Annotated in this window: 100 protein-coding genes, 3 tRNA genes and 1 riboswitch (2 of these 104 running past the window's edge); of the genes, 63 read left to right on the forward strand and 40 right to left on the reverse strand. The window is 67.6% G+C overall.

Annotated features, from left to right (window positions below; genetic code table 11):
• From ACTJKY_RS16260 to ACTJKY_RS16270, 3 genes are all read right to left on the reverse strand, one after another.
• Nucleotides 1-203, reverse strand: the 5' portion of a protein-coding gene (locus ACTJKY_RS16260; RefSeq protein ID WP_440847158.1) for a TonB-dependent receptor. Its footprint begins 2398 nt before the window's first position; 203 of the gene's 2601 nt are visible here — the first part of the coding sequence; its start codon is at nt 201-203; its stop codon lies beyond the left edge, outside the window.
• Between the two features lie 91 nt (nt 204-294).
• Nucleotides 295-1182: an AraC family transcriptional regulator gene (locus tag ACTJKY_RS16265; protein WP_440847159.1), complete on the reverse strand. Its 888-nt coding sequence runs from the start codon at nt 1180-1182 to the stop codon at nt 295-297.
• Nucleotides 1183-1211: 29 nt separating this feature from the next.
• On the reverse strand, nt 1212-2633 hold the full coding sequence (locus tag ACTJKY_RS16270; protein WP_440847160.1) for an aldehyde dehydrogenase family protein: 1422 nt from the start codon (nt 2631-2633) through the stop codon (nt 1212-1214).
• Nucleotides 2634-2718: 85 nt separating this feature from the next.
• On the opposite strand from ACTJKY_RS16270, the gene ACTJKY_RS16275 reads away from it, so the two are divergent.
• Nucleotides 2719-3165, forward strand: coding sequence for a MarR family winged helix-turn-helix transcriptional regulator (locus ACTJKY_RS16275; protein ID WP_440847161.1), 447 nt, complete (start codon nt 2719-2721; stop codon nt 3163-3165).
• On the opposite strand, the gene ACTJKY_RS16280 is transcribed toward ACTJKY_RS16275, so the two are convergent.
• On the reverse strand, nt 3152-3976 hold the full coding sequence (locus ACTJKY_RS16280) for a p-hydroxycinnamoyl CoA hydratase/lyase (protein ID WP_440847162.1): 825 nt from the start codon (nt 3974-3976) through the stop codon (nt 3152-3154). The genes ACTJKY_RS16275 and ACTJKY_RS16280 overlap by 14 nt on opposite strands.
• 99 nt (nt 3977-4075) lie before the next feature.
• Between ACTJKY_RS16280 and ACTJKY_RS16285 the strand changes: the two genes are divergently transcribed.
• The gene (locus ACTJKY_RS16285; RefSeq protein ID WP_440847163.1) at nt 4076-4801 is read left to right on the forward strand and encodes an alpha/beta fold hydrolase; all 726 of its coding nucleotides are present in this window, start codon (nt 4076-4078) and stop codon (nt 4799-4801) included.
• Between the two features lie 14 nt (nt 4802-4815).
• Here the strand turns inward: ACTJKY_RS16285 and ACTJKY_RS16290 are convergent, their stop codons facing one another.
• The 7 genes from ACTJKY_RS16290 to ligK all read right to left on the reverse strand — a co-directional run bounded on the left by ACTJKY_RS16290 (nt 4816) and on the right by ligK (nt 12454).
• A complete protein-coding gene (locus ACTJKY_RS16290; protein WP_440847164.1) occupies nt 4816-6891 on the reverse strand; it encodes an acetate--CoA ligase family protein in 2076 nt (691 codons plus the stop codon).
• A gap of 36 nt (nt 6892-6927) precedes the next feature.
• Nucleotides 6928-7764: a p-hydroxycinnamoyl CoA hydratase/lyase gene (locus ACTJKY_RS16295; RefSeq protein ID WP_440847165.1), complete on the reverse strand. Its 837-nt coding sequence runs from the start codon at nt 7762-7764 to the stop codon at nt 6928-6930.
• An 18-nt stretch (nt 7765-7782) separates the two neighbouring features.
• Nucleotides 7783-9213: an aldehyde dehydrogenase gene (locus ACTJKY_RS16300; RefSeq protein WP_440847166.1), complete on the reverse strand. Its 1431-nt coding sequence runs from the start codon at nt 9211-9213 to the stop codon at nt 7783-7785.
• Between the two features lie 65 nt (nt 9214-9278).
• Nucleotides 9279-9731, reverse strand: coding sequence for a MarR family winged helix-turn-helix transcriptional regulator (locus ACTJKY_RS16305; protein WP_440847167.1), 453 nt, complete (start codon nt 9729-9731; stop codon nt 9279-9281).
• A gap of 122 nt (nt 9732-9853) precedes the next feature.
• The gene (locus ACTJKY_RS16310; RefSeq protein ID WP_440847168.1) at nt 9854-10729 is read right to left on the reverse strand and encodes an amidohydrolase family protein; all 876 of its coding nucleotides are present in this window, start codon (nt 10727-10729) and stop codon (nt 9854-9856) included.
• Nucleotides 10726-11787: a 4-oxalomesaconate tautomerase gene (locus tag ACTJKY_RS16315; RefSeq protein ID WP_440847169.1), complete on the reverse strand. Its 1062-nt coding sequence runs from the start codon at nt 11785-11787 to the stop codon at nt 10726-10728. Before ACTJKY_RS16315 ends, ACTJKY_RS16310 begins: the two co-directional genes overlap by 4 nt.
• Nucleotides 11780-12454, reverse strand: coding sequence for a 4-carboxy-4-hydroxy-2-oxoadipate aldolase/oxaloacetate decarboxylase (gene ligK / locus ACTJKY_RS16320; RefSeq protein WP_440847170.1), 675 nt, complete (start codon nt 12452-12454; stop codon nt 11780-11782). Before ligK ends, ACTJKY_RS16315 begins: the two co-directional genes overlap by 8 nt.
• Nucleotides 12455-12553: 99 nt before the next feature.
• Between ligK and ACTJKY_RS16325 the strand changes: the two genes are divergently transcribed.
• The 6 genes from ACTJKY_RS16325 to ACTJKY_RS16350 all read left to right on the forward strand — a co-directional run bounded on the left by ACTJKY_RS16325 (nt 12554) and on the right by ACTJKY_RS16350 (nt 17886).
• Entirely contained in the window at nt 12554-13711 is a 1158-nt protein-coding gene (locus tag ACTJKY_RS16325; RefSeq protein ID WP_440847171.1) for a LysR substrate-binding domain-containing protein, read from the forward strand.
• Nucleotides 13712-13774: 63 nt separating this feature from the next.
• Nucleotides 13775-14647: a DUF1932 domain-containing protein gene (locus ACTJKY_RS16330; RefSeq protein WP_440847172.1), complete on the forward strand. Its 873-nt coding sequence runs from the start codon at nt 13775-13777 to the stop codon at nt 14645-14647.
• Complete coding sequence (locus tag ACTJKY_RS16335; RefSeq protein WP_440847173.1) at nt 14644-15669, forward strand: amidohydrolase family protein; 1026 nt, start codon at nt 14644-14646, stop codon at nt 15667-15669. The genes ACTJKY_RS16330 and ACTJKY_RS16335 overlap by 4 nt, the downstream gene beginning before the upstream one ends.
• Nucleotides 15666-16076: a protocatechuate 4,5-dioxygenase subunit alpha gene (ligA, locus tag ACTJKY_RS16340; RefSeq protein WP_440847174.1), complete on the forward strand. Its 411-nt coding sequence runs from the start codon at nt 15666-15668 to the stop codon at nt 16074-16076. The genes ACTJKY_RS16335 and ligA overlap by 4 nt, the downstream gene beginning before the upstream one ends.
• The gene (locus ACTJKY_RS16345; RefSeq protein WP_440847175.1) at nt 16076-16921 is read left to right on the forward strand and encodes a class III extradiol dioxygenase subunit beta; all 846 of its coding nucleotides are present in this window, start codon (nt 16076-16078) and stop codon (nt 16919-16921) included. Before ligA ends, ACTJKY_RS16345 begins: the two co-directional genes overlap by 1 nt.
• Nucleotides 16922-16944: 23 nt before the next feature.
• Nucleotides 16945-17886 (forward strand): Gfo/Idh/MocA family oxidoreductase, encoded by a 942-nt coding sequence (locus ACTJKY_RS16350; RefSeq protein ID WP_440847176.1) that lies wholly within the window; start codon nt 16945-16947, stop codon nt 17884-17886.
• Here the strand turns inward: ACTJKY_RS16350 and ACTJKY_RS16355 are convergent.
• Nucleotides 17883-18764, reverse strand: a complete 882-nt coding sequence (locus ACTJKY_RS16355; RefSeq protein ID WP_440847177.1) for a helix-turn-helix domain-containing protein — start codon at nt 18762-18764, stop codon at nt 17883-17885. The genes ACTJKY_RS16350 and ACTJKY_RS16355 overlap by 4 nt on opposite strands.
• A gap of 115 nt (nt 18765-18879) precedes the next feature.
• Between ACTJKY_RS16355 and pobA the strand changes: the two genes are divergently transcribed.
• Nucleotides 18880-20055, forward strand: a complete 1176-nt coding sequence (gene pobA / locus ACTJKY_RS16360) for a 4-hydroxybenzoate 3-monooxygenase (protein WP_440847178.1) — start codon at nt 18880-18882, stop codon at nt 20053-20055.
• Nucleotides 20052-21062, forward strand: a complete 1011-nt coding sequence (locus ACTJKY_RS16365; RefSeq protein WP_440847179.1) for an aldo/keto reductase — start codon at nt 20052-20054, stop codon at nt 21060-21062. Before pobA ends, ACTJKY_RS16365 begins: the two co-directional genes overlap by 4 nt.
• Before the next feature lie 16 nt (nt 21063-21078).
• On the opposite strand, the gene ACTJKY_RS16370 is transcribed toward ACTJKY_RS16365, so the two are convergent.
• Together ACTJKY_RS16370 and ACTJKY_RS16375 are read right to left on the reverse strand one after the other, a co-directional pair.
• A complete protein-coding gene (locus ACTJKY_RS16370; protein ID WP_440847180.1) occupies nt 21079-22545 on the reverse strand; it encodes a DHA2 family efflux MFS transporter permease subunit in 1467 nt (488 codons plus the stop codon).
• 63 nt (nt 22546-22608) lie between these two features.
• Nucleotides 22609-22746, reverse strand: coding sequence for a hypothetical protein (locus ACTJKY_RS16375; RefSeq protein WP_440847181.1), 138 nt, complete (start codon nt 22744-22746; stop codon nt 22609-22611).
• Between the two features lie 433 nt (nt 22747-23179).
• On the opposite strand from ACTJKY_RS16375, the gene ACTJKY_RS16380 reads away from it, so the two are divergent.
• Complete coding sequence (locus ACTJKY_RS16380) at nt 23180-24877, forward strand: glutamate--tRNA ligase (RefSeq protein ID WP_440847182.1); 1698 nt, start codon at nt 23180-23182, stop codon at nt 24875-24877.
• Between the two features lie 11 nt (nt 24878-24888).
• Here the strand turns inward: ACTJKY_RS16380 and ACTJKY_RS16385 are convergent, their stop codons facing one another.
• Complete coding sequence (locus ACTJKY_RS16385; protein ID WP_440847183.1) at nt 24889-26010, reverse strand: FAD-dependent monooxygenase; 1122 nt, start codon at nt 26008-26010, stop codon at nt 24889-24891.
• A gap of 76 nt (nt 26011-26086) precedes the next feature.
• Here ACTJKY_RS16385 and ACTJKY_RS16390 point away from each other — a divergent pair, with 76 nt between their 5' ends.
• From ACTJKY_RS16390 to ACTJKY_RS16430, 9 genes are all read left to right on the forward strand, one after another.
• Nucleotides 26087-26737: a TetR/AcrR family transcriptional regulator gene (locus tag ACTJKY_RS16390; protein WP_440847184.1), complete on the forward strand. Its 651-nt coding sequence runs from the start codon at nt 26087-26089 to the stop codon at nt 26735-26737.
• A gap of 48 nt (nt 26738-26785) precedes the next feature.
• Nucleotides 26786-27202 (forward strand): hypothetical protein, encoded by a 417-nt coding sequence (locus ACTJKY_RS16395; protein WP_440847185.1) that lies wholly within the window; start codon nt 26786-26788, stop codon nt 27200-27202.
• A gap of 63 nt (nt 27203-27265) precedes the next feature.
• Nucleotides 27266-29620, forward strand: a complete 2355-nt coding sequence (locus ACTJKY_RS16400) for a TonB-dependent receptor family protein (RefSeq protein ID WP_440847186.1) — start codon at nt 27266-27268, stop codon at nt 29618-29620.
• A gap of 13 nt (nt 29621-29633) precedes the next feature.
• The gene (locus tag ACTJKY_RS16405; RefSeq protein ID WP_440847187.1) at nt 29634-31013 is read left to right on the forward strand and encodes a PepSY-associated TM helix domain-containing protein; all 1380 of its coding nucleotides are present in this window, start codon (nt 29634-29636) and stop codon (nt 31011-31013) included.
• A 65-nt stretch (nt 31014-31078) separates the two neighbouring features.
• The gene (locus tag ACTJKY_RS16410; RefSeq protein ID WP_440847188.1) at nt 31079-32692 is read left to right on the forward strand and encodes a Na+/H+ antiporter; all 1614 of its coding nucleotides are present in this window, start codon (nt 31079-31081) and stop codon (nt 32690-32692) included.
• Nucleotides 32689-33186, forward strand: coding sequence for an N-acetyltransferase family protein (locus tag ACTJKY_RS16415; RefSeq protein WP_440847189.1), 498 nt, complete (start codon nt 32689-32691; stop codon nt 33184-33186). The genes ACTJKY_RS16410 and ACTJKY_RS16415 overlap by 4 nt, the downstream gene beginning before the upstream one ends.
• A 78-nt stretch (nt 33187-33264) precedes the next feature.
• Nucleotides 33265-36414, forward strand: coding sequence for a YdbH domain-containing protein (locus tag ACTJKY_RS16420; RefSeq protein ID WP_440847190.1), 3150 nt, complete (start codon nt 33265-33267; stop codon nt 36412-36414).
• Between the two features lie 25 nt (nt 36415-36439).
• Nucleotides 36440-36634 (forward strand): YnbE family lipoprotein, encoded by a 195-nt coding sequence (locus ACTJKY_RS16425; protein WP_440847191.1) that lies wholly within the window; start codon nt 36440-36442, stop codon nt 36632-36634.
• Entirely contained in the window at nt 36634-37011 is a 378-nt protein-coding gene (locus tag ACTJKY_RS16430) for a YdbL family protein (RefSeq protein WP_440847192.1), read from the forward strand. Before ACTJKY_RS16425 ends, ACTJKY_RS16430 begins: the two co-directional genes overlap by 1 nt.
• A 24-nt stretch (nt 37012-37035) precedes the next feature.
• Here ACTJKY_RS16430 and ACTJKY_RS16435 read toward each other — a convergent pair whose 3' ends face one another.
• The 4 genes from ACTJKY_RS16435 to ACTJKY_RS16450 form a co-directional block, all read right to left on the reverse strand.
• Nucleotides 37036-38559, reverse strand: a complete 1524-nt coding sequence (locus ACTJKY_RS16435) for an ABC transporter permease/substrate-binding protein (RefSeq protein ID WP_440847193.1) — start codon at nt 38557-38559, stop codon at nt 37036-37038.
• Nucleotides 38556-39323 carry an ATP-binding cassette domain-containing protein gene (locus tag ACTJKY_RS16440; RefSeq protein WP_440847194.1) on the reverse strand — a complete coding sequence of 256 codons (768 nt, stop codon included), beginning with the start codon at nt 39321-39323 and terminating at the stop codon, nt 38556-38558. The genes ACTJKY_RS16435 and ACTJKY_RS16440 overlap by 4 nt, the downstream gene beginning before the upstream one ends.
• A gap of 46 nt (nt 39324-39369) precedes the next feature.
• The gene (locus ACTJKY_RS16445) at nt 39370-42021 is read right to left on the reverse strand and encodes a glycoside hydrolase family 2 TIM barrel-domain containing protein (protein WP_440847195.1); all 2652 of its coding nucleotides are present in this window, start codon (nt 42019-42021) and stop codon (nt 39370-39372) included.
• A 114-nt stretch (nt 42022-42135) separates the two neighbouring features.
• On the reverse strand, nt 42136-42888 hold the full coding sequence (locus ACTJKY_RS16450) for a dienelactone hydrolase family protein (RefSeq protein WP_440847196.1): 753 nt from the start codon (nt 42886-42888) through the stop codon (nt 42136-42138).
• A gap of 153 nt (nt 42889-43041) precedes the next feature.
• On the opposite strand from ACTJKY_RS16450, the gene ACTJKY_RS16455 reads away from it, so the two are divergent.
• Nucleotides 43042-43239, forward strand: a complete 198-nt coding sequence (locus ACTJKY_RS16455) for a hypothetical protein (protein ID WP_241213443.1) — start codon at nt 43042-43044, stop codon at nt 43237-43239.
• Here ACTJKY_RS16455 and ACTJKY_RS16460 read toward each other — a convergent pair.
• From ACTJKY_RS16460 to ACTJKY_RS16470, 3 genes are all read right to left on the reverse strand, one after another.
• Nucleotides 43236-44654 (reverse strand): glucoamylase family protein, encoded by a 1419-nt coding sequence (locus ACTJKY_RS16460; RefSeq protein ID WP_440847197.1) that lies wholly within the window; start codon nt 44652-44654, stop codon nt 43236-43238. The genes ACTJKY_RS16455 and ACTJKY_RS16460 overlap by 4 nt on opposite strands.
• Before the next feature lie 61 nt (nt 44655-44715).
• Nucleotides 44716-47766 carry a TonB-dependent receptor gene (locus tag ACTJKY_RS16465; protein WP_440847198.1) on the reverse strand — a complete coding sequence of 1017 codons (3051 nt, stop codon included), beginning with the start codon at nt 47764-47766 and terminating at the stop codon, nt 44716-44718.
• A 44-nt stretch (nt 47767-47810) separates the two neighbouring features.
• Entirely contained in the window at nt 47811-48803 is a 993-nt protein-coding gene (locus ACTJKY_RS16470; protein ID WP_440847199.1) for a LacI family DNA-binding transcriptional regulator, read from the reverse strand.
• A gap of 238 nt (nt 48804-49041) precedes the next feature.
• Here ACTJKY_RS16470 and ACTJKY_RS16475 point away from each other — a divergent pair, with 238 nt between their 5' ends.
• Nucleotides 49042-51246 carry a glycoside hydrolase family 3 N-terminal domain-containing protein gene (locus tag ACTJKY_RS16475; RefSeq protein WP_440847299.1) on the forward strand — a complete coding sequence of 735 codons (2205 nt, stop codon included), beginning with the start codon at nt 49042-49044 and terminating at the stop codon, nt 51244-51246.
• A 141-nt stretch (nt 51247-51387) separates the two neighbouring features.
• Here ACTJKY_RS16475 and ACTJKY_RS16480 read toward each other — a convergent pair whose 3' ends face one another.
• The 3 genes from ACTJKY_RS16480 to ACTJKY_RS16490 all read right to left on the reverse strand — a co-directional run bounded on the left by ACTJKY_RS16480 (nt 51388) and on the right by ACTJKY_RS16490 (nt 53581).
• The gene (locus ACTJKY_RS16480) at nt 51388-52662 is read right to left on the reverse strand and encodes an MFS transporter (RefSeq protein ID WP_440847200.1); all 1275 of its coding nucleotides are present in this window, start codon (nt 52660-52662) and stop codon (nt 51388-51390) included.
• A gap of 68 nt (nt 52663-52730) precedes the next feature.
• On the reverse strand, nt 52731-53039 hold the full coding sequence (locus tag ACTJKY_RS16485; RefSeq protein WP_121079475.1) for a UBP-type zinc finger domain-containing protein: 309 nt from the start codon (nt 53037-53039) through the stop codon (nt 52731-52733).
• A 122-nt stretch (nt 53040-53161) separates the two neighbouring features.
• Complete coding sequence (locus tag ACTJKY_RS16490; protein ID WP_440847201.1) at nt 53162-53581, reverse strand: DoxX family protein; 420 nt, start codon at nt 53579-53581, stop codon at nt 53162-53164.
• A 216-nt stretch (nt 53582-53797) separates the two neighbouring features.
• Between ACTJKY_RS16490 and ACTJKY_RS16495 the strand changes: the two genes are divergently transcribed.
• The 4 genes from ACTJKY_RS16495 to ACTJKY_RS16510 all read left to right on the forward strand — a co-directional run bounded on the left by ACTJKY_RS16495 (nt 53798) and on the right by ACTJKY_RS16510 (nt 55870).
• Nucleotides 53798-54112 carry a hypothetical protein gene (locus ACTJKY_RS16495; protein ID WP_440847202.1) on the forward strand — a complete coding sequence of 105 codons (315 nt, stop codon included), beginning with the start codon at nt 53798-53800 and terminating at the stop codon, nt 54110-54112.
• A gap of 11 nt (nt 54113-54123) precedes the next feature.
• Nucleotides 54124-54519, forward strand: a complete 396-nt coding sequence (locus ACTJKY_RS16500) for an OsmC family protein (RefSeq protein ID WP_440847203.1) — start codon at nt 54124-54126, stop codon at nt 54517-54519.
• On the forward strand, nt 54516-54998 hold the full coding sequence (locus tag ACTJKY_RS16505) for an OsmC family protein (RefSeq protein WP_440847204.1): 483 nt from the start codon (nt 54516-54518) through the stop codon (nt 54996-54998). Before ACTJKY_RS16500 ends, ACTJKY_RS16505 begins: the two co-directional genes overlap by 4 nt.
• Before the next feature lie 65 nt (nt 54999-55063).
• Entirely contained in the window at nt 55064-55870 is an 807-nt protein-coding gene (locus ACTJKY_RS16510) for a transporter (protein WP_440847205.1), read from the forward strand.
• Between the two features lie 210 nt (nt 55871-56080).
• Here ACTJKY_RS16510 and ACTJKY_RS16515 read toward each other — a convergent pair whose 3' ends face one another.
• On the reverse strand, nt 56081-56950 hold the full coding sequence (locus ACTJKY_RS16515) for an MBL fold metallo-hydrolase (RefSeq protein WP_440847206.1): 870 nt from the start codon (nt 56948-56950) through the stop codon (nt 56081-56083).
• 71 nt (nt 56951-57021) lie between these two features.
• On the opposite strand from ACTJKY_RS16515, the gene ACTJKY_RS16520 reads away from it, so the two are divergent.
• Genes ACTJKY_RS16520 through ACTJKY_RS16530 form a run of 3 tightly spaced genes read left to right on the forward strand, consistent with a single transcriptional unit; the run spans nt 57022 to nt 58646 of the window.
• Nucleotides 57022-57336: an ArsR/SmtB family transcription factor gene (locus ACTJKY_RS16520; protein WP_440847207.1), complete on the forward strand. Its 315-nt coding sequence runs from the start codon at nt 57022-57024 to the stop codon at nt 57334-57336.
• Nucleotides 57337-57340: 4 nt separating this feature from the next.
• A complete protein-coding gene (locus ACTJKY_RS16525; RefSeq protein WP_440847208.1) occupies nt 57341-57859 on the forward strand; it encodes a rhodanese family protein in 519 nt (172 codons plus the stop codon).
• Nucleotides 57860-57866: 7 nt separating this feature from the next.
• Complete coding sequence (locus ACTJKY_RS16530; protein WP_440847209.1) at nt 57867-58646, forward strand: sulfite exporter TauE/SafE family protein; 780 nt, start codon at nt 57867-57869, stop codon at nt 58644-58646.
• A gap of 395 nt (nt 58647-59041) precedes the next feature.
• Here ACTJKY_RS16530 and ACTJKY_RS16535 read toward each other — a convergent pair whose 3' ends face one another.
• Nucleotides 59042-59971: a LysR family transcriptional regulator gene (locus ACTJKY_RS16535; RefSeq protein WP_440847210.1), complete on the reverse strand. Its 930-nt coding sequence runs from the start codon at nt 59969-59971 to the stop codon at nt 59042-59044.
• A 120-nt stretch (nt 59972-60091) separates the two neighbouring features.
• On the opposite strand from ACTJKY_RS16535, the gene ACTJKY_RS16540 reads away from it, so the two are divergent.
• Both ACTJKY_RS16540 and glf read left to right on the forward strand, forming a co-directional pair.
• Nucleotides 60092-60790, forward strand: coding sequence for a pirin family protein (locus ACTJKY_RS16540; protein WP_121077857.1), 699 nt, complete (start codon nt 60092-60094; stop codon nt 60788-60790).
• 263 nt (nt 60791-61053) lie between these two features.
• Nucleotides 61054-63258: a UDP-galactopyranose mutase gene (gene glf, locus ACTJKY_RS16545; protein ID WP_440847211.1), complete on the forward strand. Its 2205-nt coding sequence runs from the start codon at nt 61054-61056 to the stop codon at nt 63256-63258.
• A 75-nt stretch (nt 63259-63333) separates the two neighbouring features.
• Here the strand turns inward: glf and ACTJKY_RS16550 are convergent, their stop codons facing one another.
• Complete coding sequence (locus ACTJKY_RS16550) at nt 63334-64473, reverse strand: cellulase family glycosylhydrolase (protein WP_440847212.1); 1140 nt, start codon at nt 64471-64473, stop codon at nt 63334-63336.
• Between the two features lie 200 nt (nt 64474-64673).
• Here ACTJKY_RS16550 and ACTJKY_RS16555 point away from each other — a divergent pair, with 200 nt between their 5' ends.
• From ACTJKY_RS16555 to clpX, 3 genes are all read left to right on the forward strand, one after another.
• Nucleotides 64674-66887 (forward strand): family 1 glycosylhydrolase, encoded by a 2214-nt coding sequence (locus ACTJKY_RS16555; RefSeq protein WP_440847213.1) that lies wholly within the window; start codon nt 64674-64676, stop codon nt 66885-66887.
• Nucleotides 66888-66976: 89 nt separating this feature from the next.
• Entirely contained in the window at nt 66977-67633 is a 657-nt protein-coding gene (locus ACTJKY_RS16560; RefSeq protein WP_010543021.1) for an ATP-dependent Clp protease proteolytic subunit, read from the forward strand.
• A gap of 145 nt (nt 67634-67778) precedes the next feature.
• A complete protein-coding gene (gene clpX / locus ACTJKY_RS16565) occupies nt 67779-69044 on the forward strand; it encodes an ATP-dependent Clp protease ATP-binding subunit ClpX (protein ID WP_064311561.1) in 1266 nt (421 codons plus the stop codon).
• 63 nt (nt 69045-69107) lie between these two features.
• On the opposite strand, the gene ACTJKY_RS16570 is transcribed toward clpX, so the two are convergent.
• From ACTJKY_RS16570 to ACTJKY_RS16585, 4 genes are all read right to left on the reverse strand, one after another.
• Nucleotides 69108-70211, reverse strand: a complete 1104-nt coding sequence (locus ACTJKY_RS16570) for an acyltransferase family protein (RefSeq protein ID WP_440847214.1) — start codon at nt 70209-70211, stop codon at nt 69108-69110.
• Between the two features lie 208 nt (nt 70212-70419).
• The gene (locus ACTJKY_RS16575) at nt 70420-71028 is read right to left on the reverse strand and encodes a hypothetical protein (RefSeq protein ID WP_440847215.1); all 609 of its coding nucleotides are present in this window, start codon (nt 71026-71028) and stop codon (nt 70420-70422) included.
• Nucleotides 71029-71119: 91 nt separating this feature from the next.
• Nucleotides 71120-71722, reverse strand: coding sequence for a methyltransferase family protein (locus ACTJKY_RS16580; protein WP_440847216.1), 603 nt, complete (start codon nt 71720-71722; stop codon nt 71120-71122).
• Complete coding sequence (locus ACTJKY_RS16585; RefSeq protein WP_440847217.1) at nt 71719-73476, reverse strand: M1 family metallopeptidase; 1758 nt, start codon at nt 73474-73476, stop codon at nt 71719-71721. The genes ACTJKY_RS16580 and ACTJKY_RS16585 overlap by 4 nt, the downstream gene beginning before the upstream one ends.
• Before the next feature lie 171 nt (nt 73477-73647).
• On the opposite strand from ACTJKY_RS16585, the gene lon reads away from it, so the two are divergent.
• From lon to ACTJKY_RS16615, 6 genes are all read left to right on the forward strand, one after another.
• Nucleotides 73648-76104 (forward strand): endopeptidase La, encoded by a 2457-nt coding sequence (lon, locus tag ACTJKY_RS16590; RefSeq protein ID WP_440847218.1) that lies wholly within the window; start codon nt 73648-73650, stop codon nt 76102-76104.
• Between the two features lie 157 nt (nt 76105-76261).
• Nucleotides 76262-76534 carry an HU family DNA-binding protein gene (locus ACTJKY_RS16595; RefSeq protein ID WP_064311555.1) on the forward strand — a complete coding sequence of 91 codons (273 nt, stop codon included), beginning with the start codon at nt 76262-76264 and terminating at the stop codon, nt 76532-76534.
• Nucleotides 76535-76643: 109 nt separating this feature from the next.
• Nucleotides 76644-76718 (forward strand) — tRNA-Val (locus ACTJKY_RS16600).
• A 137-nt stretch (nt 76719-76855) separates the two neighbouring features.
• On the forward strand, nt 76856-77746 hold the full coding sequence (locus ACTJKY_RS16605; protein ID WP_440847219.1) for a DMT family transporter: 891 nt from the start codon (nt 76856-76858) through the stop codon (nt 77744-77746).
• Nucleotides 77747-78008: 262 nt separating this feature from the next.
• A complete protein-coding gene (locus tag ACTJKY_RS16610) occupies nt 78009-79610 on the forward strand; it encodes a hypothetical protein (RefSeq protein WP_440847220.1) in 1602 nt (533 codons plus the stop codon).
• Nucleotides 79611-79697: 87 nt separating this feature from the next.
• Complete coding sequence (locus tag ACTJKY_RS16615; RefSeq protein ID WP_440847221.1) at nt 79698-82478, forward strand: TonB-dependent receptor domain-containing protein; 2781 nt, start codon at nt 79698-79700, stop codon at nt 82476-82478.
• Between the two features lie 63 nt (nt 82479-82541).
• Here the strand turns inward: ACTJKY_RS16615 and ACTJKY_RS16620 are convergent, their stop codons facing one another.
• A complete protein-coding gene (locus ACTJKY_RS16620) occupies nt 82542-83207 on the reverse strand; it encodes a prolyl hydroxylase family protein (protein ID WP_440847222.1) in 666 nt (221 codons plus the stop codon).
• Nucleotides 83208-83320: 113 nt separating this feature from the next.
• Here ACTJKY_RS16620 and ACTJKY_RS16625 point away from each other — a divergent pair, with 113 nt between their 5' ends.
• The 3 genes from ACTJKY_RS16625 to ACTJKY_RS16635 all read left to right on the forward strand — a co-directional run bounded on the left by ACTJKY_RS16625 (nt 83321) and on the right by ACTJKY_RS16635 (nt 85703).
• Nucleotides 83321-84496, forward strand: coding sequence for an ATPase, T2SS/T4P/T4SS family (locus ACTJKY_RS16625; protein WP_440847223.1), 1176 nt, complete (start codon nt 83321-83323; stop codon nt 84494-84496).
• Nucleotides 84497-84544: 48 nt separating this feature from the next.
• Nucleotides 84545-84621, forward strand: a tRNA-His gene (locus ACTJKY_RS16630).
• A gap of 32 nt (nt 84622-84653) precedes the next feature.
• Nucleotides 84654-85703 carry a Glu/Leu/Phe/Val family dehydrogenase gene (locus ACTJKY_RS16635; protein ID WP_440847224.1) on the forward strand — a complete coding sequence of 350 codons (1050 nt, stop codon included), beginning with the start codon at nt 84654-84656 and terminating at the stop codon, nt 85701-85703.
• Nucleotides 85704-85742: 39 nt separating this feature from the next.
• Here the strand turns inward: ACTJKY_RS16635 and ACTJKY_RS16640 are convergent, their stop codons facing one another.
• Nucleotides 85743-86315, reverse strand: a complete 573-nt coding sequence (locus ACTJKY_RS16640; protein ID WP_440847225.1) for a TMEM165/GDT1 family protein — start codon at nt 86313-86315, stop codon at nt 85743-85745.
• Nucleotides 86316-86325: 10 nt separating this feature from the next.
• Nucleotides 86326-86509, reverse strand: a riboswitch (yybP-ykoY riboswitch).
• 109 nt (nt 86510-86618) lie between these two features.
• Between ACTJKY_RS16640 and ccmC the strand changes: the two genes are divergently transcribed.
• From ccmC to ACTJKY_RS16680, 8 genes are all read left to right on the forward strand, one after another.
• A complete protein-coding gene (ccmC, locus tag ACTJKY_RS16645) occupies nt 86619-87338 on the forward strand; it encodes a heme ABC transporter permease CcmC (RefSeq protein ID WP_440847300.1) in 720 nt (239 codons plus the stop codon).
• The gene (locus ACTJKY_RS16650; protein ID WP_354278363.1) at nt 87335-87466 is read left to right on the forward strand and encodes a hypothetical protein; all 132 of its coding nucleotides are present in this window, start codon (nt 87335-87337) and stop codon (nt 87464-87466) included. Before ccmC ends, ACTJKY_RS16650 begins: the two co-directional genes overlap by 4 nt.
• Complete coding sequence (gene ccmE / locus ACTJKY_RS16655; RefSeq protein WP_440847226.1) at nt 87463-87897, forward strand: cytochrome c maturation protein CcmE; 435 nt, start codon at nt 87463-87465, stop codon at nt 87895-87897. The genes ACTJKY_RS16650 and ccmE overlap by 4 nt, the downstream gene beginning before the upstream one ends.
• On the forward strand, nt 87894-89822 hold the full coding sequence (locus ACTJKY_RS16660; protein ID WP_440847227.1) for a heme lyase CcmF/NrfE family subunit: 1929 nt from the start codon (nt 87894-87896) through the stop codon (nt 89820-89822). The genes ccmE and ACTJKY_RS16660 overlap by 4 nt, the downstream gene beginning before the upstream one ends.
• Nucleotides 89819-90346: a redoxin family protein gene (locus ACTJKY_RS16665; protein WP_440847228.1), complete on the forward strand. Its 528-nt coding sequence runs from the start codon at nt 89819-89821 to the stop codon at nt 90344-90346. The genes ACTJKY_RS16660 and ACTJKY_RS16665 overlap by 4 nt, the downstream gene beginning before the upstream one ends.
• On the forward strand, nt 90343-90750 hold the full coding sequence (locus ACTJKY_RS16670; protein ID WP_440847229.1) for a cytochrome c-type biogenesis protein: 408 nt from the start codon (nt 90343-90345) through the stop codon (nt 90748-90750). Before ACTJKY_RS16665 ends, ACTJKY_RS16670 begins: the two co-directional genes overlap by 4 nt.
• Nucleotides 90747-91388: a tetratricopeptide repeat protein gene (locus ACTJKY_RS16675; RefSeq protein ID WP_440847230.1), complete on the forward strand. Its 642-nt coding sequence runs from the start codon at nt 90747-90749 to the stop codon at nt 91386-91388. The genes ACTJKY_RS16670 and ACTJKY_RS16675 overlap by 4 nt, the downstream gene beginning before the upstream one ends.
• 69 nt (nt 91389-91457) lie before the next feature.
• A complete protein-coding gene (locus tag ACTJKY_RS16680) occupies nt 91458-92915 on the forward strand; it encodes a radical SAM protein (protein WP_440847231.1) in 1458 nt (485 codons plus the stop codon).
• A 42-nt stretch (nt 92916-92957) separates the two neighbouring features.
• On the opposite strand, the gene ald is transcribed toward ACTJKY_RS16680, so the two are convergent.
• The gene (ald, locus tag ACTJKY_RS16685; RefSeq protein WP_440847232.1) at nt 92958-94064 is read right to left on the reverse strand and encodes an alanine dehydrogenase; all 1107 of its coding nucleotides are present in this window, start codon (nt 94062-94064) and stop codon (nt 92958-92960) included.
• Nucleotides 94065-94198: 134 nt separating this feature from the next.
• Between ald and ACTJKY_RS16690 the strand changes: the two genes are divergently transcribed.
• From ACTJKY_RS16690 to ACTJKY_RS16705, 4 genes are all read left to right on the forward strand, one after another.
• A complete protein-coding gene (locus tag ACTJKY_RS16690; protein ID WP_440847233.1) occupies nt 94199-94669 on the forward strand; it encodes an Lrp/AsnC family transcriptional regulator in 471 nt (156 codons plus the stop codon).
• A 168-nt stretch (nt 94670-94837) separates the two neighbouring features.
• Entirely contained in the window at nt 94838-96772 is a 1935-nt protein-coding gene (locus ACTJKY_RS16695; protein ID WP_440847234.1) for a potassium transporter Kup, read from the forward strand.
• Nucleotides 96769-97293: a 2'-5' RNA ligase family protein gene (locus ACTJKY_RS16700; protein ID WP_440847235.1), complete on the forward strand. Its 525-nt coding sequence runs from the start codon at nt 96769-96771 to the stop codon at nt 97291-97293. The genes ACTJKY_RS16695 and ACTJKY_RS16700 overlap by 4 nt, the downstream gene beginning before the upstream one ends.
• A gap of 41 nt (nt 97294-97334) precedes the next feature.
• Nucleotides 97335-97411: transfer RNA gene (locus ACTJKY_RS16705), tRNA-Met, on the forward strand.
• Between the two features lie 177 nt (nt 97412-97588).
• Here the strand turns inward: ACTJKY_RS16705 and ACTJKY_RS16710 are convergent.
• Nucleotides 97589-97756: a hypothetical protein gene (locus ACTJKY_RS16710; protein ID WP_440847236.1), complete on the reverse strand. Its 168-nt coding sequence runs from the start codon at nt 97754-97756 to the stop codon at nt 97589-97591.
• Nucleotides 97757-97966: 210 nt separating this feature from the next.
• Between ACTJKY_RS16710 and ACTJKY_RS16715 the strand changes: the two genes are divergently transcribed.
• Entirely contained in the window at nt 97967-99073 is a 1107-nt protein-coding gene (locus ACTJKY_RS16715; protein WP_440847237.1) for an acyltransferase family protein, read from the forward strand.
• Between the two features lie 210 nt (nt 99074-99283).
• Here ACTJKY_RS16715 and ACTJKY_RS16720 read toward each other — a convergent pair whose 3' ends face one another.
• A complete protein-coding gene (locus ACTJKY_RS16720; RefSeq protein WP_440847238.1) occupies nt 99284-102322 on the reverse strand; it encodes a TonB-dependent receptor domain-containing protein in 3039 nt (1012 codons plus the stop codon).
• Between the two features lie 611 nt (nt 102323-102933).
• Between ACTJKY_RS16720 and ACTJKY_RS16725 the strand changes: the two genes are divergently transcribed.
• The 3 genes from ACTJKY_RS16725 to trxB all read left to right on the forward strand — a co-directional run bounded on the left by ACTJKY_RS16725 (nt 102934) and on the right by trxB (nt 105504).
• Nucleotides 102934-104172 (forward strand): HD-GYP domain-containing protein, encoded by a 1239-nt coding sequence (locus tag ACTJKY_RS16725; RefSeq protein ID WP_440847239.1) that lies wholly within the window; start codon nt 102934-102936, stop codon nt 104170-104172.
• A gap of 83 nt (nt 104173-104255) precedes the next feature.
• A complete protein-coding gene (locus ACTJKY_RS16730; protein ID WP_294253435.1) occupies nt 104256-104393 on the forward strand; it encodes a hypothetical protein in 138 nt (45 codons plus the stop codon).
• A gap of 139 nt (nt 104394-104532) precedes the next feature.
• Complete coding sequence (trxB, locus tag ACTJKY_RS16735; RefSeq protein WP_440847240.1) at nt 104533-105504, forward strand: thioredoxin-disulfide reductase; 972 nt, start codon at nt 104533-104535, stop codon at nt 105502-105504.
• A 7-nt stretch (nt 105505-105511) separates the two neighbouring features.
• On the opposite strand, the gene ACTJKY_RS16740 is transcribed toward trxB, so the two are convergent.
• The 3 genes from ACTJKY_RS16740 to ACTJKY_RS16750 are packed head-to-tail and all read right to left on the reverse strand — an operon-like array spanning nt 105512 to nt 107141.
• Nucleotides 105512-106258 (reverse strand): serine aminopeptidase domain-containing protein, encoded by a 747-nt coding sequence (locus tag ACTJKY_RS16740; RefSeq protein WP_440847241.1) that lies wholly within the window; start codon nt 106256-106258, stop codon nt 105512-105514.
• Nucleotides 106246-106887 (reverse strand): hypothetical protein, encoded by a 642-nt coding sequence (locus ACTJKY_RS16745; RefSeq protein ID WP_440847242.1) that lies wholly within the window; start codon nt 106885-106887, stop codon nt 106246-106248. The genes ACTJKY_RS16740 and ACTJKY_RS16745 overlap by 13 nt, the downstream gene beginning before the upstream one ends.
• Nucleotides 106884-107141, reverse strand: coding sequence for an acyl carrier protein (locus ACTJKY_RS16750; protein WP_294253445.1), 258 nt, complete (start codon nt 107139-107141; stop codon nt 106884-106886). The genes ACTJKY_RS16745 and ACTJKY_RS16750 overlap by 4 nt, the downstream gene beginning before the upstream one ends.
• An 87-nt stretch (nt 107142-107228) precedes the next feature.
• Between ACTJKY_RS16750 and ACTJKY_RS16755 the strand changes: the two genes are divergently transcribed.
• The 4 genes from ACTJKY_RS16755 to ACTJKY_RS16770 form a co-directional block, all read left to right on the forward strand.
• Complete coding sequence (locus tag ACTJKY_RS16755; RefSeq protein ID WP_440847243.1) at nt 107229-108716, forward strand: acyl-CoA ligase (AMP-forming), exosortase A system-associated; 1488 nt, start codon at nt 107229-107231, stop codon at nt 108714-108716.
• Nucleotides 108713-109924 carry a pyridoxal-dependent decarboxylase, exosortase A system-associated gene (locus ACTJKY_RS16760; RefSeq protein WP_440847244.1) on the forward strand — a complete coding sequence of 404 codons (1212 nt, stop codon included), beginning with the start codon at nt 108713-108715 and terminating at the stop codon, nt 109922-109924. Before ACTJKY_RS16755 ends, ACTJKY_RS16760 begins: the two co-directional genes overlap by 4 nt.
• Before the next feature lie 138 nt (nt 109925-110062).
• Nucleotides 110063-110659: an XrtA/PEP-CTERM system exopolysaccharide export protein gene (locus ACTJKY_RS16765; RefSeq protein ID WP_440847301.1), complete on the forward strand. Its 597-nt coding sequence runs from the start codon at nt 110063-110065 to the stop codon at nt 110657-110659.
• Nucleotides 110659-112116, forward strand: partial view of an XrtA system polysaccharide chain length determinant gene (locus ACTJKY_RS16770; protein ID WP_440847245.1) — the 5' portion only. Its footprint extends 63 nt past the window's final position; 1458 of the gene's 1521 nt are visible here — the first part of the coding sequence; the start codon lies at nt 110659-110661; the stop codon falls past the right edge of the window. Before ACTJKY_RS16765 ends, ACTJKY_RS16770 begins: the two co-directional genes overlap by 1 nt.

Below are 112116 nucleotides of genomic sequence, written 5' to 3' on the forward strand. Positions count from 1 at the left end.
TTCAGCGTATCCGCCCCGAAAGCGGAGATGGCGATCGGCACGTCCTGGACGTTTTCCGCGCGCTTCTGCGCAGTGACGACGATTTCGGCGATGCCGCTATCTTGTTTGGCTTCCGGCTGCGCAGTCTGTTCGGTGGTTTGAGCCCAGACAGGTGCCGTCCATGCCGCCGAAGCAAGCAGGGCCGTGGCGAGACCAATGCGCATTTCCCTCTCCCGATGGAGCGCCTTTTCGGCGCCTTATGGGAGGAGGCTAGCGCGACCGCGGCGCCTCGTCTTGGACGGGTGCGCACCGCGATCAGGACGGACGCGCACCCCTGCACCGCCATTCGCGCGGCGTGGTGCCGAAGCGACGGCGGAAGCAGCGGCTGAAAAAGGCGGCGTCGTTGAAGCCGAGCGAAAAGGCGATGTCGGTCACGCTGCGGCCCGGCTCCGCCACCAGCAGTTCCGCCGCGCGAGTCAGCCGACGATCGGTGACGAAGGCGGTGGGCGTGAGGCCGGTCTCGCGCAGGAACGCCTTCTGCACCGCGCGCGGACTGAGCCCGGTCGCGGCACACAGCGTGGCGGTGCCGAGTTCGGGATCGCCGAGATGGCGCAGCGCATAGGCGACCGGCGTTTCCGTCCCGGTCGCCCCGAACGGCGCGTGGCGCTGCTGGCGGCAGACCAGTCGCGTCGCATCGACCAGCAGCTCGCCGACGCCGTCGTCGACACCGCCGAGCATCGCGCGCTGGTCCCACAGCCCGAGCAGCATATGGTTGAGGAAGGCGACATGCGGGTCCTGCGCCGGCAGCAGCCGGCCGTGCAGATTGCCAATGCCGATCCCGTCGCCAAGCAGCGCGGCCGACACCTGCAGGATCAGGCATTCGTTCGCGTCGGAGATATCGATCGCATAGGGGCGGCTGTCGTCGGCGATCAGAATGTCGCCCATCCCGCCCGACACCGCCGCATCGCCGTGCAGCATCGTCAGCCGCCCGCGCCGCTGGAGATGGAGCAGCAGATGATGCCCGTCGCGATTGCCTTCGCGCCGCACCTGCGCCCGCGCGCTCCGCGCACGGGCAAGGCCCACCGGTCCCAGGCGCCACCGGGCGAGATCGGCGCGGATGCCTTCCGGGGCGATGGCAGTCATGCCCGGAAATGCTTCGGCGACGATGTCGCGCCAGAAGAGGTGCCGCCGCTGGAGCGGCACCGCCTGGGTGGTGAAATGTTCGACCGCGCTCAGGCGGCCGGCTCCAGTTCGACCGAATTAACGATATGGGCCTGGGTATATTCGTGCAGCCCCGCCTGGCCGAGCTCGCCGCCCAGCCCCGACTGCTTCGATCCGCGGAAGGGAATGCGCGGATCGATGGCGAGGTGCTGGTTCACCCACACCGTGCCGCTGTCGATCTTCATCGCCACTTCCGTCGCGCGGGCGACGTCGCGGCCCCAGATCGTGCCGCCCAGGCCATAGTCGGAATCATTGGCGCGCGCGATCACCTCGTCGATGTCGCGATATTTGAGCACCGGCAGCACCGGACCGAACTGCTCCTCGCGGACCAGGGGCGCATCGTCGTCGAGATCGCGGACGATCGTCGGCGGGATGAAATAGCCAGGACGGTCGAGTGCGTCGCCGCCGGCCAGCACGGTGCCGCGCTGCCTGGCATCCTCGATCAGCGCCTTCACCTTCTCGAACTGCATCGCGTTCTGCACCGGGCCGACCTTGGCGCCCTGCTTGGCGCCGTCGTCCACCACCGTGTTGCGGGCAAGCTCGGCGATTTCCGCGCAGAATTCCTCATACATGCCCTCGGGCACATAGGCGCGCTTCACCGCGACGCAGATCTGCCCGGCATTGTACATCGCGCCCTGGAAGACCTTCTTGGCGGCCAGTGCCGGCTCGACATCGTCGAGCACGATCGCGGCATCGTTGCCGCCCAGCTCCAGCGTCACGCGCTTCACGCCATCGGCGGCGCTCGCCATCACCTTCTTGCCGGTCGCGGTGGAGCCGGTGAAGGCGATCTTGGCGACATCCGGATGCGTGGTGAGCAGCGCGCCGAGGTCGTTCTGGTCGCAGATGATGTTGATCACGCCCGGGGGCAGCAGCTCGGCGAAGATCTCGCCCATCAGCAGCGTGGTGAGCGGGGTGGTCGGCGCGGGCTTGAGGACCATGGTGTTGCCCGCGACCAGCGCCGGGCCGATCTTGTTCGCGGCCAGGATCATCGGGAAGTTCCACGGCGTGATCGCCGCGACCACGCCCAGGGGCGTGCGATGTTCGACGACGCGGTTGCCGCCTTCGTCGCGCAGCACCTTGGTCTCGGGGCGCATCTGGGTGAAGGCGCGCAGCGTGAACACGGTACCCATCACCTCGCCGGTGGCCTGGTCGAGCGGCTTGCCCTGTTCGGTGGTGAGCAGGCTGGCGAATTCGCTCAGCCGCTCCTGCAGCCGCGCGGCGACCGCCTCGACCTTCGCCGCGCGTTCCTCGATCGGCGTCGCGGCCCAGGCGGGGAAGGCGGCCTTGGCCGCGGCGACGGCGGCGTTCAGCTGATCGGCATCCGCCTTGGGGCAGCGTGCGAACGGCTCGGCAGTGGCGGGATTGATCACGTCGAACTGCGATGCGCCGTCGACGGCCTCGCCATTGATCAACAGCTTGAAGGTGCGTTCCAAGGCCATTCTCCTAAGACAGACCACGACTCGCCGCGGCCCAATATGATTTGCCAAAAATGTATCCCAGGGATACCGACCGGACAAGATGACCCAGCCGCCTTCCCCGGACGCCGAACTCGACACGCTGATCGGCTATCAGCTGCAGATGGCGCGTCTGCGGGTGATGGAGGCCGCGCATGCGGCGCTGGCGCCCTATGGCATCTCGCCGGCGCGGGTGACCGCGCTGTCGCTGATCCGGGCGCAGCCGGGGCTGGACCAGTCGGCGCTGGGGCGGGCGCTGTCGATCAATCGCGCGAGCGCGATGAAGCTGGTCAACCAGCTGGTCGAGCGCGGCCTGGTCGAGCGCCGACCCGGGCGTAACCTGCGCAGCCACGCGCTGCACCTGACCGCGGAGGGGGAGGCGCAACTGCCCAGGATGATCGCATGCCTGCGCGAATCCGAGGCGCCGCTGCTCGCCGGTCTGGACGCGGATGAACGCGCCACGTTGCTTCAGCTGCTCCACCGGATCCACGCGCCGCTCAGCCGCGATTGAGGTCATAGGCGCCGAGGCCCGGCTTGTAGCTTTTCTCGTCGATGAACTGGCGGATGCCTTCCTTGCGACCCTCGCTCTTGTCGTGGAAGTTGGCTGCTTCCTGCATCCGGACGAGATAGTCCTCGGCCTCGTCATAGGTGAGGTTGCCCACGCGGCGCACCGCATCCTTGGCGAATTTGAGCGCCACCGGGTTCTTCTTGAGCAGGATCTCGGCGATTTCGCGGGTGCGCGCCTCCAGCCGTTCGAGCGGCACGCTTTCGTTGACCAGCCGGCAGGCGGCGGCCTGTTTGCCGTCGATCAGGTCGCCGGTGAGCGTCAGCCACATCGCGTCGCGCATCGGCAGCAGGTCGACGACGACCTTGGTCACCCCGCCGCCGGGCAGGATGCCCCAGTTGATCTCGGAGAGGCCGAACTGCGCCTCGTCCGCCGCCACCGCCAGATCGCAGGCGAACAGCGGCCCGAAGCCGCCGCCGAAGCACCAGCCGTTGACCATCGCGATCGTCGGCTTCTGAAACCAGCGCAGCCGGCGGAACCAGCCATAGCTTTCGCGCTGCGACCTGCGGATGCCGGCCAGCCCCTGGGCCTCGGTCTCGCGGAAATATTCCTTGAGATCCATGCCCGCCGACCAGGCATTGCCTTCGCCGCCCAGCACCAGCACGCCGACATCGTCGCGATATTCAAGCTCGTCGAAGATTTCCGCCATGCGCCGGTTGAGCGTGGGGTTCATCGCGTTACGCTTTTCCGGCCGGGCGAAATAGACCCAGGCAATGCGATCTTCGACGCGGTAGGAAACGCCGTCCTTGGTGATCATCGCAGACTCTCCGTCGGTTGCATTCTACTGTATCGTTGGCATACGAATTGACGTGTGGAAGGTACCGTTCCCGATGACGGTGCCGGAGGAGAGATGCCCGTGCCCGACACCCCGCCGACCTTCGTCTTTCTCTGCGGCCTGCTCAGCGACGCGCGGGTGTGGGAGCCGGTGGCAGCGCGGATTCCCGGACGCATCCTGGCATTTCCTGGCTTCGACACGCTGGCCGCCATGGCGGATTCGGTGCTCGCCTCGGTGGAGGGCCCGCTGGTGCTGGTCGGCCATTCGATGGGCGGCCGGGTCGCGCTGGAAGCGGTGCGGCAGGCGCCCGCGCGGATCGCGGGGCTGGTGCTGGCCAATACCGGCGTCCATCCCCCGGCCGAGGGCGAGGCGGCGGGTCGGCAGCGGCTGACCGACATCGCCCGCACCCAGGGCATGGCCGCGCTGGCCGATGCCTGGATTCCGCCGATGATGGGTGCGGAACCGACGCGGGTGGAGGCGCTGATGCCGAGCCTGCGCGCGATGGTCGAAGCCTATCCGCTGGAAGCGTATCTCGGCCAGATCGCGGCGCTGCTCGGCCGGGCCGATGCCGGGCCGGTGCTGGCAGGCTATGGCGGCCCGGTCCTGCTGCTCTCCGCCGAACGCGATCGCTGGTCGCCCCCGGCGCAGCACGCAGCGATGCACGCGCTCGCGCCGCAGGCGACGCTCACCATCCTTGAGGGCGCCGGGCACATGCTGCCGATCGAGGCACCGGACGCGACGGCCGCGGCGATCGCCGCCTGGGCCGCGGCCCAAGGCCTGATCGCGGCCGAAGAGCCCGATGCCTGAGGGCAGCGCGTGGCTCATGCCGTGAGGATCAGCGCGTCGAGTGCCACCGCGCCGTCGGGCCGGGCGATCACCGGATTGAGGTCGATCTCGCGAATGTCGGGGCTGCCGGCGAGCAGGCGGCCCAGCGCCTGGACGATGCGGGCTACCGCTTCCAGGTCGACGGCGGGGCTGCCGCGATAGCCGTCGAACAGCGCGGCACCCTTCAGCCGGCGGAGCGCCGCGACGATGCTGTCGCGAGTGAGATCCGGGGGCAGCAGGCAGACGTCCTTCATCAGCTCGGCGGTGACTCCGCCCAGGCCGACCAGGATCACCGGCCCCCAGTCGGGATCGTTGCGCGCACCGACGATCAGTTCGACGCCGCGTTCGCCCATCGCCTCGACCAGCGCGCCGTCCAGCGCAAGGCCGGCGTCATAGGCGGCGACATTGGCATAGAGTTTGCGCCAGGCGGCGCGCAGCGCGGTCTCGTCGGAGATGTTGAGCAGCACGCCGCCCGCGTCGCTCTTGTGGCTGAGTGCAGCCGCCTGCGCCTTGAGCGCGACCGGATAGCCGACCCGCGCCGCGATCCCGACGGCTTCGTCGGGGGTCTGGGCGAAGCCGCCGGCAGGGAAGGGGATGCCGAGCGGGGCGAGCGCCTGCTTGGCCCGATATTCGGGCACCACGCCGCTGGGCAGTGCCAGCGTCTCCGGCGCGATGGTCTCGCTCGCCTGGTGCCGTTCGGCGTCGAGCAAGCGGGCCAGCGCGCGGCAGGCCCGGTCGGCGGTGGGGAAATAGGGGACCTTCTCGGCGTGCAGCGCCGCGATCATCTCCGGCGGCACCGGCGCGCCTTCATCCAGCCCCGCGAAGATCAGCGGCTTGGTGGGGGCGAGCGCGCGCACCGCCTCGGTGATCGGCGGGAATTTGCGCGCGCAGGTGCCGGCATCGGTCTGGATGATGCCCAGCACCACCGCGGCATAGGCCGGGTCCGCCAGCAGCGGCGCCAAGGTGCGGCGATAGAGATCGGGATCGACCAGCGCCTGCGCGGTCAGGTCCATCGGGTTGGAGACGCCGATAAAGTCCGGCAGCGTCGCGCGGATCGCGTCGTGGGTGTCGCCGCCGATCGGTGGGAGCGGCAGTCCGATCCGCTCGGCGAGATCGAGGGTCAGCGCCTTGAACGCCCCGGATTCGCCCAGCACCGCGACGCCGCCCTGCTGCAGCGGGGGCGTGCGGGCGAGGATCTCGGCAACGTCGCCCAGCTCCTCCAGGCTTTCGACCACCACCACGCCGGCGCGGGTGACCTTGGTCTTCATCAATGCCCAGTCGCCGGCCATCGCCCCGGTATGGGTTGCGGCGCTTTCGCGGGCGGCACTCGACGTGCCCGGGTGGAGCAGCACGATCGGCTTGCCCGCCGCGTTGGCGCGCGCGGCCAGCTCGAGGAAGCGGGCGGGCTTGCGGAACTGCTCGACGATCATCGCGATCACGCGCGTGTTCGGCTCGTCGATCAGCCAGGCGACATAGTCCTCGACGCCCGAGGCGGCCTCGTTGCCGGTCGAGATCCAGGCCGAGATGCCAAGCTGCTTGCCGGTCAGCATGGTGCCGAGCACCGCCGCCATCGCGCCCGATTGCGAGACGATGCCCACACAGGGCCGGTCCTCGGTGGGTATCGGCGGCATCTCGACAAAGGTGAGCGGCACGCCCGCGACATAGTTGGTGAACCCGAGGCAGTTCGGTCCTTCCACCACCATGCCATGCGCACGGGCAATGCGGGCGACTTCGGCCTGCGCCGCTAACCCTTCCTCGCCGCCTTCGGCAAAGCCGGCCGAGAAGATGATCGCCGCACCCACTCCGCGCGCCGCCAGCGCCCGGATCGCGTCCAGCACCCCCGGCCCGGGAATGGCGAGCACGGCGGCGTCGACGCCCTCGGGCAACTGTGCGATCGAGGCGAGACAGGGGCGCCCCTCGATCGCATCGCGCTTGGGGTTGATCAGGTGGATGTCCCCGGCAAAGCCGTGGCGGACGAGATTGGCGAGCACCGCCGCGCCGAGCGCGCCGGGCTTTTCGGAAGCGCCGACGATGGCGACTGAACGGGGGGTGAGCAGGCGCGCGAGATCCATTGCTGGCGTCCGTTTGTCAGAAGGGTAGGGAAGGGATCAGGCCTTGGGGCGATCCTTGTCGTACGCGCCGAGGCCGGGCTTGTAGCTTTTCTCGTCGATGAACTGGCGGATGCCTTCCTTGCGGCCCTCATTGTCGTAGCTGTTGGCGGCTTCCTGCGCGCGGACCAGATAGTCCTCGGCATCGTCATAGCTCATGATCGAGACGCGGCGGATCGCGTCCTTGGTCGCCTTCAGCGCCACCGGGTTCTTCTTGAGCAGCACGTTGGCGACTTCCGTGACGCGGGCCTTGAGCCGGTCGAGCGGCAGCGCCTCGTTGACCAGGCCCCATTCGGCGGCCTTCCTGCCGTCGATATTCTCGCCCATCATCGCATGGTACATGGCGTTGCGGAACGAGGTGAGTTCCACTGCCACCTTGGTCGCGCCCCCGCCGGGCAAGATGCCCCAATTGATCTCGCTGAGGCCGAACTGCGCCTCTTCCGCCGCAAAGGCGAGGTCGCAGGCGAACAGCGGGCCATAGCCGCCGCCGAAGCACCAGCCATTGACCATCGCGATGGTCGGCTTCTGGTACCAGCGCAGGCGGCGCCACCAGCCATAGCTCTCGCGCTGCGCCTGGCGCACCGCGCCCAGGCCGCCCGCCTCAGTCTCACGGAAATATTCCTTGAGGTCCATGCCGGCGGTCCAGGCGCTGCCCTCGCCGGTCAGCACCAGCACGCCGACATCGTCGCGGAACTCCAGCGCGTGGAGCACCTCCATCATGTCGCGGTTGAGGGTGGGGGACATGGCATTGCGCTTGTCCGGGCGGTTGAAGCGTACCCACGCGATTCCGCCTTCGACGTCGTAGGCCACGACGCCGTTGCTGCTCGTCTCGGTCATGTGCAGTCCTTGGTTGGCTTAGATCGGATAATGGCCGGGCTGGGTCTCGATCGTGATCCAGCGCAGCTCGGTGAAGGAATCGATGCCGGCCTTGCCGCCGAAGCGGCCATGGCCGCTCGCCTTGACGCCGCCGAACGGCATCTGCGCCTCGTCATGCACGGTCGGGCCGTTGATGTGGCAGATGCCCGACTGGATCCGCCGCGCGACCCGCAGGCCCCGCGCCGTGTCCCGTGTGAACACCGCGGAAGACAGGCCGTATTCGCTGTCGTTGGCGAGCGCGATCGCGGCCTCCTCGTCGGCGGCGCGGACGATGCCGACGACGGGGCCGAAACTCTCCTCGCGGAACAGGCGCATGGCGGGCGTCACCCGGTCGACGACATGGGCGGGCATCAGCACGCCGTCCGCCGCGCCGCCGGCGACCTGCACCGCGCCGTCCGCCACCGCATCGGCGACGAGCGACTGGACATGGTCCACGGTCTTGCGATCGACCACCGCGCCGAGCGGCGCCGTGCCCTCGCGCGGATCGCCGACCTTCAGCGTCGCCACCTTCGCCGCGAACTTCTCGACGAACGCGTCGGCCACGGCATCCAACACGATGATCCGCTCGGTCGACATGCAGATCTGGCCCTGGTTCATGAACGCGCCGAACGTGGCGGCCTTCACCGCCTCGTCGAGATCGGCATCGTCGAGCACGATCAGCGGCGCCTTGCCGCCCAGTTCCAGCAGCACCGGCTTCAGATGCCCGGCGGCGCGCTGGGCGATGATCTTGCCGACATGGGTGGAGCCGGTGAAGTTGATGCGGCGGATCTTCGGATGGTCGATCAGCGCGCCGACGATTGCGGGGGCATCCTCCGGCGCATTGGTAACGATCGACACGGTACCCTCGGCCAGGCCGGCATCGGCAAAGGCCTCGGCGATCAGGCTATGGGTGCGCGGGCATTGCTCGCTGGCCTTCAGCACCACCGTATTACCGCAGGCGAGCGGCACGGCAAGGGCGCGGACGCCCAGGATGATCGGCGCGTTCCACGGCGCAATGCCAAGCAGCACCCCCACCGGCTCGCGCACCGCCATGGCGATGCAGCCAGGCTTGTCGGAGGGGATCACCTCGCCGCCGATCTGGGTGGTGAGGGCGGCAGCCTCGCGCACCATGTTGGCGGCAAGCATCAGGTTGAAGCGGACCCAGCCCTCGGTCGCGCCGATCTCGCCCATCATCGCCTCGACAAAGGCGGGGGCGCGGGCCTCCAGCGCGTCGGCGGCGCGCATCAGCGCGGCGCGGCGGGCGGTGGGTCCCAGGGCAGACCAAAGCGTGAAGGCGGTGGCGGCGCGTTCCACCGCTGCGTGCGCATCGGCGATGCTGGCCGCGGGGCTGGTGGATGCAATTTCCCCGGTGACGGGGTTCAAACGGTCGAACGTGGCGGATTCCGCCGGTTGCTCGATGACCATCGACATCGTGCCTCTCCTCTTATTGTTATGTGGCATAACTTAATGCCGAGGAGGGTGCAAGCCGGTTTCGTTCACTCCGGCGCGGCGGTTTCCACCCGTTTGAGGAGCGCGATCAGCACGTCCCGCTCGTCGGGCGAGAGCGCCGCCAGCAGCCGGTCCTCGTGGCGCCGAATGCGTGCCAGCCCTTCCTCGACCATCGCTTCGCCCGAGTCAGTCAGCGCGAACACGAAGGCCCGGCGATCCTCGGGGGAGACGGTACGCAGGATGTAGCCCGCCTCGAGCAGCTCGTTGATCAGCGTCACCATGTTGGCGCGCTGGATACCGAGCGCGGCACCGATGCGCCCCTGGTTGATGCCGGGATTGGCCGCGATCACCGACAGCACGCCGAACAGCACCTGGCGCACGCCGGTGCCGGCCATCGCCGCGTTGAAGTCGTTCGCCATCAGCGCGGAGGCGCGGCGCATATGATAGCCGACAAAGGTGTCGAGCGCGCCGAGCGCGATGTTGTCGTCTTCCGCGGCCATGATCTTCCCCTGCTGGCCGCAGCGACTAGTCCGGTCCAGCCACGATCTTCAAGCCCATGCCGCCTCGATGTGGGGGAATTCGGCAAGCGACGTGGTTCCTCCTGGCGCGGAGCCGGCGTCGATCAGCCTTGCTCGGGCCAGTATAGCCGCATCGGATTGGCGACGAGCAGCTTGTGCTGGAGCTCGGGCGTCGGGGCGATCCGGGGGATCATGTCGACTAGCGCGCCGTCATCGGGGATCGCATCCTGCATGTTGGGGTGCGGCCAGTCCGTGCCCCACAATACGCGATCGGGATAGTCGGCAACCAGCGGCGCGACGGCCGCGGCGAAATCGTCCCAGGGCGGGCCCTTGGCGTCGAGCCGGTCGGGGCAGGTCACCTTGGTCCAGATGTCGTCGCGGCTGTCGAGCAGCGCGCGGAACGCCTGCATGTCGGGGCCGTGCGCGCCCTGCGCCACGTCCGGGCGGCCCATATGGTCGATCACCAGCAGCGTCGGGATCGCATCGAGGAACGGGCGGAGCTCGGCGAGGATGTCGGCCTCGAAATAGACGACGACATGCCAGCCGAGCGGCTGGATGCGGCGGGCGATCTCGAGGAACTTGTCCTTGGGCGCATCGTCGACCAGCCGCTTGAGGAAGTTGAAGCGCACCCCGCGGATACCACCTGCATGGAGCGCCTCCAGCTCGGCATCGCCGATCGCGGGATCCACCACGGCGACGCCGCGCGCGCGGCCGCTCGACTTGGCGATGGCGCTGAGGGTCGCGGCATTGTCGGTGCCATGGCAGCTCGCCTGGACGATTACGTTGCGCGCGAAGCCGAGCCGGTCGCGTAGCGCGAACAGCATCTCGGGGCCGGCATCTTCGGGCAGATACTTGGCTTTGGCGCTGAACGGGAATTTCGCCATCGGCCCGAACACATGGCAATGGGCGTCCACCGCGCCGGGGGGCGGGGTGAAACGCGGCACGCTGGGATCGGCGTGCCAGCTGGTGATCCGGCTCATGCGAAAACCTCTCCGTCCATCAGTTTGCGCGCAGTGCGCAGCATCGCAGCCGTGACGACCGTACCGCGTTCGTCCAGTTCCATCACGCAGGTGGTCTCGCCGGTCGGGTGCTCGACCGAGAGCGTCTTGCGCTGTCCCTCGGGCACCACCGCGACCTCGGCCGCGGGCGAGCCCGGCAGCAGGCAGGCGGTGGCGACGCTCACCGCGCCGAGCACGCCGATCGAGGCATGCGCGCGGTGCGGGATGAAGCTGCGCACCGTCACCGCGCCGCCGTTTCGCGGCGGGGCGACGAGCATCATCTTGGGGACAGACTTTTCGCGGACGTCGCCGAGGTTCATGCGTTCGCCCACCGCCAGCCGGATCGCTTCGATCCGGGCCTTGAGCGCGGTGTCGGCGTCGAGCGTGTCGCGATCCTCATAGCCGGTGACGCCGACATCCGCCGCCTTCAGCACCACGCATGGCATGCCGTTGTCGATCAGCGTGACGGGCACGCCTTCCACCACGTCCACGGCATTGCCGCTGGGCAGCAGCGCGCCGCAGGACGAGCCCGCGGTATCGCGAAACTCGAGCGGGATAGGGGCAGCGGTGCCGGGCACGCCGTCGATCCGGGCGTCGCCGGCATAGGTGACGCGGGCCTGCGGGGTCTGCACCGCGGCGACGGCCTGCTGGCCGGTGTTGACCAGATAGACGCGAACGCGGGTCTCGCCGTCCTGCGAGTCGACCAGCCCACGCTCGATCGCGAACGGGCCGACCCCCGCGAGGATGTTGCCGCAATTCTGCGCGTCGGAGACGATCGCCTGGTCGACGAACACCTGGAGGAACAGATAGTCGACATCGGCGCCCTCGCGGCTCGACTTGGACACCACCGCCACCTTGCTGGTCAGCGGGTCGGCGCCGCCCATGCCGTCGATCTGGCGCGGATCGGGCGAGCCCATGATCCGCAGCAGGAAGGCATCGCGTTCGGCGGTGGCGGCGGGCAGGTCCTCCGCGAGGAAATAGGCGCCCTTCGAGGTGCCGCCGCGCATCCACATTACTCGGGCGGAGGTCTGCTCAGACATATTTCAGGCCCATTTCTTCGAGGCGCGGGCGCATGTTGTAGATGTCGAGCCCCAGTTCGCCGGCGGCCAGTCGCTTGCGCTTGGCCTCCTCCAGCGCCTCGCGGGCCTGGGCCTTTTCCAGCACCGCGGCCGCCTGCGCGCGGGGCACGACGCACACGCCGTCATCGTCCGCCACGATCACGTCGCCTGCGTTCACCAGCGCATTGGCGCACACCACCGGCACGTTGACCGAGCCCAGCGTGCCCTTGATCGTGCCCTGCGCATGCACCGCCTTGGACCAGACCGGGAAGCCCATCGCGGTCAGATCGCGGATGTCGCGCACGCCTGCGTCGATGATCAGCCCGCGGCAGCCGCGTGCCTGCGCCGAAGTGGCGAGCAGGTCGCCGAAATAGCCGTCGGTGCACGGGCTGGTCGGCGCCAGCACCAGAATGTCGCCTTCGCGCAGTTGCTCGATCGCGACATGGACCATCCAATTGTCGCCCGGCGGCGCGGAGATCGTAACAGCGCTGCCCGCGATCCGCGCGCCCACATAGATCGGGCGCATGTGCGGGGCGAGCAGGCCGGTGCGGCCCTGCGCCTCATGGACGGTCGCCACGCCGGCATGGGCGAGGCCGTCGATCACCGCAGAATCGGCGCGTTCGATGTTCTGGACGACGATACCCGACATGGCAGCTCCTCTTTCTTTTGCCGGTGGAGGTGCGCGCCTCGGCCCGGTCGAGCCAATCGGAAGGATGGCGAGGCCATTAGTTTTTGCTAAACGTGGTGTGTGCAGGTCGATCAGCTCAATATCCGCCACCTTGCCGCCATGGCCGCCGCGGTGCGGCTCGGCAGCGTCAGCCGCGCGGCGGAGGCGGTGAATCTCACCCAGCCGGCGGCCACCCAGGGCATCGCCAAGCTGGAGGCGCAGCTGGGTATCGCGCTGTTCGAGCGCCGCGCGAACGGCATGGCGCCGACCGAGGCGGCCTTGCGGCTGGTGCCCCGCGTCGAGGCGGCGCTGCGGCTGATCGGCAGCAACCGGGTGACCGCCGCCCAGCTCCGCGCCTTTGTGGCACTCGCGCAGCAGGGGAGCTATCCGGCGGCGGCGAAAGGGGCGGGGGTGACGGTTTCCTCGCTACACCGCGCGGTCGGCGATCTGGGGCTGGCGCTGGGGCAGCGGCTGGTCGACCGGCGGGGGCGGGGGCTCGTCCTCACCCATCACGGGGCGCAGGTGGCGCGGCGGCTGCGGCTGGCGCTCGCCGAGTTGCGGGCGGGGGTCGAAGATCTCGGCGAGCTGCTCGGGCGCGCGTCCGGCCGCATTTCGATCGGCGCGATGCCGCTCTGCCGCGCGCGGCTATTGCCTCATGCGATCAACGCCTTCCGCCGCGCGCATGCGGGTATCGACCTGCTGATCCACGAAGGCGCGCATGGCGAGCTGGTGGGACCCTTGCGGGACGGCGAGGTCGACCTGATGATCGGCGCGCTGCGCGATCCCGAAACGCTGGGCGGGGATCTGGTGCAGACCCGGCTGTTCGACGACCGGCCGACAATCATCGCCCGCGCCGGGCATCCGCTGGCGGCTGTGCCCGACCGGCTCGCGGCGCTGCATCTGTATGGCTGGATCGTCCCACCCGAAGGGACCCCGCTGCGCACCTTGTGGTGCAACCTGTTCGCCGAACTCGGGGGACCGCTGCCGCCGGTGCCGATCGAATGCGGATCGGTGATGACGATCCGCGAGCTGCTCCAGGCCGGGGACGAGCTGACCCTGCTGTCGATCGACCAGCTGTCGGTGGAGCTGGCCAGCGGGCTGCTGGTCGATCTGGGGCCGGCGCCCGGCACGGTCATGCGCACGATCGGGGTCACCCACCGCGCGGACTGGCGGCCGACCCGCGCACAGGCGGCGTTCCTGGCGACGCTCCGCGCGTCGGCGGCGATACTCTATACGTAAAAACTTATAGCCGGGCGGCGGATTCGATTGGTCGCGTTCGCCTGGCTCGGCCATGCCGGGGCCATGCAAGACAGGATCGCCCTGATCGGCTTTGGAGAGGCGGGTTCGACCTTCGCCCGTGCAGGCGGCTGGGAAGCCGACGCACGCGTGTTCGACCGCAAGACCGGTGGCCCCGATGCCGCCGCGATGCGCGCGCGCTATGCCGAGGCAGGCGTCGACGGCGCAGCGACGCTGGCCGAGGCGCTGGCCGACCGTCCGCTGGTCCTCTCCCTCGTCACCGCCGACCAGGCGCTCGCCGTGGCGCAAGCCGCCGCGCCGCATCTGGCCCCCGGTGCGCTCTATTGCGACGGCAACAGCGTCGCGCCGCAGACCAAGCAGGCCGCCGCGCGCGCGGTGGAGGCGGCGGGCGCGCACTATGTCGACCTCGCCATCCTCGCGCCCGTTGATCCCGCCCGCCTTGCCGTCCCGCTGCTGCTGAGCGGAGCGCAGGCAGAGGCAGCGGCGACCATGCTTGCCGCACTCGGTTTTCAGAACATCGACATCGTCGGCGATCCCGTCGGCCGCGCCTCGTCGATCAAGATGATCCGGTCCGTGATGGTGAAGGGCATCGAGGCGCTGACCGCCGAATGCATGCTCGCGGCCGAGGCGGCGGGGGTGCGCGACGCGGTGCTCGCCTCGCTCGACGCCAGCGAGCGCCCGCGGCCCTGGGAAGCGCGCGCCGACTATAATTTCGACCGCATGCTGATCCACGGGCTGCGCCGCGCCGCCGAGATGGAGGAAGTGGTCAAGACGCTGGAGGCCCTGGGCACCGGCGCCGCCATGACCCGCGGCACGGTCGAGCGCCAGCGCGCGCTCGGCACGCTCGGGCTGGGCACGCCGCCGCAAGGCCTCGCGCCCAAGCTCGCCGCGATCGAGGAGAGGACGAAATCCCAATGACGATGATCATCGATTGCCACGGCCATTATACCGTGCTGCCCAAGGCCCACGACGCCTGGCGCGAGGCGCAGAAGGCCGCTTTCAAGGCGGGCGAGACTCCGCCGCCATACCCGCACATCAGCGACGATGAGATCCGCGAGACGATCGAGGCCAACCAACTGCGCCTGATCCAGGAGCGCGGCGCTGACCTGACGATCTTCTCCCCCCGCGCCTCGGCGATGGCCCCGCATGTCGGCGACGAGGGCGTAGCGAAGGAATGGGCGAGGCGCTGCAACGACCTGATCGCGCGCGTGGTCGGCCTGTTCCCCGAAACCTTTGTCGGCGTGTGCATGCTGCCGCAGAGCCCCAAGGCCGATATGCAGGGCTCGATCGAGGAGCTGGAGCGCTGCGTCACCGAGCTTGGCTTCATCGGCTGCAACCTCAATCCCGATCCGGGTGGCGGCCACTTCACCCACCCGCCGCTGACGGATCACTATTGGTATCCCTTTTACGAGAAGATGGTCGAGCTCGACGTGCCGGCGATGATCCACGTCTCGGGCAGCTGCAATCCGGCAATGCACGCGACCGGCGGCTATTATATCGCCGCGGATACGATTGCCTTCATGCAGCTGCTGGAAGGCGATCTGTTCAAGGATTTCCCGACGCTGCGCTTCATCATTCCCCATGGCGGCGGCGCGGTGCCTTATCACTGGGGGCGCTATCGGGGCCTGGCGGACATGCTCAAGAAGCCGTCGCTTGACGAGCATCTGATGCACAACATCTTCTTCGATACCTGCGTCTATCACCAGCCCGGCATCAACCTGCTGGCCGATGTGATTGACAAGAAGAACATCCTGTTCGGCTCGGAAATGGTCGGCGCGGTGCGCGGGATCGATCCGACGACGGGGCAGTATTTCGACGACACCAAGCGCTATGTCGACGCGCTTGCGCTGCCCGAGGCGGAACGCCATGCGATCTTCGAGGGCAATGCCCGCCGCGTCTTCCCGCGGCTCGACGCCAGGCTGAAGGCGCGCGGGCTGTGAGCGGCGCCCGCGACATCCACGCCTATCTGGCGGAGTTCGACGACATTCCCGGCACCCGCGTCTACACCGCGGCGCGGGCACGCCAGGGCTATTGGATGAACCAGTTCGCGATGAGCCTGATGACGGCGGAAAATCGCGAAAAGTTCAAGGCCGACGAGCGCGCCTATCTCGACGCTTGGCCGCTGAGCGAGGATCAGAAGCAGGCGCTGCTCGACCGCGACTATAACCGCTGCCTCGATCTGGGCGGCAACATCTATTTCCTCGCCAAGCTCTTCTCCACCGACGGCCTCAGCTTCCTGCAGGCGGTGGGCACGATGACGGGGATGCGCCCTGAGGACTATCAGGCGATGATGGTCGCCGGCGGCCGTAGCCCGCAGGGCGTCCGCTCGATCCGGGAGAAGCGTTGATGGCACGGATTACCGCAGGCGTGGCGACCAGCCACGTTCCCGCGATCGGCGCGGCGCTCGATCTCGGCAAGACCGCCGAGCCCTATTGGCAGCCGGTGTTCGCCGGCTACGACTGGTCGAAGCAATGGATCGCGGGCGAGAAGCCCGATGTCGTCATCCTGGTCTATAACGACCATGCCTCGGCGTTCGACATGCGGATCATCCCCACTTTCGCGATCGGGTGCGCCGAGCGCTACGGCATCTGCGATGAGGGCTGGGGCCCACGCCCGGTGCCGGACGTGATCGGCCATCCCGATCTCGCCTGGCATATCGCGCAAAGCTGCATTCTCGACGAGTTCGACCTGACCATCGTCAACGAGATGCAGGTCGATCACGGCCTCACCGTGCCGCTGAGCCTGATGTTCGGCCAGCCCGAGGCGTGGCCGGTCCAGGTGGTGCCGCTGGCGGTGAACGTCGTCACCTATCCGCCGCCTTCGGGCAATCGCTGCTGGCTGCTCGGCGAGGCGATCGCGCGGGCGGTGGAAAGCTATCCCGGGGACCTCAACGTGCAGGTCTGGGGCACCGGCGGCATGAGCCACCAGCTCCAGGGGCCCCGCGCCGGGCTGATCAATGCCGAATGGGACAATCGCTTCCTCGATATGATGAGCGGGCCGCATGGCGACGAACTCCGCGCCATTCCGCATATCGAATATCTGCGCGAGACCGGGTCCGAGGGGATCGAGATGGTGATGTGGCTGATCATGCGCGGCGCGCTGGGGCGCGACGTGCGGGCGCTGCACCGCCATTACCACGTGCCGGCTTCCAACACCGCGGTCGGGCATCTCGTGCTCGAACCCGTCCGCTGATCCAAGACTTACAGGAGAACTCCATGCGTATTGCCCTGGCCGGTGCCGGCGCGTTCGGCGAAAAGCATCTCGACGGCCTGCAGAAGATCGACGGCGTCGAGATCACCTCGATCATCAGCCGCACTGCCGAGCAGGCTGCCGCCGTCGCCGCGAAATACGGCGCCAAGCATCATTCGACCGAGCTGGCCGATGCGCTGGCCCGCGACGATGTCGATGCGGTGATCCTCTGCACGCCCACCCAGATGCATGCCGAACAGGCGATCGCCTGCATGAATGCCGGCAAGCACGTCCAGGTCGAGATTCCGCTGGCGGACAGCTGGGCGGATTCGCAGGCGGTACTTGCCAAGCAGCAGGAAACCGGGCTGGTCTGCATGGTCGGCCACACCCGCCGCTTCAATCCCAGCCACCAATGGGTCCACAACCGCATTACCGCGGGCGAGATCGCCGTCCAGCAGATGGACGTGCAGACCTATTTCTTCCGTCGCAAGAACATGAACGCCAAGGGCCAGCCGCGCAGCTGGACCGACCATCTGCTGTGGCACCACGCCGCGCATACGGTGGACCTGTTCGCCTATCAGGCGGGCAAGATCGTCCAGGCAAACGCGGTGCAGGGGCCGATCCACCCCGAGCTGGGCATCGCCATGGACATGTCGATCCAGCTGAAGAGCGAGAGCGGCGCGATCTGCACCCTGTCGCTCAGCTTCAACAATGACGGGCCGCTGGGGACGTTCTTCCGCTATATCTGCGACAACGGGACGTACATTGCCCGCTACGACGATCTGGTGGACGGCAAGGAAGCGCCGATCGACGTCAGCAAGGTCGATGTGTCGATGAACGGCATCGAGCTGCAGGACCGCGAGTTCATCGCCGCAATCCGCGAGGGGCGCGAGCCGAACAGCTCGGTGGCCAAGGTGTTCGATTGCTACCGCGTGCTCGGCGAGCTGGAAGCGCAGCTGGCGGGCTAAGCCTTCGTCGCCGCGCGCTCGCGAAAGCCGCGCGGCGACACCCCCACATGCCGCGCGAAGAAGCGCGAGAAATAGGCCGGATCCTCGAAGCCGACGGCATCGGCGATCTCGGCGACCGAGAGGTTCGAATAGAGCAGCAGCCGCCGCGCCTCGAGCAGCGCGCGGGCATCCAGCATCGCCGCCGGGCTGCTGTCGGCAACCCGCGCGCAGGCCAGCCGCAGCGCGGTGACGCTCACGCCCAGGGCCCGGGCGTGGACCCCCACCGGCTCGCGGAAGCGGAAGCGCGCCTCGATCCGCGCCCGCAGCCGGGCGACGACCTCGGCCTCGCGCCGGCTGCCCGCACCGCCGCCGTCCGCCGGCCGCGTGTGGCGCAGACTGCGGACCAGGATGGCAAGCAGCGCGGCCTCCACGGCGGCCCGCTGCCCGGGCGCGGACCAGTTCAGCTCCTGCCGGATCTCGTCGAGCAGTGTCGCAATGCCGCCGCCTTCCGCCGGGCCCAGGCTGAGCGCCTTGGGGGTGCGGAATAGCGCCTCCAGCGCCGCGTCCCGGGTCGCCAGCTGCGCGAAATAGGCGTCGGCGATCGTGCAGACCCAGCCGCGGGATTCCGAATGCCAGGTGAAGCCATGGACGATGCCCGCGGGCACCAGCAGCAGCGCGGGGGCGTCGAACCGGGCCGTGTCCGCCTCCGCGGTCATCGAGCCGCCGCCCTCCGCGATCAGGATCACATGGTGGAGATCGCGGTGGAGGTGCGGGCGAATCGTCCATTCACTCGGCCGTGAACGATCGTCCAGGCTTTCGACGTGCACAAAGCCCTCGGCGACGCTGCGCTGCGGTTCGCCGTAAAGATAAAAAGCAGGGACGGGACTGCGCTCGCGCATGCCCGAGCATTGCACGACCGGTTGAATCGTCCAAATAAAAGGTTGACCTCTCCCTCACGCCGACGGGGCGGGCGGGGCAGCATCACGTCCAACGAACAAGGATGGAGAGGCGCGGATGCGTACCCAGGTTGCGATCATCGGAGCGGGCCCCGCTGGGCTGCTGCTCGGCCATTTGCTGCGGGCGGAGGGGATCGAGGTCGTCGTCGTCGAGCGCGCCAGCCCGGACTATGTGCTCGGCCGCATCCGTGCCGGCGTGCTGGAACGCACCGCCACCATGTTGATGGAGCGGGTCGGTATCGCCGACCGCATGCAACGTGAGGGCCTGCCACATGACGGCTTCGCGCTGGCCGACGGCGACCGGCTGATCCGCATTCCCGTGACCGAGCTCACCGGCCACCATGTCCTGGTCTATGGCCAGACGGAACTCACCCGCGACCTGATGGACGCCGCCCCGGAACGCGGCCTGCAGGTCATCTATGAGGCCGCCGATGTCGCGCTGCACGATGTCGACAGCGATGCGCCCTATGTCACCTACATCAAGGACGGGCAGGGGCACCGGATCGACGCCGCCTTTATCTGCGGCTGCGACGGCTTCCACGGCCCCTCGCGTAAGGCGGTTCCGGCCAGCGTCGGCACCGCGTTCGAGAAGGTCTATCCGTTCGGCTGGCTCGGCATCCTGGCGGATGTGCCGCCCTGCCATCACGAACTGATCTACGCCAACCACGACCGCGGCTTCGCGCTTGCCTCGATGCGATCGGAGACGCGCAGCCGCTATTACATCCAGGTACCGCTCGACGAGAAGGTCGAGGATTGGCCCGACGAGCGGCTGTGGGACGAGCTGGCGGTGCGGCTGGGGCCCGAGGCGGCTGCGAACCTCACGCGCGGTCCGGCGCTGGAAAAGTCGATCGCTCCCCTGCGCTCCTACGTGTTCGAGCCGATGCGCCACGGCCGGCTGCTGCTCGCCGGCGACAGCGCGCACATCGTGCCGCCCACCGGCGCCAAGGGGCTCAACCTCGCCGCGTCGGACGTGCACTATCTCTCGGAGGCGCTGGTCGGCCACTTCAAGCGCGGCGATCACGACGCGATCGGCGGATATTCGCAAAAGGCGCTCGCCAGGGTCTGGAAATCCGAGCGCTTCTCGTGGCAACTGACCAAGCTGATGCATCGTTTCCCCGAAAGCGATGCGTTCGATCGCCGGATGCAGCTGGCCGACCTGGACTATATCGCCACGTCGCGCGCGGCCCAGACGACGATCGCCGAAAACTATGTAGGATTGCCGCTCTCACCATGACGACGCTGCCCACCCGCCAGATTGGCCCCTTGACCGTCTCGGCGATCGGACTCGGCTGCATGAAACTCAGCCACGCCTATCTGCCGCGGCCCGACGCCGCCGAAGCGGAACGGCTGCTGCTCCACGCGCTGGATGCGGGGGTGACGTTCCTCGATACCGCCGCGCTCTACGGCTTCGGCGCCAATGAGGAACTGCTCGGCCGCACGGTGATGCATCGACGCGCCGAGTTCACGCTGGCGAGCAAGTGCGTGCTCGGCGGATCGGACGGCAAGCGCGGGATCGACGGCAGCCCGGCGGCGATCACCCGCACGCTGGAGGATTCGCTGCGCCGGCTGAACACCGATCATATCGACCTCTATTACATGCACCGGCTCGATCCGAACGTGCCGGTGGAAGAGTCGGTCGGCGCGCTCGCCCGCGCGGTGGAGGCGGGCAAGATCGGCGCGATCGGGCTCTCCGAAATGTCGGCGGCGACGCTGCGCCGCGCCCATGCAGTGCATCCCATCGCGGCGATGCAGACCGAATATTCGCCCTGGACGCGCAACCCGGAGATCGCCGTGCTCGATGCCTGCGCCGAGCTGGGCACGGGCTTCGTCGCCTTCTCGCCGGTCGCACGCGGGCTGCTGGCAGGCGGGGTCGCGGCCGAAGGCGTGCCGGAGGGTGACCTGCGCGGCGGGATGCCGCGTTTCCAGGGCGAGAATCTTGCGCGCAACCTGGAAATGGCCGCACGCTTCCGCGCGATTGCCGAAGCGGCTGGCTGCTCAATGGCGCAGCTCTGCATGGCCTGGCTGCTGTCCCGCCGCGACTTCATCGTCCCGATCCCCGGCACCACTCGGATCGACCATCTCGACGATCTGCTCGGCACCTTCGACCCTCCGGTTTCCGGCGACGCGCTGGCCGCCGTCGATGCCCTGTTCCCGCCCAATGCTGCTGCCGGACCACGCTATGCTCAGGCGGCGCAGGCGCAGGTGGATACCGAGGTGTGGGAAGGCGAGGCCCTGGCGTGAGTCGGCCGCCCGCTCGCTAGGCCTTGCCGCGATGGCCGCTCATCGCGGCACCCGCGTCGTGGGCAAAACGCCGGTTCCAGAACAGCGCCGAGGCCGAGATCCCGGCGACGATCACGAAGGCCAGCGAGAAGTCGCCGAGGTGGAGCTGCGTGCGCTCCGCCAGCCGCGGCCCCAGCTCGAGCGCAGTCGCGGCAATGCAGATGCCGAGCGACAGGGTCAGCTGCTGGAAGGTGGCGTAGAGGCTGGTCGCCGCGCTCATCTCCTCCTTCTCGACATCGGCATAGGCAATCGCATTGTAGCCGGTGAACTGGAACGAGGTGAAGAAGCCCGATAGCGCCAACACGGCGATCATCGCCGGCACCGGCCAATCGGGGCGGAATAGCGCACAGCTGGCATAGCCAAGGCTGCTCACCACGCCGGAGACGATCAGACTGTCGCGGAAGCCCCAGCGGCGCAGGACGCGCGGCGCTAGCGCCTTCATCGCCAGCGCGCCGATCGCGCCGACCATGGTGATCGTGCCCGTGGTCGCGGCGGAGAAGCCGAAGCCGATCTGGAACATCAGCGGCAGCAGGAAGGGCTGGGCGCCCTGGGTGATGCGGGTGAGCGAGCCGGCGATGGTTGATAGTCGAAAGGTGTCGATCCGCATCAGTCGCGGATCGAGGATCGGGTCGCGGGTGCGCCGCGCGTGCCGGACATAGCCGAGCCCGAAGACCAGCCCGATGCCGAGCAGCGCCAGGGCCACCCGGCCGGTGCCGGGGCGGCTCGACAGCTCGAAGCCGAACAACAAGCAGCCCAGCGCCACGCCGGAGAGGAAGAAGCCGCTGGTATCGAACCGCGGACGGTCGTCGCCGCGGATCTCGGGCACCAGCAGAAGTGCGCCGATGATGCCGGCGATACCGATCGGCAGGTTGAGGTAGAAAATCCAGCGCCAGTCGAGCCAGGTGACGATGAAGCCGCCCAGCGGCGGCCCCAGGATCGGCCCGATCAGCGCGGGCATCACCAGCCAGGACAGCGCCTGGACCATGTCTTCCTTGGCGACGCTGCGCAGTAGCACCAGCCGGCCGACCGGGACCATCATCGCGCCGCCGATCCCCTGCAGGAAACGGGCGGCGACGAGCATCGGCAGCGTGCCCGCCTGCGCGCAGAGGATGGAGCCGGCGAGGAAGATGGCGATCGCCGCGCAGAAGATGGTGCGCGATCCGAAGCGGTCGGCCAGCGTACCGCTCGCCGGGATGAACAGGGCGAGGGCCAGCAGATAGCTGGTCAGCGCGAGGCTGAGGCTGGTGGCGGAGGTGCCGAGGTCGCGCGCCATCGTCGGCAGTGCGACGGTGAGCACGGTGCCGTCGAGCTGCTGCATGAACAAGGCGGCAGCGACGACCAGCGCGATCGCGCGATAGCCGCTGCCGCTGCCGGGCGCGGTCTTGACCGGGGTCGTGACTGCTTCGACGGCAGGCGCGAGGCCGTCACCGACATCGGCGCTCATCGAGGCCAGATTACGTCGTCTCCACCGCATGCCGTTCCACGCATCCTTCCGTTGTCCTGCGCATCAAAAAGCGATCTGCGCGCGACCGACGACGCTCTGGCCGTGATCGTTGACGACCACGCCCTTGGCGTCCGGACTGACAATCGTCCAGTCGATCGCGTTCAGCTGCAATCGCACGAAATTGGTGAGATACCCGTTCATCCCCAACGTCGCCGCCGTGCCGCGCCGGGCGCGACGCTGCGGATCGCGCGCATCACGTCGCCGGCCATCTTTTCCTGGAAGCCCCATCGGCCGAGATGGACCGGCCAGCCCTCGGTCTTGACCGGGTTGCAATAGGCGCCGGCTACGACAAGTTGAGGCGTTCGGCGGCACGCAGAAAGCTCTTGCCGTCCGCTACTGCGACGAGCGCGCGCAGATCGATCAACTCGCAGTTAAACGGAGGCATTCCGCGTCGCTACCACAGCAGGCCGGGCCTGACGAGCCTGCAGAGCCGGGCGCAACGGCTTGCCGGCGGTAGTTGCTGGCACCCTGGGTACTTCCCGTTTGGGGGAGAAGGCGATAGGAGGCGATGTCGACGCCGGCCGCTGAGCGAGCGATCTGGCGACCCAACCGAATTCCTTGAAAGTTGCTCCGCGTGTCATCGACCACCGATCAGAATACCGAAACTGCGCTTCCCCTCGACGTGCTGACGCCGTCGGCCACGCTGTCGATGGACGAGATCCACCAGCGCTATCCGGCGCGGTCGCTGCCCGAAGGCGCGCGCGTGACGCGCTTCGGCCCGAGCCCGACCGGCTTCATCCATATCGGCGGCCTCTATGTGTCGCTGATCTCGGAGCGCACCGCGCACCAGTCGGGCGGGCTGTTCTACCTGCGCATCGAGGATACCGATCGCAAGCGCGAGGTGCCCGGTGCCGTCGAGCTGATCCTCGGGGCGCTCAACGACTTCGGCATTGCGTTCGACGAAGGCCCCTCGCTGGCCGGCACCGAGACCGGCGCCTATGGGCCGTATCGCCAGAGCGAGCGGCAGGAACTCTACCAGAGCGTCGTCCGCGACTTGCTCGTGCGCGGCCATGCCTATGCCTGCTTCGCCACGCCTGAGGAACTCGAGGCGATGCGCACCGAGCAAAACCTGCGCAAGATCCCGCCCGGCTATTATGGCAGCTGGGCGATCTGGCGGAACCGCAGCCTTGAGGACGTCCAGGCGGCGCTCGCCGAAGGCCGCAGCTTCGTCATCCGGCTCAAGGCGCCGGCGGCGGAGGGCAATGGCCGCGTCGAGCTGCCCGATCTGATCCGCGGCAAGCTCAACGTGCCGGCGAACAACCAGGACATCGTGCTGCTCAAGGCAGACGGACTGCCGACCTACCATCTCGCGCATGTCGTCGACGATCACCTGATGGGCACCACCGACGTGATCCGCGGCGACGAGTGGCTCTCGTCTTATCCAGTGCACGCCCAGCTGTTCGACCTGCTCGGCTGGCAGCGGCCGCGCTATGCGCATATCGCGCCGATCGAGAAGAATGTCGGCTCCTCGCGCCGCAAGCTCAGCAAGCGCCACGATCCGGAAGCGGCGGTCGACTGGTATTCGGTCGAAGGCTATCCGCGCCAGGCGGTGATCGAGTATCTGCTCAACCTCGCCGACGGCAAGTTCGAGGACTGGCGCAAGGCCAATCCGACCGCGGATTCGGAGAGCTTCCCGCTCCAGGTCGAGCGTCTCAACCGCAGCGGCGCGCTATTTGACCTGGTCAAGCTGTCGAGCATCAGCCGCGAGGTGATCGGTGCGATGACCGCGGCGCAGGTCTATGACGCGGCGCTGGCCTGGGCGCAGGTTCATGACCAGCCCTTCGCCGAGCGGCTCGCCGCGCATGCCGACTATGTCCGGGCGATCCTGAACATCGAGCGCGGCGCGGCGCGGGCGCGCAAGGACATCGTCAAATGGTCGGACGTGCCGAACGACACCGGCTATTTCTTCGACGATCTCTTCGTGCCGCGCGACGAGGCCAACCAGCCGCTGTGGGATGCGCTCGCGCCCGGCCTTGCCGCAATCCTGCGCGAAGTGGCGGAGGGCTTCGACCCGGCGGTCGATCGCGATGCGTGGCTCGACTGGGTCCGCGCGATCGGCGAGAATCATGGCTATGCCGCCAACGGCAAGGCGTACAAGGCCGAGCCGGAGCGCTATCAGGGCCAGTTTAGCGCCATTGCCGGTGCGCTGCGCCTGGCGCTGGCGGGCAAGCCCAACACGCCCGACCTGTTCGAGGTGATGTCCGTGATGGGGCCGGAGCGGGTGCGTGCCCGCCTGTCGGCCGCCGCTGCATGGATCGAGGGCAGGGGCTGAGCCCCCGCCCGCTACAGGGCGATCGTTCCTTCGCGTAGCTGGCGGTTGCGCGCCGCCAGTTCTGCGTCGTCGGCGGGGAACAGCATCGACATGCCGGTCGTCGCCGCCCGTTCCTGGACCTCCTCCACGAACGGGCGGAGGCCGGTTTCATACGCCTCGAAGGCGGCGACATGGTCGCCCGGGTGCCGGGCGAGCGCATCGGCCAGATGCGCCGCGCCGATCAGCGCCATCGATCCGCCCATGCCCGCTACCGGCGAGACGCAGTAGCCCGCGTCGCCGACCAGCGCGATCCTTCCCTTCGACCAGGTCTGCATGCGGATCTGGTTGGCCTGGTCGAAATAGAAATCGCCCTCGGCATCGACATGGGCGAGCATCGCCGGCACTTTCCAGCCGAGCCCGTCGAAGTGCTGGTGGATAAGGTCACGTTGCGCCGCCTTGTCACGAAAGTCATAGTCGATCGGCCGATCCGCGCGGAAGGCGAGGCAGATGTCGGTGCGGTCGGGATAGCCGTTGAGCATCGCGCCCTTGCCGGGGACGCTGAACAGCTGCGAGGTGTCGCCCGGCAGCAGCCCGGTCTCCGGCACCACGCGCAGGTAGAAATAGCCGCCCATGAAATAGGCGGCGGTCTCCGCATCGTCGAACACCAGCGCGCGGGTGTTGGAGCGATTGCCGTCGCAGCCGAACACCATCGCGTAGGTCTCCTCCACACCGTCGTCGAAGGTGACCGTCACCCCCGCAGGGCCTTCCGACAGCTGCCGGATCGAGCGGCCGAACCGCAGGTCGACCGCGCCGTCGACCGCCGCGAACAGGATGTCGAGCAGATCGTCGCGGTGGATCTCGTACCGCGCCTGCGCCGGATCCTGCTCGCCCGCTTCCGCGGGGAAGCCGCCGATCGTCGTGTCGTCCTCGTCCTTGAACGCGAAGCCGCGCGGCGGGAGCGCCTTCGCCATCACCGCGTCGAGCAGGCCCATGCGGGTGAGAATGTGGATCGTCTCGCCCATGATGTCGACCGGGGTGCCGCCGCGACGAAGGCCGGGCGCCAGCTCGACGACCGTCACCGCGTGGCCGAGCCGGGTCATCCAGAACGCCGTCGCGAGCCCGGCAAAGCTTGCACCACTGATCAAAACACGCATTGGATCGGCCACGAGAACCTCGCTAGGCATTGAAATATACCTAGTACATAAATATACTGAGTATAGAAAGCAAGCCATGCCCGATCCCGCCGTCGAACGCCGCACGCGCAAGCGGCAGATGACCCGCCAGGCGATTTCCGACGTCGCAACGCGGCTGTTCTTCGAGCGCGGCTTCGACCGGGTGACGATCGACGAGATCGCCCAGGCGGCGGACGTCGGCCGGATGACGGTGTTCAACCATTTCCCGCGCAAGGAAGACCTGTTCTTCGATCGAGAGGATGCCATCCGCGATGCCGCGCTTGCCGCCCTTCGCATGCGGGACAGGGCACGCTCTCCCGTAGAGGCGCTCCGTGCGCTGGCGCATCGGCTGATCGACACCCCCGATCCGACCTTCCCGCTGTTCGACGGCACCTGCCGCTTCGTCCAGACCGCGCTGGCCAGCGAGGCGCTGAAGGCGCGGGCGCGGCAGATGCGCGACGATTTCGTCCAGTTGCTGGCGGTGGCGCTGGTAGAGGATGCGGCGGCCCCCGAAAACGATCCGGACGCGCAGCTTGCCGCGGGGCTGATCGCGGCCACTTGGACGGTCGCGTTCATGGAAGCGCACAAGCGGTTCGCGGAAACTGAGGACCTCGACGCCGCCAACCGCCTCTTCCTGGCCCTGATCGACAAGGGCATGGCCGGGGTGGAGGCGGCGCTGGCCGGCACCGCCTATGCGGGTGCTGCATAGCCCTCACGTAGAACCGTTCGACAATCCGGGCTTGGCCGCGTAGGCACAATGCCCGTGTCCGTCCTGCGCCGCCTCCTGCTTGAGCATCGCCTGCTGTGCGGCTGCCTGATCGCGGCCGCGCTGCTGATGAAGGCGGTGCTGCCGGCCGGGTTCATGCCGATGCAGCGCGGCGGCACGATCGTGCTGGGCTTCTGCTCGGGATACGAGCCGACGCCCATGGCGATGCCGATGGCCATGCCGATGAAGGAAGACCGCTCGAGCCCCGACGAGCACCAGCCCAAGACTGAAATGCCGTGCGCCTTTGCCGGCCTGGCGATGCCCGGCCTTGCCGCGGTCGACCCGGCGCTGTTGGCGCTCGCGATCGCCTTCGTCCTCGAACGCGCGATCCGCACCGCGACGATCCTGCCCAGGATCGTCCGCGTCTATCTCCGGCCACCCCTGCGCGGGCCACCGCGCGCCGCCTGATCCCTCGTTACCTTTTCAAGCGTTCGCGCAGTTGCGCGGGCGCGCCCGGATCAGGAAGATTTCATGTCCAAGCACTTGTTTTCGGCGGCCGTTTCGGCCGTCCTTTGCGCATCTGCCGCGTCTGCGCAGACCCAGGACGACGCGCGCCGCGCCGAACTGCTCCGTCAGCGCGCGGCGATCGATGCCGAGCTGGCCAGGCTCGATGCCGCCGCGCCGAAGGCACAAGCGGCACCCGTGGCCGTTATGCCGCCCGGCACCGACGAGATCTTCGTCACCGGCAAGGCGCTGTCGCTGACCACGCAGGTCAGCGGCCAGACGGTGACCACCGTCGACGCTGCCGCCTTTCGCAACACGCCTGCGACCACGATCGCGGACATCGTTCGGCTGTCGCCCGGCATCGCCGTCACCCAGGGCAACGGACCGCGCGACGTCGGCGTCTCCGTCCGCGGCTCGAATGCGCGCAACGGCTTCGGCGCGCGCAATCTGCAGGTGTTCGAGGATGATTTCCCGGTCACCCAACCCGACGGTCTCGCCCGCTTCGACCTGACCGACCCGCATGCATATGGCGCGGTCGACGTGGTGCGCGGCCCTTCCTCCGCCCGATACGGCAATTACGCGCTGGGCGGGGCGGTCAACTTTCGCACGCGCTCGGGCCGCGAGATCCAGGGCGTCGAGGCCGGGTTTGACGCCGGCGGCGACGGCTATGCTAATCTCTACGCGACGATCGGCAACGCGACGGCGGGGCACGATATCGCCGTGTTCGGCAGCTATGTCCGCGGCGACGGCGCGACGGGGCATACCGGCTACGAGACCGGCACGCTCAACGCGCTCGCCAAGTTCGAGTTGGGCGACAGCGACCGGGTGGCGGTGAAGCTGATCTACAACGAAGGCGATTTCCGCCTGTCGACCCGGCTGTCGTACAACCAGTATCTCGCCAACCCCTATCAGCAGGGCTGCCGGGCGGCCGCGAGCGCCGCGCCGGGCTGCGGCACCATCTCGGTGCTGGTCAACGGCATCAACGGCGCGCGGATCGCGCAGACCGCGGACGAGGGCAATCTCGCCCGCAACGATCGTCGGACGATCATCGGTACCCGCTACGAGCATGATCTGGGCCCGAACACCACCTGGCGCACCCAGGCGACCTTCGACAGCCGCGTGGTCAACCAGCCGACCAGCGCGACGCCGTTCAAGGGCACGCTCGACAGCTACAACCTCACCTCGGACGTGACCCATCACGGCCGGATTGTTGGGATGGAGTCCACCAGCTTCGTGGGCGTGTTCTACAACTATCTCGATAATCAGAGCTACAGCTTCAACAAGACGCCTGCCGGCCGCAACGGCTTCGGCGCGCTGACCCAGACGGTGTTCGGCGACGTGCGGAACCTGGGGGTGCGCGCCCGCGAGGAGCTCCAGCTCACCGGCCGGCTGCAGGCGATCGCCGGGATCGGCGCCGAACGCTCGATCCTCGACGTCCGCCAGACCGCCTATACCTACCCGGTCGGCGCCAACCCGGTGCTCGCCTATATCCCCGCCGACCGCCACTTCACCAATGTCGCGCCCGAGGCGGCGCTGTTCTGGCAGGCGGTCGATGCGGTGCGGCTGCATGCACGGGTGGGCACGGGCTATGGCATCCCGCAGGCCGGCAATCTGTTCGTCACGGCCGCAGGGGTGGCTGGCAACAACGCCAGCCTCAAGGCGCAGCGCAACACCGGCGTCGACCTCGGCGCGGAGGTGGCGCTGGGCGGCAACTTCAAGGCCGAGCTGACCGGCTATTACGAGTGGTTCACCAACGAGCTGGTCAGCCAGTCGGCCGGGGTAAACCTGCTCGCCTATACCTCCAACGTGCCCCGCTCGGTGCATCGCGGCATCGAGCTGGGGGTGAGCTGGAAGCCGCTGCCGGGGCTGCTGCCCGGCGCCAAGCTCGATGCGAGCTACAGCTACAACGACCAATATTACACCGACTTCCAGGAGCGGCTGACCGCAGGCACCGTGTCCGCCGTGCTCGACCGCGATGGCAAGGCGATCCCGGGCGTGATCCCCCATTTCCTCAACGTGCGCGCCGGCTACGACCAGCCGGCAGGGCCGCTGCAGGGACTGGGGGGCTTCGCCGAGCTCGGCTATCGCGACCGCTTCTTCGTCGACAACAGCAACCTGCTGGCGATGCCCGCGGCGACCCTGGTCAACCTGAACCTCCACTACGACCCGCCCAAGGGAAGCGGGCCGCTGTCACGGCTCAGCTTCTACGCCTCGGTGCAGAACCTGTTCGACGTCACCACGGTGGGCGGCGCCTCGGTGATCGCCAACAGCCTGACCGCGACGGGCGCGGAAGTCTCGGCCGCGGTGCTCGCCAATACCACCGGCTCGGTCTACGCCGGGCAGCCGCGCACGGTCTATGCCGGCGTAAAGGCCCGGTTCTGAGAGGGAGGGACATATGCAACACTCCCGTCGTCGGCGCTGGCCGAACACCGCGACCGTCTGGCGCTGGCATTTCTATGCCGGCCTGTTCTGCATTCCCTTCGTGCTGTGGCTGGCGGTCACCGGCTCGATCTACCTGTTCCGCCCGCAGGTCGAGGCGCTGATCGACGCGCCCTATGCCAACCTCGTCATCACCGGCCCGCACGCTTCGGCGGCGGATCAGGCGGCGGCGGCGGTGCGGGCGGTGCCGGGATCGGTGCTCCACCGCTACCAGCTGCCCGAGACCGATCGTCAGGCGGTGCAGATCATCGTCGGCAAGGGGCAGGACGAGACGCGCGTCTATGTTCATCCCCAGACGCTGGCGGTGCTCAAGACCGTCGACGAGGACCAGCGGCTGATGCGCATCGTGTTCCGGCTGCACGGCGAGCTGCTCGCCGGCACGCTGGGCTCGTATCTGGTCGAGCTGGCCGCCTCCTGGACGATCGTGATGCTGCTCTCCGGCCTGTTCCTGTGGTGGCCGCGCCGCGGCGGTCTGGGCGGCATCGTCTATCCACGGCTGGGCGCGGGCGGGCGGCGCTTCTGGCGGGATCTCCATGCGGTGACCGGCTTCTGGGTCTCGGCCTTCGCGCTGTTCCTGCTGATCTCGGGCTTGCCCTGGGCGAACAGCTGGGGCGGCTATCTGAAGGCGGTGCGGGGGGTGGTGGAGAGCCACCCCGTCAAGCAGGACTGGACCACCGGCCGCGCCGACGAGCTGCGCCAGCGGGCCGCCGCCGACGCCGGGACCCGCGCGATGATGGGCGAGCATGCCGAGCATCACGGCATGGCGATGGCGCACCCGGCGGTCTCCTATGTCCCGCTCGACCGGCTGATCGCGACGCTCGGCCCGCTGCGGCTGGCGACGCCGGTGCTGGTCTCGCCGCCGACCGGACCCGGCCAGCCCTGGACCGCCAAGTCCGATGCTGCCAACCGGCCGCTGCGCACCGACCTGACCCTCGACGGCGCAACCGGCAAGCTCCTATCGCGCAAGGATTTTGCCCAGCGGCGGCTGGTCGACCGGCTGGTCGGCTATGGCGTGGCGATCCATGAGGGGCAGGCGTTCGGCTGGCTCAACCAGCTGCTCAACCTGCTGACCGCGCTGGGGCTGATCCTGCTCGCGGTGAGCAGCGTGGTGCTGTGGTGGCGGAGACGACCCGAAGGCGTGCTCGGCGCACCGCGGGCAGGGGAGCCGCGACCGGCTGCGCTGGCGTTCTTCCTACTCGTCCTCGCGCTCGGGCTGTTCCTGCCGCTGATGGGGATCAGCCTGCTCGCGGTACTAGCGGTCGAGCGGCTGGTGCTGATGCGCCTGCCCGGTGCGCGGCGCTGGCTGGGGCTGCGGCCGGCCGCCGCGGCGGGGTAAACGGGAACCTATTCCCGCGCGGTGGCTATAGAACACGGCCGCGCTGCGGACCGCAGGGGAATAGGATGCATCCGGTCGATACGTTTGAGCTGGTTCTGGTGCTGTTCGCGGCAGTGATCGCGCTGCACTGGGCGGCAGAGCGGCTGTCGTTCCTGCCCTCGGCGGCGCTGCTGCTCGGCGGCGGGGCGCTGGCCTTTCTGCCCAACCTGCCCAAGGTGTCGCTCGATCCCGAGCTGGTGCTGGTACTGTTCCTGCCGCCGCTGCTGATGGACGGCGCCTATTATGCCGCGTTCGGCCGGCTGCGGCGCCATCTGCCGGGCATCCTGTCGCTGGCGGTGGGTGCGGTGCTGTTCACTACGCTGGTCGTCGGGCTGGTGCTGCACCTGCTGGTGCCGGGGCTGCCCTGGGCGGCGTGCTTCGCGCTCGGAGCGATCGTCTCGCCGCCCGATGCGGTCGCCGCGCGTTCGGTGCTGCAGCGGGTGCAGTTGCCGCGCCGGCTGCAGGCGCTGCTGGAGGGCGAGAGCCTGATCAACGACGCGACCGGGCTGGTGCTGTTCCGCTTCGCCGTCGCCGCGACGCTCACCGGCAGCTTCAACGCGCTGGACGCGGGAACGAGTTTCGCGCTGCTCTCGATCGGCGGTGTGGCGGTCGGCACCGCGGTCGGCTTCGCCGGCACGTTCGTCCTGCTGCGCCTGCCGGACCAGACCCTGATGGTCGCCACCGCGACCCTGCTCAGCTGGGCCGCCTATCTCGCCGGCGAGGCGCTGCACGTCTCTGGCGTGATCGCGGTAGTTGCTGCCGGAATCGTGCTCGGCTGGCACCAGCATGAGGTGCTGCCGGCGCGGGTGCGGATGCAGGGCACGGCCTTCTGGCGGACCCTCGTGTTCAGCCTCGAAGCGCTGGTGTTCATCCTGATCGGCTTCTCGCTGCGCGCGGTGCTCGATCGCGTCGGGCTGGAGCGGGTGTTCACCTCGATGGCGCTGCCGGTGATCGGCGTCGTCGTTGCGGTGCTGCTCACCCGGTTCCTGTGGGTGTTCGGCAGCGAGCTGCTGCTCGGTACGCTCCGGCGAACGGGCGTATCGCAGGTGCGGCCGCTCGGCTGGCGGCAGGCGACGATCCTCTCCTGGGCGGGGATGCGCGGCGTGGTCACGCTCGCCGTCGCGCTGTCGCTGCCCAACGCTATGCCGGGCCGCGACTTGATGCTGGTGGCGTCCTTCGCGGTCATCCTGGCCACTGTCGTCCTGCAGGGCGCCAGTTTGCGCTGGGTGATCCACATGATCGCGCCGCAGGATCGCGATCCGCCGCCGAAGGTCACGCTGGTGCAGGCCGAGGCGGCGATCGCGCACGCCAAGCGCGTCGAAGTGGAGGCGCGCGCCTATGACGAGAAAGGCGCGCTGGCCCATCCGCGGCTGCTCGAGGAATATCGCAAGCGCGACCACGTCACCGAACGCTATGCCGGCGATGCCGGCACCTACATGCCCGGCATCCGCGCGCATTTCGACATCGTGCTGGCGGCGGTGGCGGCCGGTCGCAAGGAGCTGCTCCGCCTGCATCGGGAGGGCGAGATCGAGGACGAAGTGCTCCACGATCTCGAGCGTGACCTCGATCTTGAGGAGCTTGGTGCGTTGTTCCAAGGGGGCGAAGGCGCCGAAATCCGTGGCCCGGGAGAAGATTCGTGACCGATCCGCAGCCCGCATCCTTCACGATCCGGCCGGCAGTGCCGTCGGACCGGACGCAGCTCGGCGAACTCGGCGCGCAGATGGTCGCGGTGCACCACGGCTTCGACGCACGCCGCTTCATCGCGCCGACGCCCGAAACGCCCGTGGCCTATGGCGGCTTTCTCATTCGCCAGATCGGAAGGCTCGAGTCCGTGCTGCGCGTGGCGGCGGCGGGGGATACCGTGCTCGGCTATGTCTATGCCGGGGTCGAGGGGAGCGACTATATGGCGCTGCGCGGGCCCGCAGGAGTGATCTACGACCTGATCGTCGCGCCCGACCGGCGGCGCCAGGGCATCGGCCGCGCGCTGCTCGACGCGGCGATGGCGGCGCTGGCGCCGCATGCGCTGCCCCGGCTCGTGCTGTTCACCGCCGAGCGCAACCTCGAGGCGCAAGGGCTGTTCGCCTCGGCGGGCTTCCACCGCACCATGGTGGAGATGACCCGCGACCTCGCCTGAGCGCGGCGAGTCTCAGGGAACCTTTGCGGGATCGGAGAGCTATCGCTAGGGCCGCACGGTACGGCGGCTGGAGCGGGCGTGAACCGGAGCGAAGACGACACCGACGCCGAGGCGCGGCGGAGCAGTGCAAGAGCGCGGGCGAAGCGACGGCGTCGCGTCGCGGTGGCGCTGCTCGTGCTGGTGTCGGCGAGCGTGGCGACGGTGTGGCTGCAGCGGCGGACGATCGCGCAAGGCTTTGTCGATCGCGAACTGGCGCGGCGCGGCGTGCCCGCGCGCTACACCATCGCGCAGCTTTCCCCCTGGCGCCAGCGGCTGACCAACGTCTCCATCGGCGATCCGCGCAACCCCGACCTCACCGCCGACTGGATCGAGCTGCGCACGGCCCTGTATCCGTGGCGCGCAGAACTGCTGGTGGCGAAGGCGGGCACGGTGCGGGTGAAGGGGCGGATCGTGCATGGGGCGCTCTCGCTCGGGTCGCTCGACCGGCTGATGCCGCCGCCTTCGGGCAAACCCTTCTCCCTGCCGCAGCTCAGCGTCGAGGTGGCGGATGCGCAGTTGCGGCTGGCGAGCGATGCCGGGCTGGTCGTACTCGGCCTGCGCGGCAAGGGACTGTTGACCGACGGGTTTGCCGGGACGGCGCGCGCGCAGTCCGGGCAACTGCATGTCGGAAGCTGTGATCTGTTCGGCCTCGGCGCCGAAATGCAGGTCCGCATCCGCAACGGCGCGCCGAGCCTGACCGGGCCGCTAGCCGCGCAGCGGCTGGCGTGCGGCGATATCAAGGTCCGGCAGCCGCAGGGGGATGCGCGCGTGACGCTGGACCCGTCGCTTGCCGGCTGGAAGGGCGATGCGCGTCTCGGTCTGGCGTCGCTGCGCTCGGCCTATGGCGCGCTTGGCCGGAGCGATGCGCAACTCGACTTTGCAGGCGATCGTACCCGCACGGCGGGTTCCCTTACGCTCCACGCTACCGGTGCGGCGACCCGCTTTGGCGGCGCCCAGATGATCCAGGCCTCCGGACGCTATGCGCTCGGCGCGGTCATGGCATTTGATGGCCACATCGGAGTGCAGGGCGCCGCGATTTCTCCAGCAATACGCTCGCAGATGAGCGGCTATCGCAAAGCATTAGCAGCGACGCCGGCGGGACCGCTGGCGGCGAAGGCCGCGTCGGCGGTGGATGCGGCAGGGCGACGCTTCGACGGTTCGGCCACGCTGGGGGTCGCGACCCGCGGGAGCGGGGCGACGATCCGGGTGAACGCCGTCGACCTCACCGCGCGCTCCGGCGCGCGCCTTCGCTTTGCGGGGGAGCAGGGCGCGGTGCTGGATTTCCCCAAGGGGGCGGTCGCGCTCGCGGGCACGCTGTCGCTCGGTGGCGGCGGGATGCCGGACCTTGCGCTCGATCTCCTGCAACGTCCCGGCAGCGACCAGCTCCAGGGCACCGGAACGCTGCGCCCCTATGCGGCCGGCGGCGCGCGGCTGGCGCTGGCGAACCTTTATTTCACCACCCGCGGCGGGGCGGGGACGGCGAGCACCGTGGCGACGCTGTCCGGCCCGATCGGCGGCGGGCGGATCGACGACCTTTCCGTGCCGCTGGTCGCCCGCTGGAACGGCCCGAGCGTGCTGGTCAACCCGACGTGCGAGACGATCGGCTTCGCGCGGATCGCCGCCGCCGGCATGGTGCTGCGCCGCCATCGTCAGCGCCTGTGTCCAGAGGGGCCGGCGATGCTGGCATGGAACGGCAAGCGCCTGACCGGCGGCGTCCGCACCGGCGCAATCGCCCTGGCCGGCAGCATGGGCAGCAACCCGCTCAGTCTCGCCGCCGGCGATGCCCGCGTGGACTTGGCGCAGCAGGCGTTCGACCTTACCGGCGTTGCCGTGCGGATGGGCGCCGACCGGCCGACCCGGCTCGATGTCGGCCAACTCCAGGGCAGGTTCGGAAAGACGCTCGGCGGCAGCTTCGATGCGCTGGGCGGGCAGATCGGCGCGGTGCCGCTGGTGCTGTCGCAGGGCAAGGGCAGCTGGCAGGTCGCCGATGGCGGGCTGACGCTGCTCGGCGGCTTCCGTCTGGCCGATGCCGAAGCCAGCCCCCGCTTCGAGCCGCTGCTCGCCCCGGCAGGACGGCTGACGCTGCAGGGCAACCGGATCGAGGCGCAGGCCGACCTGATCGGCACCAAGCGGCCGGTCGAGGTGGCCAAGGTCTCGATCACCCATGATCTCGGCAAGGGCGAGGGGCAGGCGCTGCTCGACGTGCCGGGCATCCGCTTCAAGACCGATGGGCTCCAGCCGATCGACCTCACCCCGCTCACCCTGGGCGTGATCGCCGATGTCGACGGGACCGTTGCGGGCTCGGGGAAGATCGCATGGGACAGCGAGACGGTGACCAGCACCGGCCGCTTCACCGCCACCAACGTCGCGCTGGCGGCGGCCTTCGGCCCGGTGCAGGGGCTTACTACCGAGCTCAACTTCACCGATCTGCTGAACGCGCGGACCGCACCGGGGCAGGTGGCGCAGGTCACCGAGATCAACCCCGGCGTGCCGGTGCGCGACGGCGTGTTCCGCTACCAGCTGCTCGACAGCCGCCGGGTGCGTGTGGAGGGCGCGCGCTGGCCGTTCGCCGGGGGCGAGCTCGTCCTCGAGCCGACCACGCTGGACTTCAACGAGGCGGGCAAGCGCCGCATGACCTTCCAGGTGAAGGGCGTCGATGCGGCCCTGTTCCTCAAGGAAATGGCGTTCGACAATCTCGATGCCACCGGCACCTTCGACGGCACGCTGCCGATGATCTTCGACGAGAGCGGCGGCCGCATCGAAGGCGGCGAGCTGCGCGCGCGCAAGGGAGGGCACATCGCCTATGTCGGCGAGGTCTCGCGCGAGAACCTGGGCACGTGGGGCAACATGGCGTTCCAGGCGCTCAAGTCGCTCGACTATCGCAACCTGACGATCCGGATGAACGGGCCGCTGGCGGGCGAGATGATCACCGACATCAGTTTCTCCGGGCTCAGCCAGGGGCAGGGCGCCAAGTCCAACTTCCTCTTCCGCCGGCTAGCCAAGCTGCCGCTGGTGTTCAACGTGCGGATCAACGCGCCCTTCCGCCAGCTGCTCGACTCCGTGCAGTCCTGGTACGACCCGCGCCGCCTGATTGAGCGTAACCTGCCGGCGTTGATCGAGGAGCAGAAACGTGCGCAGGAAGCGGGTCAGAGCTCCGTTCAGCCCGCCGAAAGCACAACCCGTCCATGAAAGGCATGTCTATGAGCTTGGAAGCATGAAACAGGGTTTGTCTCTTCGGCTGGGTGCCTGCGGCTTCGCGCCGCTGGCGCTGCTCGGCGGCTGCGTCACGGTGAACGCGCCCGACAAGCCGATCGTGATCAACCTCAATATTTCGATCACCCAGGAAGTGGTCTATCGCCTCGACAACAAGGCGAAAGCCATCATCCAAGAACATCCGGGGATTTTCTGATGCGACAGTTGCTCTCGACCTTCGGCATGGCGGCCGCGATCGCGGCGGGCGTGATCGCCCCGGCCTTCGCCCAGCGCGATCCCGCCTATCAGGCGGCGCGGCAGGCGGGTAAGGTAGGCGAACAGCCCGACGGCTATCTCGGCATCGTCGGTGCGGCGTCGCCCGAGCTGCAGGCGATCGTCAACAACATCAACATCCAGCGCAAGCGCCAATACACCCAGCAGGCGGCGGCAAGCTCGACCGTCGAGCAGATGGCGTTCGTCACCGGCTGCAACCTGATCCTGCGCACTGCGCCGGGCGAGAAGTATCGCGCGCCCGACGGCCGCTGGCTCACCCGCGGCGGCGACGCCCCGGTACGCGATCCGCGCTGCCTCTGATCCGTCGGAGCACGCGGCGCTGGACTAGCGGCCCAGCTGCGTCGCCAGCCAGTGCGCGGCGGCATCCGGGCTCTGCTTGTCGGTATCGCGATCGACCAGGTAATTGGCCTGCCGCATCCGCTCGACCGGCACCGCGCCGATCAGCGGACGCAGTGCGTCCTGGAAGCGCGCGTCGTTCGCGTGGCGGGGAGCGATCAGCAGCACCGCGTCATAGCCGGGGATCGCGCCCTTGGGGTCCTTCAGCACCGTGAGGCCCTGCGCGGCGATCCGGCCGTCGGAGGAGAAGGCGGGGATCACGTCGGCGGTGCCGCTGGTCAGCGCGCGGTACATGAAGGTCGGCTGATACGGATGCGCCTCGGCGAAGCGCAGGCCATAGGCGCGCTGCACCGCCTTCCATTCGGAGCGTTCGAGAAACTCGATATCGGTGGCGAGCTTGAGCGACGGCGCCAACTTGGCGAGATCGGCGATGGTCGTGATGCCGCGCCGCTTGGCATCATCGCCGCGCATCACGAACGCATAGGCATTCTCGAAGCCGAGGCTCCCCAGCAGCGTGACGTTGTTGGTGCGCTTCGCCCAATCGGCGACGCCGCGAACGATGGCGGCGCGCGGCGGCACGTCGGTGCGGTGCATCTGATTGGTCCAGATCGTGCCCGAATAATCGACATAGACGTCGATCGCGTCGCTCGCCAGCGCGCCATAGGCGACGCCCGAGCCGAGGCCCTCGCGGTAGCGGACGGTATAGCCCGCAGCCTCCAGCCGCGCGCCGATCAGGCGGGCAAGGATATATTGCTCGGAGAAGCCCTTGGCGCCGATCGTTACCACGCCGCGGCTCGCCGGCCAGGCGGGGGCGAGGGCGGCGAGCGCACCGGCGGCGAGCAGCCCGAGGCTCAGCCACACCAGGATGCGGCGGCGATGGGCGATGCCCCATTCGGCCAGCCCGAGCAGCGCGTCGACTGCGAGCGCCAGCCCGGCCGCGGCGATACAGCCGGCGAGCACCAGCGCCCAGTTTTGGGTCTGCAGCCCGGCGAAGATCAGGTCGCCCAGGCTCGGCTGGCCGACGGTGGTGGAGAGCGTCGCCGCGCCGATCGTCCACACCGCGGCCGTGCGGATGCCGGCCATCACCATCGGCGCGACCAGCGGCGCCTCGACCAAACGGAGCTTCTGCCAGCGGGTCATGCCGACCCCGTCCGCCGCCTCGCGCACCGCCGGGTCGAGCGTGACCAGCCCGGTCACCGCGTTCCGCAGGATCGGCAGCAGGGCATAGAGCGTCAGCGCGAAGAGCGAGGGCAGGAAGCCCAACGCCGGGATGCCCCCGCCGACCAGCGCCGAGAGCGACAGCAGCAGCGGATAGAAGAGTGCGAGCAGCGCGAGACTGGGGATGGTCTGGATCAGGCTCGCCAGGCCCAGCGCTGCCCGGGCGACGCCGCGATGCCGGGCGGAGAGCACCGCCAGCGGCAGGCTGATCGCGATGCCGAGCAGCAATGCGGCGAAGGCGAGCAGCAGATGCTGCGCCAGCAATTCGGGGACGCGGGCGAAGGCGCCACTCATCGGGTCAGCGCCGCCAGCCGCTCGGCCTGTTCGCGCGGGACGGCGACCAGCGCATCGGCCGCCGCGCCGCCCTTGCCGGCGAGCAGGTCGCGTGGGGAAGCATCGCCGACGACGCGGCCGGCCTCCATCACGAGGATGCGGTCGGCGAGCAGCAGCGCCTCGGCCATGTCGTGCGTGACGAGGATGGTGGTGAGCCCCATGGCTTCGTGTAGCGTGCGGATCGCCTTGCCGAGCGCATCGCGGGTGACCGGATCGAGCGCGCCGAACGGCTCGTCCATCAGCAGCAGCCCGGGCGCGGTGGCGAGCGCGCGGGCGACGCCGACGCGCTGGCGCTGGCCGCCGGAAAGGGCATCGGGCAACCGCGCGGCCATGGTTTCGGGCAGGTCGACCAGCCGCAGCAACTCGGCGACGCGTGCCTGTCGATCCTTTGTCCCAGCGAGCTTGAGGCCGATCGCGACATTCTCGCCGACCGTTAGGTGCGGGAACAGCCCGACATTCTGGAAGACATAGCCGATCCGCCGGCGCAGCAGGTGCGGCGGCTCGGCGTCGACCGGCGCTCCGTCGATCAGGACCCGGCCTTCGCTTGGCTCGATCAGCCGGTTGACCATCTTGAGCAGCGTCGACTTGCCCGAGCCCGAGGCGCCGACCAGCGCGACGAAGCTGCCGCCGGCGATCTCCAGCGAAACGCTGTCGACCGCCCGCGCGCCCTTCGCATAGGATTTGCTAACGCCTTCAAAGGCAACGCTGCGCAATGGCTCCGGCATCGTCCACGCTTGTGGGCAATGTCGCGGCAAAGGTCAAAGCGGGCGCTCAGTTCGGCTTGATCGCGATCCCCGCCACCACCGCGTCGCCACCGACCGGCTCGAACGCCAGCACCAGCCGCCCGCCGCTGCTCTTCACCTGGAAGCTGCGGGTGGTCGCCTTGTTGGCGCCGCCCGCCGCCTGCATCGGCGAGAAGCCATCGATCACGCGCTTTCCATCGGCCAGCACCGCAAAGCTGCGCGCGGCGCCCTTGGCGGCATCCGGCTCGAAGCTGGCGATGGTCACCGTCCAGCTGCCGTCGGGCAGGGGGATCTCATAACCGAACTTGCCCTCGCGGTAGCTGCCGAACAGCGCCGGGCTGTCGGTCCCCTCTACCTTGGGCGGCGGCGCGAAGGGCGAGCGGCCGGCGAGGACCTTGGCCGTGCCGCCGCGGAAGAAATCGTCCGAGCCATAGCGGTCGCCGCCCATCATGCCCCCGACCAGCGCGCCGGAATCGATGAACACGCCCTTGCGCGGATCAGGCGCGGTCCAGTCGATCGCATCGCTGACCTGCTTGCCGCCGATGGTGGCGGTCGCGACGAGGTGGTTGGCGCCCGGCGCCAGCGCCACGCCCGGCCACACGCAGATCCGGTCGGGGCAGGTGACATCGCCCACCGACTTGCCGTTGACCGAGAGCGACACCCGATCGGCGTTGGAATAGCCGCGCACGTCGGTCACCGCATAGGCGCGGTCGACATAGCGGCGGCCGTTGAGGTGCACCACCGGCGCATCCGACCAACTCGCCTGGATGAAATAGAAGGCGTCCTTGCGCGTCTTGCGATCGTAGGAGACCAGGCCCTTGGTGTTGATGTCGGTCGCGTCGCCTTCGTTGCGCATGGTCGTGGCGAAGTCGAACAGGTTCCACAGCCAGCTTGCCGAGAGATAGGGCCGCGCGCGGATCTGCTTCCAATTCTCCTCGATCGCGAGGCTCTGATATTCCTCGGGCTGGGGGCGGCCATAGGAAGCGACCGGGCCGCCGCGCGGATTGTCGCTGTGCTGGGTCATCGCGCCGCCGGCACCCCATTCGCTGAGGCCGATCGGCAGCGTCGGATGCTTGGCATGGAGCGCGTCGAGCGCGGGCCCGACGCCGTCCAGATCGCCATAATACCAGCCATAGTAGCGGTTGAGCCCCATCACCTGTGTGACGCCGTTGAGGCTGGGCGAGCCCTGCATCGACAGCACCGAGGGCGTGTCCTCGCAGCAATCGGCATAGACGGTGGGGCGGCTCGGATCTTCCGCGCGGGCCAGCTTGTCGAGCTGCTCCAGCATCGCGCGCGACTGGGCGGGCTTGCCGCTTCCTTTCCGCATCGCGTCGATCGCCGCGCCGATATCGGCCTCGTTGCCGACCGACCAGAGCAGGATCGAGGGGTGGTTGTAGTTCTGGTGGATCAGCTCGCGCAGCTGCTCCTCGGCATTGGCGATCGTCTCGGGCGCCGGCGGCAGGCTGGGCTCGACATTGGCCTCATGAACGAAGGGGAGCTCGGCCCACACCACCATGCCCGCCTTGTCGGCCTCGTCGGTCCATTCCTGCGCGTGCTGGTAATGGGCGTGGCGGATCGTGTTGGCGCCGAGCTCGAGCGCGAACGCCATATCGCGGGCATGGTCCTCGGGCGTCAGCGCCCAGCCCTTGCCGCCGACATCCTGGTGGCGCGAGACGCCGTGGAGCGGGGTCGGCTTGCCGTTGAGGATCAGGCCGCGGTTCGGATCGAAGAAGAAGCTGCGGATGCCGAGCGGCTGGACCTGCCGGTCGATCACGCGGGCGCCGTCGCGCAGCTCGCTGACGACGCGGTAGAGATAGGGATCGGCGCGGCCCTGCCAGAGGTGCGGATTGGCGACGGTGAGGCTGCGCTCCACCGCCAGCGCCTGGCCCGGCGCGAGTGCCACCGGCGCACGATCGGTGGCGACGGGCTTGCCGGTTGCGTCCTGGATGGTGGTGGTGAGGGTCAGCGTGCGGGCGCGGGTGCCGAGGTTGCGCAGCAGCGTCCTGGCGGCGACCTCGGCGCGCTCGGCGGAGACCTTGGGCGTGCGCAGATAGACGCCCGGCCCGCCATGATCGGTGAGGTCGATATGCGCATCCTCCACCGCGACCAGCCGCACGCCGCGATAGATGCCCCCCTGCACGAAGAAATCGCCGCCGAGCGGGATGACATGCTCGGTGCTGCTGCCCGGCGCGGCGGCGCTGTTGTCGGCGCGGAGGACGAGGCTGTTGGCGCCGGACTTGAGCGCGCCGGTCACGTCGATCCGGAAGCGGCCGAAGGCGCCGGCATGGTTGCCCAGATGCTTTCCGTTCACCCAGATGTCGGCGATCTTGGAGACGCCGTCGAATTCGAGGAACAGCCGCCGCCCCTGCAGCGCCGCCGGCACGGTGAGGCTGCGGCGGTACCAGCCCTGGCCCTGCCGCATGTCGGCATCGGCGGCGCGGGTGAGGGCATAGGTGCCGACCTTGTTCCAGGTATGCGGCACCGTCACCGGCTGCCACGCGGCATCGTCGAAGCCCGGAGCGGCGGGGGCCGCGTCGGCATCGCCGAAATGGAAGCGCCAGCCGGTGGAGAGATCGATCGTCGCGCGGGGTTCGGCGCTGGTCTGCGCCTCGGCAGAAACCGGCGCCACGATCGCGACGGACGAGAGCAGCAGGGCGGCAAGAGCAGAAGGGGTGCGCATCGCGATGTCTCTCCCATGGCGATCGCTCGGGCGTCGCCTTATTGGTCATACCACTCGCACGGCGGTGGCCTGTCAATCAAGATCATCGCATGGATGCAAATGCATCACCCGGATTTATACCGAGCCTCCCAGCGTCCGCCGGTAGAAATCGAGCGTGAGGGCCATCGCCTGCAGGAACAGCGCGGGATCGAAGCGCGGGCCTTCGTCGCGCAGGAAGGCGTGCTGGCCGTTGAACTCGTGCCAGGCATAGGATGCGCCGACCTCTTCCAGCCGCGCCCGGATCGCCTCGCGCCCGGCAAAGGGGATATGCGGATCCTGCCGCCCCCAGACGAGCAGCAGCTCGGCTTTGAGCTCGGCCATGCGCGCGAGGCTGTCGTCGCTGCGGCCTTCGCCCAGCGTGCCCGAATGGATGTCGGTGGGGTAGAAGCACGCCGCCGCGGACACGCGCGGATCGAGCGCGGCGCGATAGGCGAGATGGCCGCCCAGGCACACCCCGAAGGTGCCGAGCCTCCCCGAGCAGGCGGGGTGCCCCGCGAGCGCGGTCAGCGCCGCGGTGGCGTCCGCATCGAAGGCGGCGACCGGCTTGGTCATCTTGAGCGCATTGCCGCGATCGGTGCCCGCCGGGTCATAGGCGAGCACCGTGCCGGCGGGCTCATATTCGTGATAGACCTCGGGCACCGCGACGAGCAGGCCGTTGCCCGCCAGCATCGCTGCCAGCCGCCGGATCGGCGCGGTCACCTGGTAGATCTCCGAAAAGAGCAGCACGCCGGGGAAGCGTCCCTCCACCGCCGGGCGGAACAGGTGCATCCGCATCGTGCCGCCGCCGGGGACTTCGATGTCCTGGGTCTCGTCGCTGCGGATGATCATGGGCTGCTCCCTTATGCCGGTGTCTCGCCCGCGGCTTTAGCGCCGATCGCGCGGCGGGGAAGGGGCGCTATCCACAGATTCGTCGGCGCCCCCGCTGGACAGCCCGGCGCCCGCCCGAATAGCGGCAGGCGCATGCCAGTCATTGCTACCATCATGAATTCGAACACCGGCGAACCCATCCAGAAGATGACGTTCAACCGCATGCCCAAGCCCTGGGCGTCCTTCACCCTCTCGAACGGCGAACTGGTCCAGGCCAGCCGTGTCGATATCGGCAAGCCCGCACCGGGCAAGGTCGTCGTGCCGGTCCATGTCTGGGTCGCGCCCAAGAAGACCGACCGGCAGGACGATTAAAGCCAGCCTCCCTTGAAGCCTGCGCGCTGCAGCCCGCGACGGATATGCGGGTTGCGGCGCATCACCTCCCACACCAGGCCGGTGCGGAGGTTCTCGATCATCAGCAGGATCGGCCCCTGGTCGATGCCGAGATGGTCGCCGTCCACCCAGCCGATGCCGGGCACGATCTTGCCGTGCTTGAGCGGCTTCTCCGCGCGGGTCAGCGTGGGGTTGAAGCTGTCGAGAAAGCCGTAGCGGCCATAGATGCCGCGGCCATAGCGCGCATGCATCGTCGCCACCGCACGGCCGGCCAGTTCCGGCTCGAACGCGATCGAGCCCGCCGCCGCAGTCGGGGCCAGCGTGCCGTCATCGCGATCATCCGGTCCGCGGGCCGAATAGCTGAAGAATTCGCGTGTCCGGCCGCCGATGCGCTGCTGGAAGTCGCCGGGACCGTCGCAGGCGGTCAGGCCCCACACGCCCTCGCCATAGCCGGCCCAGCCGCCCGGATTGGCGATCGCAAAGTTGCGCTGCGCCCGCACTGCGCGGCGGCTGTTCTCGAAATAGTCGATGCCCTTGGCGGCCATATAGGGATCGCGGATGCCGCGGAAATCGATCCAGCAATGGCTGTACTGGTGGATGAAGAGCGGCGCGAAATGGAGGTGCGGCTCGCCCCATTTGTCGCTCCACTGCGCATCGAAGCGCGCGGTCCAGGCAGCCCAGGTCTCGGGCGGCAGCGGATGGCTCGGCGAGCCGAGCGCCAGCACGTATAGCAGCAGCCCCTCGTTGTAGATGTTCCAGTCCGAGGGGATGAAGCCGCTCTCGGGGTGCCAGCCCATCGAGACGAAGGGCGGGCGCGGGGTGATCCAGGTCCAGTCGACCGCGGCATAGAGCTGGTCGGCGAGGCTGCGGATTTCGGCCTCCTGGGGATCGTCGGCATCGAACCAGCTCTGCGCGAACAGCACGCCGCCCAGCAGCAGCGCGGTGTCGACGGTCGACAGCTCTGCGCGGGCGAAGCGGCGGCCCTTGGTGACGCCGAGAAAGTGGTAGAAAAAGCCCTTGTAGCCGCTGGCGTCGCTCTGGCCGTCACCCTGCGGCGCGGTGGCGAAGAAGCGCAGCGTGGCCAGCGTGCGGGTGCGCGCCTGCTCGCGGGTGATCCAGCCGTTGGTGACGCCGATCGGATAGGCGGTGAGGGCGAAGCCTACTGCGGCGATCGAGGCGAAGGAGGGGGTGGGCCAGCGATCGGGCGCGAGGCCGGTCTCGGGATCGGTGGTATCCCAGAAATAGCGGAAGGTGCGTTCCTGCAGATCGCGGATCAGCGGGTCTGCGCCCGGCGCGGGGCCGGGGCCGCCGATGCGGGTGCCGGGTTGCGAGCATGCGCCCGCGAGGCCCGCCAGCGCCAGTGCGCCGGAGCCGAGCAGTTGCCTGCGATCGATCATGAAACGGGTCCTGAAAAAAATGGGGCAGCGCACGGGAAATGCGCCGCCCCAGTAGGAGGGATCAGAAAGAATAGCCGACCGACAGCTTGAAGGTGCGCGGCGGGTTGCCGCCCACGTCATAGCTGCTGCGAGCGCCCCAGTTCGTCGAGGCGGGGTCGTTGTTGAAGGTGATGTAGTTGTAATCGTTGAACACGTTCAGCACGTCGACGCGGAAGCGCAGGCGGGTCTGATCGCTGATGAAGTGGATCGGCACGTACTTGGTCAGCGCCAGGTCGAGCTGGCGCCGGCCCCAGCCGCCGCCCGAACCATCGACCTCGCGGCCGACGACCACGCGCTGGAACGGGTTGGACTGGTTGAGGATCGCCTTCTCATACTCGGCGGATTCGATCTGGAACTTCGACGACAGCGCGAAGCCGAGCGGCAGGTCGACGCTGCCCGCCATCACCAGGCGGTGCCGCGGCACGCCCGAGGAACGCAGCATCGGGTAATCGCTGACCGACGGGAAATCGAGCAGATAGGTTTCGCCCAGCTGGTTCTCGGTGGCTTCGGTATAGGTGTAGGTCGCGTCGAGGCTCCAGGGCGAGGCCTGGGTGTAGCTCTTGGTGACCTTGAAATAGACCGAGTCCGCGTTGGTCTTCAGGCCGTTGGTGCCGAGGATGATGCTGTTATAGCCCTTCGGCGAGAAGCCGAACGGCGCCGCGGGGGTGTCGGTCGGGTTCGCCGGATCGTTGAAGAAGAAGCTGCCGTCCGGCCGGCGGTTGCCGAGCAGGAACACGAAGCCGTCCCGGCTGGCGACATGGCTGTAGCCGAGCTCGAGGCCGATCTGCTGGAAGCGGCCGCGGATGCCGAGGCTGAACTGATCCGAATAGGGGACCTTCAGGTCGTTCTTGAGGAAGCGGAACTCGCGGCCGCCGCCGGCCGCACCGGCGAGCAGCTGCTGGCGGCCCTCTGGCGTCAGATACACCGGATTCCAGGGAACGCAGGTCGAGGCATCGGCACCCACACACGCATTGTTCGGATTGGAATCCGCGCCCTGGAAGTAGAAGCGACGGACGGCATAGACGTCCTGGCTCACTTCCTGCTGGAGGAAGTCGAACTGGTTGCGGTCATAGGAGCGGCCATAGCCGCCGAACACCGCAAACCGGCCCGCTTCGTCAATCCGGTAGGTGAAGCCGAGGCGGGGCTGGAAGGCGCCGGTGAAGGTCTTCCGATTGTGGCCGTTCGAGATGTAATCGTTGATGTTGTAGTCGGCCTTATCCAAATTCGGATAGTTGGCCGGCGACACCGCGGTCAGATTCTCCTGCGAAGTCACATAGTTCACGAAGGCCGGGGTGCGCTCATAATCCCAGCGCAGGCCGAGGTTGAGCGTCAGGTGCGAGGTCACGTCCCAATCGTCCTGCGCATAGACGCCGAACTGGAAGTTGCTCGAACGGATGTCGACCGGGCCGTTGCCGGTGGGTACGCCGAATTCCAGCAGATACGGCACCTGGTCGTTGAAGCCGGTCGGGCTGAACGCGTTGATATCGTAGGTATATTGCGGGTTGGCGCGGTTCTGCTCGATCGAGCGCAGGCGGATGAAGCTCGCCTTGGTACCGATCTTGATGGTGTGGCCGTTGAAGCCGGTGAAGGTGAAGTCGTCCTGCAGCGTCCAGCCCTTTTGGCCCTTGTCCTGCTGGCTGCCGCCGCCGCCGAAGCGCAGCAGATCGGTGCGGGTGAAGTTGCCGTTGTTCACCGTCGAGGCCTGGAAGAAGCTGGTGCTCCCGAAGGTCTCCGGCGTCGGCGCCCACTTCGTATCCTGGTAGGACACGCGGGCGTCGTTGATCCAGCTGCCCTCGCTGCGCTGCCAGCGGAGCATGAAGCGCTTCTCGTCGACCTTGTTGAGCGTCGCGGTGTTCGACGCGCTGACGCCGGTGGCGATCTGCGAGCCCGATTCCTTGCGATACTTACCGGTGAGTTCGATCAGGTCCTTGTCGCTCGGCTCGAGGTCGATCTTGCCGAAGTACAGGTCTTCGTTGAAGCGCTGCGAGAAGGTGCCGAAATACTGCTGATATTGGGCCGGAAAGATGCTGGTCGAGAAGCCGTTCTCGGGCCGCACGTCATAGGGGCTGTCGATCCGCTTGCCTTCGTAGGTCACGAAGAAATGGGCGCGATCCTGGATGATCGGGCCGCCCAGCGAAGCGCCGAACTGCTTGTTGTTCGAATTCACCTTGTCGCGCTCGACCGGGAAGAGCTCGGTCGGACGGCGGGCGCGCAGGTTCTGGTTGGTATAGTCGATGAAGCCTTCGCCGTGGAACTCGTTGGTGCCCGACTTGGTCGCCGCGGTGATCGCCACCGAGCTGACCTGGTCGAATTCCGCCTTGTAGTTGGACGAGAGCACCTGATACTCGCCGATCGCGAGCTGCGGGAACGGGTTGCCGGCCGAGCTGTCCTGGCCGGTGATGCCGTTCTTGAGGACGTAATCCTTCTGGCTGACGCCATCGATGAACACGTTGACGCTGCGGCTGTCCTGCGCGCCGCCCTTGATGCTCGACGTGCCGTTGGCGCCTTCGATGAAGCGCACGCCCGGGGCCAGATCGGCAAAGGCGAGGAAGTTGCGGTTGTTCTGCGGCAACTGCTCGATCAGCCGCTGGGTGATGTTGATGCCGACCTGGCCGCCGTCGAGCGAGCGGATGCGGTTGCCGGTAACGACGATCTCGTCACCCGTCGCGGGCGCGGCGGTGTCGTCACCCGCCGGTGCGGCGGCGCCATCGGCGGCCGGCGCGGCGGCGGTCGTCGACAGGTCGAGGTCGAGACCGGCATTCTGGCCGACGCGCAACGTGAACGCATCCGAATTGCGCACGCCGTTCTGCAGCTTGATCTCCAGGCGATAGGTGCCCGGGCGCAGCGAGGCGAAGTTGTAGGTGCCATCGGCGCCGACGGTCGCGCTGCGGCGGATGCCGGTCGACACTTCGATCGCGGTGACTTCGGTGACCGGGTTGTTCGCCGGCGCGGTGATCGTGCCGCGCAGCGACGCCTGGCCGACCTGGGCCATGGCGGGGGCGGGGGCGAGCAGGGCACCACTGCCCAGCACGGTCATCGTCAGCAATGCGGTACGCAAAACTAGCTTGTTCATGGTTACTCTCTATCTCCCCGGCGGATCGGGTTTTCTGTTTTGTTTTAAGGTAGTTGGCGGGTTGATTCCCGCGCTATGACGATCGGCGCACGCCATTCGAGCGTGTCGTCGGCGGCGCCGTCGATCAGTCCGGCGAGGCGCACCACGGCGCGCGCGCCGAATTCGGCAATGTCGATGCTGGCGGTGGTGAGCGCCGGCGAAATCAGGCGGGTCAGCGGAATGTTGTCGAAGCCCGCCACGGAAACCTGTTCGGGCACGGCGACACCCGCCCGCTTGAGCGCCATCAGCGCGCCCACCGCCATCATGTCGTTGGCGGCGAACACCGCGTCATAGGCGGCGCGCTCGGCCTGGAGCGTGGCGACGGCGGCGGTGCCGCTGTCCTCGTTGAAGTCGCCCTGCACCACGCGCAGGTCCACGCCCAGCCGGGCGCAGGCTTCGCGGGTGCCGCGCAGACGCTCCTGCGCATCGATATTGGCTTCGGGGCCGGCGATGTGGACGAGACGGCGGCACCCGCCCGCGGCGAGATGCTCGACCATCGCGACGGCTCCGGCAACGTTGTCTACGCGCAATTCGGGGCGCACGCCGTCGTGCGGCGCGCAGTTGACCAATACCGAAGGCATCGTGCGGGGCAGGTGCTGGAACAGCTCGTCCGAGGTGATCTGCGGGGCCATCACCACCAGCCCGTCGACGCGCCCCCGCATTGCATGCAGCGCGGTGACGCCGCGATCGGCCTCGCCATGCATCACCATCAGCAGTAGATGCAGGCCAAGCTCGGAAGCCTGGCGATCCATGCCGCGCAGCAATTCGGAGAAGAACTCGCCGTGCAGATCGGGAACGACGACGCCGATCGTGGAGGAGCGCGCGAGGCTCAGGTTGCGGGCGCCGGCATGCGGCACATAGCCGAGACGATTGGCGACATCGCGAATGTGATCGCGCAGTTCGGGGCGAATGTTCGTGGCGCCGTTCAGCGCACGCGAAACCGACGCGACGGACACCGACGCTTCGCGCGCAACATCGCGGATCGTGGCGTTCGGCATGGCGGTCTTCGTCCCCTCCTGGGTCTGGGTTGCAACGGCTTGTTTGCCGGTCTTGGCGTCAAGCTCTTGATGTAACCGGTTACATGAAGCAATAGCGGGTTGCAAGATTGATGATGCGGTGGCCGATACAGGGCCGCGCTGTGGGAGGAAATGCGTGAAGGACGGCCAGATTTCGAGGCGTGCGGTGTTGATCGGCGCGAGCGCGGCGGCGGCTTGGGCGGCAAGCCCTGCGCGCGCGATGCTGCTCCAGGCGGGGGCGAGAAAACTGCCCGCTGCGGTCGAGTCGCTGCTCGCCAAGATGACCGTCGAGGAGAAGGCCGGCCAGCTCACCCTGATGGCCGCCGCCTGGTCGGGCGGTGCGGCGGTGACGCTCAATCCCGCAGGCGCCTCGTCGAACTTCGACGGGCAGCTGGCAGAGGTGCGCGCCGGGCGTCTGACCGGCGTGTTCAACGGCAACGGCGCTGCGATGGCCAAGCGGATGCAGACCGTGGCCACGCGCGAATCGCGGCTCAAGATCCCGCTGCTCTTCGCCGCCGACGTGATTCACGGCTTCCGCACCGTCTTTCCCGCGCCGATGGGCGAAGCGGCGAGCTTCGATCCCGATCTTGCCGAGCGCACCGCCCGCGTGGCGGCGGTGGAAGCGGCGGCGGCCGGCATCGACTGGACCTTCGCGCCGATGGTCGACATCGCCCGTGACGCTCGCTGGGGCCGCGGCGTCGAGGGCGCCGGGGAGGACGTGCTGCTCGGCAAGCTGATGGCGGCGGCGCGGGTGCGCGGCTTTCAGGGCGCCAAGAGTCTGGAGGCAGCGGACGCGGTGGCGGCCTGCGCCAAGCATTTCGTCGCCTATGGCGCGGTGGAGGCGGGGCTCGACTACAACACGGTCGATATTTCCGAGCGGACGCTGCGCGAAATCTATTTCCCGCCCTTCCAGGCGGCGCTGGCCGCGGGGGCGCCGACGGTGATGGCGTCGTTCAACGAGCTGTCGGGCATTCCGGCCACCGCCAACGAATGGCTACTCACGGAAGTCCTCCGCCGCGAATGGGGCTTCGACGGGCTGGTCGTCTCCGACTATACCGCCGACGAGGAACTGATCGCGCACGGCTTCGCGGCGGATGCGCGGGAGGCGACCAAGCTCGCCTTCATGGCCGGTGTCGACATGAGCATGCAGAGCGGCTTCTACATCAAGCACCTGCCGGATCTGGTCGCCAAGGGCGAGGTGCCGACGGCGCGGCTCGACGAGGCGGTGCGGCGGGTGCTGGCGCTGAAGGCGCAGCTTGGCCTGTTCGACGATCCGTTCCGCCGCATCGATCCGGCGCGCGAGAAGGCGCGCGTGCGCACCCGCGCCAATCTGGCGCTGGCCCGCGAGGCGGGATCGCGCTCGATCGTGATGCTCAAGAACGAGGGTGGCCTGCTGCCGCTGCCGCGCGCGGGCAAGAAGATCGCGCTGATCGGGCCGTTCGCGAGCGGGCTTCACGATCTGATCGGCCCGTGGAACGTCTATGGCACCGATGCCGAGGCGGTAGACCTGGCGACCGGCGTTAAGGCGCTGGTCAAGGATCCGTCGCTGGTGAGCGTTACCGAAGGCGCCGGGCTGGACGCCCCGATCCCGGGCGGGATCGAGGCGGCCGTGGCGGCGGCGCAGGCCGCCGACGTGGTGGTGCTCGCGGTCGGCGAGCATGCCCGCATGTCGGGGGAGGCGCAGTCGCGCTCCGCCATCGTCGTGCCCCCGGCGCAGATGGCGCTGGCCGAAGCGGTGGCAGCGACCGGCAAGCCGGTGGTGGTGCTGCTCCGCAACGGCCGCGCCCTGGCGCTGGAAGGCGCGGTGCTCAAGGCACCGGCTATTCTCGTCACCTGGTTCCTGGGTTCCGAAGACGGACCGGCAATCGCCGATGTGCTGTTCGGCGCGGTGAGCCCCTCGGCGCGGCTGCCGGTTTCGTTCCCGCAGGCGACGGGGCAGGAGCCCTACCACTATAACCACAAGCCGACCGGCCGCCCCAATCCTGCGGGTCCGCTGCAGGAATACAAAACGCATTATCGCGAGTTTCCGAACCAGGCGCTGTTCCCGTTCGGCCACGGCCTCACCTATGGCGAGATCGCCTATAGCAACCTCGATCTTGGTGGCGGCCGACTGACCGGGGACGGCAAGCTCGTCGTCTCCGCCACCATCGCCAACAGCGGGTCGCGCGCGGCCGAGGAAGTGGTGCAGCTCTACATCCGCGATGTGGTGGCGAGCGTCACCCGCCCGGTGCGCGAATTGAAGGCGTTCCGCCGCGTCGCGCTCAAGCCCGGCGAGCGCAAGCAGGTGCAGTTCACGCTGACCCGCGCCGACCTGCTGTTCATCGGCCAGGCGCTCAAGCCGACGGTGGAGCCGGGCAAGTTCCAGCTCTGGATCGCGCCTTCGGCCGAGGCGGAAGGCGTGTCCGGCAGCTTCGAGCTGGTGTGATCGTGCTTTATCCTCCCCCGCAAGGGGGAGGTGGCCCGCGATAGCGGGTCGGAGGGGGAGGAAGCACGCCGGCCGAGAGGTTTTGGCATCCTCCCCCTCCACCGCCTTCGGCGCCACCTCCCCCTGGCGGGGGAGGATGTGCTAAGCCAGCGTATCCCGCCGGAGCGGCAGTGCCAGCACCGCCGCCAGAGCGCCAAGCAGCAGCACCGCCGGTCCCGCGAGCATCAGCCAGCGGATCGCCGCCAGGCTGCTCGCCGCCTGCGGTGCCCCGGCGACGAACCCGCTCGCCTGATAGATCGCGCCGATCGCGAACCCCGCTGCCGCCAGCGCCGCCTTCTGGGCGAGCGCGAAAGTGCCGAAGGCGATCGCTTCCACCCGCACGCCGCTCCGCGCCGCACCCCAGTCGACGCTGTCGGGCAGCAAGGTCCACGCGGCGAGCCCGAAGCCTGCGAACGAGACCTGCATGCCCAGCAGGAACAGCGTCGCCGCGCCGACGCCCGGCGCGGGGAGCAGCATGAAGCCGGCAGGCAAAGCGAGCGCCAGCCCGCATGCCGCCAGCCACGCAGCCCGCGCGCCTGCCCGACGCGCGGCGATCGTCCAGAGCGGCGTCGCCACCAGGCTCGCGAACGCCATGACCGCCAGCGCCCGCGGCCCCGCCGGATCGTCGGCGAGCACGTAGCGGAAGAAATAGAGCACCGATTGCGTGGTGAGCGCCGACGCTGCCGCACCCGCCGCCGCGGCGAAGTTGAGCGCGACGAAGGCGCGATTGCGGGCAAGCAGCAGCAGGGCGGGGGTGATCGCGAGGCGGGTGGCGGCCTCGGTCGGGGGCCGCCGCTCGGGCACCTTCCACGCGATCGCCAGCAGCAGCGGCACGCCGAGCGACGCGAGCAGCGCGCTCGCTGCCCCATAGCTGCCCAGCGCGCGCACCAGCCCCGGCATCGTCCCCGCCACCAAGGTCGCGGCGAGGGCGCCGAAGATCATTCGCAGCCCTGCCAGCAGCGATCGCTCGGCGCTGGTGCCGGCCAGCCTTGTGGTCCAGGCCGCATAGGGGATGTTGGTGAAGGCGTAGAGCGTGCGGAAGCCCAACTGCGCTGCCAGCGCCGCCGCCCAGCCGCCCACCGGCACCGCGAACATCGCGACGAAGGCGAGCCCCAGCGGCACGGCGCCCCAGCCGATCAGCCAGCGATAGGGGCGCCGCATCCGCTCGGCGACCACGCCCGCGACGAAGTCCGCGGCGCCGTCCCAGGTCGCACCGACCAGGAACAGCGTGCCGGCCAGCGCCGGGGCCAGCCGCAGCGTGTCGATATAGAAGAACAGCAGGTAGAGATTGACCGCCTGCCAGTAGAGATTGAACGCGAAATCCCCCGCGCCGAACAGCAGCAGCGCGGCGCGCGAGGCAGGGGCGGGCGGGGTCATCGGAGCGACGGAAAGGCGATCATCGCCGTCGTCTTAACGCGCCGCCCGCGCCTGTCCACGGGACGGGGTCAGAAGAAGCGCGGGATCGGCCCTAGCTGCGGCGTCTGGTCGGGCAGGTCGACCTCGATCCCGTCGGCATAGCACCAGCCCCAGCCTTCGGGCGGGTCATAGCCTTCCATGATCGGGTGGCCGGTTTCGTGGAAATGCGCGGTGGCGTGGCGGTTGGGCGACTGGTCGCAGCAGCCGACATGGCCGCATTCCCGGCACAGCCGCAGATGGACCCACCAGCTGCCGGTCTTGAGGCACTCCTCGCAGCCCTTGGCACTGGGGGTAACTTCGCGGACCGTTTCCGAATTCATGTGCGTGCAGCGGGTCATGGCGATCTCCTCCGGGGCCGTTCCTAGCCGAGCCGGTGCGGCAGATCGCCTGTACATGTGGATGGGGTGGCAAAAGGGCCGCACCGGTGGTGCGACCCCTTTTTAACTAACATCATTCAGACTTAGCGGCGGGCGTCGAGGCTCCAGCCGCCGGCGCCGAACGCGACAACCTGCAGCAGGCCACCCGCCATCGCGATGTTCTTGAAGAAGTGGATGAACTGGTTCTGGTCCCCCAGCGCCGAATGGAAGGCCAGCGCGGTCGCAACCGAGAAGGCGGCGAGGATCGCGGCCACGATGCGGGTGCGATAGCCGAGGATCAGCGCAATGCTGCCGCCCAGCTCGATCAGCAGCGCGATCGCGAAGCCCAGCTGCGGCAAAGGCAGGCCCGACGATGCGATATAGCCGATCGTGGCAGTCGGTGCGGCAAGCTTCGACAGGCCGCTGAGCAGGAAGATCGCGGCAATGCCGATGCGGCCGACCAGCGGCAGGGCCGACTGAACGTTGGTAGGGGTGGCGGTGTGCGGATAGGGTGCGGTAGCCATGATGTGTCTCCGAAAGAGGGCGGGGACCGATCTGCCTCGCCTGGTGACCGGAAGATGGTCCGGGCGATATGGCCTGAGAACTGGAATAAAGTCGTCCCATATGTTCGACGATATAGAAAAGCGACTGTTCAACTCCCTCGAACGATGGCGTCGAAACTATCCGGCTGATCGGAAGTGTGGCGCCCGGCTAGAAACGGCCCAACACAGGAGGTTTCGATGGATCGTCGTACAGCACCCGTACTCAGCCAGACCGAATGGGCCGCCGTCTCGGTCGCCTTTCAGGACGCGGCGGCCTGCGGCTGCAGCACCGTCCCGGCAACTGAAAAGCCCTCGCTGCTCGGCCGGGTCGCGGACACACTGTTCGGTGCGCGCCGCCCGACGCCGCTCGCCAATCCGCGGCTGGAGGCGATCCGCCAGTTCGTCTGCACCACCCGCCGCCAGCGCCAGCCCGCCGCGCATCTGGTGCCGGTGCTCGCCGATCATGGCTTCAACCCCGCGCAGATCGAAGCGATCGCGCTGCTGGCGATCTGAGGACCAAAACCATGCTGCACGCCACCGCCCATATCGGCGCCGAAGCCATGGAGACGCAGATCCAGGCCGGTACCCACGCCATCCTCGCCGACGAGCCGCCGAGCAACGGCGGCACCGATGCCGGCCCCGCACCCTATGAGCTGCTGCTCGCCGCGCTCGGCGCATGCACGGCGATGACGCTGCGCATGTATGCCGATCGCAAGGGCTGGCGGATCGATGCGCTCGATGTCGACCTGCGCATCCTCGGCAAGCCCGAAGACCGCCACATCAAGCGCGTACTGACGATCGCGGGCCCCGACGAAGCCGCCAAGGCACGGCTCGCCGAGATCGCCGAGCGTACGCCGGTGACGCTGACGCTGAAGCAGGGTATCGCGATCGAGACCAAATTGGCGGAGCAGACGGCATGAGCAGCGAAGTGGCCTTGGACGCGATCGCGCGCGATACCGGCGCGGGCAAGTTCCAGGTGGCGGTGCAGGTCGCGGGCGTGGCGCTGATGCTCGACGAGCCGGTGTCGGTCGGCGGCATGGGATCGGGGCCGACGCCCTATCAGATGCTCGCCTCGGCGCTCGCCGCCTGCACGACGATGACGCTGCGGGTGTACGCGCTGCAGAAGGGCTGGCCGGTCACCGGCATCCGCACGCTTGCCGGGCACCAGCGCCAGGCTGGCGTGCAGCCGGCAGACCTGTTCACCCGGCGGATCGAGATCGAGGGCGACCTCGACGACGTCCAGCGCGCGCGACTGCTCGAGATCGCCGATCGCTGTCCGGTGCACCGCACGCTCACCGGCGGCGCGCGTGTCGAAACCGAACTCGCCGACGCCGCCGCGCCCACCGAACCTGCCGCCGCCCATGCTGCCGATCTGGAGCATGCGATCCGCGACGCCTGAGAATCGTTTCGAAACATTTCTGACATGCCGTCGTTGGGCCCTCCACAAGAATATGGGGGAACGACATGACTCGAACTGCACGCATCCTTGGCGTCGCGACGGCACTGCTCGCGGCGGGCAATGCCTTCGCGGACGATGATCCGCGCTTTTGCCCGACCCGGCCGAGCATCGGCGGATCGAGCTGCACCACCGAGCCGGGCCGCGTCCATGTCGAGGCCTCGTTCGTCGACTGGGAGCGCGACGACACCGCCGACCAGCGCGAGGACCGGATCGTCACCGCCGACCTCTTGGTACGCGCGGGCGTCGGCTCGAAGACCGAGGTGCAGCTGGGCTGGACCGGCTATGGCCAGGACCGCACCCGTGACAAGGCCGGCGGCGCAATTGACCGGGTGACCGGCACCGGCGACCTGCGCTTCGCGATCCGCCAGCATCTCGCGGGCGAGAAGGGCAAGCCGTTTTCCGCGGGCGTCGAGGGCTTCGTGACCGCGCCTACCGGAAAGTCGCCGATCGGCGACGGCACCTGGTCCGCGGGCGCGATCGTGCCGGTGCAATATGATCTGACCGAGAAGCTCGCCGTGGCGTTTACCGGCGAGGCCGATGCCGCCGCCAACGAAAGCGGGCAGGGGCGGCACTTCGCGGTCAGCGGCATCACCAGCCTGCGCTACAAGCTCAGCGAAAAGGTGACCACGACCGCGGAATTCTCGCTGGAGCGCGACAATGATCCCGAGGGGCATGAAACCCATGCCCTCGCGGCGCTGTCGACCGCGTGGAAGCCGACCAAGGTGCTGCAGCTCGATCTGCTGGCGGTCGCCGGGCTGAACCACAACTCGCCGGACCTGCGGCTGGTCGCGGGCGGGGCGGTGCTGTTCTAGCTGGCGGACGCGGGTGAGGGCGGGTTTCGCCCGAAACGCAGACGCCATCGTAATCGGTCCCTAATCCCAAAAGCGCCCGTTTACTTGAGCGGCCGTAAAGTCGGGGGCTGGGGCGGACCAGCCACCCGCAGCGACCTCGCCGAACGGCGGGTTCGAACCAGAGCCGCCATTCGCGAGTGTCTCGAACGAGATAGCCAAACGCGGCAGCCCTTACCCATCCTTCCACTTCACGGGGATACGCAGATAGGTAACGCCGTTGGCTTCGGCCTCAGCGAAATGACCCGCGCGGATGTTGACCTGGATCGAGGGCAGCAGGAGCTTGGGTACGGATAGCCCAGCATCACGCTGCTCCCGCATGGCGACGAACGCATCCTCGTTCACGCCATCATGGACATGGACGCTCGATCGACGTTGCTCACCCACCGTCGTCTCCCACCGATAATCGTCGCGGCCCGGTGCCTTGTAATCGTGGCACAGGAACAGCCGGGTCGCGTCAGGCAGCGCCAGCAGTCGGCGGATCGACCGATAGAGCGTGCGGGCATCCCCACCCGGGAAGTCGGCGCGGGCGGTGCCATAGTCCGGCATGAACAGCGTATCGCCGACAAAGGCCGCATCGCCGATCCGATAGGCGACATCGGCCGGCGTATGGCCGGGGACGTGCAGCACCTCTACGTCCAGCGCCCCGATCGCGAAGCGGTCGCCATCATCGAACAGCCGGTCGAAGTCCGATCCGTCGGTCTTGAGGTCGTCCATCGCGAAGACGGGGCGGAAGATCTTCTGCACGTCGCGAATATGCACGCCGATCCCGATCCATGCGCCGGTGCGCGCCTTGATGAAGGGGGCGGCAGACAGGTGATCGGCATGGGCGTGCGTCTCCAGCATCATCGCGATTCGCCAGTCCTGCGCGCTGGCGAAGGCGAGGATTCGTTCGGCCGAGCCTGTATCGGCGACGCCGCTCGCCAGATCGAAGTCGAGCACCGGGTCGATCACCGCCGCTGTTCGGGTCGCGGGATCGCCGACGAGGTAGCTGATCGTGTTCGTCGGCTCGTCGAAAAATGCCTCGATGAAGGGCTGGGTCATGATTTTCTCCGGTAGCGCTTGCTAATATATTAGACAGTACTACATAAGCAATACCTAATGGAGTAGCGACGATGCTCAAACCGCCGATGGACCTGGCGAAGTTCGAGGCGAAGGCCCGACAGGTTGCCGATACGCTGAAGGCGATCGGCAATGCGCGTCGGCTGATGCTGCTGTGCAAACTGGTCGAGCATGGCGAGGTTACGGTCGGCGATCTGGCGCGCGACGTGGGGCTGTCGCAGTCTGCCTGCTCGCAGCATCTCGCGAAGATGCGCGAGGAAGGCCTCGTCACCTTCCGACGGGAGAGCCAGACGCTCTGGTACGCCATTGCCGACGCACGCGTCGAAACGCTGCTCGCCACCCTCTACCAGCTCTACTGCAAGGAATGACGCGATGACGCTTGCGCCCCTTTCCCCCGCCGACACGCGCGCTGCGATCGATGCCGGTGCGCGCCTGATCGACATTCGCGGGTCCGACGAACACGCGCGCGAGCGCATTCCCGGCGCGATCAACGTGCCGCTCGATCGGCTCCGCGACCTGCAGTGCGACGGCGGGCCGGTGGTCTTCCACTGCAAATCGGGGATGCGAACCGCCGTCAATGCGGTACAGCTCGGCGAGGCAGCGGGTGGTGCGCCGGCCTATATTCTCGAAGGCGGAATCGATGCGTGGCGGCAGGCTGGGCATCCTACCGTCACCGATCGATCCCAGCCGCTGGAAATCATGCGGCAGGTCCAGATCACGGCCGGTGCCCTGGTGCTGACCGGCGTGCTGCTCGGCATGTTCGTCGCCCCTGGCTTCTTCGGGCTGTCGGCGTTCGTCGGGGCGGGGCTGGTGTTCGCCGGCGTGACCGGATGGTGCGGTATGGCCAACCTGCTGCGCGTCATGCCGTGGAACCGGCGAGCGGCGGCCTGAGGCAATCATGGACGCCGCTACAACCCTTGCCAGTCTTGTATCGGGCGGCGTGATCGGTCTGATCCTCGGCCTGGTCGGCGGGGGCGGGTCGATCCTCGCCGTGCCGCTGCTACTCTATGTCGTGGGGGTTGGATCGCCGCACGCTGCGATCGGGACGGCCGCCGTCGCCGTCACGATCAACGCCCTGGCCAGCCTGATCGGCCATGCCCGTGCCGGCCGTGTGAAGTGGCGGTGTGCCAGCGTTTTCGCATTGTCGGGGATGATCGGTGCGGCGTTGGGGGCAGAGCTGGGCAAGGCGTTTGACGGAAAGCGACTGCTCGTCCTGTTCGGGCTGCTGATGATCGGTGTGGGTCTGTCGATGCTGCGCAAGCGTCGCACGGCGGAAGCGCCCGATGTGCGCCTGACCCGCGACAGCGCGGCGACGCTGCTGCCGCGTCTGGTGCCGATCGGGCTGGGTGTCGGGCTTGCCGCCGGCTTTTTCGGGATCGGGGGCGGGTTCCTGATCGTGCCGGGGTTGATTCTAGCGACCGCGATGCCGCTGCCCTTCGCGATCGGCACGTCGCTGGTCGTCGTGAGCGCGTTGGGTCTGACCACGGCCACCTCCTACGCCCTGTCGGGTCTGGTCGATTGGGGCGTGACCGCGCTGCTCGTCACAGGCGGTATCGTCGGAACGATCGTCGGCATTTCGCTGGGCAAGGTTCTTGGCAACCGCAAAGGGCTGCTCGAACGTGGCTTTGCCGGCGTGGTGATCGCGATTGGGGCCTATATCACCGCGTCATCGATCTGAGCGGCGGATTTCGCGCGCCCCGAGAGCGAAAATGCGGAAGTCCGTCGCGTTCCGTCGATCACGGCGATACTCGCCTGTGCCCAGCAGTGCCCTCCTTGCGCCCGCTGCATTGTTCCCCATATGTTTCCGCCCCGCCGCCTCTGGGCGGTCGCTCTTTGATCGCGTTCGATATCGTCCTTCCGCGCGCGAGGCGGCACGTCTCGGGCGCTCTACCCAGGTGACGTGGGCGCGCAAATCTGCACGAGCCTAAACTTCGTAAACTTTGCGTCCCCCAACAGCCCTGTCAAACGAGCTGTCGAAACGCGCGCGGGCCTAAACTTCCTAAACTTCGGTCGGCGGCAACCCGTCTGCACAGCACTCCTTCATCCGCTGCAGGTACGCGATGCGATCCCGGCCTAGGCCTCGCCAAGCCCGTCCAGATCCGCGTCCGCACGCCCCACGTCGACGAAGCGCGCCCGCAGCCACGATGCCGCCGGCCCCGGCGGCACATCCCGCCGCCAGATCGCGCCGAACCGATACATGCCGCCGGGGCTCTCCGGCATCGCCAGCCGCACCAGCGTGCCGACGACGAGGTCGGGCTCGATCAGCGGCAGCGGCATGTTGCCCCAGCCGATGCCTTCGCGGAGCAATGCGTGCTTGGCGCCCAGGTCGGCCAATCGCCAGGTGCGCGGGCTCATCACCGCGAAGTCGCGGCCGGCGGTGAGCGGCGAGCGGTCGGAAAGCACCAGCTGGACATGGTCGCGCCCCGCACCGGGCGGGATCGGGTTCATCCGGCCGAGCGGGTGATCGGGCGCCGCCACCGGCACCATCGGCACCGATCCCGCGGCCTCGCACTCGATGCCGTTCACGCCCTGCGCCAGCGGCCCGGAAATCCCGAGCACCGCCTTGCCGTCCAGCACCAGGCTGGTGATCGCGCCCAGCGCCTCGACATGGAGCCGCAGCGTCACGGTCGGGAATTCGGCGCGGAAGGCGCGGAGCACTTCGCCCAGCCGACGGGTGGGCAGCATCACGTCGACGGCGAGGTTCACCTCCGCCTCCAGCCCGTCGAGCAGGCCCTTCACCTTGGCGCGCAGCCCGTCGATGCCCTGCGCCACCGTCCGCGCCTCGGCCAGCACCGCCTCGCCCGCAGTGGTGAGGCGGGGCTTCTTGGTGCCCTCGCGGTCGAACAGCAGCACGCCCAGCTGCGCCTCGAGATTGGCGATGCCATAGCTGATGACGGAAACCGCGCGGTTGAGCTGGCGGCCTGCGCCCGCAAAGCTGCCGCTGTCCACCACGGCGAGGAAGATGCGGAGTTGGTCGAAGGTGGGGGTGCCGGGGTTTGACATTTCTAATTCCTGGAACGTTTGCGCCAAACTTATCCGACTGATTGGAGAAGTCGAGCCCGCCTATATCCCGGTCATCGAAACGGCGCCGCAGCCCGGCGCACCCTCACAGGGAGACCCAAGATGATTGAACTTCGCCCCTTTTCGAGCCTCGGCGGCGCCAACCATGGCTGGCTCGACGCAAAGCACCATTTCTCCTTCGCGAACTATTATGATCCGGCCCGGACGAGCTGGGGCAATCTGCGCGTGTGGAACGACGACACGATCGCGCCGCAGTCCGGCTTCCCGCCGCACCCGCACCGCGACATGGAGATCATCACCTATGTCCGCGACGGTGCCATCACCCACCAGGACAATCTTGGCAATCACGGCCGTACCGTCGCCGGCGACGTGCAGGTGATGTCGGCGGGCACCGGCATCGCGCATTCGGAATATAACAAGGAAGACGAGACCACCCGCATCTTCCAGATCTGGATCCAGCCGACCCGCGGCGGCGAGAAGCCGAGCTGGGGCACGCGCCCCTTTCCGAAGACCGATCGTGCCGGCCAGTTCGTGGTGCTGGCGAGCGGCTTCGAGGGCGACGGCGATGCACTGCCGATCCGCACGGATGCTCGGGTCGTGGGCGCGACCCTGCGCGCCGGCGAGACCGCGGAATACACGCTGGGCAGCGATCGCCGCGCCTATCTGGTGCCAGCCACCGGCGCGGTGGAAATCGACGGCGTGCGGGTCAATGCCCGCGACGGCGCAGCGATTAAGGATGCCGAAGTGGTGAAGATCACCGCGATCGAAGACAGCGAGATCGTGATGGTCGACGCGGCCTGAACACAAGGCGGGCGGTACTTCGGTGCCGCCCGCAATGCCTGCTGCACACTAAATTGCATTAACTTGCATCATGCTGATTTAGAAAGAATTGTTGCTGTCGTCTTGGAACGGCAGGAAGCATGGGCGGGTTGTCTCTGTTAACCGCAACAGGGAAACCGTCCTTGAAAAACCATGCCGCCACCACGCGCCCCAGCAGCAACTTCGCGCTGATCTGCTTTTCGCATCTTCGCTGGAACTTTGTCTTCCAGCGACCCCAGCATCTCATGACACGCTTTGCGCGGAACATGGACGTGCTGTTCTGGGAGGAGCCGATCGACGACGACAGCCCTACGCCGTGGTTGGAGCTGCGCGACGAAGGGGCAGGGGTGACGGTTGCCGTGCCCCATCTGCCGGGCAGCATGGGCGGCGATGCGCGGACGGCGGCGCTGCGTGCGCTGCTCGACGATCATGTCGCGGGCGTCGGCGCGCAACTGATCCGCTGGTATTACACGCCGATGATGCTGCCCTTCTCGCGGCATCTGGCTGCGGCCTGCACCGTCTATGACTGCATGGACGAGCTCAAGAACTTCCGCTTCGCCCCGCCCGAGCTGATGCCGCTGGAGCAGGAGCTGTTCGGCCTGGCCGACCTCGTCTTCACCGGCGGCTACAGCCTCTACGAAGCGAAGCGCGAGAGCCATGCGTCGGTGCATCCCTTCCCGTCGAGCGTCGATTCCGCGCATTTCGCCCAAGGGCGCGCGCTGGTGCAGGATGTCGCCGACCAGGCCGGTCTGCCGCGCCCGCGTCTCGGCTTCTACGGCGTCATCGACGAGCGGATGGATCTCGGGCTGATCGCCGCGCTAGCCGATGCGCGGCCTGACTGGACGATCGTGATGGTCGGCCCGGTGGTGAAGATCGATCCGGCAGAGCTGCCGCAGCGGCCCAATATCGCCTGGCTGGGCTCGAAGAGCTATGCCGAGCTGCCGCTCTATGCCGGCGGCTGGGACGTGGCGCTGATGCCGTTCGCGATCAACGAAGCGACACGCTTCATCAGCCCGACCAAGACGCCTGAATATCTCGCGGCGGGCCTGCCGGTCGTCTCGACGCCGATCGTCGACGTGATCCGCCATTATGGCGACGTCGCGGGTGTGTTCGTGGCCGATGGCGCGGCGGCGTTCGTCGACGCCTGCGACCAGGCCCTGGCCTTGCGCCGCACCGGCGACGCCTGGCGCATCGAGGCGGACACGCTGCTTGCCGAGCAGAGCTGGGATCAGGTCGCGGCGCGGATGCTGGGGCTGATCCTCCAAGTGGCCGAGCCCGATCGGCCGCTGCTCAAGCCGGTGCGCAGCGACCACTACGACTATCTGGTGGTGGGCGCCGGTTTTGCAGGATCGGTGATGGCCGAGCGGCTGGCGGCGGATGCCGGCAAACGCGTGCTGGTGATCGACAAGCGCCCGCACATCGCCGGCAACGCCTTCGATCACAAGGATGAGGCCGGGATCCTGATCCACCAATACGGCCCGCACATCTTCCACACCAACAGCGCGGATATCTTCGAGTATCTGTCGCGCTTCACCGAGTGGCGGCAGTACGAACACCGTGTGCTCGCCGAGGTGCGTGGGCAGTTGGTGCCGATTCCGATCAACCGGACGACGCTGAACGCGCTGTTCGGCCTCTCGCTGGAAACCGAGGAAGAGGCGGCCGACTTCCTGGCGGCGCGTGCCGAGCCGGTGACGGTGATCCGCAGCTCCGAAGATGTGGTGATCTCGGCGGTAGGGCGTGAGCTCTATGAGACCTTCTTCCAGGGCTATACCCGCAAGCAATGGGGGATCGATCCCTCGGAGCTCGACAAGAGCGTCACCGCGCGGGTGCCGACCCGCACGAACACCGACGACCGCTATTTCACCGATCGCTTCCAGGCGATGCCGCGCGACGGCTTTACCGCGATGTTCGCCAAGATGCTCGATCATCCGAACATCGACCTCGAACTGGGCGTGACCTTCGAGGAGGCGAAGCGCCGGTTCAGCTTCGATCAGATCGTCTATACCGGGCCGATCGACGAATATTTCGACTTCCGCTTCGGCAAGCTGCCCTACCGCTCGCTGCATTTCGAGCATGTCCATGAGGACCGCGAATGGGCGCAGCCGGTGGCGGTGGTGAACTATCCGGACGAGACGGTGCCGTACACCCGGGTAACCGAGTACAAGCACCTGACCGGCCAGCAGGCGCCGAACACCAGCCTGACCTATGAGTATCCCAGCGCGGAAGGGGACCCGTACTACCCGATCCCGCGGCCGGAGAACCAGGCGCTGTTCAAGCAGTACGAGGCCCTGGCCGAGGCGACCCAGGGCGTGCTGTTCGTTGGCCGACTGGCGACCTACCGCTACTACAATATGGACCAGGTGGTGGGGCAGGCGCTCGCCACCTACCGCCGCCACATCGCCGAGGAGCGCGAGCCCGCGCCGTTGAAGGCCGCGGCGCTGGCGGAGTGATTGAATGCTCCCGCCCGCAAGTCCCCTCCCGCTTGCGGGAGGGGGGGATTGAAGGCGGGAGGTGCGTTTGGCGCGTTACGCCGCCTTCGCCGAGCCATCAGATGCGCTCGGGCGGTCTTTGCCCTTCTCTACCGCGATAATCGGCCAGTGCGGCGCCTTGTCGTCGAGCGTGCGCAACAGACGGAGGAACTCGACTTCGGTATCGTCATAGGGGACGCCGCCGGCGTCGAAGATGTCATGGAACCACTTGTCCTTGAGCCCTGCGAGATTCGGGTTTTCCCAGGCCGCCCAGGGCAGGTGGGTCTGCGTCTTGCCGCGCACCAGGCCCCAGCAGAAGGCACCCACATGCTTGGCTTTGGCAACCGGCAGGATCGCCTCGAAGGTGCTCCCCGCCGGGCGCGCCATGAATTCGGTGCACCACATCGGCCGGTTGAACACGCTCAGCCAGTCGATCCGCTGCGCGAAATCCTCGGCGGTGCCGTAATTGTGGAACGAGATCACGTCCGACAGACCCGTCTGCGCCTGCTGCAGCGGCGTGAGCAGCTCGGGCGACGACCAGTCGCCCAGCCAGATGCCGCTGGTGAGGGGCTGGACGGGACGCATGCTGCGCGCCCAGTCGAACGCGTCGACCAGCAGCGGCAGCACCAGATCGGCCTTGGCGCCAAGCTCGCCGGCGTCGCAGAGCGAGACTTCCGGGCCGTTGTCCGGCTCGTTCCAGATATCCCAGGCGAGCACGCGGCGATCGGCGCGGAAACGGCCGACCACGCCCTTGATATAGCCCTCCAGCCGCGGCCGCTGGGCGGGATCGCGCAGCGCCGGGATGCCGGGCGACTGCACCCAGCCCGAATTGTGCACGCCGGGCGTCGGCGCCGGCTGCGGCCCGAGCGCCGGATCGGGATGCCAGCAGGAATCGAACAGCACCAGCATCACCCGGATGCCATATCCCTCCGCCACGGCCAGCAGCGTGTCGATGCGCTTGAGAAAGCCCTGCGGGTCTTCGGCCCAGAGCAGGTCGTGCAGATACACGCGCACCGCGTTCATGCCGACGTCGGCCGCCAGTGCCAGCTCGGCGTGGATCGCCGCGATGTCGAACGTGGCTGCCTGCCACATCTCGAGCTGGTTGATCGCGTTCGAGGGCGTGAAGTTGCAACCCATCGCCCAGGGTTGCTGCGCGAACCACGCTTTCGCTTCGGTTTCCGTCCAACGACCAGCCATCGCCTCGAACTCCGTCAACACCCGTCCCGACATCGTTTCACAACCCTTGATAACAATGTGATTTTTATAGGCGGAGAAGTGAATTGCGGATGTACCCGCTACGCGCTTCTTCGGAGGGAGGTGGGACGCTTTTGCGACGAGCCGAGCCGGCCGACTAACCCAGATTGGTCGCGAGCGGCGCTTTGCCGCCGGGGGCGTCGATGAGCGCGCCCATGCCGCCACTCGAACTCTGGGGCGGTGCCGAGTGCACCGTGAACCGGGTCGGGGACCAATTCCGCGACCAGATGATCGAGACCGGACACCATGATCGGCTGGAGGATCTGGATCGCGTCGCCGCCTTGGGCGTGGCGGCACTGCGCTTCCCGCTGCTGTGGGAGCGCGTCTGCCCGGACGATCCAGGCCGCTGCGACTGGACATGGACCGACAGCCGGCTGGCGCGGATCCGCGAACGCAGCATGCGGCCGATCGCCGGACTGGTCCATCATGGCAGCGGCCCGCGGCGCACCGATCTGCTCGATCCCGATTTCGGCGTGAAGCTGGGCGACTATGCGGCGCGCGTCGCCGAACGCTACCCCTGGATCGCGGACTGGACGCCGGTGAACGAACCGCTGACTACCGCCAGGTTCGCTGCGCTCTATGGCCACTGGTATCCGCACGCCCGCGACGAGGGCAGCTTCTGGCGAGCGCTGGTCCACCAGGTCGAAGGTGTGGTCTGCGCCATGGCGGCGGTGCGGGCGGTGCGGCCGGACGCGCGGCTGATCCAGACCGACGATCTCGGCAAGACCTATGGCACACCCGGCACGCAGGCGCAGGTCGCCTTCGATAATGACCGGCGCTGGATGGGGTGGGACTTGCTGTGCGGCCGCGTCGTCCCCGGCCATGCGCTGTGGGAGCGGCTGGCCGGTTTCGGACTTGCCGAGAAGCTGGAGATGCTCGCCGACGCGCCCTGTCCGCCGGACGTGATCGGCATCAACCATTATCTCACCAGCGACAGATTCCTGGACGAGAATGTCTCTGCCTATCCGCCGGCGATGCACGGGGGCAACGGCAGCATTGCCTATGTCGATACCGAGGCGGTGCGGGTACTCGACCCGGCGCCGGACGGACTTGCCAACGCGCTGGCCGAAGCCTGGGCGCGCTACCGCATCCCGATCGCGATCACCGAAGTCCATAACGGCTGCACCCGCGAGGAGCAGATGCGCTGGATGCGGGACGCGTGGGACGATGCCGAGGCCGCGCGCGGCGACGGCGTCGAGGTGGAGGCGGTGACGGCCTGGTCGTTGTTCGGCGCCTCGGGCTGGAACACGCTGCTCACCGCGCCGGGCGTGTATGAGCCCGGGGTATTCGATATGCGTGGAGGCGAGCCTCGGCCGACGGCGATGGTGCCGCTGCTACAGGCGTTGGCCCGCGGCGAGCGGCAGGACCATCCCGCGCTCGACGGTGCCGGGTGGTGGCGGCGCGCGCTGCGCGTGACCCATCATCCCAGGCCGCATCCCGAGCCCCGCACGCGCCCTGGAAGGAAGGCGGGATCGCGGCGCCCCTTGCTGATCGCCGGCGCGACCGGCACGCTGGCGCAGGCGCTCGCCCGTAGCTGCGAGGTCCGCGGGCTCGCCCATGTCCTCACCGATCGCGGAATGCTCGACCTGAGCGACGAAGCCTCGATCACCGCCGCGCTCGAAAAGCATCGGCCCTGGGCGGTGATCAATGCCGCCGGCTGGGTGCGCGTCGACGACGCGGAGGACGACGAGGCGGCGTGTTTCGCCGCCAACTGCCTGGGCGCGACCGCGCTCGCGATAGCGGCGTCCGCGCACGACATCGCGACGGTCAGTTTCTCCAGCGACCTGGTGTTCGACGGAGCGCTGAACCGGCCGTACACCGAAGCAGATACTTGCGCTCCACTCGGTGCCTATGGCCGCAGCAAGGCGGCGATGGAGGCTGCGATCGGCGCCCTTTCCGGTCGTCACCTGATCGTGCGGACGGCGGCGTTCTTTTCCCCCTGGGACCAGCATAACTTCGCGGTTCACGCGGTGGAGGCGTTGTCGGCGGGGCGGCGGTTCGCGGCGGCGGAGGACCAGATCGTGTCGCCCGCCTATGTGCCCGACCTCTGCAACGCTGTGCTTGACGAACTGATCGACGGAACGAGCGGAATCCTGCACCTCGCCAACGGCGGGGCGGTGAGTTGGGCGGACTTTGCCATGTGGGTAGCCGAAGCCTGCGGGCTGCCGGCCCGGCTCGTCGATGCGATCCCCGGCGCCACGCTCGGCTGGAAGGCCGCGCGTCCTCGCCATGTGCCGCTCGCCAGTCAGCGCATGCCTAGCCTGGACGCTGCGCTGCAGGCCTTCGCCACCGCGCCGGAAGTGCTCGAACGCATCCAGCGAGCCGGGCAGGGGGCCGAGGCGTTGCAATCGGCCTGAGCCCGCCGCTCCGGCAAAGCCCCTCTTGCGCTGGGCAGCCGGAGCGCCGATGTAGTCGCGGGCAATAAACAACCACGAGATCATCCCACATGCATCCGCTTTCCGGTCAGATGACCATCGATCCCGTTACCGGCGCACTCGTTCCCATCGTCATCGAGCAGTCGAGCCGCGGTGAGCGCAGCTTCGACATCTATTCGCGCCTCCTGCGGGAGCGGATCGTGTTCGTCACCGGCCAGGTCGAAGACCATATGGCCTCGCTGATAACCGCCCAGCTGCTGTTCCTCGAATCGGAAAATCCGAAGAAGGACATCTGGATGTACATCAATTCGCCGGGCGGCGTGGTTACGGCGGGCATGGCGATCCACGACACGATGCAGTATATCCGTCCGCGCGTCGGCACGGTGTGCATCGGCCAGGCGGCGTCGATGGGCTCGTTCCTCCTCGCCTCGGGTGAGCCGGGCCTGCGCGTGGCGCTGACCAATGCCCGCATCATGCTTCACCAGCCCTCGGGCGGTGCCCAGGGCATGGCGTCCGACATCGAGATCCAGGCCAAGGAAATCCTGCGGATCCGCGCGCGCATGAACGCGCTCTATGCGAAGTATACCGGCCAGCCGATCGAGAAGATCGAGACGACGATGGACCGCGATTCGTTCTTCGAAGCCGAGGAGGCCAAGGCCTTCGGCATCGTCGACGAGGTGTATGAGAAGCGCCCGGTGCCGAGCGAGGATGCGGCAGCGGCAAATTAACACTATATCCCTATCCTCGGCCGCCTGATGATTCCCGGTGCATGGAACGTCAGGCGGGCGGGGCGATTTATGGATTGCCGGAATTTCGCCTGCGTGTAGGATGGCAGGCGAGCGTTACGCGCCCGAGGCGCGAAGGATGGATTGAATGACTAAGCTCAGCGGCGGTGACTCCAAGAGCACGCTCTATTGCTCCTTCTGCGGCAAGAGCCAGCACGAGGTGCGCAAGCTCATCGCCGGCCCGACCGTGTTCATCTGCGATGAATGCGTCGAGCTGTGCAACGACATCATCCGTGAGGAAACCAAGTCCTCGCTGGTATCGAAGAAGGACGGGGGCGTCCCCTCGCCGCAGGAAATCTGCGACGTGCTCGACGATTACGTCATCGGCCAGAAGAAGGCGAAGCGCGTCCTCTCGGTCGCGGTGCACAACCATTACAAGCGGCTGAACCACGGCGCCAAGGGTGCCGATGTCGAGCTCGCCAAGTCGAACATCCTGCTCGTCGGCCCTACCGGCTGCGGCAAGACGCTGCTGGCGCAGACGCTGGCGCGCATCCTCGACGTGCCGTTCACCATGGCGGATGCCACCACGCTCACCGAAGCCGGCTATGTCGGCGAGGACGTGGAGAACATCATCCTCAAGCTGCTCCAGGCCTCCGACTACAACGTCGAGCGGGCGCAGCGCGGCATCGTGTACATCGACGAGATCGACAAGATCAGCCGCAAGGCCGAGAATCCGTCGATCACGCGCGATGTGTCGGGCGAGGGCGTGCAGCAGGCACTGCTCAAGCTGATGGAAGGCACGACTGCAAGCGTTCCGCCGCAGGGTGGCCGCAAGCACCCGCAGCAGGAATTCCTGCAGGTGGACACGACCAACATCCTGTTCATCTGCGGCGGCGCCTTCTCGGGCCTCGAGAAGATCATCGGCGATCGTCTGCAGGGCAAGTCTATCGGCTTCGGCGCGCATGTCGCCGCACCCGACGAGCGCCGCACCGGCGAGCTGCTGCGCCAGACCGAGCCGGAGGATCTCCTCAAGTTCGGCCTGATCCCTGAATTCGTCGGTCGTCTGCCGGTGATCGCGACGCTCGAAGACCTCGACGTCGAGGCGCTGATCAAGATCCTGACCGAGCCGAAGAACGCCCTGGTCAAACAGTATCAGAAGCTGTTCGACATGGAGGCGGTCAAGCTCGGCTTCACCGACGACGCGCTCACCGCCGTCTCGAAGAAGGCGATCGAGCGCAAGACCGGCGCGCGTGGTCTGCGCTCGATCCTCGAAGGCATCCTGCTCGACACGATGTTCGATCTGCCCAGCATGGACGGTGTCGACGAAGTGGTGGTCGACAAGGACGTGGTCGAGGGCCGCAAGGAGCCGGTTCGCATCTACGCCAAGAAGGAAAAGGCCGGCAGCGCCGCCTGATCCTTCCAACGGGCTATCCAACAGAAGGCGCGCGGGTCACGAGACCCGCGCGCTTTCTTTTTGTCAGCGTGCCGTCGCCGTCTTGCGCGTCGCCTTGCGCCGGCCGTTCAGCAGCAGCAGCAACAGGCTGGATCGGCGCACGACCAGCAGGTGGAAGTAATACAGGATCAGCAGCGCGACCGGTGCAATGACAGCCATCGCCTGCCACGGGCCGATGCCGGTGGGATAGAGCAGCCACAGCAGCCCCAGGATCGCGGGTACGTGCAGCAGATAGATGGTGTAGCTGGCGTTCGACAGGTCCGCTTGCCACTTGTGGCAGTGCCGCAGCGAGAAGGCGCTTCGGAACACCAGCGAGGTCACGGCAAAACCGACGATTGGCCGCGCGACGAAGAAGATCAGCATCCGCAGCTTGCCGTCGGCGATCACTGCGACCGCCGCGAGATCGAGGATCGCCAGCATCACCGCGACCGCGTAGACCGCACGGGGCGGGGACAGGAGCAGATCACGCACCGCCTGCACCCGGAACGCGGCGTGGCCCAGCGCGTAGAAGAAGCAGAAATAGGTGGTCTGGCGCAGCAGGAAGGCAATGGACTGCAATCCCACCACGTGCAGCGCCTTGCCCGTTGCCCATATCGCCAGCGAAGCGCCTAGCCCTGCCACCCAGAGCGCGGCAACGGTAGAAAGCGGCCGGCGCGCAGCGAAGCGCCCGAACGCCTCTACCCGCCGGTCCTGGGCCTGCAGCGCGAAGGTGAGCGGTACGTAGAGCGCGAGCGCGATCAGGAACCACATGTGCATGTGCCAGTCGCTGGGCTGCCAGGGGAGATAGCCCCCCATGAAGCCGGGCTGCTTCGCGAGATCGGCGATCAGGACGTGCGACAGCGGCACCGCCGCGGCCAGCCCCACGGCCAGCGGCACCAGCAGCATCACCAGCCGGCGTCGAATCCAGTCGGCGGGCTCCGCCTTGCCGATCGTCAGCGCGGCGAAGAAACCGGAAATCGTGAAGAACGCCTCCATCCTGCACAGATGGGATGCGTCTTCGATCATGTTGAACGCGGTGATGTCCGAGAGCGCGGCACAATGAACGATCAGTCCCGTGGTCAACAGTGCGCCACGCCAAACGTCCATGCCATAGATGCGCTCGGGCGACCCTCCTTGCGCTGGTTTCATCCTTGTATCCCCCCTGTTCGAGCAGGCCGGAGCCCGGCCCGCTGATCGGGCTTTAGGGGAGGGGGATATGATCTTACAACGCCAAGAAGTTCTTTATGCTGAACAAATTTCTCACATATGTAAGAATGCTGTTCGCTTATGAGACAATGTCGGCAGCTGTAATGCCTGCGACGCCGATCGTGGACGAGAGGGACTGGCCGAACGAAGCCTATTTCTCGGGTGAAGGCGTCGCTCGCGCGTCGTCCAGTTGCAGCGGCCAGTCCAAGCCATGCAGAAGCTCGACGAACGCTCCTTCCAGTTTCGCCGAGCGCGCCCAGCTGGCGCGCGCGGCCACTAGCCAGGTGCCGCCGGCCGGGCAGAACAGATAGCTTTCGGACGTCAACGGTTGCTCCTTGCCATCGAGCGTCCCGGTCATGTTGAAGTGGGCGTGATAGGCAACATCGGGGGTGTGGCCGGAGGGCGAGGGCCAGCGATCCTGCGCCACCAGCTTCACGTCGGAATAGTTTTGAGCGACGTTGCGCTCGATCTCGGCGAACGATTCGGCGCAATCGCGATCCGGGGTGGCTGGGTAGACGTACAGCGTCACGAAGCCGAGCTCGCCGCCTCGACGCAGCGAATAGCCGGCGCTGACGTCGAGCTGCTCGGCATCATAGGCGTGGATGCGGGTTCGCAGCGCGTTCCCCAGCCGCTCGGGGAAGGTCATGCCGCTGGCGGAGTGCGTCCAGTCGCCCTCGATGCGCAGGTCTTCCTGCGCGCGGGCGGGCAGCGCCGCGAACATCAGGGCGGGCCCCAGAATCAGGCCGCGAAGCAGTGTCATTCGTCACCCCAGCAGTCATGCGCATCTCGTTGCGCGCGCCCGAAGGTCGCAGAGGCTCGCGTGGGTTGCAAGCGGAGCCATGCCGGTTGGGTCAGAAGATGCGGGGCACGAAGCGCTTCACGCGGGCCGCGTAGGCTTCATATTGGGGGCCGAACCGTGCGTGCAGCAGGGCTTCCTCTTCGACCATGCGGATCCAGGTGCCCCAGGCGAACAGAGGCAGACCGAGCATCAGTCCGCGCCAGTGGCCGAAGGCGGTCGCCATCGCCAGCAGCATTGCCAGCAGCCCTGTGTAGATCGGGTGCCGGATGATGGCGAAAGGCCCCCAGGTGACGAGATCATGGTCGCGCCGGGTTCTGGCCGCGAAGCTCCAGTTGCTGCCCATCGCCGCCGCCGCGGACAGGAACAGCCAGATACAGGCCCCGACGAGCAAGGCTACCACGACCGCCTGACCGAGCGAGGCGGCCGATGCCGCCAGCAGCGTCGGCCGCAAGGGGCCGAAGGCGACGAGAAAGAAACCCGCGCCCTGCAGCCAGATTCCCCGGCTAGATCGGCTGCTGACCCGCGCCCCGGCCTCGCCACGCCGATATCGCCGGAAGCGGACGAATAGCAGTGCCGCGACGAAGCCTGCCAGCCCCACCAGCAGCGTGACCAGTGCCGGTAAACCGATGGGCGCGGGCGCCACGATCGCGATCATCGTTCTTTCGTCCAGTGCTGGAGGGCCTCCACCGCTTCCGAGCGGCGGAGAATATGTGCGTTCGGATCGAGCACCACATGCGCGCCTGCCGGCACCGTAAGCGTCGTGGTTCCCCCTAGCATCGCCACCCGCTGCAGCTTGCCGTCGATGGCCAGGTCTACGGGAAGCGGGAACGGCCGGCCGGTCGCCGTTTTCCAGCGGAGCGTCAGCCGGTTGCCGGTGCGTTCGTTCACCAGCTCGGGCAAGTCGGCCTGGTAGAGGTAGGCGTCGAAGAACCATTGCAGGTCCTGTCCGGTCACCTGCTTTACGATGCCAATATATTCAGGCGTGGTGCCGAAGCGCGGCTGGAAATTTCCCGGCTTGGGGTCTGGTCGGCCATAGACGATCCGCCGCGTCGCTTCGAAGAACTGATCGTCGCCGATCAGGTAGCGCAGCGTGTGGAGGACCCAGGCGCCCTTGTAATAGATATCTTGGCCGGGGCCGCCCTTGTCTTCCTCATACACCTCTTCTTCGGTGCGGATCTTGCCCGCTACGATCGGCGCCTTGTTACGGATGGCCAGGCGATACTGGTCCATCATCGCAGCATAGCGGGCATCGCCCTCGCGCCACTGGCCGTAGAGCGGCTGCATATATTGGGTATAGCCCTCGTGGAGCCAGTAATCGTCCCAGTTGGCCGCGGTCAGCTGGTTGCCGAACCATTCATGGCCGAGCTCGTGCTGGAAGATTTCGTCGAAGCCGGACGGCGTCTTGCGGTAGTTGTTGCCATAGGCGTTGATCGTCTGGTGCTCCATGCCCATGTGCGGCGTCTCGACCACGCCGAGCTTCTCGTCGCCCCAGGGGAAGGGGCCGATCATGCTCTCGTAGAAATCGACTGTCGGCGCGAACTCGGCGAAGAGGGCCTTGGCCTTGGCTTCGCGGCCGGGCAGGTACCAATAGTGCAGCGGGAAGCTGTTGCCGAAGCGGCTCTTATATTCGGCGGTCAGCTCCTGATAGGGGCCGATGTTGAGCGCTACGTCATAGGGATTGGGGCTCTTCGCGCGCCAGTGCCAGGTGGTGCGGCCATCGGCAAGCGTCTCCACCCGCAACAGCTTGCCGTTGGAGGGGGCCTTCAGCCCGGCGGGCACGGTTATGTGGAGGTCGACCAGCGTGGGCTCGCCCTGGGGGAAATCGAGGCACGGCCAGAACAGATCGCAGCCATAGCCTTCCGCGGTGGTGGCGATCCAGGGCTTCTTGTCGCCGGGCGTGGTCGCCCAGACGAGGCCGTCGTCCCAAGGCGCGCGCACCGCGACATGTGGCGTGCCGCCATAGGCGATCTCGGCGACCACCTTGTCGCCCGCCTTGAGCGGGCGGGGCAGGGTGATGAATAGCCGGCCTTCGGGGTTGCGCCACTGCGCCGGTGCCAGCGGCTTGCCGTCGACCTTGATCGCGCTGACCGGCAGGTTGCGGTCGAGGTCGATCAGCAGCTCGCGCTGCGGGGCGCTGGTGCGCAGGGTGAGCGTAGCGGTGCCGCGCAGGCCGTAGCTGGCCGGCAGTATTTCGATCGCGAGATCGACATGCTCGAGCCGCAGTGCGGCCCGTTCGGGGGCAATCACGCCGCCCGATGCCTGGGTCGTCGGCGTAATCGGTTCGCCGCGCTTCTGCGCCTGTGCCTGGCTGATCGTCGCCGCGAGCGCAGCCACGGCAATCGCAATCCTCGAACTTTTCAACACGTCCCCCAGAAACACGCGATGCCGTTCCAGCCGCGAATCGCTCATCGGCGGGCATGATAGCGATGCGACGGCGCGACGCGAGGGGCGGAAGTGCGCTTGCAGGCTGGCGTTTTCCACCGCAATCTGGGTTAATGCCGCCACGCGATTGATGCGCTCGTTCCAGGCCCCATATATAAGGTCTATGGTGCCCCTTCTCGGGGCAGACCCGGAGTTTTCATGAAGCAGTCCTATCCCGTCCTGCCGCTTCGCGACATCGTCGTCTTCCCGCACATGATCGTGCCGCTGTTCGTCGGCCGTGACAAGTCGGTCGCGGCGCTGGAAGCGGCGATGGCTGCCGACAAGGAGATTTTCCTCGTCGCGCAGCTCGATCCGGCCGAGGACGATCCCGGCCGCGAGGATCTCTACGATACCGGCGTTTCCGCCGAAGTGCTCCAGCTGCTCAAGCTGCCCGACGGCACCGTGCGCGTGCTCGTCGCCGGCAAGGAGCGCGGCAACCTGCTCTCGATCGAGGAGACCGGCGCCTATCTCACCGCCCATGTCGAGGCGGTGGAAGCGGGCGATACTTCGCTCGAAGTCGCCCAGGAAGGCGTCGACGAGTCCGTTTCCAACCTGAAGCCCGAGGACCTCAGCCCCGAGTTGAAGGCGCTGATGCGCTCGGTCGTCGAGCAGTTCGAGAACTACGCCAAGCTCAACCGCAAGCTGCCTGCCGAAACCGCGGTGCAGCTGGGCGAGCTGGAGGATCCGTCGCGCCTCGCCGATGCGGTCGCCGCCAATATCTCGGTCAAGGTTGCCGACAAGCAGGCGCTGCTGGTCGAGAACGATCCCCAGAAGCGCCTGGAGATGGTGTTCGCCTTCATGGAAGGCGAGCTGGGCGTGCTGCAGGTCGAGAAGAAGATCCGCAGCCGCGTCAAGCGCCAGATGGAGAAGACGCAGCGCGAATACTACCTCAACGAGCAGCTCAAGGCGATCCAGCGCGAGCTGGGCAATGAGGGCGAAGAGGGCGAGGGCGACGAGGTCGCCGAACTCACCCAGAAGATCGCCACGCTCAAGCTCTCCAAGGAAGCGCGCGCCAAGGCGCAGGGCGAGCTGAAGAAGCTCAAGACGATGGCGCCGATGTCGGCCGAGGCCACCGTCGTGCGCAACTATCTCGACGTGCTGCTGGGCCTGCCCTGGGGCAAGAAGTCCAAGCTGAAGAAGGACATCGCCGAGGCGCAGGGCGTGCTCGACCAGGACCATTATGCCCTGGAGAAGGTGAAGGACCGGATCGTCGAATATCTCGCGGTCCAGGCGCGCACCAACAAGCTGAAGGGGCCGATCCTGTGCCTCGTCGGCCCGCCGGGCGTGGGCAAGACCTCGCTGGGCAAGAGCATCGCGAAGGCGACGGGCCGCGAGTTCATCCGCCAGTCGCTGGGCGGCGTGCGCGACGAAGCCGAGATTCGCGGCCATCGTCGTACGTACATCGGCTCGCTGCCGGGCAAGATCGTGTCGAACCTGAAAAAGGCCGGCACCTCGAACCCGCTGTTCCTGCTTGATGAGATCGACAAGCTCGGCCAGGATTTCCGCGGCGATCCCGCCTCTGCGCTGCTCGAGGTGCTGGATCCGGAGCAGAACAGCAAGTTCAACGACCATTATCTGGAGATCGACATCGATCTTTCGGACATCATGTTCGTGTGCACGGCCAACTCGCTCAACTTGCCGCAGCCTTTGCTCGACCGCATGGAAATCATCCGGCTGGAAGGGTACACCGAGGACGAGAAGGTCGAGATCGCCGAGCGCCATCTGGTTGCCAAGCAGGTCGATGCGCATGGTTTGAAGGACGGTGAGTTCACGCTCACCAACGCGGGCCTGCGCGACCTGATCCGCTATTACACTCGCGAGGCGGGCGTGCGTACGCTGGAGCGCGAGATCGCCAAGCTCGCCCGCAAGAGCCTGCGCAAGATCCTCGAGGGCAAGGAGACCCAGGTCACCATCACCCCCGAGAACCTTGCCGACTATGCCGGTGTGCGGAAGTACCGCTTCGGCGTGGGCGAGGAGGAGCACCAGATCGGTGCGGTCACCGGCCTCGCCTGGACCGAAGTGGGCGGCGAGCTGCTGACCATCGAGAGCGTCACCGTACCCGGCAAGGGCGCGATCAAGACGACCGGCAAGCTGGGCGACGTGATGAAGGAATCGGTGGAAGCCGCGTTCAGCTTCGTCCGCGCGCGCAGCCCGAGCTATGGCATCAAGCCGAGCCTGTTTGCGCGGAAGGACATCCACGTCCACCTGCCCGAAGGCGCGGTACCGAAGGATGGCCCGTCGGCGGGTATCGGTCTGGTCACCTCGATCGTCTCGACGCTCACCGGCGTCGCTGTCCGCAAGGATGTGGCGATGACCGGCGAAGTGACGCTGCGCGGACGCGTGCTGCCGATCGGCGGGCTTAAGGAGAAGCTTCTCGCGGCGCTGCGGGGCGGCATCAAGATGGTGCTGATCCCCGAGGAGAACGAGAAGGATCTTGCGGAAATCCCGGCGAACATCCGAGAAGGCCTTGAGATTGTCCCGGTTTCGCACGTCGATGAGGTTTTGCGGCTTGCGCTGACCGAGCCGCTTACCGCAATCGACTGGTCCGATGCAGACGAACTCGCTACCCAGCCGCCCGTCGGCGTGCCGGCGATCGGAGATGCTTTGCATCATTGACATGACGTAACTTTTCTGACGCAATTCGCGCCGAAAGACTTTGACTCCGGCGGCTCGCCCGTGCTGACTCGCACGCCAGCGCAGCCGCCGCGACTCATTCGGCTATCCAATCCAATCAACGCGGTATCCCGCACAATATCAGGGGGTTTGCACCAGCATGAACAAGCAAGAGCTGATCGGTCAGGTCGCGGATGTATCGGGTCTGGCCAAGGGCGACGCGGTGAAGGCCGTCGAAGCGGTATTCGACGTGATCACCGGCGCGCTCAAGAAGGGCGATGAAGTCCGCCTCGTCGGCTTCGGCACCTTCTCGGTCAGCAAGCGCAAGGCCTCGACCGGCCGCAACCCGCGCACCGGCGAGGAAATGACCATCAAGGCTTCGAACCAGCCCAAGTTCAAGCCGGGCAAGGTCCTGAAGGATTCGGTCAACTAAGCACCGAAAAATTTGCGAGCGGAGTGCGAAACGGGGCTGGACAGGCCCGCATCGGCACCGTAAAGGCCCGCTTCCCGTTTCGGCCGCAGGGTTTCACCCAAAGGCCAATGGGCGCGTAGCTCAGTGGTAGAGCACTGTGTTCACACCGCAGGGGTCGCTGGTTCAATCCCAGCCGCGCCCACCATGTAGAGAAGCCCGCTGGACCCTAGGTTCGGCGGGCTTTTTCGTTGTGCAGTGCAACGGGCAGCGTTAGGCGCTCTTCCATACCCGATCGCCGGTTCTATCGACCTCTGCGCGGGGCATGCGGAGGAGGCGGTTTCGATGTTGTGGGCAGGGGCGACGGTTGCGGCGGCGGCCTTCCAGGTGGCGCGTAACGCCTTTCAGCGCGGGATGATGGCGTCCAGCGGACCCTGGGGGGCGACGCTGGTGCGGTTCCTGTTCGGGCTGCCTTTTTCGACCGCGCTGATGCTGGGCGCCATCGCTTTCGCCGGCCCGGCCAATCTCCACCCGCATCTCGGCTGGGCCTTCTGGTGGCCGGCGCTGCTCGGCGCGCTGGCGCAGGTGCTCGCCACCGCCGCCTTGCTCCAGGCGATGCACCATGCCGGCTTCGCGGTCGGTACCGCGCTCCAGCAGAGCTCGGTGCCGCTCGCCGCATTGGCGGGGCTGCTGGTGTTCGGGGACACGCTGAGCGCGCTCGGCTGGCTGGGCGTGGCGGTGACGACCGCAGGGCTGGCGGTGCTGGTCTGGCCACGCAAGGTCGGCGGGGAGGGGAGGCTGCTCCCCGGCGTGGTGTTCGGGACGCTTTCCGGCCTGTTGTTCGGCCTTGCGCTCAACGGCTTCCGCCATGCCGGGCTTGCATTGGAGCCGGCGCACCCCTTCTTCGCGGCGATGACCAGCGTCACACTGGTGCAGGCGGTGCAGACCGTTGGCCTCGTCGCTTTCCTGCTATGGCGCGATCCGGCCGCCTTGCGCGCGGTGATCGCCGGATGGCGCGGATCGCTGGGTGCCGGGCTGTTCGGGGCGCTGGCCTCGTCGGGCTGGTTCTTCGCGCTCAACCTGGCACCGGCGGCAGCGGTGCGCTCGCTCGGCGTTGTCGAAATGCCGATCGCCGCGGTTGCCGGGCATCGGCTGTTTCGCGAGGCGCTCAGCATGCGGCAGGCGATCGCAGGGCTGGCGGTCTGTATCGGCGTGGTACTTACCGCCGGGCTTTGAGTTTGCGGAGGCCGACCGTCTTGGGTTGAACATTGCCGCGATGGCGATGTCGGCGCGCCGTCCCGCGCCGTCCCGCGCCGTCCCGCGCCGCGCGGCGGCAAGCGGCGGGTGTCGCGGACGTGTAATTTTAACGTCTCCAATCTGTCATCATATCCGCATCATCGAGTCATTTGCTCCGTCTAGTGCCCCGCTTGGGCGCAAGAGGGGCATCGCACGCATCGCCACGCGCCCGGTTCACAACGAAGACGGGAGAAATTGCGCGATGGCGAGCTTCAAGCGCTACGGCCTCATGTTCATGACGACAGCCGCGACGGCGGCACTCTCCGCCTGCAACGGCGCGGACAATGTGGCATCGCCGGGAGCAGGCAGCGTCGTAATCGTCGCACCGACGCCGACGCCCACCCCCGTGCCAACCCCTGCGCCGACCGCGGACATCACCGCAGCGCAGTTCGCCGCCCAAACCACCGTCAACGGCATCTCGATCACCGCCGACGAGCAGCTCGCGCTGGTGAAGGGCGGCACCAACAACAATGTGAACGGCACGAGCACGGGTATCACCGGCCTGTTCCCGGCGACCGCCACCTCGCTCTCTGCCGCGCTTGATCCCTCGTCGCTGGGGAGCTTCTTCACCAGCACCAACTATGTTGGCGCGCTCAACGGCCCGACCGACACCGCCTTCCAGCAATGGACCTGCAACTCCACCACCGCGAACTTCGGCGGTACCGGTGCCGCCTGTACCGCGGTGCCGGCGGTCGGCACCGGCGGTTCTGCAGCGGCTTGCCCGACGGGTACGACCGACGACGGGCTGGTGCAGACCTTCCGCGCCTGCCGTCTGCCGGCGGCGATCACCAGCGACCTGACGCTGCCGAAGGTCGCCGGCGTGTTCTACCGCCTGCGCGGCCAGACCGAAGTCGGCACCGATCAGGGCGCGAGCGGCGGCACGGGCGTGACGCTGACGATCGAGCCCGGCGTCGTCATCGCCGCGGATTCGAGCGAGGCGACCAACGACCTGCTGCTGGTCAATCGCGGTTCGAAGATCCAGGCGGTCGGCACCCGCGAGGCACCGATCATCTTCACCTCGCAGCAGAACCTCGCCACCAACGGCGTGAGCGATGCGACCCAGGGCCAGTGGGGCGGCATCATCCTGCTCGGCCGCGCGCGCACCGCGGTCTGCGCCGCCGGCACCGGCGGGACCAATCCGACGCCGTGCCAGCTGGCGATCGAAGGCGTTACCGGCCGCTTCTACGGCGGTACCAACGATGCCGACAGCAGCGGCCAGATGTCCTATGTCCAGATCCGCTATTCGGGCATCGCCATCTCGGACGGCAACGAGCTGCAGGGCCTGACACTCGGCGCGGTGGGCTCGGGCACGGTGCTCGATCACATCCAGAGCCACAACTCGGCCGATGACGGCATCGAGATCTTCGGCGGCGCGGCGAACATCAAGTACATCGCGGTCACCGGCGCAGACGATGACGGCTTCGACGTCGACAATGGCTGGCGCGGCTTCATGCAGTTCATGATCGCGGCGCAGAAGGTTTCGGGCGCGACGGCCGACTCCTTCTCGACCGAAATCGATTCGAACAACGCCGAAGACCTGCTGCCCCGCACCTGGGGTCGCTACGCCAACTTCACCTTCCTCCAGACCGCGAACGCCCCGGCGGCGATCCGCCTGCGGGGCGGCGCCGACATGACCTTCGTCAACGGTGTGGTGAAGACGCCGTCGAACGTCGCCTGTGTCAATCTCGTCGCCGGCGAGACCAGCGCGACCGATCGCTCGACGATCCGCGCCAAGAACGACGCGCTGCAGGACCAGGGCCCGCCGGTGTTCAACTCGGTGTTCTTCGCCTGCAACGGCCGCTGAGGCCGCAGGGACCCGCGAACCCGAGCCGGGGTGGTGCGCGCCACCACCCCGGCATCGCACGACCTTTCAAGACTGGATGACCCGGCCATGCAGCGACGCCATGCCTACGCCACGCTTCTTCTTCTGACGTCCCAGCTCGTGCCGGCGGCGGCGCTCGCCCAAAGCGCGGCTGCGCCCGCGCTGACCCCGGCAGCCCCTGCGGCGAACCCGCAGGACACGACCGAGCCGCAGGACGCGCAGCCGCCGGTCGAGGTCTCCGCGCCGGGCTTCGACGGCTCCGTGCCGCAGGAGATCGTCGTCACCGGTCGCTACATTCCCAACGTCGTCCGCGCGACGCCGCAGGTCGTATCGGTCCTGTCGAGCGAGGACATCGCCCGCACCGGCGAAGGCGACATTGCCGGCGCGCTCAGCCGCGTCACCGGCCTCAGCGTGGTCGGTGGCGGCTTCGTCTATGTCCGCGGCCTCGGTGACCGCTATTCCTCGTCGCTGCTCAACGGCTCGCCGCTGCCGAGCCCCGAGCCGCTGCGCCGCTCGGTACCGCTCGACATCTTCCCGACCACGATCGTCGGCTCGGCGCTCGTCCAGAAGACCTATTCGGTCAATTATCCGGGCGAGTTCGGCGGCGGCGTGATCAACCTCACCACCAAGGCGATCCCGAAGAAGGATTTCCTCACCTTCGGCGGCTCGCTCGCTGCCGACGACGCGACCACCAGCGAGCTCGGCTATACCTATTATGGCGGCAAGCACGACTGGCTGGGCTTCGACGACGGCACCCGCTCGGTGCCCGACTTCATCCGCAACGCCCCCAAGGGCACGGGCATTATCCCGGCCGAGCAGGTGCTGCAGCTTTCCAACGCCTCGACCACGCTGCTCCAGCGCAACGCGCAGCTGCCGGCGAACTGGTCGGCGGAGATCAGCGGGGGTGGGGCGCTCGACCTGGGGGCGGACCAGCTCGGCATCGTCGCCTCGCTCGGCTACAGCAACACCTGGCGCACGCGGCTGATCACCCAGCAGGACAGCGTCAACACCAATGGCGACCTTCGCAACGATTTCCGCACGCTGCTGACCGACAACCGGGTGATCGCCAACGGGCTGCTCGGCCTGGGCTATGCCTTTGGCGAGAACACCATTCGCATCACCAACGTCTATATCCGCGACGTCCTGAAGCAGGGCCGCGGCGCGGCGGCGGAAGTGTACAACAATGCCAGCGGCTTGCGCTTCCAGCAGAACACCAACTGGTTCCAGCGCGAGCTGTTCGAGACGCAGGGCGTGGCGGAACTCCGCCCGTTCACCGGGGTGAAGCTCGATCTGCGCGGCGCCTATGCCAATTCGAAGCGCAATGCGCCCTATGAGCGCCAGTTCGACTATCTCTGCTCGGCGACCACCACCACGGGCCAGCCGATTTCCTATGACGGTGGCAACGGCGCGAGCGGCTTCCAGTGCAACGGCGCCTATCAGGTGACCCAGCGCTTCTCGCCCTTCGCCTCGATCATCTTCTCGGATCTCAACGAGAATCTGTGGACCGGGCAGGGCGACCTTTTCTACAAGCCCGACGCGATCCCGCTGACGCTGTCGACCGGCTATTACTACTCGGACACCAAGCGCTTTTCGCGGCGCCTGCAGTTCAACTACCAGACCAGCACCGGCGGCGGCACCGCGCCGGGCTATCCGTACAACCTGCTGCGCCCGGATTATCTGCTCAGCCCGGACGTGGTGAACAATGCCTGCCCGCAGCAGGGCACCGGCGCGTGCACGATCCAGCTGCAGTTCAACACGCCGCTGGGCGCCTATGCCTATGACGCGGGCTTGCGCATCCATGCCGGCTATCTCCAGGCCGAGACCGATGCGATCGACGGCCTGCGGGTCGTCGGCGGCGTGCGCTACGAGAAGGGCAAGCAGTTCGTCACGCCGGTCGACAGCCCGTCGACGCGCCTTGACAACGACTATTGGCTGCCGGCGCTGACGCTCACCTGGAACTTCGCGCCCGACATGCAGCTGCGCGGCAGCTATGCGAAGACGATCTCGCGCCCGCAGTTCCGCGAGCTGGCGCCGCAGCAGTTCCGCGATCCGGACTCGGACCGCCTGTTCTTCGGCAATCCGCTGCTGCGCGACTCGACGCTCCAGAATTTCGAGGCGCGCTACGAATGGTTCTTCGCGCGCGAGCAGCGCTTCACGCTCGCCGGCTTCTACAAGCGGGTCCGCAACCCGATCGAGCAGGTCGGCTTCTACACCGGCTCGGACGACCGGCTGCAGACCGGCTTCACCAACCTGCCCAAGGCGACGCTCTATGGCGGCGAGGTCGAGGTGCAGAAGTACATCCCGCTGGAAGGGCTGAAGGGCGCCTTCTTCGCCACGCGCCGGATCACCGCGATCGCCAACTACACCTATACGCATTCGGCGATCACCGCGGACGGCAGCTGCGCGCCCAATGTGCTCAACCAGACGATCGGATCGTGTCCGGCCGGCTTCGGCCCGGCATCGCTCCAGTTCCGCGACGGCGCGCCGCTCACCGGGCAGTCCGATCACCTGGTGAACCTGCAGCTGAGCCTGGAGGATACCAGCCGGCTTTCCCAGCTGACCTTCCTGTTCAACTATGCGAGCGACCGCGTGACCAATCGCGGCCCGTCCAACCTTTCCGGCACGGGCTTCCAGCCGGATGTGATCGAGCGGCCGGGCGTGCGCTTCGACATCGTCGGACGGCAGGGCTTCGGAATCCGCGGCGCGCAGTTCGAGCTGAAGCTGGAGGCCCGCAACCTCACCCGCACGCGCTTCAGCGAGCGCCAGACGTTCGACAGCGGCAAGATCGTCTATGCCAACCGCTATGTGCAGGGCCGCATTTTCAGCATCGGCCTCAGCACCACCTTCTGATCGCCGCCGGTCTTACGATCGCAACGCCCGGGGGACGTTCCTCCGGGCGTTCGAGAGACAAGGTTACCAGCTCCAGGGGCGCTCGCGGAACCACTGGGTGATCACATATTTGGTGCCGGCACGCACCTTCATCGCGTGGTGGATCGTCGCGGGATTGACGGTGCCGTCGGGGCGCAGATTGTTCCAGGCGAGCAGCTTGCCGGGCTCGGGCTGGACGACCTTGTCGATCGCCTTGAAGCGGGTGGCGCCGCCGGCCTCCACCGGGTTGAGATAGAGCATCACCGTCCAGGTCCGCTGGCCGGAGACATTGCAGAATTTGTAGAAGTCGGCGGTGTCGGAGTCGAAATAATCGGTGTGCGCCTTGAACTCCTGCCCGATGGCGTAGCGCTGACCTTGCATCGGCTCGGCATGCGCGCCGTCGAGGCCGATGAAGTCGAGGATGCGCGCCTTGAGGTCGATCGCCAGCGGATCCTCGGCGGCGAGATCGCAGGTCTCGCTGGTGCGGAAGGCGTAATCGTCGCCGGCGTTGGCGAGGGTGGAGGGGCGGCGCTTTTCGTCGATGCGCGCCACCAGCGCCGCACATTGCGCGGCGTCGAGGAAGTTGCGCACCATGAACAGCGTCACCTTCGGGTTCGGCACCTTCTGGACGCCCGGATAGGATAGGATGCGCGCGACGACGGGTTCGGAGGGGTGGCCGCTGCCGAGCGACGGAAGGACGGGTGCATGCATGGCGTCACTTCTGCCAAAACCCTGCAGCGCATGCCAGCGGGACGCGCGACCGTCATAAATCTGCAGGTCGATTGTCACAAAGCCTGCGTAGCCGGGCTTTATCCAGCAGAGGGATGACAGTGCATACCGACATCGAACGGCATCCCGAAGCGGCAGGCGGAGCGCCTTCCGGCGCCCTGCAACTGGCGGCGCTGCTCGCCGAGGCCGCGCAGATCGAGGCCTCCCACCTCCATTTCGAACCGACCGCGCGGGGGATCGAGATCGCGTTCCGCACTGCGGGGTTGCTCCATCCTTTTCGTGCGCTCGACCAAGCCGAAGGCGACGCGCTACTCCGGCAGATCGTCGCCGCCGCGCGGCTTTCGCCCGACGCCGTGCTGCCGCAGCGCGGGGAGATGCGATGGGAAGGCGAGGTGCTCGACATCTTCGTGCTGCCGGTCGTGCGGGGGCGGCGTGTGGTGGTGCAGCGTGCGCCCCGCCAGGCCGGGCACCGCGAGCTCGAGGCTCTGGGGATGAGCGCGGCGCTGGCGAACCATGCGCGCATGGTGCTGGCGCGGCCCGGACTCGTGCTGGTGGCGGCCCCGCCGGGCCATGGCGGCAGCACGACGCTGCGGGCGCTGCTGTCGCTTGCCGCGTCACGCACCCGCCCTGCGCTGGCGGTTGCGAGTGGCGCAATGCCGGAAATGCCGGGCGTTAGCCGCGCGGACGCGTCGGTCGTTGCCCCGGCGGAAACGCTGCGCGCGGGCATCGAACAGGATGTCGACATCCTAATAATCGATTCGCTGGAGGATCGCGCGACGGCTGCGGCGGCGGTGCAGGCCACACAGGCGGGGCGGCTGGTACTGGCGGGTATCGATGCGCAGGATTCGGTGGCGGCAATCCAGCAGATGCGGGCCTGGCGGGTGGAGGCATTCCACCTCGCCTCTGCGCTGAGCCTGGTGATCGCGCAGCGACTGGTGCGGCGGCTGTGCCCCGAATGCCGTGAGCCGGTGCAGGCCACCGGCTCGGTCTCGGCACTGCTCGGCTTCGATCCCGGGGCTATCGTCTACGCCTCGGCGGGGTGCGTCGTGTGCGGGGGATCCGGATTCGCGGGGCAGACGGGGGTGTTCGAGTCGATTCGCGGCGACGCGACGATCCGCCGGCTGATCAATGACGGCGGCGACGCGGCGATTCTCGCCCGCCACGCCTTTGTCAGCACCCCCAATCTCGGCTCCGCGGCGCGGCATCTTGCCCGCACCGGGGTCACGACGCCGGAGGAGGCGGTGAAAATTTCCCGCGGGCAGGGTGCGTAAGGATCTTGCGCTCCGCTTCGGGGCCCGCTAAGCGCGCACTCCTTCACGGCGACCATAGCTCAATTGGTTAGAGCGCTGGTTTGTGGTACCAGAGGTTGCGGGTTCAATCCCCGTTGGTCGCCCCACTTTCCCCCTTCATAGCAGCGCGGATCCATCCATGATCACCGACTGGGGCTTTCCCGATTTCGACGACCACGAGGGCGTTCACCTCTTCTCGGATCGGGCTTCCGGCCTTAGCGCGATCATCGCGGTCCACTCGACCGCGCTGGGTGCGGCTGCCGGCGGCGTGCGCTTCTGGCACTATGCCGATCACCGCGCCGCGATCACCGATGCGCTCCGCCTCTCGCGGGGGATGAGCTACAAGAACGCGATGGCCGATCTGCCCATGGGCGGCGGCAAGGGCGTGATCCTGGCGGACAAGCCGGGTGCGGAAGTCACCCATGCGCAGCTGGAAGCGTTCGGCCGTGCGGTCGAATCGCTCCATGGCCGCTATGTGACTGCCGAGGACGTCGGCATGTCCGAAGCCCGTATGAAGGTCGTCGCGACCCAGACCAAGCACGTGTCGGGCCTGCCGGTGGCGGCGGGCAGCGCGGGCGGCGATCCGGGTCCTGTGACCGCGCGCGGCGTCTATCTCGGCGTCAAGGCGGCGGCGAAGCGTGGCTTGGGCGTCGATTCGATGGCCGGTGTGCGCGTCGCGATCCAGGGCGTCGGTTCGGTCGGCGGCGGGCTCGCCCGGCTGCTGGCGGCGGACGGCGCCAAGCTGACCCTCGCGGACGTCCATGGCGACCGCGCCAAGGCGCTGGCCGCCGAGCTGGGCGCCGAGGCGATCGACGCCGATGCGATCCTGACGCACGAAGCGGACATTCTCAGCCCCTGCGCGCTGGGGGCGATCCTCACCGAAGCGTCGATCGCGGCGCTCAATGTGCGCGTCGTTGCGGGTGGTGCGAACAACCAGCTCGCCACGCGCGAGGACGGCCATCGCCTCCACGCACGCGGCATCGTCTACGCGCCGGATTATGTGATCAACGCGGGTGGCATCATCAACGTCGCGCTCGAATATCTGGGGCAGGGTGACCGCTCCGAGGTCGATGCCCGGGTCGAGAAGATCCCGGTGCGCCTCAACCAGGTGTGGGACGAAAGCGCCGCGACCGGCGATCCGTCGAGCGAAGTCGCCGACCGCATCGCCCAGCGCCTGATCGGGCGGTAATTCAAAGACCCTCCCCATCACGGGGAGGGTCTTTTGCTATCAGAGCCACCCCGCCGTCTGTGCCACGAGCCACAGGCCGATGGCGACGAACAGCAGCGCGGCGATCCGGTGCACGGTCGTCAGCGGCACCCGGTCGATCACCGCCTTGCCGAGGAACACCGCCGGCACATTGGCGAGCATCATCCCCAGTGTCGTCCCCGCCGTCACCGGCAGCACCGCATGGAAGCGCGCGCCGAGCGCGACCGTGGCGACCTGGGTCTTGTCGCCCATCTCGACCAGGAAGAAGGCGATCGCGGTGGTGAGGAACGCGCCGAACCGCGCGGGCTTCGTACTTTCCTCCTCGTCCAGCTTGTCCGGGATCAGCGTCCACAGGCCCATCGCGACGAACGAGGCGGCAATCGCATAGCGGAACCAGATGCTGTCGAGCAGCCCGGCAACCTCGGCGCCCACCAGCGCGGCGAGGAAGTGGTTGGCGATCGTCGCGACGAAGATGCCGCAGATGATCGGCACCGGCCGCTTGAAGCGGGTCGCGAGCAGGATCGCCAGCAACTGGGTCTTGTCACCGATTTCGGCGAGCGCGACCACCGCGGTGGAGGTGAGCAGGGCTTCCAAGAAAATCTCCGGGGCCGGGCGGATGCGAATCCAACGACATCGCATCTCCCCGCCCGGCACGAGCGGAGATGCGACGCCATTGGTCTCGCCCGAACCTTGCGGCTCCGCCTGCGCCATGGCCTCTCGACCAAGTATGTTGACGCGGGCGCCCGGTGCGCGCGGCACCGGCTGGCTACTCCCCAGATGACGCGGATCGGGTAGCGGAACCTGCACGGCGTTGCAACCCTAGGCGCAGGAGGGGCGGGGACGTGCAATCGCTGCTTGGAATTGGGGGAGAAACCCGGCTACTCCAGCGCCGTGCCGATGCTACACGCCCTCGCCAATCCGGCGCGTTTCCTCAAGATCGCCCGGCCGCTCACGCCCGCCCTGTTCTGGGTCGGGCTGACGCTGACGCTGTTCGGCGCCTGGGCTGGTCTTACCCAGACGCCTGCCGACTATCTGCAGAAGGACAGCGTCCGCATTCTCTACATCCATGTGCCGACCGCGTGGCTTGGCATGGGCGGGTGGAGCAGCCTGGCGCTGGCGTGCCTGAGCTATCTGATCTGGCGGCATCCGCTGGCAATCATCGCCGCGCGCGCGATTGCTCCGGTGGGGGCGGTGTTCGCCGCGTTGTGCCTGATCAGCGGCTCGATCTGGGGGCGCCCGACCTGGGGCACCTGGTGGGAATGGGACGGCCGGCTGACCAGCATGCTGCTGCTGTTCTTCGTCTATATCGCCTGGATTGCGCTTGCCCGCGCCGATGCCGAGCGGAGCGGCGACGGGCGCATTCCGGCGCTGTTCGGCGTCGCGGGAACGGTGCTATTGCCTATCATTCGCTATTCGGTGGTGTGGTGGAACACGCTGCACCAGGGGGAGAGCATCGGGCTCACCCGCAGCAGCATCGATGCCTCGATGCTCTGGCCGCTGTGGTTCACGCTGTCGGGCTTCAGCCTGTTGTTCGGCGCGATCGTGCTGATGCGGATGCGCGCATTGCTCGCACGTCAGAAGGTCGAGGCCAGGCTGCGGCGGAGGGCGGCGCAATGAACCATTGGTGGTTCGTGACCGCCGCCTATCTGGTGGTGGCGCTCGGCACCGGCGGTATCGCCGCGGCTAGCTGGTGGGCGATGCGCCGCGCGGAAGCGACCGCCGACGCACTGGGTCGCCGCGCGTGAAGGCAAAGCATCAACGACTGACGCTCGCATTGCTGGCGGTGGCGGCGATCATCGGCGCGGCACTGCTGGCGCTCTCGGCGCTCAAGGACCAGGCCGCCTTCTTCTATGCCCCCGGCGATGTGGCGGGCAAGCCGCTGCCGCTCGGCAAGGCGGTGCGGCTGGGCGGCATGGTCGAGAAGGGCTCGCTGGTTCGCGCCAAGGACGGGGTATCGATCGCTTTCAAGGTCACCGACGGCAAGGACGTGGTGCCGGTGCGTTTCCGCGGCGTGACGCCGGACCTGTTCCGCGAAGGATCGGGCGTCGTCGCCGAGGGGCAGTTCCAGCCTGACGGCAGCTTCACCGCCGACAATCTGCTCGCCAAGCATGACGAGCGCTACATGCCGCCCCAGATGGCGGGGAAGATGCACAAGAGCGAGTCGCTGGAGCCATGATCGCCGAAGCCGGACTTGCGGCGCTGTGGCTCGCCACTGCCTTCGCCATCGCGCAGTTGCTGCTGGGCGCCGCCGCCGCGCGCGCGGGCGATCCGGGCGCGATGCTGCCGGGCGTCCGCAAGATCGCGCTGGTCCAGGCGCTGTTCGCGCTGCTGGCCTTTCTGATCCTGATCTGGCTGTTCGTCACCTCGGACATGTCGGTGCTGCTGGTGGCGGAGAACAGCCATTCGCAAAAGCCGATGCTCTACAAGGTGGCCGGCGCCTGGGGGAACCATGAGGGCTCGATGCTGCTCTGGGTGACCGTGCTGGCGGTCGCCGGTGCGGGTGTGGCGCTGTTCGAGCGGCGGCTGGTGGCGGAGACGCTCTCCGCCACGCTTGCCGCACAGGCGGCGATCGCGATCGGCTTCTATGCCTTCCTCGCCTTCGCCTCGAACCCCTTCGCACGGCTCAACCCCGCGCCGACGGACGGGCAGGGGCTCAACCCGCTGCTCCAGGACCCCGGCCTCGCCTTCCATCCGCCGACGCTCTATCTCGGCTATGTCGGGCTTTCGGTGGCGTTCAGCTTCGCGGTCGCCGCGCTGCTGATGCGCGATGTGGGCCCCGCCTTCGCCAAGGCGATGCGGCCCTGGGTGCTGGCGGCCTGGATCTTCCTGACGATCGGCATCACCGCGGGCAGCTACTGGGCCTATTACGAACTCGGCTGGGGCGGCTGGTGGTTCTGGGATCCGGTGGAGAATGCCTCGCTGATGCCGTGGCTGGCGGCGACCGCGCTGCTCCACTCGGTCAACGTGCTGGCGACGCGGGACGGGCTGCGCGCCTGGACGCTGATGCTGGCGGTGGTCGCCTTCTCGATGTCGATGGTCGGCACCTTCCTGGTCCGCTCGGGCATCCTGGTGAGCGTCCATTCCTTCGCCGTGGACCCGACGCGCGGGACTTTCCTGCTGGCGCTGCTGGGCATCTACATCGGTGGCGCGCTGGCGCTGTTCGGCGCGCGCGTCGGCACGGTGACGCAAGGCGCGACCTTCCAGCTGGTCAGCCGCGAGGCGGCGCTGGTGCTCAACAACCTGCTGCTCAGCGTGATCCTGGGCATCGTGCTGATCGGCACGCTCTACCCGCTGGTTGCGCAGGCGATGGGCGTGCAGCTCTCGATCGGCGCGCCCTTCTTCGAGAAGACCGCGGTGCCGATCGCGCTGTTCTTGGTCGCGGGCACGGCCGCCGGACCGCTGCTGCGCTGGCGCAAGGACTCCGCCCAGGCGCTGCTCTCACGCCTCACCATTCCGGTTGCCGTGGCGGGCGTGACCTTTGCGCTGTTCTTTGCGCTGTCCGGCTTCACCTCGCCGATCGCGGTGCTGGTGCTGGCGCTCGCCTTCGGGCTGGCCGCCGCGAGCGTCGCGCCCTTGTGGAAGCGCAACCTCCGCCGCACGCCGCTGCCGATCTACGGCATGGTCGTCGCGCATCTCGGCGTGGCGGTGAGCCTGGCCGGCATGGCCGCGGACACGCTGTTCAAGCAGGAGCGGCTGGCGGCCGTCGCAATCGGCGACAATCTCACCGTCGGCCCGTTCAAGGTCACCCTGGCCGAGGTACGGCCCACCGTGGGCCCCAACTGGTCGGCGATGGAAGCGCGGTTGCAGGTGCAGCGCGGGACCGCCGAGCCTTTCGAGCTGATCCCCCAGCAGCGCTTCTTCGCCAATCCGCCGACCAACACCAGCGAAGCCGCGATCGCCACCCTGTGGGACGGGCAGGTCTATACCGTGCTGGGCGCCGCCGACGGGGAAGGGCGCTGGCAGCTTCGCCTCTGGTGGAAGCCGTTCGTCACGCTGATCTGGGCGGGCGGCGGGCTGATCGCCCTGGGCGGCATTCTGTCGCTGCTCGGGCGGGTGCTCCGCGCCCGCCGAGAGGCGCGCGAGCGGGAGGAATGGGCATGAAGAAGCTGCTGATCTGGCTGCCGCTCGCCCTTTTCGTCCTCGTCTTCGTGCTGGTGGTGAACGGCCTGATCCAGCCGAGCGACCGCATCGTGCGCTCGGCGATGGTCGGCAAGCCGCTGCCCACGCTGCAGCTTCCCGCGATCGTTCCGGGCAAGCCCGGCATCGACACCGCTGCCTGGCCCAAGGGCAAGCCGCGGCTGCTCAACGTTTTCGCCAGCTGGTGCATCCCGTGCGTCGCCGAGGCGCCGCAACTGCTCAAGCTCAAGCAGGCCGGCGCCCAGATCGATGCGATCGCGGTGCGCGACACCGCAGCCGAGGTGCAGGCCTTCCTCGCGCGCAACGGCGACCCCTATGCGCGGATCGGCGACGATGCGGCAATGCGGGCGCAGCTCTCGCTCGGTTCCTCGGGCGTGCCGGAGACCTTCGTGATCGATTCCCGCGGGGTGATCGTCGACCAGCATATCGGCGACATCCGCGCGGAGGACGTGCCCAAGCTGCTCGCCGCACTGGAGAAAGCCAAGTGAGGCGGGCGCTGCTGCCCGTGGCGCTGCTGCTGGCAGGCGCGGCGCAGGCGGATTCGACGCTGCCGGCGTCGCCGCTCGCCTATACCCAGCTGCCCGACCCGGACCAGGAAGCCCAGGCCAAGGCGCTGATGGAGACGCTGCGCTGCCTCGTCTGCCAGGGCCAGAGCATCGCCGACAGCGATGCCGACATAGCCGGCGAAATGCGCGCACTCGTCCGCCAGCGGATCGCTGCGGGCGAGCCGCCCGCCCAGGTCCGCAAATGGCTGATGGAGCGTTATGGCGACTACGTCACCTACGACCCGCCGCTGAGCTGGATCACCGCACCCTTGTGGATCGCCCCGCTGGCGTTGCTCGCCCTCGGGCTGCTGATCGCGCGCCGCCTGTTCAAGAGGAAGACGGCATGACGGGATGGCTGGTCTTCAGCGGCTTTGTGCTGCTCGCAATTGCGCTATTGCTACTCATTCGCTTTCCGTGGCGCTTCTGGACGGTGCCTGCGATGGCGGTGATGCTCGCGGCCGCGGGCTATGCGTGGCAGGGACAGCCGGGCCTGCCTGATCATCCGGTGGAAGGCGTCACCAGCGTGCGCCCGCTCGATCCGGATCTGATCGCGGCACGGGAAGGGCTCTTCGGCCGGTTCAACTTCGATTACAGCTACTTCATGGCCGCCGATGCGATGACCCGCGCCGGTGCGCCGCAGCTCGCCGCGACGGTCATGCTGGGCGCGGTGCGCAAGGCGCCGAACGATCTGGGGCTCTGGTCCGGGCTCGGCCTCGCGCTTGCCGAGCATGACGGTGACCAGCTCTCCCCGGCGGCGCGCTACGCCTTCGACAGGGCCGAGACGCTCGCGCCGATCCATCCCGGACCGCCCTTCTATCGCGGTGTTGCGCTTGCCCGATCCGGCGATCTTGACGCGGCGAGACAGGCATGGGGCAAGGCATTGCGGTTGGTGCCGCCGACCGCGAGCTATCGTAATGACATGGTCGCCGTGATGCTGAAGCTGGATCCCGGGCTCGCCGCGGCAGCGCAGGCCGCCAAACCCTGACTCTTCGGCAACCCTCTATACTGGAAGGAGCGCCGTCGCGTCGGCGCCTTCAAGGGACGGATGACTGCCATGAAGAAGACCGTGCACAATGCTGCCGCCAGAGCGGCCGCCAAGGCCGAGGAGGCCGCGCGCAGCCAGGCGCAGGACATGCTGCACACCATGTTGCAGGATCTGATCCAGATCGATGACCGGCCGGAAATCTGGGCAGCCTTTCCCCAATTCCTCCAGGCGCTGCCGCATTTCTCCACGGTGATCCGCGATACGCACGCCGCGGCGATGCGCAGCAATCCCAAGATCGACCTGTTTCTGGCGATCGCGCTCGAGATCCTCGTCGCGATGTGCGACGCGCACCAGGGGCAGGTGCCCGCCGCCGTCGCGCGGCTGACCCGCGCCGCCACGATGCAGAGCAATTCGCTGCTGCTCCAGGGCGCCCTGTTCCACGTCCAGGGGCTGGCCGATCCCGCCAACCCCAAATACCGGCTGGAGGAGCGCTTCTGCGTGAAGCCCTTCACCGAACTCCATGTCCTGGAGCGGACCACGCACCAATGCTGCGCGAACTGGCTGCCGACCTCGGCGGGCGATCTGAGTGCGTCGAGCTGGGAAAGCGTGTGGAATTCGCCGACGGCGCAGGCGGTGCGCGCCAGCATCCACGACGGCAGCTATCGCCACTGCAACAAGACCGCTTGTCCCGACATCCAGGCCGGCACCCTGCCGACGAAGCAGCAGGCAATGGCCCGGTGGCCTGGCCTGGCGGCGCTGATTGCCGCGCGCGAAACGGAAATGGCAGGCGGTCCGGAGGACGTGAACCTCGCCTATGACGTCACCTGCAATCTCTCTTGCCCAAGCTGCCGCACCACCAAGCAGGCCGCCGATGCCGCCACGCGCGAACGCTATGCGGAAATGCAGGAGCGCGCGATCCTGCCGATGCTGCGCGAGGCCAAGTCGGTGTTCATCACCGGATCGGGCGATCCCTTCGCCAGCAAAAATTTCCGCCAGCTGATGGAGCGGCTGACCCCGGACGACTATCCCGATCTGCGCTTCCGCATCATGACCAACGCGATGCTGTTCACGCCGCGCGAATGGGAGAAGTTTCCGGCGCTGCACGCGCGCGTCCAGTCGCTCCAGATCAGCATCGACGGCGCCTCCAAGCATACCCACGAGCTGCTCCGCCGCGGCGCACGCTGGGAGGTGATGGAGGAAAATCTGCGCTTTGCCGCCGATCTGCTGGCGCAGGGCATGGTGGAGTCGCTGTATCTCAGCTTCACCGTGCAGGTGGACAATTTCCACGAGATGGGCGCGGCTGTCGATCTGGCCGAGAGCCTCGGCGTCACGGGCCTCTATTTCGGCAAGATGACCAACTGGGGCACTTTCTCGCCGGAAGAATATGCGCAGAAGGCGGTGTTTACGCCGACCCATCCGCAGTTCCGCGCCTTTCTGGCGGCGATGGCCGATCCGCGGCTGCGGTCGCCGCGTGCCATCCTGGGCAATCTGGTCGACTATCTGCCCCAGCAGGCGGCGGCCGCCTGAGTAGCGCCGCCCGGGCCGGAGCCCGGGCGGGAGGGGCGGGGTTCAGCCCGCCCAGGCTTCGAACGGCAGGTCGAGCGCGTCGGCCACCGCCTGGTGGCGGATCTTGCCGCCCGAGACGTTGAGGCCGTTGGCGAGGTGGCGATCGGCCTGCATCGCCGCTTCGGCACCGTGGTTGGCGAGCTTCAGCACGAAGGGCAGCGTGGCGTTGTTGAGCGCAAAGGCCGAGGTGCGGGCGACCGCGCCCGGCATGTTCGCCACGCAATAATGGATCACGCCGTCGATCTCGAACACGGGATCGTCATGGGTGGTCGCGCGGCTGGTCTCGAAGCAGCCGCCCTGGTCGATCGCGATGTCGACCAGCACCGAACCGCGCATCATCGTCTTGAGCATGTCGCGGGTGACGAGCTTGGGCGCCGCGGCACCCGGCACCAGCACCGCGCCAATCACCACCTGCGAGGTACGCACCGCCTCGGCGATCGCGGCCTTGCTGGCATATGCAGTCTTGATCTGGCTGCCGAAATGCATGTCGAGCTCGGCCAGCCGCTCGTTGTTGATGTCGTAGATCGTTACGTCAGCGCGCTGGCCGGTCGCCATCTGCGCGGCGTTGATGCCCGAGACGCCGCCGCCGAGGATCGCGACCTTGCACGGTGCCACGCCCGGCACGCCGCCGAGCAGCTCGCCGCGGCCACCCTGTTCCTTCTCGAGATAGTGCGAGGCGACCTGGACCGACATGCGGCCGGCGACTTCGCTCATCGGCTTGAGCAGGGGAAGGGCGCCCGAGTTCGACGTCACCGTCTCATAGGCGATGCAGGTCGCGCCGGACTGCATCAGGCCCTCGGCCTGCGGCTTGTCGGCGGCGAGGTGGAGATAGGTGAACAGCAGGTGGCGCGGCTCCAGCAGCGCGATTTCCTGCGGCTGCGGCTCCTTCACCTTCACGATCATGTCCGACTGGGCGAACACGGTCTTGGCGTCTGGCGCGATTTGCGCGCCGACCGCGGTATAGGCGGCATCGTCGAAATCGATGCCCATGCCGGCCTTGGTCTCGACCAGCACGCTGTGGCCGGCATGGACCAGCTCGGCCACCGAGGCGGGGGTTAGGCCGACGCGATATTCGTGATTCTTGATTTCCTTGGGAACGCCGATGCGCATGGGAACTCTCCTAAGTTCGGATGCGGCACTGTATCGCAGATGGCGGTGCGAATCCCTGCAAAGCAGGCAGCGCGGGCGAGCGCTGCACGCATGGATCTTGCGTTTATTACGCCATTGCGCGCATTCCATGCGGAATGGATCGAATCGACACAGCAATCCTCAAACTGCTTGCGATGGACGCGCGCGCGCCGGTGAGTCAGGTCGCCGCGGTGGTGGGCTTGTCGCAGTCGGCGTGCACCCGGCGCATCCAGGCGCTGGAGGCAAACGGCCTGATCCGCGGCTATGGCGCGCGGCTGGGCTACCGGACGCTGGGCTTCCGAGTCACCGCGCTGGTCGACATCACGCTCGGCACGCAGGTGGAGGAGGATCTCGCCCAGTTCGAGGCTGCCGTGGGGCGAATCGACGGGGTGGTGGAATGCGCGCTGGTCTCGGGCGGGCAGGATTATCGGCTCAAGATCCTGTGTCGCGACCTCGACGATTATGAGCGGCTGCACCGCGAACATCTCGGCCGGCTGCCCGGGGTGGTGACGATCAACAGCAGTTTCGTCCTGCGCGAGGTGCCGACCAGGGGGGAAGGCGACGCCTTGTTCGGCGCCGCGCGATGACTATCTTGGGGGATGTTGGAACGGGCGCGGCGCTGGTGCGTCTAGCGCCCCTGGACACGCTTGTTGATAGGGCATGTTGCACATGCTAACTGCCCGCATCCTGATGATGATGAGAACACAGGTCTCTATGGCCAGGTCGGTTCGCTACTCTCAGCGTCAGTCGCATCGGTGAACACCGCCGCGACCGGAGACGCTGCCGCGCTCCTCCCCGAATCGGATCCGCATGTCGGTCATGGCCAGCACGGCCAAGACCCGACGTGGAAACTCGCGCTCGGTGCCATCGGCATCGTGTTCGGCGACATCGGTACCAGTCCGCTCTACGCGTTTCGCGAGACCTTCGCGAACGAGCATCACGAGCTGCCGCTCGACACCCCGCATGTGCTGGGTGCGATCAGCCTGATGTTCTGGTCGATGATGGTGGTGGTGACGCTGAAATACGTCACGATCATTATGCGGGCGGACAACAAGGGCGAGGGCGGCAGCCTAGCGCTGCTCGCGCTGATCTCGGGCAGGGGCGGCCAGCGCCGCTGGACTCAGGGGATCGTGCTGCTCGGCGTGTTCGCGACCGCGCTGTTCTACGGCGATTCGATGATCACCCCGGCGGTTTCGGTGCTGTCGGCGGTGGAGGGCCTTGCCGTTGCCGCGCCTGGCTTCCACCGGCTGGTGGTGCCGATCGCGGTCGTCATCCTGGTGATGCTCTTCTCGATCCAGCGGACCGGCACCGCGCGTGTCGGCGCGTTCTTCGGCCCAGTGATGATCTTCTACTTCCTCGTCATCGCGACTCTGGGCGTGATCAGCATGATCCAGACCCCGCACGTGCTGCAGGCGCTGTCGCCGCACCATGCCGTGCATTTCTTCATGCTGGACCCGCTGCGCGCCTTCCTGGCGCTCGGCTCCGTGGTGCTGGCGGTGACCGGCGCCGAGGCGCTCTACGCCGATATGGGCCATTTCGGCCGCAATCCGATCCGCGTTTCCTGGCTGTGGTTCGTGCTGCCGGCGCTGATGATGAATTATATGGGGCAGGGCGCGCTGCTGATCCGCGATGCGGAGGCGCTGCGCAGCCCCTTCTACCTGCTCGCCCCCGAGGCGCTGCGTCTGCCCTTGGTGTTCGTCGCCACCGCCGCCGCGATCATTGCCTCGCAGGCCGTGATCTCGGGCGCCTTCTCGGTGACGCAGCAGGCGATCCAGCTCGGCTTCGTGCCGCGCCTGCGGATCGACCATACCAGCGCCGCGACCGCCGGGCAGATCTACATTCCGATCATCAACTGGGCGCTGATGATCATGGTGATCCTGCTCGTGCTCAGCTTCCAGACCTCGTCGAACCTCACCGCGGCGTACGGCATCGCCGTCACCGGCGCGATGTTGATCGACAATTGCCTGCTGGCGGTGGTGCTGTTCAACCTGTGGCACTGGAAGAAGCGCTACGCGATTCCGCTGCTCGCGATCTTCTTCACCGTTGACCTCGCCTATTTCGCGGCCAACCTCACCAAGGTGCCCGATGGCGGCTGGTTCCCGCTGATGGTGGGCTTCATCGTCTTCACCCTGCTCACCACTTGGGCCAAGGGCCGCAAGCTGATGATCGCGCGGCTGCGCGAGAGCGCGATGCCGATCCAGATCTTCATCGAATCGGCCGCCAATGCCGCGACCCGCGTGCGCGGCACCGCGGTGTTCATGACCTCGACGCCGGACGGCGTGCCGCACGCGCTGCTCCACAACCTCAAGCACAACAAGGTACTCCACGACCGGGTGATCCTGCTGACCGTCAAGATCAGCGACGTGCCCTACGTGCCGGAGGAGAAGCGCCTGGTCGTGGAGGATCTCGGCAAGGGCTTCCACCGTATGATCCTCTATTACGGCTTCATGCAGGAGGCGGACGTGCCGGCAGCGCTCAAGTCGGTCGATGCCTGCGGCGCCGAGTTCAAGATGATGGAGACCAGCTTCTTCCTCGCCCGCCAGACCCTGCTGCCTTCGTCGCGGCCGGGGATGATGATCTGGCGCGAGAAGCTGTTCGCCTGGATGCTGCGCAACGCCGAAAGCGCGATGGAGTTCTTCCGCCTGCCGACGAACCGCGTGGTGGAGCTGGGCAGCCAGGTGGAGATTTGAGCGGGGCTCCGGCCCCGCTGCCTGCGCCGCTGATCGTCACTGCCCTGTTCGGCAAACAGGACCAGGCCTCGTTCGATTCGCTCCGCCGCGCGCATTTCCCGCCCGAGCGGAACCAGCTCGATGCGCACCTAACGCTGTTCCACCACCTGCCGCCCTCGGTGGCGGAGGAGCTCAAGCATCGTCTCGCCCAGGAGACCCGCGGCATCCGTGCGCCGCGCGCGCGGGTGAGCGGATTGATGTCGCTGGGGCAAGGGGTGGCGTACCGGATCGAGGCACCGGAACTGGACGCGATTCGAGCCGGGCTGCTCCACGCCTTTGCAGGTCTGCTTACCCCCCAGGATGCGGGCCGCTGGCGGCCCCATGTGACCATCCAGAACAAGGTGCGGCCGGTGCTCGCCAAGGCCTTGCTGCGCGCGCTGGAAGCGGATTTTTCGCCCAAAACCGTGGAAATTTCGGGGCTTGCGAGCTGGTGGTATCGCGGCGGTCCATGGGAATTGCATTCTCGTCACATGTTCGCTTGACGGATCGTGTCCACCGACATAGATGGCCGCTCTCGCTTCGGGGCGGAGTAGCTCAGTTGGTTAGAGCAGCGGAATCATAATCCGCGTGTCGGGGGTTCAAGTCCCTCCTCCGCTACCATCCCCAAGCATCTGATTTAGCTGCGAAGTTTCCCAGTTGAACGGATGCGTTTGGACGACGCGACTGCGCCGGTTGGGCGTTTATTTGGGAAATCAGCCGCTTTCGAGCTTCGTGATCGCTGAATCGGCGAGGCGCTGATCGCGATGGAGATAATGCGCATCAGCGCCGCGGCCGCAATCATGAACCTTCGAGAAGGGATGCGTAGGCGGTGCTCGGCTCATCGTGTGACGTGATCCCGAGCAGGTCGGTGATCATGAAGTTCACCAGCATCGCGATGCCGAAGGCGGCAAGCAGATACCATGCCGCCTGGGAAGCGGCGCTCCTTGGGTTCTCACTGCCCTTCATGGCTCCTCCTTCGTCCTCGAAGGCTGCCCAACGCCAGCAGCGATCGCGAGCATAGCGTGACCCCGGACGGGGAAGATCGCGCAATGATCCGTTCCGGACCTTCTTCGGTCCGCCTGGGCGCCCCAACCCGATATCATCGGTACATCCGACGCGTGGATGGCACGTTTTCGTCAGCCGGTGGATCGGCTGACCGGGGGGAAGGGGCGACAAATGACCAGTTTGGGGGAACGGTTCGCCGCGCGTGTGACGAGCGGCTTCGATTATGCGCGGCTCCTGCTCGCGCTGGCGGTGGTGCTCTGGCACAGCTTTCCGGTGACGATGTCGACCGAGGCGCTGATGTCCTATGTCGATGCGCCGGTCATGGTGCTCGTGCGTGTCATCCTGCCGATGTTCTTCGCGCTGAGCGGCTTCCTGGTCTCGTCGAGCCTGGAGCGCGCGCCGAACCTCGGCGTATTCCTGTGGCACCGCGTGCTGCGCATCTTCCCGGCGCTGACGGTGGAGGTGCTGCTCTCCGCGCTGATCCTCGGGCCGCTGCTGACCAGCGTGTCGCTCGCCACCTATTTCACACACCGCGAGTTCTTCGAATATCTGGTCAACATTCTAGGCTGGATCCATTTCCGGCTGCCCGGTGTGTTCCTCGACAACCCCGTGTCCGGCGTCGTGAACAGCTCGCTCTGGACGGTGCCGTCGGAGCTGGAATGCTACATCACGATCAGCGTCCTGTTCCTGATCGGGTTCACGAAGCGGCCGAAGCTGCTCGCCGCCACCTATGTGGTCGCGGTAGCAGTCCTGACGTGGCACCAGATGGCGACCGGGGCGCCGACCTGGTTCAATGTGGACAAGTTCAACCTGACGCTCAGCTTCGTCGCCGGGATGGTGGTGTACCGTTTCCGCTACGTGCTGCCGGGCGGCTTCGCGGTCGCCGTCGCCGCCTTCGCCGCGGCGTGTCTGCTGCTATACTTCCCGAACGCGCAATATCTCGCCAGCTTCCCCGCCGCCTGCGCGATCGCGGCATTCGGCTGCAACCGGATGTGGCGCCCGAAGCTGCTCTTCGGCGGCGACTATTCCTACGGTCTGTATCTCTATGCCTATCCGATCCAGCAGACGGTGGTGCACCTGATCGGGCCGGGCAAGTTCTTCGAGACGCTCGCCTTGTCGCTGCTGGCGATGGTGTGCTTCGCGGTATTTTCCTGGCACGCGATCGAGAAGCGCATCCTCGCGTTCAAGGATGCCTTGCCCGGGATCGTCCAGTGGGTACGCCGCTCCACGCTTGCGCGGCGCCTGAGCCCTCCTGGAGGGCAGGCCGAACCTGCCTGAAGACTGCAGCCGAAGCCGCGGGCTGCGCCTGGCTGGCGGGCAGGGTGTGTTGGGGGGATCGCCGTCGTCGGCGGCGGGTACGTCCTGCACCCGGTACCGATTTCGCGCAGGGGATGGTCGTGCGCGAGAAGTCTTCGTCAGCTCGAGGGGTTGCACTGCGCATCGGAAGGGCGATCGCCCCTCCGATGCACAATGATCAGCTACGTGCGATCAGAACTTGAAGTTCGCGCCGGCGCTGAAGTTGCGGCCGACGAGGCCGGCATAGTGCCAGCTGCTCAGATAGTTCGGATTGCTGGCATAGGCACCCGATGCAAGCGGGGAGCGTGCATTGGTGACGTTCTGGACGTTGACGAAGAAGCGGAACTGGTCGTTCACCTGCACCGCGGCGTTGAGGTCCGCATAGATGAACGGACGGATGTAGCACTGGTTGCTCTTGTCGCTGCCCTTGACGATCGCCGCCTTGGTGTTGGCGCAGGACAGATCGATCACGCCGTCGACCGGGGTGATCGTATCGGCCGCCACCTGCTTGATCCGGCCGACATAATAGGTCGTTGCCGTGAGCGAGAACTTGCCGAATTCGACCGAGTTCTGCCAGTTGCCGCGGATGCGCGGCGTGCCACCGCCCGACGACAGGTTGTACGGCCCGAGCGTGCCCGCATATTTCTGCACCACGCCCGCCGGCGTGACGAGATCGAGGCGCAGCACCCGCGTGACGTCGACGCGGCTGAGCAGGCGCACGCTATCGGTTACGCGCAGGTCGACACTCGCCTGCATATCGAGGCCCGAGCTTACCTGATAGTTGGCGTTGACGTAGGGCACGTCGAGCACCAGCAGGCGGGGCAGGGCGTTCGGGTTGTTCGGATCGACACCGTCGACGACCTTGCACTGGTAGCCTGCGCCCACCGCGGCCACCGCCGCGCAGCCTGCCGTCGCGTTGCTCTGGCGATAATAGGCGTCGATCGCCGCGGCCTGCAGCGGGCCGCTGACGATCAGGTGCGACTTTTTGATGTTGTAATAGTCGACCGTCATGTTGAACCAGCGGGTCGGCTTCAGCATCGTGCCCACGGTGATGCTGCGCGAGACTTCCGGCAGAATGTCCGGGTTGCCCTTGGAACCGGCACCGATGCTGTAGCTGCCCGAATAGGCGGCGTTGCCCGGATGTGCAGCGACGAAGCTGGCCGGCGGCGTGAAGGTGGTGAAGCCCGAATAGCTGCTCGCCGGGTTATATTCGGCGAAGGTCGGTGCGCGGAAACCCTGCGAGTAGGTGGCGCGGAACGAGACCTGCTCGATCGGGCTGAACTTCGCGCCGACCTTGGGCGAGAAGTGGCTATAGCCCTGCGAATAGTGATCGTAGCGGCCCGACACGTTGAGATCGAGCGTGCGCGTGAACGGCGCGTCGATTTCGAAGAAGCCCGCGGTCACCGTCTGACGGCCCTGGGCGGACGAGGTGGTCAGCGCGTAATAGGCGAGGTCCGCATTCTGGTTGCGGTTCATCAGCGTTTCGCGACGGATCTGGAAACCGCCGCCGATGTTGAGCGTGCCGCCCGGCAGCTCCATCAGCGACTTGATCAGCGAGCCGCCGATCGTCGCGACCGTCGAATAGGACGGCGTGGTGCGATCCGGCGAGATCTGGTTGCGCACCGCAGCGGTGTTCTGCTCCGGATTGACGAAGTTGTAGGACCCCGTGTTGATCGCGTTCAGCAGGCCCTGGACGTTGATGAAGCCATGCTGCGTCACGCTGAAATTGTCGCGGGCATAGACGCCGTTCAGACGGAACTTGAAGCCATCGCCGAGGTCGCCCGAGATGCCCGCCGAGGTGCGGAACACGTCGACATAGCGGAAGCTGCCCGCGGGAATGTCGCCAAACAGATAATAAATGCGCGCGGCATTCTGCGTGGGATCAGCGCCCTGAACGGCATAGGGGTTGTTCGGGTTCAGCCGGCGATCGGGTGCGGTGGCACAGTTCACGCCCGAGGCGCAGACGTAGAACGGCAGCACGATGCCCGGGTTGCTCGAAGCGATCGAGGCGGAGCCGCCGAATGGCTGGGTCTGGCGGATGCCAGACGGCGCGCCGGTGATGGTGACTTCGGAATGCGAATAGCTGCCGGTGGCGAACGCTTCCCAGTTATCGGCCAGGCGGACGCTCAGGCGGCCGGTGGCCGAATAGCGCTGTTGCTTCGGCTGGATGATGTAATATTCGTCCGGGATGTTGTGCGCGCAGCCGGTGCCCTGGGCGTCCTTCGTGTTCACGGTGAAGGTGCCGAAGGGGCAGCTGTTGGGGTTGAGCAGCTGGTACTGGTTCGTCGGCTGCCCGACCTGGCCCGCAAGCGGATTGTTGAGATCGGTCTGCGCCACGCGGGTCACGACCGCCTGGGGATTGGCCTGGGTCAGCGAATCGTCGTTGCGGTTGCGATCGTCGAGGCCGCTCGGGCGAAGGTCCAGCGTATTGAAGGGGTAGCCGCGCGAGTGGTTGGTGATGAACCCGTCATAGGTATATTCACCGTTCAGATAGAAATTCCAGCCCTGCTCGCGATAGTCGCCCACGCCGCCGGTCATCGTCGCGCGGTAGTGGGAGCCGTCGCCATGGCCGGTCGTGCCGCCCTGTACCGAGCCTTCCAGGCCCTTGAACTGCTTCTTGCTGATCAGGTTGACCACGCCGCCGATCGCGTCCGCGCCATAGGTGGAGGACGCGCCGTCCTTCAGCACTTCGATCCGATCGACGATGCTGAACGGGATCGAGTTCAGGTCGACATAGGCATTGTGGCCGTCGTCGTTGAGCGGGAAGTTGGCCGAGCGGAGGCCGTCGATCAGCACCACGGTCGACGAAACGCCGAGCCCGCGCAGCGACACGGCAGCGCCGCCGGCCGAGAAGCCGTTGCGGAAGCCGGTCGAGATCGAGCCGGCGCTGTCGGCGGAGACCGAGCGGATCGCGTCCTGCGCGGTGGTGATGTTCGCCCGCTGCAGCGTCGCTGCGCTGAGCACGGTTACCGGCGAGATCGAGCTGGCGTTCGAATCGCGGAACAGCGTGCCGGTAACGACGATCGGTGCCTGGTCGGCGGGCGGGGACTGGTCCTGCGCATCGGTAGCGGCAGGCGCCTGCGATGCTTCCACGGCGCTGACGGCGGCGTCGTTCGCGGCGACGGGAGCGGCGGTCTGCGCATGCGCCGGAGCGGCGATCGCCGTCAGCAGCGCTGCGGTAGAAATACCATATCGCAGGTTGAGAAAACGCGCCGAATCCAACAAAATCATGAAGCTGTTCCCTTTTTGCGCAGCGGCGACTTTGCGTCGCTTCCAACCAGGCCCCGGACCTGACGCTGCGAGGGCGCCCGCTATCATCGGCGAAGTTAAGGAGGGTTTAAAAATACTGCTTCGGAGACAATGACTTATTATTGTCATTGAAAGTGGATGTGCAGCGGATTTTGATGGATGGAGCTGCCTATTGGGCGCCGTTGGTGAAGAATTCGTCAACGGCGTGAAGGCCGTGTCCATCCGGTCTCTCCCGATGCTTGCATTGGCAGAGGCGCGTTGGTGGGTTTTTCTGAGGTCTGCTTCTCAAGCCATGAAAAAAGGGGCTTTCGATCGCCAGAGGCCGCGCGCTATTGTGGCCGGGTGCCGACCATTGGTGGTTCTGGAGGCGATGGCTTGGGCGTGGACCGACGGCGGTTCTGCGCTGCCCTTTATCGATCCGGCCGTGGGGCGGGCGGTGCGCGTTAGCATTGGGCTAACGATATCTGGACATCGACGCTTAGCGGATCGCCGCATAGCCTGTGGCAACCATAAGTCTTCAGGAGGCTTGGTAACGTGTCGGGGGATTCGCGCCCGTTCAGGGCGCTCGGTTGGGGTAATGCGGGTGGCGCGCGATGGCCGCGCTGAAGACGATTCCGTCCGCGGCTGTTCGGATCGGGATGTTCATCCGCGGCTTCGAAGGATCCTGGTGGAAGCATCCCTTCTGGCGAACCCGCTTCCTGCTTACCGATCTCGACGATCTGAAGAAACTCCGGGCTTTCCCGGGCGGCGTGATCATCGATGTCGCACGGTCGCAAGACGGTGCGAATGATCCCGAGCTCTCCGACGACAAGGGCAATGTGGAGGCCGCTGCCGCCTTGGTGGCCGGACGCGCCAAGCCGCCGATCAGCGCACCCGCGGCACTCAGCTTTCCCGCCCACCAGGCGGCGGCTGCGGCGCTGGTGGCGGGCGCGCTGGACACCGTCCGCGATACCTTTGACGATGTCCGGCTGGGGCGCGCCGTCGCGCACGGCAGGGTTGCGGCGCTGGTCGACGACATCGCCGGCCAGCTCGATCGCAACGCCTCGGCGCTGCTGCGGGTGCTGCAGCTCAAGAGCAAGCACCAATATACCTATCTCCATTCGGTGGCTGTCTGCACCCTGATGGTCAATCTCGCCCGCCACCTGGAAATGGATGCGGAGGCGGTCCGCATCCTCGGCCTTGCCGGGCTGCTCCACGATGTCGGCAAGGTGGCGATTCCCGATGCCGTGCTCGACAAGCCGGGTCGCCTGTCGGCCGAGGAATTTGCGCTGGTTCGCACCCATCCCGAGGAAGGCGTAGCGCTGCTTCGGCAGGATGAAACCATGCCGCCGCTGGCCGTGGAGGTGTGTCTCCACCATCACGAGCGTTGGGACGGCAACGGCTATCCGCACGGGCTGAAGGCCGACAATATCAGCCTACCGGCGCGGATGGGGGCGATCTGCGACGTCTATGACGCGCTCACCTCGCACCGCGCTTATAAGGAAGCCTGGCTTCCCGCGCGGGCGCTAGGTGCGATGTGGAGCTGGGACGGGCATTTCGATCGCGAACTGCTGTTCCAGTTCATGCGCAGCATCGCCCTCTATCCGCCGGGCATGCTGTTGCGGCTCGCCTCGGACCGGCTGGCGCTGGTGCTCGACAATGGCGGCCGCGCGACGCGGACGCGGCTGCTGGTCTTCCATTCCTTCGCAGAGAATGTCGCGCTCACCCCGACGATGCTGATACTGGTCGGGGAAGCGCCGGAGGACAGGGTGATCGGATTTATCCGCCCGGAAGATGCACCGTCACCGATTCCATCGCTGGACTTGTACCCGGCGCTCACGGTAACAAATTAGGCATAATACCGGAACGGCACGCGATTCCGGATCGTCTATAACGACGAACAGGAAGAGGGTCGCTTGAACGGAGTCGCCGTATAATGCGTGCATTACATGAATTGCCGCCGGAGCAGGTCGAAGGCCGGGGTGTCGATCCCGCCGCATCGCGCAGCCTGCTGATCATGGCGATGGGCAGCGTGCTGTTCTGGGCCAGCGTCGCCGTGTGGATTCTCCGCTAACGGCGGGCAACTTCGCCTTGGTGCCGTAACAGCTTTTCCGTTGCGGCACGGCGTTGCAGATGTGTCCCGCGACGCCATGTTGCTTCCGACGATGCCCTGTCTCTAGAAGCGGCATCGAAGATTCGTCGGAAAGCAGACCATGACCGCCACCCATTCTACCCGCATGTTGATCCTGGGCTCGGGCCCCGCTGGCCTCTCGGCCGCCATTTACGGCGCGCGCGCGGGCCTCGCTCCCATCGTCGTCCAGGGCATCCAGCCCGGCGGCCAGCTGATGACCACCACCGATGTCGAGAATTATCCCGGCTTCCGTGAGGTCATCCAGGGCCCGTGGCTGATGCAGGAGATGCAGGCCCAGGCCGAGCATGTCGGCGCGCAGATGATGTGGGACACGATCGTCGAGATCGACGTCAGCCAGCGCCCGTTCCGCCTCATCGGCGACGGCGGCACCGTCTATACCGGTGACACGCTGGTGATCGCCACCGGCGCGCAGGCGCGCTGGCTGGGCCTTGATTCGGAAGAGCTGCTTAAGGGCAAGGGCGTCAGCGCCTGCGCGACTTGCGACGGCTTCTTCTTCCGCGGCAAGAAGGTGGCGGTGATCGGCGGCGGCAACACCGCGGTCGAGGAAGCGCTGTACCTCACCAACCACAGCCATGACGTGACGCTGATCCACCGCCGCGATTCGCTGCGTGCCGAGAAGATCCTCCAGCAGCGCCTGTTCGCCAACGAGCGGATCACCATGGCCTGGAACAAGGAAGTCGTACGCTTCATCGGCGGCGGCCAGCCCGAGGGTCTGGTCGGCATCGAGCTCAAGGACACGGCGACCGGCGAGCTTTCGACGCTCGAGGTCGATGGCGGTTTTGTCGCGATTGGTCACCACCCGGCGACCGAGCTGTTCCGCGGCCATATCGCGCTCGACGACGATGGCTATATCCAGGTCGAGAAGGGCACGACCAACACCAGCGTGCCGGGCGTGTTCGCCTGCGGCGACGTGATGGACAAGCACTATCGCCAGGCGATTACCGCCGCGGGCACCGGCTGCATGGCCGCGCTCGACGCCGAGCGCTTTCTCGCCGCGGCCGATTTCGAGACGGTGGCGCAGGCCGCCGAGTAACGAAAGGTCAGGGCGCTTGCTGCTCAGCGAGCGCCTCGATCACGCGCTCGTAGAGCCAGGCCTTGTCGGCAGTGCCGGCAAAGACGTGGCTGGCGGTATCGAACTGCTTGCGGCGGACGCGCGTGCCGGCGGCGGCGGAGGCCGGCTTGTGCAGGAATTCCGCAAAGTCTGCGGCGATCTTGTCGCGGGTGGCGAGCAGCACGGTCATCGGCACTTCCGCCGCGGTGAACGCCGCGGCGAGGTCGCCGGCCAGGCTGCGATGCGTTTCCGTCGGGCGTGCCGCCACGCGGCCGATCATCTGCCGCATCCAGCCGCGCCTCGCTTCCCCCTCTTCAGGCGCTTCCGGCGGGGGCATGGGGGCGGTGACCACCGGGTTGGCGAGCAGCAGCGCATCGATCCTCGCCTGGGCGTGGAACAGCGCCAGCGCGGTGGCCGCGTCGCCATTGCCGAACGCGACGACGCGGCGCAGCTTCGCCTCGCGCCGGAAGATGCTGGCGGCGGCGATGATGTCCGGCGCGCTCTCCATGAAACCCTGGTTGGTGCCGGCCGAATCGCCTACACCGCGGCGGTCGAAACGGAACACCGGATAGCCGGCCGCGGCGATGCGGTGCGCCAGTTGCGACATGCTGCGATGCGGCCCGCCGCGAATCTCGTTGCCGCCCGAGACGATCAGCAGTCCGGTAGCGCCCGACGCGCTGTCCAGCGTGCCGACCAGCATCTCCCCAAGGCAGGGGAAGCCGATCAGGCTTCGCACAGGCGCACCCAGGCGGCGAGATCGTCGGCGAGCAGCGCGGCGAGCGCGAGGTCGTTGTCCGGCGTCGGTTCGCGCCACAGCGCGCGGCCGGGGACGAGACGGTCGGCCGGGCGGGTATCGCCTTCCAGCCGCAGCGTGCGCGCCGGCTCGACATGGCAGTCCGGTAGCTCTTCCAGGAAGGTGTCGGGCAGGCGGTGGCCGCCATAGCCGGGCGCGTCGCCAGTGCGGTGGAGGCGGCGCAGCGCCCGCAAAAGGGCGTCGCCGGGCTGCGGCGCGAAATGCCAGCGGTGGCGGATGACGACGCTGCCGTCGAGCAGCGCACCGCTGCGAAGCGCCATCGAGTAGGCACGGCCGCCCGCCGTCCGCGCCGCTGCCGCAAAGCCGGCCCGCAGGTCCGAAAGGGCGAGACGTTCGCTCGGGATCAGGCTCTCGCCGGTGCCCGGAAGCTCGGGCAGCACGCCCGCGATGCCGTGATGGTCCGCCAGCGACCGCAAGATCGTCGCGGCGAATCCGCGCATGCGGTTCGCCTCCTCGAACAGCGGCAACGCCGCGATGACGACGGGGCCGCTGCCGGGACCGAAGCGTACCATCGCTTCGCGGCCGCCTGCCCAGTCATAGGGTTCGATCACCCCAATACCTTTTGCGCGGCGAAGCGGGTGAGCGTGCCGAAGCTCTCCAGCATCTCGCCGTCGACCTCGTCGTCCTCGATCAGGATGCCGAGGCGATCCTCGATCTCGGTCAGCACGCCAGCGACGGCAAGCGAATCCAGCTCGGGCAGGGCGCCGAACAGCGGCGTGGTCTCGTCGAACGCGGCAACGCGATCGTCGCTCAACCCCAGCACGTCGCGCAGCACGCCGCGGACGGTGGTTTCGATGTCGAGCATGGCTTCAGGCCGCAATGGGGTTCCCCTGCAAGAAATTTGCGCTTCCGTAAGGCTTGGCGGCGGCGCTGCCAAGACTATGGGTGGTGCATGATCGCGCTCGATCCCGCCCCGCATCTTATAGACGCGCTGCCGCTCCGTGGCGCGCCGGACGCCGTTGCTTTGGAAGACAAGGCTGGCACGCTGACCTATGCTGAACTCGAGGCGGCGGTGGGCAGCATGGCGCATGCGCTGGCCGCGCACGGCCTTGCTGCGGGCGAGCGGGTGGCTAGCTGGCTGCCCAAGACGCGCGCGGCGTGTGTGCTGCCGCTGGCCGGGCCGCGCGCCGGCCTCGTCCATGTGCCGATCAACCCCGCTCTCAAGCGCGCGCAGGTTGCGCATATCCTCGCAGACAGCGGGGCGCGGCTGCTGGTGACGCAGAAGGCGCGGCTCGCCGCACTGGAGCCGGGGGACGTGCCCGCCGACTGCCGGATCGTCACCGAGGAGGAAATAGCCGGCTCCGATCGGCTGCCGCCCGCGAGCGGCGACCCCGATGCACTGGCGGCGATTCTCTACACCTCGGGTTCGACCGGGCGACCCAAGGGGGTGATGCTCAGCCACGCCAATCTCTGGCTCGGGGCGGTCAGCGTCGCGCATTATCTCAAGATCGCGCCCGAGGATCGCGTGCTGGGCGTGCTGCCGCTGAGCTTCGACTATGGCCAGAACCAGCTCTTCTCGACCTGGGCGGCAGGCGCGCGGGTGGTGCCGCTCGACTATCTGACGGCGCGCGACGTGGTGAAGGCGGTGACGCGGTTCGGCATCACTACGTTAGCCGGCGTGCCGCCGCTCTGGGTGCAGCTGCTCGAGACCGAATGGCCAGCGGAAACGGCGGCGATGCTCAAGCGGCTGACCAACTCGGGCGGGGCGCTCACCCGGCCGCTGGTGCAGGGGCTGCGCAGCCGCTTTCCGGGCGCCGACCTCTACCCGATGTACGGCCTCACCGAGGCATTCCGCTCGACCTATCTCGATCCGGCGCTGGTCGACACGCACCCGGACTCGATCGGCCGCGCCGTTCCCTTCGCCGAAATCCTGATCGTCGATGTCGAAGGGCAGCGGGCCAGACAAGGCGAGCTCGTCCATGCCGGGCCGCTGGTCGCCAAGGGCTATTGGCACGATCCCGAGCGGACCGCGCTGCGTTTCCGTCCTGCACCGGCCTTCGCCGAGCACCAGGGCATGGCGGTATGGTCGGGCGACACGGTCGCGGAGGACGCCGAGGGGCTGCTCCGCTTCGTCGGCCGCGACGACGAAATGATCAAATCCTCCGGCAACCGCATCAGCCCAACCGAGATCGAGGAGGCTGTGGTCGCCGGCGGCGAGACCAGCGAGGCGGTGGCGTTCGGCATCCCCGATCCCCGGCTCGGCCAGGCGATCCTCGTCGTCGCGCGCGGCGACGGCAGCCGGGAGGACGAACTGCGCGCGCGGTTGCGGCGGGAGCTTCCCAGCTTCCAGCAGCCTGCCCGCTATGTCTGGCGGGAGAGCCTGCCGCGCAACGCCAATGGCAAGCTCGACCGGTCCGGGCTGAAGACGGAGATCCTATGAACGCCAAGCCCACCGGGCCCATTCCAGCCGACTATGCCGGGCAGCCGGTGCTGCAGGTCGCCGGCCGCAGCGCCGCCGACTGGGCGTCGGCCGGTACGCCGCTCTATCTGTATGACGCAGGCGCAGTGCAGGCGCGGATCGCCCGCTTCCGCGCGGCGATGCCGGAGCGGGTAGCGCTGCACTATGCGATCAAGGCCAATCCGTTTCCGCCGCTGATCGCCGCCATCGCCCCCCAGGTCGACGGGATCGACGTCGCCTCCGCAGGCGAGATGGACAAGGCGCTGGCGGTGATGGACGCCTCGGCGATCAGCTTCGCCGGACCCGGCAAGCGCGACGCGGAGCTGGAAGCGGCGATCTGCGCGGGGGTGACGCTCAACCTGGAATCGGAGGGCGAGGCCGAGCGCGCGCTGGCGATCGGCGATCGGCTCGGCATCACGCCGCGGCTGGCGGTGCGGGTGAACCCCGATTTCGAGCTGCGTGGCTCCGGCATGAAGATGGGCGGCCGTGCCTCGCCCTTCGGGATCGACGCCGCACGGGTGCCCGCACTCGTCCGGCGGCTGATCGCGGCCGGCGCCGACTGGCGCGGCTTCCACATCTATGCCGGCTCGCAGGCGCTTTCGGCCGAGGCGGTGATCGAGACACAGGCCGCGACGATCGGTCTCGCCGCGCGCCTGGCGGACGAAGCGGGGGCGCTGCCGCCGTTGATCAATCTCGGCGGCGGCTTCGGCATCCCCTATTTCCCCGGCGACGTGTCGCTCGACGTCGAGGCGGTGGGGGCAGCGCTGGCGGGCGAACTGGACCGGCTCGATACGCAGTACGCAATCGAACTCGGCCGCTGGCTGGTCGGCGAGGCGGGGATCTATCTCGCCCCGGTTATCGACCGCAAGGAAAGCCAGGGGGAGACCTTTCTCGTCGTGGACGGCGGGCTCCACCATCATCTCGCCGCGACCGGCAATTTCGGCACCGTCGTGCGCCGCAACTATCCCGTCGCCGTTGCCCACCGAATGCTGGATGCGCCCGAGGAGGTGGTGACCGTGGTCGGCCCGCTCTGCACCCCGCTGGACCGGCTGGCTGACCGTGTCGCGCTACCGCGAGCAGAGGTGGGCGACCTCATCGCGATCTTCGCCTCGGGGGCCTATGGCGCCAGCGCCAGCCCGCAGGCCTTCCTCGGCCACCCGCCGGTTCGCGAGGTTCTGGCAGGAGTCTGACGCCTAACGCTAAATTTACGCGTCCTGCGCCATAGCTCGCCGTCCGGCACGGGTGCGCGACACGCCGCCTCGCTGCCGCTTGGAGGCACGGCAATGGCGGTTTCGTTCGGGATGAAAGCGGCGGCGACGCTGGCGCTGATGGCGCAGCTATCGGCGTGCGGCGGCGGTGGACCGCGTCCCGAGCTGCCCGCGGCGGGCTTCGTCGGCGCCAAGGAAGCCCCGAGCGATGAATATGTCATTGGCCCGCTCGACCAGCTCAACATCTTCGTCTGGCGCAATCCCGAGATCTCGACCAAGGTGCAGGTGCGCCCCGACGGCCGCATCACCACCCCGCTGATCAACGACATGCCGGCGGTGGGCAAGACGCCCGCGATGCTCGCCGACGACCTGAAGCTCGCGCTCAGCGAGTATATCAAGGACCCGATCGTCTCGGTGATCGTCGAGAATTTCTCAGGCACGTTCAACCAGCAGATCCGGGTGGTGGGGGCCACCGAGAAGCCGGCCTCGCTGCCGTACCGCGCCAACATGTCGATCCTCGACGCGATGATCGCGGTGGGCGGTCTCAACGAATTCGCCGCGGGTAACCGCGCCCGGCTGGTGCGCTATGATCCGCAGACCGGCAAGCAGCGCGAATTCAAGCTGCGCCTCGCCGATCTTCTCAAGAATGGCGACACTTCGGCCAATGTCCGGCTGGAGCCGGGCGACGTGATCATCATCCCGCAGAGCATGTTCTGATGGGCGGCCTGTTCGACGAGGTCCGCAGCGCGATCCACGCGGTTTGGATGCGCCGCACGCTGGCGCTGGCGATCGCCTGGGCGGTCTGCGTGGTCGGCTGGGTGGCGGTGTCGCGCATCCCCGACAGCTACGAATCCAAGGCCCGCATACTCGTCGAGCTGCGCCAGATGCTGCCGAACGATGGCGGCGTCGCGGCTGCCGGCCAGCAGCAGGACATCGATCGCATCCGCCAGACGCTGACCAGTTCGGTGAACCTCGAAAAGGTCGTCCGCGGTACCGACCTCGCCAAGACGATCACCAAGCCCGCGGATCTCGGCGCGCGCATCGCCGGGCTGCAAAAGGCGATCAAGCTCACCGCCCAGCAGGACAATCTGTTCGAGATTGCGGTGACGGGCGCCGATCCGGCGATCTGCCGCCAGGTGGTGGAAAAGCTGATCGCGCTGTTTCGCGACAACAATCTCGCCGACAGCCGCGACGAGAGCAGCCAGTCGCTCGCCTTTCTCGACCAGCAGCTCGCAGAGCGCCAGCAGGCGTTGCAGGCAGCCGAGGCCAAGCGCGCCGAATTCCAGTCGCGCTTCCTGGGCAGCCTGCCAGGCACCGGTTCGCTCGACGACCGGATCGGCGCGGCGCAGCAGCAGATCCAGCAGATCGAAAGCGATCTCGCCGCGGCGCAGAGCGGCCTCAGCGCGGTCAATGCGCAGATGGCTGGCACGCCGGCTAATGTTGCGGGGCAGGGCGGGGTTCCCATCGGTGCCGGACCAGCACGCGCCCGTCTAGCGGATCTGCAGGCGCAGCTCTCGGACGCCCGCGCGCGCGGCTTCACCGAGGCGCATCCTGACGTTGTCGCGCTTAAGCGGCAGATCGCCGGGGCGCAAGCCGCCGCGGCGCGCGAGCCTACCAGCGGGGGGACCGGGGGCAGCTTCGCCAATCCACTCTATCTCAGCCTGCGTTCGATGCAGGCCGACAAGGCCGCGCAGGTCGCCGCCCTCAGCCAGCGCCGCGCGCAGATCCAGGGCGATCTCGCCGCGCTCAGCGCCAAGCTCACCCAGGCGCCGCAGGCAGCCTCCGAACAGGGCCAGATCGACCGCGACTATCAGGTGCTCAAAGACCAGTATGCCAAGCTGCTCGCCGATCGCGAGCAGCTGCGGATCAGCAGCCAGGCACAGAGCCAGACCGATGCGGTGAAGTTCAGCGTCATCGACCCGCCGACCCAACCGCGCAGCCCCAGCTCGCCCAACCGGCCGATGCTGATCACCGCGGTGCTGGTCGCCGGGCCGGGTGCGGGCGTGGCGGCGGCGTTCCTGCTCTCCAAGCTGCGGACGACTTTCGACACCGCGAGCCGGCTCGAACGCGCCAGCGGCATGCCGGTGATCGGCTCGATCGGCGAGGTGGTCACGCCCCGCCAGCGGGCGCGGCGCCGCAAGCAGCTCCAGCATTTCCTCGGCGGCGTCGCAGGC

This window comes from Sphingomonas sp. 22176 (assembly GCF_052045505.1).
Taxonomy (GTDB): domain Bacteria; phylum Pseudomonadota; class Alphaproteobacteria; order Sphingomonadales; family Sphingomonadaceae; genus Sphingomonas.

Excerpts from the sequence above, each read along its gene's own strand:
- ACTJKY_RS16275 (WP_440847161.1), top strand. The coding sequence starts at position 2,719 with ATGACCCAGCCGCCTTCCCCGGACGCCGAACTCGACACGCTGATCGGC.
- ACTJKY_RS16280 (WP_440847162.1), bottom strand. The coding sequence starts at position 3,976 with ATGATCACCAAGGACGGCGTTTCCTACCGCGTCGAAGATCGCATTGCC.
- ACTJKY_RS16290 (WP_440847164.1), bottom strand. The coding sequence starts at position 6,891 with ATGGATCTCGCGCGCCTGCTCACCCCCCGTTCAGTCGCCATCGTCGGC.
- ACTJKY_RS16295 (WP_440847165.1), bottom strand. The coding sequence starts at position 7,764 with ATGACCGAGACGAGCAGCAACGGCGTCGTGGCCTACGACGTCGAAGGC.
- ACTJKY_RS16300 (WP_440847166.1), bottom strand. The coding sequence starts at position 9,213 with ATGTCGATGGTCATCGAGCAACCGGCGGAATCCGCCACGTTCGACCGT.
- ACTJKY_RS16305 (WP_440847167.1), bottom strand. The coding sequence starts at position 9,731 with ATGGCCGCGGAAGACGACAACATCGCGCTCGGCGCGCTCGACACCTTT.
- ACTJKY_RS16310 (WP_440847168.1), bottom strand. The coding sequence starts at position 10,729 with ATGAGCCGGATCACCAGCTGGCACGCCGATCCCAGCGTGCCGCGTTTC.
- ACTJKY_RS16315 (WP_440847169.1), bottom strand. The coding sequence starts at position 11,787 with ATGTCTGAGCAGACCTCCGCCCGAGTAATGTGGATGCGCGGCGGCACC.
- ligK (WP_440847170.1), bottom strand. The coding sequence starts at position 12,454 with ATGTCGGGTATCGTCGTCCAGAACATCGAACGCGCCGATTCTGCGGTG.
- ACTJKY_RS16330 (WP_440847172.1), top strand. The coding sequence starts at position 13,775 with ATGCAAGACAGGATCGCCCTGATCGGCTTTGGAGAGGCGGGTTCGACC.
- ACTJKY_RS16335 (WP_440847173.1), top strand. The coding sequence starts at position 14,644 with ATGACGATGATCATCGATTGCCACGGCCATTATACCGTGCTGCCCAAG.
- ACTJKY_RS16345 (WP_440847175.1), top strand. The coding sequence starts at position 16,076 with ATGGCACGGATTACCGCAGGCGTGGCGACCAGCCACGTTCCCGCGATC.
- ACTJKY_RS16350 (WP_440847176.1), top strand. The coding sequence starts at position 16,945 with ATGCGTATTGCCCTGGCCGGTGCCGGCGCGTTCGGCGAAAAGCATCTC.
- ACTJKY_RS16355 (WP_440847177.1), bottom strand. The coding sequence starts at position 18,764 with ATGCGCGAGCGCAGTCCCGTCCCTGCTTTTTATCTTTACGGCGAACCG.
- pobA (WP_440847178.1), top strand. The coding sequence starts at position 18,880 with ATGCGTACCCAGGTTGCGATCATCGGAGCGGGCCCCGCTGGGCTGCTG.
- ACTJKY_RS16365 (WP_440847179.1), top strand. The coding sequence starts at position 20,052 with ATGACGACGCTGCCCACCCGCCAGATTGGCCCCTTGACCGTCTCGGCG.
- ACTJKY_RS16370 (WP_440847180.1), bottom strand. The coding sequence starts at position 22,545 with ATGAGCGCCGATGTCGGTGACGGCCTCGCGCCTGCCGTCGAAGCAGTC.
- ACTJKY_RS16375 (WP_440847181.1), bottom strand. The coding sequence starts at position 22,746 with ATGAACGGGTATCTCACCAATTTCGTGCGATTGCAGCTGAACGCGATC.
- ACTJKY_RS16385 (WP_440847183.1), bottom strand. The coding sequence starts at position 26,010 with ATGCGTGTTTTGATCAGTGGTGCAAGCTTTGCCGGGCTCGCGACGGCG.
- ACTJKY_RS16390 (WP_440847184.1), top strand. The coding sequence starts at position 26,087 with ATGCCCGATCCCGCCGTCGAACGCCGCACGCGCAAGCGGCAGATGACC.
- ACTJKY_RS16395 (WP_440847185.1), top strand. The coding sequence starts at position 26,786 with ATGCCCGTGTCCGTCCTGCGCCGCCTCCTGCTTGAGCATCGCCTGCTG.
- ACTJKY_RS16400 (WP_440847186.1), top strand. The coding sequence starts at position 27,266 with ATGTCCAAGCACTTGTTTTCGGCGGCCGTTTCGGCCGTCCTTTGCGCA.
- ACTJKY_RS16405 (WP_440847187.1), top strand. The coding sequence starts at position 29,634 with ATGCAACACTCCCGTCGTCGGCGCTGGCCGAACACCGCGACCGTCTGG.
- ACTJKY_RS16410 (WP_440847188.1), top strand. The coding sequence starts at position 31,079 with ATGCATCCGGTCGATACGTTTGAGCTGGTTCTGGTGCTGTTCGCGGCA.
- ACTJKY_RS16425 (WP_440847191.1), top strand. The coding sequence starts at position 36,440 with ATGAAACAGGGTTTGTCTCTTCGGCTGGGTGCCTGCGGCTTCGCGCCG.
- ACTJKY_RS16430 (WP_440847192.1), top strand. The coding sequence starts at position 36,634 with ATGCGACAGTTGCTCTCGACCTTCGGCATGGCGGCCGCGATCGCGGCG.
- ACTJKY_RS16435 (WP_440847193.1), bottom strand. The coding sequence starts at position 38,559 with ATGAGTGGCGCCTTCGCCCGCGTCCCCGAATTGCTGGCGCAGCATCTG.
- ACTJKY_RS16440 (WP_440847194.1), bottom strand. The coding sequence starts at position 39,323 with ATGCCGGAGCCATTGCGCAGCGTTGCCTTTGAAGGCGTTAGCAAATCC.
- ACTJKY_RS16445 (WP_440847195.1), bottom strand. The coding sequence starts at position 42,021 with ATGCGCACCCCTTCTGCTCTTGCCGCCCTGCTGCTCTCGTCCGTCGCG.
- ACTJKY_RS16450 (WP_440847196.1), bottom strand. The coding sequence starts at position 42,888 with ATGATCATCCGCAGCGACGAGACCCAGGACATCGAAGTCCCCGGCGGC.
- ACTJKY_RS16455 (WP_241213443.1), top strand. The coding sequence starts at position 43,042 with ATGAATTCGAACACCGGCGAACCCATCCAGAAGATGACGTTCAACCGC.
- ACTJKY_RS16460 (WP_440847197.1), bottom strand. The coding sequence starts at position 44,654 with ATGATCGATCGCAGGCAACTGCTCGGCTCCGGCGCACTGGCGCTGGCG.
- ACTJKY_RS16465 (WP_440847198.1), bottom strand. The coding sequence starts at position 47,766 with ATGAACAAGCTAGTTTTGCGTACCGCATTGCTGACGATGACCGTGCTG.
- ACTJKY_RS16470 (WP_440847199.1), bottom strand. The coding sequence starts at position 48,803 with ATGCCGAACGCCACGATCCGCGATGTTGCGCGCGAAGCGTCGGTGTCC.
- ACTJKY_RS16475 (WP_440847299.1), top strand. The coding sequence starts at position 49,042 with ATGCTGCTCCAGGCGGGGGCGAGAAAACTGCCCGCTGCGGTCGAGTCG.
- ACTJKY_RS16480 (WP_440847200.1), bottom strand. The coding sequence starts at position 52,662 with ATGACCCCGCCCGCCCCTGCCTCGCGCGCCGCGCTGCTGCTGTTCGGC.
- ACTJKY_RS16485 (WP_121079475.1), bottom strand. The coding sequence starts at position 53,039 with ATGACCCGCTGCACGCACATGAATTCGGAAACGGTCCGCGAAGTTACC.
- ACTJKY_RS16490 (WP_440847201.1), bottom strand. The coding sequence starts at position 53,581 with ATGGCTACCGCACCCTATCCGCACACCGCCACCCCTACCAACGTTCAG.
- ACTJKY_RS16495 (WP_440847202.1), top strand. The coding sequence starts at position 53,798 with ATGGATCGTCGTACAGCACCCGTACTCAGCCAGACCGAATGGGCCGCC.
- ACTJKY_RS16500 (WP_440847203.1), top strand. The coding sequence starts at position 54,124 with ATGCTGCACGCCACCGCCCATATCGGCGCCGAAGCCATGGAGACGCAG.
- ACTJKY_RS16505 (WP_440847204.1), top strand. The coding sequence starts at position 54,516 with ATGAGCAGCGAAGTGGCCTTGGACGCGATCGCGCGCGATACCGGCGCG.
- ACTJKY_RS16510 (WP_440847205.1), top strand. The coding sequence starts at position 55,064 with ATGACTCGAACTGCACGCATCCTTGGCGTCGCGACGGCACTGCTCGCG.
- ACTJKY_RS16515 (WP_440847206.1), bottom strand. The coding sequence starts at position 56,950 with ATGACCCAGCCCTTCATCGAGGCATTTTTCGACGAGCCGACGAACACG.
- ACTJKY_RS16520 (WP_440847207.1), top strand. The coding sequence starts at position 57,022 with ATGCTCAAACCGCCGATGGACCTGGCGAAGTTCGAGGCGAAGGCCCGA.
- ACTJKY_RS16525 (WP_440847208.1), top strand. The coding sequence starts at position 57,341 with ATGACGCTTGCGCCCCTTTCCCCCGCCGACACGCGCGCTGCGATCGAT.
- ACTJKY_RS16530 (WP_440847209.1), top strand. The coding sequence starts at position 57,867 with ATGGACGCCGCTACAACCCTTGCCAGTCTTGTATCGGGCGGCGTGATC.
- ACTJKY_RS16535 (WP_440847210.1), bottom strand. The coding sequence starts at position 59,971 with ATGTCAAACCCCGGCACCCCCACCTTCGACCAACTCCGCATCTTCCTC.
- ACTJKY_RS16540 (WP_121077857.1), top strand. The coding sequence starts at position 60,092 with ATGATTGAACTTCGCCCCTTTTCGAGCCTCGGCGGCGCCAACCATGGC.
- glf (WP_440847211.1), top strand. The coding sequence starts at position 61,054 with ATGACACGCTTTGCGCGGAACATGGACGTGCTGTTCTGGGAGGAGCCG.
- ACTJKY_RS16550 (WP_440847212.1), bottom strand. The coding sequence starts at position 64,473 with ATGGCTGGTCGTTGGACGGAAACCGAAGCGAAAGCGTGGTTCGCGCAG.
- ACTJKY_RS16555 (WP_440847213.1), top strand. The coding sequence starts at position 64,674 with ATGAGCGCGCCCATGCCGCCACTCGAACTCTGGGGCGGTGCCGAGTGC.
- ACTJKY_RS16560 (WP_010543021.1), top strand. The coding sequence starts at position 66,977 with ATGCATCCGCTTTCCGGTCAGATGACCATCGATCCCGTTACCGGCGCA.
- clpX (WP_064311561.1), top strand. The coding sequence starts at position 67,779 with ATGACTAAGCTCAGCGGCGGTGACTCCAAGAGCACGCTCTATTGCTCC.
- ACTJKY_RS16570 (WP_440847214.1), bottom strand. The coding sequence starts at position 70,211 with ATGAAACCAGCGCAAGGAGGGTCGCCCGAGCGCATCTATGGCATGGAC.
- ACTJKY_RS16575 (WP_440847215.1), bottom strand. The coding sequence starts at position 71,028 with ATGACACTGCTTCGCGGCCTGATTCTGGGGCCCGCCCTGATGTTCGCG.
- ACTJKY_RS16580 (WP_440847216.1), bottom strand. The coding sequence starts at position 71,722 with ATGATCGCGATCGTGGCGCCCGCGCCCATCGGTTTACCGGCACTGGTC.
- ACTJKY_RS16585 (WP_440847217.1), bottom strand. The coding sequence starts at position 73,476 with ATGAGCGATTCGCGGCTGGAACGGCATCGCGTGTTTCTGGGGGACGTG.
- lon (WP_440847218.1), top strand. The coding sequence starts at position 73,648 with ATGAAGCAGTCCTATCCCGTCCTGCCGCTTCGCGACATCGTCGTCTTC.
- ACTJKY_RS16595 (WP_064311555.1), top strand. The coding sequence starts at position 76,262 with ATGAACAAGCAAGAGCTGATCGGTCAGGTCGCGGATGTATCGGGTCTG.
- ACTJKY_RS16605 (WP_440847219.1), top strand. The coding sequence starts at position 76,856 with ATGTTGTGGGCAGGGGCGACGGTTGCGGCGGCGGCCTTCCAGGTGGCG.
- ACTJKY_RS16610 (WP_440847220.1), top strand. The coding sequence starts at position 78,009 with ATGGCGAGCTTCAAGCGCTACGGCCTCATGTTCATGACGACAGCCGCG.
- ACTJKY_RS16615 (WP_440847221.1), top strand. The coding sequence starts at position 79,698 with ATGCAGCGACGCCATGCCTACGCCACGCTTCTTCTTCTGACGTCCCAG.
- ACTJKY_RS16620 (WP_440847222.1), bottom strand. The coding sequence starts at position 83,207 with ATGCATGCACCCGTCCTTCCGTCGCTCGGCAGCGGCCACCCCTCCGAA.
- ACTJKY_RS16625 (WP_440847223.1), top strand. The coding sequence starts at position 83,321 with ATGACAGTGCATACCGACATCGAACGGCATCCCGAAGCGGCAGGCGGA.
- ACTJKY_RS16635 (WP_440847224.1), top strand. The coding sequence starts at position 84,654 with ATGATCACCGACTGGGGCTTTCCCGATTTCGACGACCACGAGGGCGTT.
- ccmC (WP_440847300.1), top strand. The coding sequence starts at position 86,619 with ATGCTACACGCCCTCGCCAATCCGGCGCGTTTCCTCAAGATCGCCCGG.
- ACTJKY_RS16650 (WP_354278363.1), top strand. The coding sequence starts at position 87,335 with ATGAACCATTGGTGGTTCGTGACCGCCGCCTATCTGGTGGTGGCGCTC.
- ACTJKY_RS16660 (WP_440847227.1), top strand. The coding sequence starts at position 87,894 with ATGATCGCCGAAGCCGGACTTGCGGCGCTGTGGCTCGCCACTGCCTTC.
- ACTJKY_RS16665 (WP_440847228.1), top strand. The coding sequence starts at position 89,819 with ATGAAGAAGCTGCTGATCTGGCTGCCGCTCGCCCTTTTCGTCCTCGTC.
- ACTJKY_RS16675 (WP_440847230.1), top strand. The coding sequence starts at position 90,747 with ATGACGGGATGGCTGGTCTTCAGCGGCTTTGTGCTGCTCGCAATTGCG.
- ACTJKY_RS16680 (WP_440847231.1), top strand. The coding sequence starts at position 91,458 with ATGAAGAAGACCGTGCACAATGCTGCCGCCAGAGCGGCCGCCAAGGCC.
- ald (WP_440847232.1), bottom strand. The coding sequence starts at position 94,064 with ATGCGCATCGGCGTTCCCAAGGAAATCAAGAATCACGAATATCGCGTC.
- ACTJKY_RS16690 (WP_440847233.1), top strand. The coding sequence starts at position 94,199 with ATGGATCGAATCGACACAGCAATCCTCAAACTGCTTGCGATGGACGCG.
- ACTJKY_RS16710 (WP_440847236.1), bottom strand. The coding sequence starts at position 97,756 with ATGAAGGGCAGTGAGAACCCAAGGAGCGCCGCTTCCCAGGCGGCATGG.
- ACTJKY_RS16715 (WP_440847237.1), top strand. The coding sequence starts at position 97,967 with ATGACCAGTTTGGGGGAACGGTTCGCCGCGCGTGTGACGAGCGGCTTC.
- ACTJKY_RS16720 (WP_440847238.1), bottom strand. The coding sequence starts at position 102,322 with ATGATTTTGTTGGATTCGGCGCGTTTTCTCAACCTGCGATATGGTATT.
- ACTJKY_RS16725 (WP_440847239.1), top strand. The coding sequence starts at position 102,934 with ATGGCCGCGCTGAAGACGATTCCGTCCGCGGCTGTTCGGATCGGGATG.
- ACTJKY_RS16730 (WP_294253435.1), top strand. The coding sequence starts at position 104,256 with ATGCGTGCATTACATGAATTGCCGCCGGAGCAGGTCGAAGGCCGGGGT.
- trxB (WP_440847240.1), top strand. The coding sequence starts at position 104,533 with ATGACCGCCACCCATTCTACCCGCATGTTGATCCTGGGCTCGGGCCCC.
- ACTJKY_RS16750 (WP_294253445.1), bottom strand. The coding sequence starts at position 107,141 with ATGCTCGACATCGAAACCACCGTCCGCGGCGTGCTGCGCGACGTGCTG.
- ACTJKY_RS16755 (WP_440847243.1), top strand. The coding sequence starts at position 107,229 with ATGATCGCGCTCGATCCCGCCCCGCATCTTATAGACGCGCTGCCGCTC.
- ACTJKY_RS16760 (WP_440847244.1), top strand. The coding sequence starts at position 108,713 with ATGAACGCCAAGCCCACCGGGCCCATTCCAGCCGACTATGCCGGGCAG.
- ACTJKY_RS16765 (WP_440847301.1), top strand. The coding sequence starts at position 110,063 with ATGGCGCAGCTATCGGCGTGCGGCGGCGGTGGACCGCGTCCCGAGCTG.